We start from the raw sequence: 115,343 nt of genomic DNA, 5'->3' as shown, positions 1-115,343 counted from the left end.
AATATTGATAAAACAATAGAAAATAATCAGCTTTATGATTACTATAAAAATTTATTAACAGAAAAACAGAGAAGCTATTTTGAACTTTACTTCTTTGAAGATCTTACTTTACAAGAAATTAGTGAAGAATTTGATGTTTCAAGAAATGCGGTTCATGATAGTATTAACAAAACAATAAACATTCTAAATGATTTAGAAAGTAAATTGAAAATTAAACAAAAAAACGAGTTTATAAAAGAAAATTTAGAAAAATTAAAAGACAATAAAATGTCTATTTCTGAATTTTATGACTTGATAGAGGGAGAACTTTAATGAATATTTTGATGATAGGAGATGTTTTCTCAAAATCAGGAAGAGATGTCTTGCAAAAAGAATTGAACAACATTGTAACTGAAAACAATATTGATTTTATTGTGGTAAATGGAGAAAACATCTCGCATGGAAAAGGTATCAATAAAAATCATTATGATTTTCTAAAATCTTTGGGAGTTGACGTAATTACAACTGGAAATCACGTTTTTAAAGTCAAAGAAACACTAGAATTTATTGAACAAACACCAGATTTATTAAGACCATTAAATTTAAATAAATATTTACCAGGAAGTGGAACAATAGTTGTTAAAAAAAATGGATTAAAAATTAGAGTTACTAATTTATTAGGAACTGTATATATGGATCATGCAAATAATAACTATGAAATTATGGATGAATTAATTGCAAATGATGATAGTGATATTCACTTAGTAGATTTTCACGCAGAAGCTTCAGCTGAAAAGAAAGCGCTAGCTTGAAATTATGATGGTAAAATTACAGCACTTGTAGGAACTCATACACATGTTCCAACAGCAGATGCTCAAATTTTACCAAAAGGAACAGCTTATGTGACCGATCTTGGGATGACAGGGCCTATAAATTCAATAATTGGTGCAAATCCTGAAGAAGTTATTAGAAAAGAAAAAACAGGTTTACCTACCAAATTCAAACCAAGTGAAAATGTGGGGGAAATTAATGGTATAATATTACAAGTAAAAAATAAAAGAGCAGAAAAAATCTGAAGAGTGCAAACTCAATAACCACAATCTACAACACAATAGAGTAACAAAATTTGAAAAAATGTGTTATAATAAATATATGTTATTGAGATTAAAGCTCATAATAAGATACTAACGGGAGATGACCATATGAAAAGACATGACAAACTTAGAAACTTACACGAAGCATTATTTGCATTAGATAAAGAAGTTAAGAATGTTTGCAGAGGTTTAGAACAAAGACTTAAAACAGCTGCTAAATACAGAGACACTTACGAAAGAATTTTAACTGAAGTTGAATTTGAACGTAAAAACGAAATGTACGGTAGATCTACAATATATGACTTCGAAAGAATGAGAATTAACTTGGAACAAGATGCTGGGAACGTTATTTATGAAGCCATCAATGTAATGGGAAATGACGAATTCATAGTTAGAAAACAAAATGTCATCTTCGCATTCTGATTTATGGGTCAATTTGACGTTTATGCATTGGATTTATCACACGGTGACTAGTTAATACAATACAACATATGTTGTATTTTTTTATGTTAAAATGACATTATTAAAGGAATGAAATTTTTATGACAATTATTATTTGAGAATTATTATCTACTATGCTTATAATAGTGGGTGCAATGTTTGGTTTTCTGTTAATTCTTGTGTTAATAGCAAGATTTACAAAACTAAGATCTCTAAAATTTAATCCAACAGCTTTACAAAGAGGAGAGTTTGTTGGAAACAAAACATTTATAACTAAGGATAAATATGAATTAAATGTTTTAGGTGAAATTAAAAAAGAAAGTGAATATATCTTTTTATGCGTTCATGATTTCAAGAACTATAAAGAAGAATTTGAAGGTTTTATTGATTACTGTAAAGAAAATAAAACATTTTCAGCAATTTCTTATGACCAAAGAGGTTGTGGAGAAAATGGTGTGGATGAAAATGCTGTAATTGGTGCTTTATATTCAGATATGAACGAAATTATTGATGCGCTAAAAGAAAAATATGAACAAAAAATTGTGTTATTAGCATCTGGTAAATCATTTGCACTTGCTTTAAAATTTGCAAATGACAATAGAGTTGAAAAAGTTATGACAACAAGTATTTTTATAAATAAAGCTTATAAAAACGGTTCTGCTTTAAACTGAAGTTTATTTATGGGGACAATCTTTAACTTAAAGAAAAAAATTATCACTAAAATCAACGGTATCGACTTTAGTGATAATGAACAAGAAGCTAAAAAAATAGAGGTAAATAACCTTGAAAAAGGAAAATATACAGTTTGTGAATATTTTCAATACAAAAGTGCTATCAAAAATACCAAAAAACTTATAAATAAGTCTAATAATAAAGTAGTTATTTTTACACCAACTTCTGACCTACAATTAGATGCTAAAAAAGCTGCAAGATTCTTTACTAAATTAAACAAAGAAAAATATGAACTTGTTGTTTTAGAAAATGAGAAGCATTTTTGAATAAATTTAGATAAAAAACAATATTTTGATTTAATTCTTCAAAAAATATAATTTTTTGTTAAGATATAAATACAAGATTAAATAAATCTTATTAAGAACTATGGAGAGAAACAACTCTGCGAAATAGTAGCAACCTATTAGATTAGGTGCTTAAATTAAGGGGAAACCAACAATAAGACAAAAAACATTGACTTATTTTGTATGACCGCCCTTAAGGTCATTTTTTTATAAACAAAAGAGGAGAACAACGATTATGAAAAGATATTTTACTAGTGAATCTGTGTCAGAAGGGCACCCAGACAAACTTTGTGACCAAATTTCAGATGCTATTTTAGATGCTTGTCTAGAACAAGATGAAAACTCAAGAGTAGCTTGCGAAACTATGGTAACAAAAGATTTTGTAGTAGTTACAGGAGAAATCACAACAAAAGCAAAAGTTAATTTTGAAGAACAAGTAAGAAGAATACTTAAAAAAGTGCGTTATAACGATGCTGCAACTGGTATTGACCCAGATACTTGTGAAGTTCTTATAAAATTAAAAGAACAATCACCAGATATTGCAATGGGAGTTAATGGTAAAGAATTAGGGGCAGGGGACCAAGGAATTATGTTTGGTTATGCTGTAAAAGAAGCAGAAACTTTAATGCCTTATTCAATCCAAATTGCTCACGATCTAGTTCATTTAGCAAGTAAATTGAAAAAAGCTGGAGTATTTAAGTATGCACAACCAGATATGAAATCTCAAGTAACAATGAACTATACAAACCCAATGAATCCATCAATTGACACAATATTAATGTCAGTTCAACATGATGCAGACTTTAATGAAGAAGAGTTTAAAAAATTTATTAAAGAAAACATTATGGATGTAGTTGCAAAAAAACACGGTTTAAATACTGATTTTAAAGTATTAATAAACCCTACAGGAAAATTTGTTATTGGAGGACCTCTTGGAGATGCAGGTCTTACTGGAAGAAAAATTATTGTAGATACTTATGGAGGATATGCTCGCCATGGAGGAGGAGCTTTCTCTGGAAAAGATGCTACAAAAGTTGACAGAAGTGCAGCTTACATGTGTAGATATGCAGCAAAAAATATAGTAGCTGCAGGTCTAGCAGATAAATTAGAAATTCAAGTAAGTTATGCTATTGGAAAAGCAAAACCAATTTCAATATTTGTTGAAGCTTTTGAAACAAATAAAGTTCCTATGGATATTATTTACAAAGCTTTAAATGAAAACTTTGACTTTAGTGTTCAAAATATTATTGATACTTTAGACTTAAAAAAACCTATTTTCTTTAGAACATCTAAATATGGACATTTTGGAAAACAAGAATTTTCTTGAGAAAAATTAGATAAAGTAAAAGATCTATCTAAATATAAATAAGAATGTTTTTAGAAGTTATTGCTAAAAATTTAGAGGATGTAATAGAGATAAATAAAAGTAATGCAAGCAGAATTGAGTTATGTGATAAATTAGAATTTGGAGGATACACACCAGATTATAATTTAATAAAAGAGGCTTGTGAATTATCAAAAATACCGGTCAATGTGATTGTTAGACACAGTCATATTGACTTTTATTCAAGTGAGGAAGAAAAACTAGAAATTCTAAAAGATATTGAATTTATTAAAACAACAAAAGCTAACGGAATAGTTGTTGGAGTATTAAATAAAGACAATACAATTGATTTAGAATTTCTAAAAAAAGTGATAGCAATGAAAGGTGACTTAAAAATCACCTTTCACAAAGCATTTGATTTTGTAAATGACTTTGAAAAAGAATACGAAAAACTTGCAAATCTTAAAATTGATAATGTTTTAACTTCCGGAGGAGAAAATATATCAAAAGGATTTGAAATATTAAAGGTTTTGACAAGTAAAAACCTTTATACAAAAGTGTTGATTGGTGGGGGTGTAACTCTCGACAATATTGACATTGTAAAGTCTATATCAGATCAAGTTCATATAGGAACCGCTGCAAGAATTGACAACACTTTTGAAACTGCAATAGATTTGGAAAAAATAGAGAAAATCTTTAGAGGCTAATATGGAAGTAAAAGTAATTGGTGCTGGTCTTGCGGGTTGTGAACTTGCTTGAAAACTTGCTAACAATGGTATTAAAGTTAAACTTTATGAAAAAAAGAATGTAAAGAAAAATGAAATTCAACAATTAAACACTTTTGCTGAATTGGTGTGTTCAAATACTTTTAGAAGTAAATCCACTCAAAATGCAGTGGGCATCTTAAAAAAAGAACTAGAATTATTAGATTCTTTAATCCTAGATTGTGCTTATAAAACACAAATACCAGCTGATGATGCATTAGCTGTGGATAGAGAGAGTTTTTCAAAGTTAGTAGATGAAAAAATTAGATCTCATAAAAATATTGAAATTTTTGAAGAGGAAATATTGGAAATTAATGAAAATGAGTATACTGTGATTACTTGTGGACCTTTAATTTCGGGTGAATTTAAAGAAGAAATCAATAGGGTAGTGGGAAATCAAAAATTGTTTTATTTAGATGCCTCAGCTCCTATAATTACAAAAGAATCAATAGATTTTTCAAAAGTCTTTTATAGCTCTCGTCATGGTGATGACAAGAGCTATATTTGTGTCCCATTAACAGAAGAAGAGTTTAATAAGTTTCACAAAGATTTGTTGGAAGCCAAAAAAGTGAATTTAAAGGATTTTGAGAACGAAATTTTCTTTCAAGGGTGTCAACCAATTGAAAGATTAGCAAAAATTTCAAAAAGTTCACTTTTGAATGGACCAATGTCGCCAAATGGGTTAAAATATAAAAGTATGAACCCTTTTGCCGTTGTACAGTTAAGAAGAGATGATGCTATAGATTCTTTATACAACATTGTGGGATTTCAAACAAATCTAACATGACCTGAGCAAAAAAGGATATTTTCATCTTTGCCAGGTCTTGGAGGTGCTGAGTTTATAAGATATGGAGTAATGCATAAGAATTTTTATCTAAACTCGCCAAAAATTTTAAATAACAAACTTCAAGTTATGAGAAGCAAAAAGCTGTTTTTTGCAGGACAAATAACTGGAGTTGAAGGTTATATAGAGTCATTTGCATCTGCACATATTGTAGCAGCGGCATTAATGGACCAATATCATGGTAGAAAATTCATACCTTTCCCCAGGGAAACAATTTTAGGATCACTTATAAATTATGTAACAAACCCTAAAATTAAGAAATTAAAACCTATGAAAGCAAACATGGGTATTTTAGACTATAAAATTCCGACTTTTGAAACAAAAACCCAAAAAAACGAGTTTATATTTCAAAATAGTATTACCAATTTATTAAAATATTTAAAAATAGAAAAATAGAAATTAAAATCTTAAACTAAAAAATTTAGAAGAGGTGCTTATTTTGTTATATTTAATGGAAAAATATTGATTAGACTTTTATGTTGAATATATTTTGGCAACAGCATATTTCAGGGGCATTAATTTATCAAAAGATGAATTAGATGAGTTTGTTTTTGATAAGGAATATTTAAATGATGATGCAGACCAAGTTTATGAAGATGTATTGATAAATACAGCTAAGGCTTTAGATTATATTAGATATATAGTTGCAAAAGGTTTAGATAATTTTCATGCTGGAGGAGAATATCCTGTAATTTCAACAGAAAACTTTAAAGAATTATATTGTATTTATGAACCAACTTTAAAATACATCAATTCATTTGATGAAGGTTCAGAAACCCGAAAAAAACTAGATGAAACTATAGGATATGTTTTATCTCACCTATATTCTGTAAAAGAACTTAGAGCTTTATGTGAGAATATATCTTATTCACTTGTAGATTACTTATCATTAATGCCTTTTGGAGAGTATTCTCTAGAACTTGCATGAATTTTAGTACAAGGAATAATGGCCTTTAAAGGTTATGGCTTTATTGTTTTTCCGGATGTGGATGATTTAAATGAAAATATAAAATTAAGTTTAGAATTGGTCCAAGAATTAAAAGACGTTTCTAAAACTGAATATGGAAAAAACAATAAGTTTAATGCATTTGTCAACCAATTAGTGGATGCTTCAGAGACTTATCATAATAAAAACCTTACTCATTTAAGTGGTAAAAAAGATTAAAAGAAATTTTAAATTCTCAAAGTGTTTTTGATAATTTAAAATTTTCTTTTTTTTATTATTAAAATATTATAATATATCAAAAGAAAGGGTTTTATAAGAGTGTTATATTTACAGGAAAAATATTGATTAGAATTTTATGTGGATTTCATATCAGTATTTGCCGGTTCAAAAGGTATAGCTTTAACAGTTGATGAACTCTATGATTATATTTTTGATTTAGAGTTTCTTCAAGAAGATGCTGAAGACATATTTGGCGAAAAGCTATCCAATATAATTAAAGCGTTCGAATATATGAGAGAACTTGTGGCAAGAGGTTATGAAAATGCCTCATACGGTCAAAAATACTCTACGTTTGAACTTAAAGATTTAGAAAAACTGTACAAAATATATGATCCAAGTTTAAAATACATTGATGTTTTTGAAAAAAACTCATTAACAGGTTTTAAACTAATAAGCTCTTTAGAATCTGCAACATCAGATTTATATAAAGATACTGAACTAAGATCGTTAAGCGAAAATATGTTGTACTCATATGTTGAGTTTTTAATGCTAAATGCATTTGGTGAATTTACACTAGATATTGCATGAATATTAGCTCAAAGTATGTTAGTTTTTAAGGGATTTGGTTTCTTTGTCTTTACAGATAGAAATACTATTTTTGAATATATTAAAATTAGCAATGAATTATGTATTGAATTAAAAAACGTTAAAAAATCAGAGTGAATCTTAAATAAAAAGTTTAATTATCTTATTTCAGAACTTGTAAATGCTTCTGAGTCGTATTCAAATAAAAATTTAGGATTTAAAAAAAGCAAATAAATTTCTAATTATTTGCTTTTTTTTATAAAAGTGATGTAAAATAGAAATGTAGTGTTTTTTGGGCGAAAAACACATTTTTATAGTAAAGGGCTAAATTATGGAAAAGATAAAATTTAAAAATTCACGTAAATATAAGGGTATTGTTGAAAAAGTTTTTGTAAAAGATGGAGAACCTGTAACAGCAGGACAAGTATTGGCGCAAATTTCAACTCAAATGGAGAAATTTCAAATTCAATCTCCAATTGATGGAGTAGTAAAAAATATCTATATCATAGAATCTTTAATCGTTTCTCATGGGGACATAATTTTTGACATAATTAATAAAAAAGAATTAAATAATATACTAAAAAAACCAGAAAACATTGGAGATACTTTAAAAGAAGCTTTAACAATAAATGGTTTTATTGATAAATTAAACTTAACAGATACTCAAGAGTTAACAGAAACTGTTGATGAAGCTAAATTTGATATTCAAAAAGATGTTGAACATACAGAAGAAGAATTTTCAATGTATAATCAATCATCACCTCTTGCTAAAGCAAATGAAAAAGAAAAAAGAGAATTTGTTGAAAGTAATGAGAGTATAACTAAACAAAATGTTATAGATGCTGAAAGTGTAACAAGAGAACTTGAAGGTTTAGAACACTTAAAATTCGATAACGGAATAATTGTTGATAAAGAAGAATCTTTAAAAGAAGTTGAAAAAGACTTTAAAATGTCAGATAAACATTTAGAAGATACTTTCAAATTAAACAAAGAAGAACAAGTTCAACAAGTTCAAGAAGAAGAAGATGATTTAGAAAATGTTGATTTAAAAGTATTTGCAAAACCAGAATTAAAACCAGTTGACAACGAAGCTGATTTCCCATTACCAAGCAGTTTACCAAAAAACCTAGAGGTTACAAAAACTGTAGATATTAAATTTGAAGATGAAAAAGATATAGCGATTTTTGAAGATCACAACCCTATCGTTGAAGAAGCGCAAATAATAGATTCTGTAAATCAATCTAACTTCTTATCAAAATTTAGAGATTTACCTAACGAAGATAATGATGACTTAATTTCTATGGATAATTCATTTGAAAAAGATGGTGAAGATTTATTTGAAAAAGAACAAAAAAACGAAGAAATCGAAGTAAAATCAGAAGAACCTCAAATTATTGAACCTTCACCAGTAGAAGAAACATTTACACAACAAGAAAACAAAGTAAATGAAAAACCAATTGTTGAAAAAGTAGTTGAAACGGTTGTTGAAAAAGTAGTGGTTGAAGAAAAATTTGATGATTCTGAATTAAAAGCTGAAATTTCAAAATTACTAGAAGAACAAAGTAAATTAAATGAAAAAATTGCAGAACTTGAAAAGAGAAAAGTAGTATCTGAAAATGTGGTTTCAAGTGATGTTAAAGTATCAAGTTCTATAGATTTTGAAGTAGATATTACAGCATTACTTCATTTACAAACATTGATGTATGAACCATATTTAGAAAAAGGGATTGAAATAGAATTAAACTCATTCTATTTAAAAGCTATGAGATTAGTATTGGCCAAATTTACTGAATTTGACTTTAATGAAAATAGCACAATTTCATTAGGTAAAAAAATTGAAGATGAGTTTAAATTCAAAGATATTAAAATTGAACAAGAAGAAGCAATTGCAAATATTGCAAAACAAATAAGTGAAAATGCAACATCATTATCACCGAACAATATTTCAATTTGAGATCTTTCTGAATACAATATTTTATCTTCAAAAATTCAATTAAATAGTGATGAAATTATAAACATTGCAATTGGAGATATACATTCAAAGGTAAAAGGGGATATGGAATTGTCAAATTACTTAAATGTAACAGTAAATTTTGATAAGAACATTATTAATGTTAATGATGCAGTTGAATTTGCAAAAGAATTCAACAAAATCATTACAAATCCTGGTCTATTAATTTAAAACATCAAGTTAACTTGGTGTTTTCTTTTTTAATTTAAAAATCATAAGGGAAATAGTTATTTTTTGATAAAATAACTTTATTGACAGAGGAATATATTATGAAAATATGCGAAATAAACAGTGAAATGAAAGCTATCGAAGTGGTAGCAAGAGTTGAGAGAGTCATTTTATCAACAGGAAATAATGGTTCTAATTATTTAATTATAAATCTAGTAGACAATTCAGGAAGAATTGAAGCAAGATTGTGAAATTCAGACGAAAGAGATGTTGACCGCATAAAAGTTGACAGTATCTTAAAAATTGATGGAATGGTAAATGTTTATAGACAACAAATTCAATTAAAAGTTAATTCTTATCACAAAATTTCAAAAGAAGAATTTGAAAAATATGGAATTCAAGAAGACATGTTTGCAATTGCAGCACCAATAAATATCGAAAATAGTTATAAAAAATTATTAGATATACTTGATGAAATTGAGAATGAAGTTTACAAAAAAGTAACTTTATCAATTATTGAAGAACATGAAGAACAATTTAAAACTTATCCAGCTGCAATGTCAATTCACCACAATGTAGTAGGGGGGCTTTTCTGGCATAGTTTCTCATTATTAATGGGAGCAAAATCTTTACAACCAATTTATAAATTTGCAACAATTGATTGAGACTTAGTATTTTGTGGAGCAATTCTACACGATATTGGTAAAGTAATTGAAATGAAAGGTAAAACTGCTGCAGATTATACAGATGCTGGTAAAATGCTAGGGCATATATCAATTGGTAATGCTTTTATAAGTGAAAAAGCCAAAGAATTAAACCTAAATGAACAAGAATATAGTGAAGTTATCAAGTTACAACACGTAGTGCTTTCAAGTCATGGAAAAAATGAATTTGGATCACCTGTAGAACCAGTTTTAATTGAAGGAATTATAGTTTCTTCTCTTGACGCAATGGATGCAAGAATTTACAAAGTAAATGACGAGATTAATAAGGTTGATAATGGAGTTTGAACTAGTAGAATTCAAACTGAAGACGGTAGAAGTTTTTTAAATCATTATAAAAAGTAAAAAAATAGAGCGAAAGCTCTATTTTTTTGTCAATATTTTATGTATTTCATCTTGGTCAGTCATATCGTTTGCGTGATTGATAACAAAGCCATAACCAAACTCTTTTATGTATTTGGGGATTATATGCTCGTGGTAGTGAAAAACTGTTTGAAAGGCCTCAGAACCTTGGTTAGACACATAATTGAACCCCACAGGTTCCACTGGCAGGTTTGCTCTCAAGAGCTTTACAACTTCTTGTTTTGTCTTTGCAACTTCAGTTATATATAAACTATCAGTTGTTTCAAAATTTTCAAAGTGTTTTTTTGGTATTACAAGACAATGTCCATCACTATTTGGAAATACGTCTAAAAAACAAAGAGTATATTCGTTTTCATAGATCTTTTTACTTGGGATTTGTCCGTCAATTATTTTACAAAATAAGCATTCGTTCATAATAATTTTCCTCTCTCTTATTTTTATAAAAAAAACTAAAAGTTTTTTACTTTTAGTTTAATTATCTTCATCTTCATCTGTTTTGATGTATTTACCTAATTCATTGTATAGGTTTAAGTAAAGAATATCATCAACATCTAAGTAACGTGAGTAAAGTGTTGTTTTTGCTAACTCTGAAGTAGAAGAGTCATTTGAAACTAAGTATTTCAACTGATTAATCATAGCAATTCTTTCAGATTTATCTAATCCTTGAATATCTTTTGAGTGCATTGCAACGTTGTTTTTTTGGTTTCAAATTGTTTTGTATCTGTCTTTATTTGCATCAGAAGGTCCAAATTGAATTTCTACACCTTTACCGTCAGCTCCATCAATTGTATAAACGTTATCACTTGTAGTATCACTACCACCAAGTAATTCCATTAAGTAAACTGGTAAAACAAATACTATTTCTCCAATATTTTGGTTGTCTACATCATCAAACACTGCAGTTCCACTGTTCATTAAGATTCCTGCTTTATTTGCTTCTTTAACTTTTGTTTCATAGTTTTTACCAGAAATTGGACTTGTACCTAAACTAGTACCATTTTCATATAATGTAAATCCTTTGAAACCTTGCATTGTAAAGAATGAATCGTAAGCATTTGAACCATCAGCTGTATAAGTGTTGTATTGTTCAAAATCTTTAAGTAAATCGATTAAGCTTTTTCCACTTGCCAACTCACCAGTATCTGGGTTTAAGTCTGAGTTTGCAGCAACAGCTTTGTTAACGGCGCTTACAGTTAACCCATCAGTTTTATCAAATTTGAAAGATCAAACCATTTTTACGTTAGTTTTTCATTCTCTGTTTACACCAGTTGTGTTTGTTGTAAATCAATCTTGTGTTTTTGAGAATAAAGTTGAACCTGTGTTGATAAATGGTAAGTTTTTACCATCACTTGCAGGTGATACTAAGAATGAAGTTGAATCGTTGTATGCCATTGTTAGCAAGTTTGAAGCAATATCATTCATTAATTTATTATTAAAGTAATCTTGGAAACGTAATCTTAAAGCAGTTTTTGCAGAAATTGCTTTTCCATTTACTTTAAATGGACTGTTAATGTCAGTTAAATTTGTTAAATCCGGTAAAACACCAGCTTTATCTTCTGAGAAAATTGCTCATGTTTTATCGTTAATTGTGATTTTATCTTCTTTCTTAACTTCGATATCATTTCCATCTAAACCTTTTACAGTTGTATCTGCAATAGGGTTAAGTGAATATAAACTGGTTAATTGAGTTAAATCCAATCTTGTTCCTGAAGAAATTGAAGAAGTGTATTGAGTAAACAATAAGTCTTCTGCAATTGTAGCTGATTTTTCAAAGTAATTATCTGAAAATTCAGCTGGTAATCCTTCACTTGTTGAAGCTGCAAATTGTTTTAAAGCAAGTTTTTCTAAAGTATTATTTGTACTTTCATAATCAAATTGTTTTGCAATTGCATCATTAATGATGTTTGTAAGAACTGATGAAATATCTCCACTTGAGAAAATATTACCAAAGTCGATACTTGCAATATCTTGACCTGTAATTTTTGAAATAACTTGTTTTGCTAAATCTTGGTTAAGTTTTAATGAACTTACTCTTTCTGGTGTTGAACAAGCAACTACCACTGAAGAAGAGGTTGTGAATAGTGAAAGTGATGCTAATAGTCCTAACATTTTTTTCATTATAAAACACCTCCTTTGTAAGCATTGTTGTAATTATAATAGAAAGCAGTTTCAGGATTTATTGATCTTGTACCATCTTTAGTGGTTTTTCAAATTTCTGGCAATGCTTCTTGTAAAGCATCTCCTGTAAATTTATCATTTGTAATTAATTTTTTTGGATATCCTGTTGCAGTGTTTGCTGTAATAGTTTTTCCTCAATTTACAAACATATCAGTAAATTTAACAATTGGTGCAATTCTGTAACTTGTTTGAACTGTTTCAATTTTTCTAATTACTCAATCTTCCATTGCTAATGAAATATTGTTTGCATCAGTATTTGAAGGATTTTCTACTCCAAATTTAATGAATTGTGAAACTAATGATTTATTGTCTTCTTTTGTAGTAATTTGTCTGAAGTAGTCAAATACTGCAGAAATTCAATATGTTTCAGAATCAGTAGAACTGCTAATTTTAGCTCAATCTTTAACTTCTGACATAATGTCAAAGTCATATGGACTGTCACTAATTCCTTTTAATAATGAGTTATTTACCAAGAATCTTAAGTAGTCATTACTTACGTCGCTATTTAAATCATTCATCATAGTTCCTCTTGAAAGAACACCAATTTTTTCAGCATCAGTTAAATTATGGAAGTCGTGGAAAGCTTTTAATTCAGCTAAATTACCATTTCCATTATCTTCTGGTTTACTTGCTACTGTAAAGTGATCTTTTAATAGGTCATATCCATCAATTGATACTAAATGAATTCCATCAGTGTCAACGTAAACTAATTTACCATTACCATCACCAAATGTTCCATAGAAATTATCTGTCCCTGTTGCTTTACGGTCTAAATTTTCAACAATACTTTTAATATCTGTAACTTTTGCTCCAGCTTTACCACCAAGAATGTAATCGTAAACTACAGTTCTTAATGTATCTGAAAAGTCAGAACTATTTAAAGTTAATAATTTGTCATATTTTTTAACGCTTGCTTTTGAACTTTTGCTTGTAATTAGAGTATTATTTCTCATACCAAGTGTTCAATTTGCATTTGTTTCTGTTCCTAATCATGTTAAAAGCTCATTATTATCATCTAAATCAACATTGTTATCACCACTAAAGTCATCAATACTTATTCCATCATCAAATTTACCATTTGTTGAATAACCAATTGTAACTTCACTAATTGCAAGTGGCGCTTTAGTTTCATAGAATTTTTCTAAGAAAAATCTTTGAGAATCACTTAACATACCACTTCTTGTTTCAGAACCTAATGATGCTCACGCATTAATATCTTCTGGTGTGTCGAATTCAATCTTATCTACATCAGCTTCTTTTACTATTTTTTTAGCCTCATCGATTTTGTATTCAGTTGTATTTACTCAATCTGAAGTATTTTCTTTTTGAGCATTTTCAATTTGTTGAATTGCAAGTTCATCTGCTTCATAAGCTGCTTGGAAAGCATCATTATCATCAACTAATGATTTTAATCTGTTTAGTTTTTGTAGAGTAGTTTGAGCTGTTGTTCAAGTTACTCCATAACTGTCAGTATTTAAAAGAACGTCTAAAAGTCCTTTAGTTGTGTTGTTTGATGCATCTGATAATAAAATATCTGCTTTATATTTTGTTTCTAATAAAGCTAAATCCATATCATCTGTATCATTTTGATAAACACTGAATTTATCAACTAATTGTTGTTTTCATTTTTTTTCTCATTTGCTCCCATTTGCTCTTTTTAAAGCATCTTTTTCTCTTTGGATTTGCAAATCAACTGCTCTATTTAAAGTAGATCATTTAGTTTTTAAAGCTTCTGCTAAACCTTTGTTTTGGTAAACATCAGAATCTTTTAAAATACTATCTTCTCCAGAGAAATTCTTTTCATTATTTGCCAAAATTGATGTGTTTATCAATTTTAAAATATCTGTTAAGAAAGTTTCTCTATTACTTGGTCCTGTTTCATTTATTAATTTTCATAAAATATCTGCAGAACTAAGTTGTACATGTCCGTCAATCGAACTGATAAATTTGACAATAACTGAGTTACCGTCGTCTTTGATATCGTAAGTTGTACCACAAGCAACTACCATTGATGAAGCACTTGCTGTTAGTGATAAACTACCTAATAGTGTTATTAACTTTTTCACACTTTCACTCCTTGAATTTTGTATATCAAATTTATTATAATGAAAAACTTGCAAGAAATATATGTTATTTTAAATATTTTGAAACCTTGAAAAGTTATTTTTAAATTCAAACAATTTTCAAAATCAACTTTATTTAATTATAATTGTAATGTGGGGAGATTTATATGCATAAAATAGAAATAAAAAACTTACATGTAAGTATTGAAGATAAAGAAATTTTAAAAGGTGTTAATTTAACTGTAAAATCGGGAGAAATTCACGCCTTAATGGGACCAAACGGGAATGGTAAATCAACTTTGCTAGCAGCAATAATGGGTCACCCAAAATATGAAATAACAAGCGGGGAAATCTTGTTAGATGGGGAAAGCATTTTGGATATGACAGTGGATCAAAGAAGTAAAGCTGGAATATTTCTAGCTATGCAAAATCCGCAAACTATTCCAGGAGTTTCAAACCTAGAATTCTTAAAATATGTTGTTAACGCCCATAACGATAACAGCAAAAAATTGAAAGAAATTTTTCAAGAAATTAAAGAGAAAGCTAATGGTTTAGATTTCGATCTAAATATGTTAAAAAGATTTGTGAATGATGGATTTTCTGGTGGGGAAAAAAAGAAAAACGAAATATTACAATTAAAACTTTTAAATCCACTATTTAGCCTGATTGATGAAATAGATTCAGGATTAGATGTTGATGCACTTGAAGTTGTATCAAAAAACTTAAATGATGAAGAACTTAAAAAACAAGGGATGATAATTGTTTCACACTACGATCGTTTCTTTAAAAAAGTAAATCCAACTCATGCTCACGTTATTATCGATGGAAAAATCGTAAAAAGCGGGGGTTCTGAAATTGTTGATAAAATAAATTCAGAAGGTTATTCTTGAGTTAAGGGGAATGAATAAATTATGTTTGATTTAAGCAATGAAGCAAATTTTATTGATTTAACTTCAAATTTTAAAAACGAAATCAATTTTTCGCAAAGTGATAGAAAAATTCTGGTTTTTAAAGATGTTGACGGTGGCATAAAACTTGATATTGAAAAAAACGTAGAATTAAATTTAACAATTATATTTCTTCCTTCAGAAAAAAAAGAAACAAAAAAATTTATGTTGGATTTTAATTTAGCAGAAAGAGCTAATTTAAATTTATTTTTGGCTAATTTAACATATACAAATAGTGATGAAAAAGTGGAAATTAATTTAAATGAGCCAGGTTCTAAGGTTGAATATTATGGGGCAACTATTGCGCATAAAGAGAGTAAAAAAAGTTCAATTATTAAAGTTAGTCATTTAGCAAGAGAAACTGCTTCAAATATTAAGACTTATGAAGTTTTGAAAGATACTTCAAATGGTTTTATTAGATGTATCAGTGATATTAGAAAAGGGTCAAGTTCTAGTGAAGCTCACCAAGAATTAAGATTATTAGTATTGGATAAAAATGCTAAAGCAGATTCAGACCCTGTATTGTTAATTGATGAAAATGATATTGTGGCAAGTCACGCCAATGCAATTGGTATGCTTGACCCTGAACAAATTTTTTACCTTCAATCAAGAGGGTTAAAAAAAGAACAAGCACAAGAGTTAATCGTAAATGGTTACTTTGAGCCTGTATTCTTAAATTTAAATGATGCTAAGTTAGAAGAAGAATTAAAAAAGATTTTAAAAGGAATGATTTAAATGGCGTACAAACATTATTTTAACTATTTTAAGTTTAATGATGATGAAGTATATTTTGATGCAGCGGCAACCGCTATTAAACCAAAAGAGGTAATAGAAGCGCAATTAGAATACGACCAAAAAATAGCTGCAAATTCACACAATACATTATTTAATAATGCATATCGTGCAAATGTAATTTTGTCAGATACAAGAAAAATGTGTGCAAATTTTATTGGTGCTAAAAACGAAAATGAAATTATTTTCACAAGTGGTACCACACACTCTCTAAATCAAATTGCATTTGGAATGAGAGAAATGTTAACAAAAGATGATGAAGTAGTTCTAACTGATTTAGAACACTCATCAAACCTACTTCCATGAATGGTTTTATCTGAAAAAATTGGATTTAAAATTAAATATCTACCACTTAAACTAAGTGGAGAAATTGATTTAGAAAAAATTAAAGAAGTAGTTAATAAAAAAACTAAAGTAGTTTCTTTTGCAAGTGTTTCAAATACAATGGGAGCACAAAATGATGTAAAGAAAATTACACAAGTAATAAAAAATATACATAGTGAAATAATTGTTGTTGTAGATGCAGCACAATCTGTTGCACATGAACCAACAAATGTAGATGACTGGAATATTGATTTTTTAGCATTTTCAGGTCATAAAATGTTTGCTCCATTTGGTATTGGTATTTTATGAGGGAGAAAAGAATTATTAGAAAAAATGGAACCTATCTTTTACGGTGGGGGAAATAATTCTTCAATAGAACACGATTCATATACTCTTGCAAAAATACCATATAAATTTGAAGCAGGAACTTTAAATATGAGTGCAATTTATGGATTAAAAAAAGCTTTTATTTTTATTGGAAAAATTGGGATTGGAAAAATTAAAATCTATGAAGCAATGTTAAAAAAACACTTTATCAAGAAAATTGCTAAGTTAGATCAAGAAAAATTCACGTTCTATAACCTAGAAAATGAAAGTCCAATTATCTTATTTAATGTAAATGGGGTAAATGCACAAGATTTTGGAGTGTTTTTAAATAAAAAATACAACATTTCAGTTAGAGTAGGAAAACATTGTGCAAGACTTTCAAACAATGTAATTGATACTCAAACAACAATTAGAGCAAGTTTTTCTATCTTTAACTCAAAATCAGATATAGATAGATTGGTTGAAGCTTTAAAACACAGTGATAACTGAATGGAAACTTTAATATAAAAAGAGGTAAATAATTATGATTGATAAACAAGATAAAATACAGTTAAGACAAATTATCATGGAACACTATACAAAACCAGATAATAAAGGTATTGATGAAGGTAAAGAAAATAGTTTTATAAAATATCAAGATTCTCCAACTTGTGCTGATGAAATTAATGTTCAATTAATTTTAAAAGATGGACAAGTATTAGAAGCAAATTTTGATGGACTTACTTGCGCAATTTCTGGAGCTGCAATAGATATCTTGTGTGATCAAATGAAAGATAAATCAAAACAAGAGGCTTTAGATATTTTAAACAATTATCATAAAATGATAATTGGAGAAAAGTATGATGAAAAAATGCTAGATGAGTTAATTGCTTTTTGAGAAATAGGCAAACAAGGAAATAGAATCAATTGTGCTTTATTAGGTGCTGATGGTTTAAGACATATTTTAGAAAATGAGGCTAAATAATGAAAAAACTTAAACAAGAAAAAGAAATAAAAGAAATTAGTGATTATAAATATGGTTTCAATGAAGGAGAACTTTCAACTTTAAAAGTTGAAAGAGGTCTAAATGAAGAAATTATTAGACAAATTTCTAAAATAAAAGAAGAACCAGAATGAATGTTAGAATACAGATTGAAGTCATTTAAAGAATTTGAAAGTAAACCTCAACCTAATTTCGGTCCTGATTTGAACTTTTTAAATTTTCAAGATTACTATTATTACACCAGAGGTACTGATGGAATCGTTGATTCTTGAGATGATTTACCAGATAATATCAAAAAAACTTATGATAGACTCGGTATTCCAGAAGCTGAAAAAAACTTTTTTGCAGGGATTAATGCACAGTGAGATGCAACTCCAGTTTATGAAAATATGAAAACAAGTATTTCAGAACAAGGTGTTATCTTTACAAACTGTGATACAGCTTTAAAAGAATACCCTGAATTATTTAAAAAGTATTTTGGAAAACTTGTGCCTCCTGGAGATAATAAATATGCAGCTTTAAATAGTGCGGTTTGATCAGGGGGAACATTTATTTATGTTCCAAAAGGAGTTAAAGTTGAAATGCCTTTACAAGCATATTTCAGAATTAACTATCAAGAGTCTGGTCAATTTGAAAGAACTCTAATCATAGTTGAAGATGATGCAGAATTGCATTATGTTGAAGGATGTACTGCACCAGTTTATTCAAAACACAATCTTCATGCAGCAATAGTTGAAATTTTTGTTGGAAAAAGAAGTCATGTTAGATACACTACAGTTCAAAACTGAAGTGATAACGTTTTAAATCTTGTAACAAAAAGAAGTATTGTTGAAGAAGATGGAAGAATGGAATGAATTGATGGAAATATTGGTTCAAAAATAAATATGAAATACCCTTCATGTATCTTGAAGGGTGATAGAGCTCAAGGTGACACTATTTCGATAGCTGTTGCTAAAAAAGGTGTTTATCAAGATGCTGGAAGTAAAATGATTCACCTTGGAAAAGAGACAAAATCAAAAATTATTTCAAAATCAATTACTTTCCAAGGCGGTACTGCAAACTATAGAGGTCTTGCATATATTGGACCTGATGCAAAATATTCTAAAGCAAGAGTTGAATGCGATACTTTGATTTTAGATAATCAATCACATTCAGACACTATACCTCAAAATAAGGTTCACAATAATGAATCACAAATAGAACATGAAGCTACCGTTTCAAAAGTTAGTGAAGAACAATTATTCTATTTAATGAGTAGGGGAATTGATGAACAGCAAGCATTGGAATTAATTGTAATGGGGTTCTTAGAACCATTTACAAAAGAATTACCATTGGAATATGCTGTTGAGTTAAACCAACTTATTAAAATGGATATGGAAGGTTCTGTAGGATAAAAAAAATCTCGTAAAGAGGTTTTTTTTAATTATTAACTTTATTTACTAAATCCAATGCTACTTTAAATAAGTCAAAATCCATTTTAATTTTTTTGTAAATAGATTCAACTATATAGTTCAAAGAAGATGTTTTTTCTTTGTCAATTTGACCAATAGTATTTATAAATTGGTAATTATAGAAGTGTTCAGAAAACAATCTATTATTAAAACCAATTGAATAGAAATTTTCAGTTATATTTTCCAAGATAATTTCAACATTTTTTGGAGTTAAAAATTTTGCAGCTCTAAAATCTGTAATAGATGTATTTATATTAAAGAAGTCATTAAACATAATTGACTCATTTTGATATTCATCTTTTTCAGGTTTTCCAAGTCTTACAACCAATCCGTTTAATGAACTATCAAATTTTGTAGAATCTAAAAAGATCTTGGTATTAGAAATAAATGCTTTGCCATCCACACCTCTAGAAGTTCTAGGTTCTGCAAAAATTTTTGGATAATCTATTTGAAATTCTCCTTTATGTCCATTTATAACAAATGAAAAGTAACTGTTGTTTTCATTTAATTCAGGACATCTTATTAGGTTGTTAAAATTTCTAACCGATCCAACTAGAAGTGAAGGTTCAGTAAAAGTACTATTGAATTTGAATTCAAAATTAGTTAAACCTTTGAATTCAAATTCTTCTTCATAATATTTTAAATATAGTTTTTGTATTTCATTAGATTTTAAAAAATCTTCAAATACTTGTTCGTTAACTTTAGTTTTGCTCTTTTTTCAAATAAATCAAACAGCTATCGCTGAATAAACTGACACTTGTAAAATTGCTGAGCAAACAAAACCAGGTATCTCTAACGCTTTTATACCAACAATAAATGCTAATACAAGAATGATAATTGCTGTTGTTACAACAACAGCAAAAACACAACAAAATATTATAGAAAATAAAGTTTTATTCTTGTAACTCTTTTTCAATTTTTCATCAACTTTTGCAAAGGAATCTATTTTAATAGCATCATTTATTTGCCTAAAAAGCTCTGTTTTTACTTCTTTCATTTATATCACCCCGACGATTATTAATTAAATGCTCTAATTATATTCATAGAATCTTTGAACTTATCAAAGTCTTCTAAAACTTTTCAATGTATATGTAAAAATAATTTTTCTATTCCACCAAAACTAGAAATACTTACCTCACCAATAGGTAAAATTGATGCTGGTGCAAAATAGAAGTCTGTATAAAAATCACCACTTAAACCAGTTGAATAAAAACTTAGATCTGTTTTATCTACTAAGTCGTTAATTACTTTTGGAGACAAGAATTTTGCAGCTCTAATATCTGTTGAATCTGCATTTAAGTTGTATTTATCATTTAAGGCTATTGATTCACATTGATAGGCATCTTTTTTTGGTTTTCCGCGTCTTAATCTAAAACCTTCAAATTCTTTGTCTAAATCTGAATTGTAAAGCGCTTTGTATGATGAAACTCTTGTTATATCTTCGTATTCTTCTGTTTTTCCATTTACTGTTCTAGTTTTAATAACAGCAAAATCAATGGGTTCATTAATTTGGAAAATACCATCTTTTTGTTTGTATTTAAATTTTATATAACTTATCCCATTGCTTAATTTAGGAATTGGTGCATTTGCAATGAAAACAGTATGTGAATCATATGTTTTCCTAATGCTTGTGGTTTTTTCTGTAAATATAAACTCAAAATCTGTTAGATTTTGAGTCTTCATTGTGTTTTCGAAATGAAGAGAATAAATTTGTTCAATGATATTTCCTCCACAAAATAAAGTTCACACTTGTTTTTTAAAACCAAATAGTTTTTTAATAGCAGTTCCCATAACTGGCAGTGCTATCGCAGCCATTGCTCCAATTCCATAAGCGATTTTTTGAATAAAAGGTTTTTCACCAATTGCTATTCCAGGAACAGTTGCAAGTACTCCTATTATAGAAAGTGTACTAATTACAGTTGCTACTATAAAAATTGTTCTTCAAAATTTGATTTTTTTCATAATTTCGGTAAGTTCACTACTTTGTGAATAAAAATTTTTAATATCATTTAAAAGTCTTTCATCTTTTTCGTATTTCTTCTTTTTCATTTTAAAAAATTACCTTTCTTATTTAATTACATTCTTAATATCTTTAATAGTCTTATTAGATTTACATTTGTAACAAGAAAGGACACTCATTTCAATTTTAAAAGTTCATTTTCTTGATTTAAAAGAAAAGTTATTTACTTCCGGAATTGCTCTAATTGTTTTTTTGAAATAATCCATGTATTTGGTTGTTGTACATTTCTTTTTACAATTAATGCAATGAACAGTGGTTAGAGAGAATCTTTTTTGAATGGCCAATATCTCTGCGCAATATCAAGCAAAGTCATTTTTAACAAAATCTTCTGAAAAATATTTGTCAAAAGCATTTGTTAATGCTTCTTGAGCAGCAATTAATTTATTGTTTTTGTCGCTATTCTTTTTTAATAAAAGAGGTAAAATAAGCGATGCTAAAACTACAGTTACAGTGCTTACACCTGTAAATAAAGTATTTAATATTTCTGTTGTTGTTGCTAAGATCATATTTTTTTCTCCTACATTACCAATTCTACGCCATCAATATCATAAGGAAATTCTTCAAGAAGTATACTTTCGATTCCATCTTTATAAGTGTAATCTGTAAGTCCACATCCGACACAATTTCCTTTTAGTCTTATAAAAACTAAACGATTTTTAATAGCAATAAACTCCATATCTCCTCCATCTTGGGTTACATAAAGTCTTAATTGTTCAATAATTCCTTTAACTTTTTCTTCTAATGTTTTTTGTTCCATGTTTTTCACCTCTATATATTCATAATAAGTTTATAACTTTTAACCAATAAGAGCAATGTAAAAAGGACAAACAAAAAATAAAAAAAACAACTTTGCTAGTTGTTAATAAAAGTTATATACAAGTCTTATACCTTGTTTGAATAGTGAAAAGTCAATTAAAATACTTGCATGAATTTTTTTAAATAAATCTTCTATTGTAGTTATTTTAGAAATTGGCAATTGACCAAGTGGGGTATAGGTTTTATTTTGGTAGTAAAAGTCTGCATAAAAAGTTTCGTCAATTCCCGCACTGTAAAAGAAAGGGCGAGTGTCTAAGAAGTTAGTTATTACTTTTGGTGTTATAAATTGTGCTGCTCTAATATCTGTTGATGAAGCGTTAACAGAATAAACTTTATTAAATTCAATAGATTCAGATTGATAACTATCTTTAGCACCCTTACCAAGCTTCATTCTTATTCCTCTTAAAGATCTATCCATATTTTTATCTAAATAAAATATTCTTGTGGTTGAAACCATTGTGGTAATTGTTGTAGTGTAAGCTCTTCCGTTTCTCATTCTTGTGACTTTTATTTCAAAAGCTAATGGTCTTGCAACTTGGAAGTAACATCAAAAATCTTTATACTTAAATTTGAAATATCCATATGCTGGATTAAAACGAGGAACTGGTGCATTTTTTAAATAAGTGGTTGATTCCATTCTGTGGACTTCATTTCCAAACTGTTGTTCAGGGAAAAAGAATTTAAAATCTTTTAAATTATTATTTTTCATATTCGCGTTAAAAAAATTCTCATAAATATTTTCAATTTCTGTACCCGCACATAATTGTGTTCAAATAATTTTTGTTTTCTCTTTCCTTGTTCTTACACCCTTGACAATCGTTAAAATTGTAAGGACATAACCGGCGATATTTAAAGCTCCAGCTAGCATTAAAAAAATTGATGATGATGTAAAAGTTACTTTTAGCATAAACATTATAGGAACTAAAATTATCAATTGGGGAACGCCAAAAACGTTTAATCCCAATAAAACCCAAGCTCAAACTATACATTTATTCCAATAACGGATTGTTTTTACAGATTCGCGTAAGAGTGAATCTTTACCAAAAGAATTTTCTATGTCTTTCATTAATTGTTCTTCTATTCCGATATTTGTCATTGTTATGTTCTCCAGTCATTTAATATTATTTTATTACTTTTTTCTATATTATTTTATTTTTTAAAAAAAATCTCTAAAATTTCCTATGAATTATTTATTTTATGTTTATAATTTTAGTAGAGGAGAGTAAAGAAAAAATGATCGAAAAAGGACAAAAAGTTATAGCAAAAGTTACGAGTGTAGTAGCTTATGGAGCTTTTTGTGAAGTTGTTGATGGAGATAAGGTTATTAAAGGATTAATCCATATTTCCGAGTTTTCAGATTATTTTGTAAACGACATTTCAAAATATGTTTCATCAGGTGATGAAGTTGAAGTTGAAGTAATTGATTTTGATAACGACAAGAATCAAATCAAGTTGAGTTACAAAAAACTAAGACCAGAATTATTAAAAGAAAATGATTCTTCAATCAAACCGACAGGTGATGGTTTTGGTAAATTAAAAGATATAGTTGACAATGAGTAATTTCACAAAAGGAGTATTAAAAATGATAAATATAAATCTCTTAAATTCAAAAATTGAAAAAAGCGTAGAGAGCTTTGATAAAAAAAGAGTGCAAGAAGTGCACGATATGATTGAAAATAAGACAGGATTAGGAAATGATTTTTTAGGTTGAGTAAATTGACCGAAAGATTATGATAAAAACGAATTTCAAGAAATGAAATCAGTTGCTAAAAAATTAAGAAGTAATATTGAAGTGCTTCTAGTTATTGGAATCGGTGGAAGTTATTTAGGTGCGAGAGCAGCTGATGAAATGATCCGAGGTCTTTATCACAATGATAAAGTAGAGTTAATCTATATTGGTAATACAATAAGTTCAACTTATACTAAACAAGTTCTAGATTATATTGATGGAAAAGAATTTGGTATTGTTAATGTTTCAAAATCTGGAACAACAACAGAACCAGGTATTGCTTTCCGAGTATTTGAACAAAAACTAGTTGATCAAAAAGGTAAAGAAATAGCTAGAGAAAGAATTGTTGCAGTGACAGATAAAGCAAAAGGTGCTTTAAAGAAACTTGCAACAGATGAAGGTTATGCTACATTTACTATTCCAGATGATATTGGTGGTAGATTTAGTGTATTCACACCCGTTGGTATATTTCCTCTATTAGTAGCTGGTGTTGATGTTGATGCAATTTTTGCAGGAGCTTTTAAAGCTATGGAAGAATTGAAAGATGTTAATAATCAAGCCTATAAATATGCTATTGCAAGATACATATTTAATGTTGAAAGTAATTATAAAGCAGAAACTTTGGTTTCTTATGAATTACAAATGCAATTGTTTTTAGAATGATGAAAACAATTATTTGGTGAATCAGAAGGAAAAGACGGAAAAGGTCTTTTCCCAACAAGTTGTGTTTTTTCAACCGACTTGCATTCACTAGGGCAATTTATTCAAGAAGGTACAAAAAATGTTCTTTTTGAAACAATTATTGATGTTAAAAAACCAACTCAAGATTTAGGAGTTCCAGAAAACGAAGGAAATTTGGATGGACTTAATTATTTGAGTTCTAAAACTTTCCACGAAATAAACTCAACAGCATTAGTTGGGGTAGTTGATGCGCATGCAAACAAAGGAGATGTTCCAAATATCATTTTAGAGTTTGAAAAAATGGACGCTGAAATGTTTGGTTATGCTGCATATTGATTTATGAAAGCTTGTGCTATGAGTGGATATTTACTAGAAGTTAATCCGTTCAATCAACCGGGAGTTGAAGTTTACAAAGAAAATATGTTTAAACTTCTTAAAAAACCTGGTTACTAGAGATTTAGTTTCAATAAAAATGACAGTTATACTGTCATTTTTATTTATTTTGTTTTTTTACCTCACACACTAGAAACCTTGCACTTTTTTATTTATGATTGACTTATAGGAGAACTATTTATGCTAAGTACAAATAATTTAAAATATCTATCTGAAAAACAAGAACAATTAGATAAATACATAATTGAAAACAAGAATTTCAAGGAACTTGAAGTTTTTGATAAGAAAATTGTAGCTCTTTATGTTGAAGTTTGTGAATTTATTAATGAAGAGAGATCGTTTAAGTTTTGATCAAATAAAAAAGCTAGTGAAAGAAATGTATTATTAGAAGAATACATCGATGGTATTCACTTTCTGATTTCTCTTGGAAATAACATTAAATTTGATTATGAAAGCTATAAATTTGAAGATGATAATTGCGAAATAACCCAAAATTATTTAAATTGTTTAAGTGCTATAGCAATATTTGAAAAAACAAGAGATAGTAAGTCTTTTACAAATCTTGCCAATTCATTTTTTTCAATAGCATCAACTCTTTCTTTTGGAGAAGAAGAAATTATAGATGCTTATAATATAAAAAATAAGACAAACTTTGAAAGACAAGATAACAATTATTAGAAAATTTATTAAAAGAAAGGAGGTCTAGATATGTCAAAAGGTAAAAAGACAGAATTATTTGACTATCAACCTTCAAATCCTCGTGACCCAAAAATGCCAACTTTAACAGTTGACTTTGATGAACAACAGGTTGAAAAAGAAACAGAATCTTGAAATCCAGAATCCAATTTTGAAAGTAGTACAAAAAAAGAGGTGGAGTCTAAAAAACCAGAAGTTATAGGTTCTAATAATAAAGCTAAACAAGGAGCTAAAAGCATTATTGATAGATTAAAAGCTATCAAAGATGAAGCTGAAGGAAAACCTAAAGAAAAAGAAGGTCCTTCAGAATTGGTTATGCCAGATCCAAACAGCGAAAATAGACTTTATGCAGGTTATAGACCTTCAGCTTCAAGTGCCTCTCCTGTAAAAAGAGATGCACAAACTTTAATTAAAAATTCTCACAAACAAGCTAGAGAAAAACTAAAACCTCAAGAAATTGAAAAAATTGTTAAATTCTTTAAACATAAAGTTGTAAAAATCAATAGAACTGAAGTGGTTCTAAAAAACAATAAATATGGTTTTGAAATATATAACAATAACGTGGATGGAAGATGATGAGTTGCTGCAACTTGTCATGAAGAACTTTGAAATCCAAGAAAACAAAATTACATATCATTTTGAAGTGGAAATACTTTTATAGGTTACGGTCAAGCAACTTTAAAAGAAACTTTAGAAAAAGCAGAAGAACTTATGAATTATGGAAGAACAGGAAATATAATTTGAAAAGATTTTGCTGTTGATTGGAATGAAAAGGGCAATAGATTTATTGCTAGCAATACTGCTAGAAAATTTACTTGAAAAGAATACCAAAAAATAGTTAAGTGATATGATGAAAATAAAATCTGAATTCTTGTAAAACAACAAGGAGTTGTAGATTACGAAGATCTTATGAACGAAACTAAAGCTAAAAAAGCTAGGGGAGAAAAAATAAACCCTATGACTTCAGTTCAAGCAAAACTTTTAGACCCACCAAGAAAAGCGCAATTTTTGTTTGGTTATCCTGTTAAGGACCCAAAATATAAAGGAGAGGACTATGCAAACCCAGAGAATAAACTTTATGAAATAGGTTTTGCATATGCAGAATAATATGGACAAAATTACATCAGTAAAGAATCAATTAATTTTAGATGCTTGTGAGTTGAAACAAAAAAAACAACAATTTGAAAAACAACAATATTTAGTCGAAGGACTAAATATTGTTTTAGATGCTATAAAAAATGATGCAGTAGAATTAGTTTTAACTACTCAAAAATATTTAAATAATTTTGAAAGTGTTAAAGTTGTTGAAATTTCTGAGAATGTAGCAGACAAGTTAAGTGATTTAAAAAATTCACAACATGTTTTTGCAATTTGTAAAATATTAAAGACTGAATTTTTTGAAGATAATGTTTTGGTATTAGACAATATTCAAGATCCTGGAAACTTAGGAACTTTAATAAGAAGTGCTAAAGCTTTTGGTTTTAAAAATATTTACTGTTCAAAAGAAACTGTATCTTTATATAATCCAAAGGTTTTGAGAGCAATTCAAGGAAACCATTTTGAAATGAACATAATTTATGGAGACTTAATTGAATTGATAAGTGACTTAAAAGAGAAAGGTTACTTTGTTGTAGGAACTTTTTTAAGAGATGAAAGTCAAATTAAAGATATTGGTGAATTGAAAAATAAAAAAGTGGCATTAGTTTTAGGGAATGAAGGACAAGGTATTGGTCAAGAAGTTATAAAACAATGTGATAAAAATTATATTTTAAATACAACAAAAGATGTTGAAAGTTTGAACGTTGCAATTGCAGGTTCAATCATTATGCATAACATTTTTAATTAAATTTTTTTTCATATACAAAAATGTATAATGAATTTGAGGTGAAAACAAATGAGAGAATTTAAAGCACTTATTAATAATGAACTTATTGATAACGGTCAATGATTAGAAATCATAGACCCAACAACTTTACAACCTGCTGGAAGAGTTACTGCTCTATCTGCACAAGATATAGATAACGCTTACAAAGCTGCTAGAGCTTCTCAAAAAGCTTGAGAAGAAGTTGAGTTGTTAAAAAGAATGGAATATGTTAAAAGTTTTAGAAATGAAATTGAGAAAAATAAAAATGAAATAGCTCAAATCATGTCTGAAGAAATTGCAAAAGGTTTAAAAGAATCTTTAGGTGAAGTTGAAAGAACTATTGAAATAATCGACTATACACTAGAAGAAGCTAAAAGAATCGACCCATTAGCAATGACAGGTGAAGGAATGGGAGCCAAAAATAAAATTGGTATTTTTTCAAGAGTTGCTAAGGGAGTGATTCTTGCAATCTCACCTTTTAATTACCCAATCAATTTAGCTGTTGCAAAAATTGCACCAGCACTTGTAATGGGAAATACTGTAGTATTTAAACCTGCAACAGCAGGTAGTTTAACTGGAGCATTTTTAGGTCAATTGGCATTAAATGCAAAATTACCAAAAGGAATTTTTAATGTTGTAACTGGAAGAGGAAGAGAAATCGGAGATATCATCACTTCTAACAAAGAAATTGATATGATTTCATTTACTGGAAGTGTAGGAATTGGTAATCAAATTAGAAAACAAGGAAGTTCAACTGATCTTGTTCTTGAATTAGGTGGAAAAGACCCCGCTTTAGTATTAGACGATAAAAATCTTGAAAAATATGCTGACGAAATTATTGGTGGAGCATTTGGTTATTCAGGACAAAGATGTACTGCTATTAAAAGAGTTTTGGTTTCTGATGAAATAGCAGATAAATTATCACCACTTCTAAAAGCTAGAGTTGAAAAATTAACTGTAGGTAAACCAAGTGAAAATGCAAACATTACACCAGTTATTGATTTAAAATCAGCTGATTTTATTCAAGGATTAATAGATGATGCTAAAGAAAAAGGAGCAACTATTTTAACTGGTGATAAAAGAGAACAAAACTTAATGTGACCAACATTAATTGATAATGTAACTGTTGATATGAAAGTTGCTTGAGAAGAACCTTTTGGACCTGTATTGCCAATTATAAGAATCAACAGTGTTGAAGAAATGATCAAAATTGCCAATGAATCAAACTTTGGTTTACAAGCAAGTGTGTTCTGTCAAGATATTTCAACTGCAATATCTGTTGCAAAACAAATTGAAACAGGAACTGTAAATATCAATTCTAAATCACAACGTGGACCAGATTGTTTCCCATTCTTAGGGATTAAAGATTCTGGTGAAGGTGTGCAAGGTATTCGCGAAGCATTACTAAGCATGACAAGATACAAAGGTTTAGTGATAAATTACTAGTAAAAATGCAATTTTTAAAAAATTGCATTTTTTTGTAAAAAATGAAAAAAAATTGTGTAATTTTTTAGTTTTGTGCTACAATAGTTTTGTATTTTAGGGCTATTTAAGATAGGGGTAATCTTGATGAAAAAAACAAAGAATTTAGGGATAGTTTTTTCTGTACTTACTTTTGCAGTAGGTATTTTTGCGTCTTTAGGTATGTTTTTAACTATAGATGATGGAATCACGGTGACATCCACTTTAAATTTCACATATATTTCTGTTTTTAATTTTGATCAAGACCAAGTAGTTAGTTATTCTTGAATACAAAATGTTGTTCTTGCAATGACAGCAGTTTCTTTCTTGGCTTCAATGTTGAGATACTTCTTATTTGAATCTAAGCCACTTACTATAATTGCGTTATTAACAAATATTGCAAATACAGTATTTGCAATAGTATTTCTAACAATAGTTTTCCTTCCAAATGGAGGAAAAGATGTTTGAATAAATGATGGTTATTATTTCACTTCACCATTACACTTAATCTTTCCAATAGTATTAATAGTTTTAGCAACTTTCTCAACAATAATAGCAATTGCTTCAGTTTCTAAAACTTTTAAAGGTATAAATGATGAAAAAGTATCAAAGAAAGCTAAACAAAAAACAAACAATTCTGAAAACTATGAAGAGCAAAATCAAGAACCAATTAATTATCAAAATAATAAAATGCCACAACCAGATCCAAACTTTACTTCATCTCCAAGTGATGAAACATTCAATATTGCAGATAAATTACAGAAGTTAAGAAATGATTTAGCAAATGGTATATTTGACGAAAGTCAATTAACAGAAGAACAAACAAAAGAATTAGAAAGATTCGACCAACAATTTGTTGAAGAAACAGTGATTGAAAAACCTGTAGAAAGTACTAAAGTACAGGTAAAACAACAACAACCAGATCCGATTGAATATACAGGTTCTCCAAAAGATCCTTACAAACAAACCATAGTTCCAAGAAGAGCTGCTCAAAAAGCAAGAGAATATAATAAGCCAATTGGAAATGTTGTAAGTGCTCAAGCTGTTCAAACAAAAGAAGAGAGAAAAGCTGCAAAGTATGATGAAAGTTTCCAAGGGAAAGTATTCTTAGGGGATAGTGATAGAATTTGACAAGCAATGCAAAAACAAAATCGTGAAATTAAACCTAAAACTCCAACAGCAGATCATGTTGTAAGTAAATCAAATATTGTAAATAGTTTACAAAAAGAAAAAACTCAAACTATGGAGTTAGATTCAAACAAATTTATGGACCCAATTCATGGTGAAAGCGATTACGAACAAACAAGTTCACCAACAATTGATTGAGATGATTAAAAAAGTTCCTATTAGGAACTTTTTTAATGTCTATGTAGGGTGTTTTTTATGTATAATTTTGTTAATGAATAAGAGGGTTAAAATGAGTAATAATAAAGAAGACATGATAAAAGAAATATCGGATGTTCTTAAAGAAAATAAAAAAATAAAAACGATCACTTTTAAAATGACTATGTGTAGATTAATACCTAGATTATCAAGTTTATTAACAATACCCTTTTTGTTCTTGGGTGTATTTTTGTTTAAAATGAAAGATGATTTTGCTTTTTTAAGAAAGCTTCCAGATTTTTTATTACCAATTTGCGTAATAGTGGTTGTTTGTTTAGTTTTAACAACTTTATTTTCTAGAAAAGCTTTAAATAAGAAATTTGAAATTCTAGAAAACGAGTTTTACAAAATACTTTATAAAAATGATAAAGTGGAAATGATTTATGAAAAATACTTTATAGAAAATTGTGGAAATTCTAATGTAAGTGGTATCGATATAATTTTTGAAAAATCATCAGCTTTTTTAGAACGTGGTAAAGGAAATCATAAAAATTATATGAAGGATTTAAAAGTTGTAAGTGATTTTAATGTAAATAGATTAGAATTCAACATTAATGGTAAAAAAGCTATATTTATAATTAATTCACCTTTAAAATTTGTTGAAAGACGTGGTAAATCTACAGTGACATATTATGTTTCAAGTAACGCAATTTTTATAGATAACAAATTTTACGATTATACTTTTAGTGGTGTTAAGGTGAAACCGGGTAAAGCAAAAGAAGAAAACTATAAAACAGAGTCTGTTGCTTTTAATAAGTTGTATAGAATAAACAAATCACAAAATGATTTAATTGCGCCTAAGTTTTTATCACCAAAAATAATTGATGGATTAACACAAATAGATATTAAAGACTTTCATTCAGTTGGCGTAGAAGACTATGTACATTTTGATAGATGTAGTAGTGGTAAAGCGGTCTATCCAATTGGCGTAATGGATATTAAAAAAGTTTTAAATTGAAATAAATTAGCAAAACTTGTTGTTGATAAAATGGAGTTAGACGTAAAATTATTTAAAGATTCTCTTAAAGTAATTGATTTATTTGCATAAAAAAACCACATTAATAATTAATGCGGTTTTTTGTTTAAGTTACTCATTAAAAAGTATTTTATTGAATAGTGTTTTTGGTATAATTACATTAATGTAGAAAGGGTGAAATGATGATAACACCAGAACAAAAATATAACAATATTAATAACCTTGCAAATACAAAACCAAAAAAATCTTTTTTAGGAGCTTTAATTTGATATATATCATTTATTATTATAATTCCTCTTATTGCTCACGTATCAAACGTCAATAGATTAAGAAGACTAAATACAAAAGTTAGTGAAGCTGAATCTGGAATTGATGTTCAATTGAAAAAAAGAAGAGATACTTTGATTAAGTTAATTGATTCTGTAAAAAGTGGAATTAAATTTGAAAAAGAAACTTTAACAACACTTACAGCAATGAGAACTGGAGTAGGTCTTGATGAAATGCAAAAAAATGCAAGCATGTTAAACAAGGTTGCAAAAGATGTTTCTATTCAATTAGAAAACTACCCAGATTTAAAATCAACAGCATTAGTTGCAGATTTAATGGCTCAAACAGGAAAAATTGAAGATGATATTTCTGCTTCAAGAAGAATTTACAACTCAAATGTAAGTATTTTTAACCAGGAAATTAATATTTATCCAAAAAATATTGCTGCAGGGCAACTTGGATATGTGTTTAAATCATTCTTTGAAATAACTGAAGAAGAAAGAGCAGACGTAGAAATCTCATTCTAGGTATTAAAAGATGAATAACAACGAAAAACTAATAGAAGATATTAAATTAGCATATACGGGTAACTCGAAAGTAAAAAAAGCTATGAAAAAAGTAGCTTTTTATAAAGTTACTTTAGCTATTCTGTCTGTTTTTGGGATAATACTTTTTTTATTAATTTCAAGTGGAGTCTTTGTGATGGACTCTTTTATTGCAAGTACTCTAAATCCAATCATAATGATTGCTATTTTTATAGGAGTAGGTTTGCTGACACTAAGTTTATTGATTTTTGGAGTATTATTTTATTTCAAAAGAGATTCAATAGTTCTAAAAAAAGAGAAGAAATTCTTTGAGGCTTTAAATGAAAATGAAACTTTGGGTAATATTTACTTAAAGTATTTTCAAGAAAACTTAACAAATAAAAAAGTGGAAGAATTAAAATTTAATCCATTAAATCCAACTTCAGTACCGCTAAGATCTAGAGGTGGATATAGAGCTTTCATTTCAAATTTACCAGTTACAAAAAATGTAAATGAAAATAGATTAGAATTTACAATTAATGGTAAAAAAGCTATGTTTTTGATGAATAGACCACATAAATTTACTGAAGGTAATTATTGAAATAGTAGAAATAGAAGTGAAAGAGTTTATACAGTTTCTTCAAATGTGATGTTTTTACAAAGTAATGATTTCGATCAAAGTTTTAACGGAATCAGAGTTAGAAAAGGTAAAGCGGGAAAAGACTCATACCAATCAGAATCTGTAGAATTTAATAATAAATTTAAAATTAATTTAAGTTCAACTGATTTTAGAGCAGCTAAATTCCTATCTCCAAAAGTAATTGAGGGGATGACAAAAGAAGAATCTAAAGATTTCTTTTCAATTGGAGTTGACAGTGAAGTTTACAACGACAGAATGTTGGTTGGAAAACCAATTTATCCTGTTGGAGTTATCAATATTAGAAGAAATTTATCTTGAGAAGGTTTGGCTAAATTAATAGCTAAAAAGATTGAACAAGATTTAAAGGTATTTGAAAGATCGTTAAAAATTATTGAATTATTTGCATAAAAAACCACATATGTGGTTTTTTTGTTTATTCAAAAATTAACTTGTTTTAATTTGTTATAATCAAATTAATTAGATGTTTAATGAGTTTTAAAGGTTGGGGAAAAAGTGAATAATTTTAACGATATTTTTAACGATATCTTTAATAAATTTGAAGGTAATAAAAAGTTAAAAAAGGCAATTAGAAAATTATCTTTTCATAAAATAGTTTCAAAAATTGTCTTCATTTCAAGCATAACAATAGCTGTAATTTTTGGTCTTATCAGTTTCTTTTCTAGAGAATTTTTGAGGAATGATAAAGACAGTCTTATATTTCTTTTGGTATTTTCAATTTCTTCTGTATTGGTTGTACTTTGAACCTTATTTTATATATTTGTATATAGAAAAAAAGAGTTTGGTTTAAGAAATAGTGAAAGAAATCTTTATAAAATTCTTTATAAAGATAATTATATTCAAAATTTATATAAATATTATTTTACGGAAAAGTTGGGTAAATCAAACATTACTGATTTAAAGTTAAATGCTTTAAAACCAACCACTATGCATGAAAAGAGATATGGCGTGTATGGTGATTATTATAGTTTGCTAAATTTCCCTCAAAATATAGAACAAAACAGATTGGAATTTAAGATAAATGACCAAAAAGCTTTGTTTATCATAAATAGTCCTATCATAGTTTTTCAAGGTAGATCAATGTGATTAAGTTATTTTGCAATCTCAAGTATTATTGAAGCTGTAGATATAGAATATGTTTCTTCTAACACAATGCTATTGCAAAGTAAAAATTTTGACGCTAGTTTTAAAGGTGTAAATGCAAGAAAAGGAAAAGCAGGAAAAGACAATTATCAATCAGAATCTGTTGAATTTAACAAGAATTATAGAGTTAATACAAGTGCAACAGATATTAGAGCAGCTAAATTTTTCTCACCCAAAGTAATTGACGCTATATTAAATGAAAAACAAAGTGATCTTTTGGCATTGGGTTTTGAAAAAGAATTATATATCGATAGAGTTCAAACAGGTAAATCTTTTTATCCAATTGGTACATTTGAATTTACAAAAAACATTACTATTGAAGAATTGTCAAAAAGAATAGCTAAAAAAATAGAATCTGATTATAAAATGTTTGAAAAATCCCTTAAAATACTAGATTTATTCGCTTAAAATCACTTTTGTGATTTTTTTTTTAATTTTTTTTAAAAAAAAGTGATTTTTTAGTTGCATTAGTAAATTAAATGAGATATATTTATAGAGTTGTCATTGAGGCAACAAACAACGATCTTTGAAAACTAGATAGAACAACAACAACCAATTAAATTTGTACAATAAATACAAGTTCAATTTTTTGAGTAAAATATAACAATAAAACAGATATAGTCAAGAATCAAAACATTCGCATTATAAACTTTTAATGAGAGTTTGATCCTGGCTCAGGATGAACGCTGGCGGCATGCCTAATACATGCAAGTCGAACGGGGTGCTTGCACCCAGTGGCGAACGGGTGAGTAACACGTATCTAATCTACCTTTTAGTGGGGGATAACAGTTGGAAACGACTGCTAATACCGCATACGACTTCATTATGGCATCAGAAGAAGTTAAAAGGCCCGTTTGGGTCGCTAGAAGATGAGGATGCGGCGTATTAGCTAGTAGGTGAGGTAACTGCTCACCTAGGCGATGATACGTAGCCGAACTGAGAGGTTGATCGGCCACATTGGGACTGAGATACGGCCCAGACTCCTACGGGAGGCAGCAGTAGGGAATTTTTCACAATGGGCGAAAGCCTGATGAAGCAATGCCGCGTGAGTGATGACGGTCTTCGGATTGTAAAGCTCTGTTATAAGGGAAGAAATGCTAGAAGAGGAAATGCTTTTAGTTTGACGGTACCTTATCAGAAAGCCACGGCTAACTATGTGCCAGCAGCCGCGGTAATACATAGGTGGCAAGCGTTATCCGGATTTATTGGGCGTATAGGGTGCGTAGGCGGTTTGTTAAGTTTGAGGTTAAAGCCCGGAGCTCAACTCCGGTTCGCCTTGAAAACTGGCAGACTAGAATGCAGGAGAGGTAGATGGAATTCCATGTGTAGCGGTGAAATGCGTAGATATATGGAGGAACACCAGTGGCGTAGGCGGTCTACTGGCCTGTTATTGACGCTGAGGCACGAAAGCGTGGGGAGCAAATAGGATTAGATACCCTAGTAGTCCACGCCGTAAACGTTGAGTACTAAGTGTCGGCATTAGTCGGTGCTGCAGCTAACGCATTAAGTACTCCGCCTGAGTAGTATGCTCGCAAGAGTGAAACTCAAAGGAATTGACGGGGACCCGCACAAGTGGTGGAGCATGTGGTTTAATTCGAAGCAACGCGAAGAACCTTACCAGGGCTTGACATCCAGTGCAAAGCTACAGAGATGTAGTGGAGGCTAACATTGAGACAGGTGGTGCATGGTTGTCGTCAGCTCGTGCCGTGAGGTGTTGGGTTAAGTCCCGCAACGAGCGCAACCCCTATCATTAGTTACTAACATTCAGTTGAGGACTCTAATGAGACTGCTAGTGTAAGCTAGAGGAAGGTGGGGATGACGTCAAATCATCATGCCCCTTATGTCCTGGGCTACACACGTGCTACAATGGCCGATACAAAGAGTCGCAATCCCGCGAGGGGGAGCTAATCTCAAAAAGTCGGTCTCAGTTCGGATTGAAGTCTGCAACTCGACTTCATGAAGCCGGAATCACTAGTAATCGCGAATCAGCAATGTCGCGGTGAATACGTTCTCGGGTCTTGTACACACCGCCCGTCACACCATGAGAGTTGGTAATACCAGAAGCACGTATCTTAACCGTAAGGAGAGAGCGTACCAAGGTAGGATTAGCGATTAGGGTGAAGTCGTAACAAGGTATCCGTACGGGAACGTGCGGATGGATCACCTCCTTTCTATGGAGTAAACTGTAGATTAGAGAAAGCTGAGCGAATCGATAAAACAGCTTTTGATTATATTCTGGTTCTATCTAGTTTTCAAAGATTGTTTTAGCGCCATTTAGGCGCAGCAATTTTTGAAAAATCGATCTTTGAAAACTGAATATTTGATGAGAAAAAATTAATTTTATTTTTCTTACGTTTCATAAATTTATATTTAAACGTAGTAGTAACTTAAAAATTACTAAGAAAAACTAAAATTTCATTAATTTTTTATAGATTATCTATAACAATAGGATTTCTTTTTAAGAAAGTATAGTAAGGGCATATGGTGAATGCCTTGGAAAATGGAGCCGACGAAGGACGTGACTACCTGCGAAAAGTTTCGGGGAGCTGGAAGTAAGCTATGATCCGGAAATGTCCGAATGGGGAAACCTGCTATGATTAATCTCATAGCGTCCATAACTGAATACATAGGTTATGTGATGGGAACCTGGGGAACTGAAACATCTTAGTACCCAGAGGAAAAGAAAACGAATGTGATTCTGTGAGTAGCGGCGAGCGAAAGCGGAACAGGCCAAACCGGTCTACGGGCCGGGGTTGTAGGACTCATGTTAGAGTTACAAATCTAGTGTATAGCAGAAGCTGTTGGGAAGCAGCGGCGTAGAGGGTGATACCCCCGTATGCGAAATGCACTAGACTCGAGTGAGTATCCTGAGTACGGCGGGGCACGTGAAACCCTGTCGGAATCTACCCAGACCACTGGGTAAGCCTAAATACTACCATTTTACCGATAGTGAACCAGTACCGTGAGGGAAAGGTGAAAAGTACCCCGAGAGGGGAGTGAAATAGTTCCTGAAACCATATGCTTACAAGAAGTCAGAGCCCGTTAATGGGTGATGGCGTGCTTTTTGTAGAAAGAGCCGGCGAGTTACGATATCATGCAAGGTTAAGCGGAATACGCGGAGCCGTAGTGAAAGCGAGCCTTAATAGGGCGTTTAGTATGATGTCGTAGACACGAAACCAGGTGATCTAGCCATGAGCAGGTTGAAGTTAGGGTAAAACCTAATGGAGGACCGAACCGACGTTCGTTGAAAAGACCGCGGATGACTTGTGGCTAGGGGTGAAATTCCAATCGAACCTGGAGATAGCTAGTTCTCCCCGATATAGCTTTAAGGCTAGCGTCGAGGTTTAGGATTATGGAGGTAGAGCTCTGAATGTATGATGGCCCCACCTAGGGGTACTGATTACAATTAAACTACGAATGCCATAATTTCATACTCGGCAGTCAGAACATGGGTGATAAGGTCCATGCTCGTGAGGGAAACAGCCCAGATCTACAACTAAGGTCCCTAAATATATGTTAAGTGTGTAAGGATGTGAAGGTGCACAGACAGCTAGGATGTTGGCTCAGAAGCAGCCATCATTTAAAGAGTGCGTAACAGCTCACTAGTCGAGTGCCTTTGCGCCGAAAATGTACCGGGGCTTAAACATATTACCGAAGTTTAGGATTCACAGCAATGTGAGTGGTAGGGGAGCGTTCTAAGTGCGATGAAGTCAGACTGTGAGGACTGGTGGAGCGCTTAGAAGAGATTATGCCGGCATGAGTAACGTTTGGAGGTGAGAATCCTCCATGCCGTTTGACCAAGGTTTCCTGGGCAAGGTTCGTCCACCCAGGGTTAGTCAGGACCTAAGGCGAGGCCGAAAGGCGTAGTCGATGGACAACAGGTTGATATTCCTGTACCACCTAATAAAGTGATGGAGTGACGGAGAAGGATAGTGTAAGCCGGCTGCTGGATATGCCGGTCTAAGCGCAAAGGAGTGTATGTTGGCAAATCCGCATACTTTAACTCTGAAGCGTTATGGGGAGTGAACGCTTAGGCTAGTAACGAAGTACATGACTCCACGCTTCCAAGAAAAGCTTCTAGCGTTAATTTATTAGGTGCCTGTACCTAGAACGAACACACGTGGTCAAGGAGAGAATCCTAAGGCAAGCGAGATAACTATAGCTAAGGAACTCTGCAAAATAACCCCGTACGTTCGCAAGAAGGGGTGCTCACTTATGGTGAGCCGCAGTGAAGAGGGAGGGGCAACTGTTTAGCAAAAACACAGCTCTGTGCAAAGTCGCAAGACGAAGTATACAGGGTGACGCCTGCCCAGTGCCGGAAGGTTAAGAGGAGATGTTAGCTTCGGTGAAGCATTGAATTGAAGCCCCGGTGAACGGCGGCCGTAACTATAACGGTCCTAAGGTAGCGAAATTCCTTGTCAGGTAAGTTCTGACCCGCACGAAAGGCGTAATGATCCCTTCGCTGTCTCGGCTGTAGACTCGGTGAAATTTTAGTACCAGTGAAGATGCTGGTTACCCGCAACTAGACGGAAAGACCCCGTGGAGCTTTACTATAACTTAATATTGAATTTTGGTGTAACATGTAGAGGATAGGTGGGAGACTTTGAAGCAATCACGCCAGTGGTTGTGGAGTCATCCTTGGAATACCACCCTTGTTACATTGAAGTTCTAACCTAGACCCGTTATCCGGGCCAGGGACAGTGTTTGGTGGGTAGTTTGACTGGGGCGGTCGCCTCCTAAAATGTAACGGAGGCGCTCAAAGGTACCCTCAGTACGGTTGGAAATCGTACGAAGAGCGCAAAGGTATAAGGGTGCTTAACTGCGAGACTTACAAGTCGAACAGATGCGAAAGCAGGACTTAGTGATCCGGCGGTCCCGTGTGGAAGGGCCGTCGCTCAACGGATAAAAGTTACCCCGGGGATAACAGGCTGATCTCCCCCAAGAGTTCACATCGACGGGGAGGTTTGGCACCTCGATGTCGGCTCATCGCATCCTGGAGCTGTAGTCGGTTCCAAGGGTTGGGCTGTTCGCCCATTAAAGCGGTACGCGAGCTGGGTTCAGAACGTCGTGAGACAGTTTGGTCCCTATCTGTTGTGGGCGTAGGAAAATTGAGAAGAGCTGTTCCTAGTACGAGAGGACCGGAATGGACGCACCCCTGGTGCTCCTGTTGTCACGCCAGTGGCACAGCAGGGTAGCTATGTGCGGAAAGGATAATCGCTGAAGGCATCTAAGCGAGAAGCCTCCTTCAAGATGAGTTTTCCCATTCTTCGGAAGTAAGATCCCATGTAGACCACATGGTTGATAGGTTGGGTGTGTAAGCACGGTGACGTGTTCAGCTTACCAATACTAATAGATCGAGCGTCTTTCTAAAGAGAGATCCTAAGAATATTGTTGTAGACACATTTTAAAATCAAATATTCAGTTTTGAGGGGTTGATTCGGTTACTTGTAACCAACTCTCAAAAAAAACTTAAGATCTGGTGGCCATAGCGCTGGAGTAATACCTGTTCCCATGCCGAACACAGAAGTCAAGGTCAGCTGCGCCGACGATAGTATAATGCAAAAATAGGACACCGCCAGTTCAAAGTCAAACTACAACTCGAAAGAGTTGTTTTTTTGTGTTTTGTGTGTTATGTTTAAAACAATGACGAATAACAAAGAAAGAAAGATATAAATGTTAAATATTTTAAATTTTAATTTTAAAAGAGCATTAAATAAATGATATATACTTCTAATCATTTTTATTGCCAGTAATTTTTTTAATATCTTATATAACTTAGTGAATTCAATGCAAATCCAAGATGAAGAAGGGGGAGTATTTTTAGGAGCTGGGTTAAATATTTTTATAGGTGTTAATTTAATTTATATTTTATTATTTAGCTATTACTTATATGATGATTTTAAAAGTGGTTTATGAAACCAAATTAAAGGTTCTAAAATAACTCCAATTAAAATAATATGAACGTATTTATTAAATGGTTTAATTCTAGCGTTTTTAAATTTAACTTTTTACTTGGTATGAACATGATCTTTTAATGTCAAAATGGTAGCTCAATATGGAATTTTAAATTTTTTACTTGATTACTATGTAAGGATAATTTTATATTGCATAACTTTAGCTATAATTTTATTTACTTTATTCAAATTTTTACCCGAAGATAGAATGGCAGTATCAATAACTTTAATATTATTAATTTTAGTCATAATCTGTACCGCTTTTTTAAATATGATTTTTAATCCAATCTTTGAAATAAAGTCAGTTGAAGTTATTTTTAATATATTACCTTTTTTCAATATTTGACTCTTAGAAACTAAAAATGCTCTATTTTGAATACCTTATATTTCTAATTTATTGGTATTGATTGGTTTAATGTGACTTACACTTGGAGTTAAAAGGGGGTTGAAGTTATGACACAAATAATAAATATCAACAAACAAATCAGTGATATCTTTACTCTTGAAATAAAAAACTTAAAAATAGAGGAAGGACAAATAATAGCTTTGGTTGGAAGTAATGGTTCAGGTAAAACAACTTTTATTAAAACTATTTCACAAAACTTTATTTACCAAAAAAACACAGATATAGACTTAACCTCTACTTATGATGTTTTACAACAAGTTAGTAACTATGGTAGTGTTAAATTGTTTGATATAGCATTGTTGCTTAAAAATTTATATAAGAAAAAAACTGATTTAAACAAGTTATTTGGATTTTATGAACTAAATAATCACAAACTGAAATATTTTTCAAATCTTTCTCCAGGACAACAACAAAGATATAAATTTATGTTACTTGAGTTATTAAGTGGTGATATTTTGATTTTGGATGAAACGTTTAATTTTTTAGATACTTTTTGAAGAAGGAAAATAACAAAAAGAATCCAATCTAAAATAGATCAATATAAAAATGTCTTTATAATTGACCATAATCTTGAAACATTAAAAGAATTATGTAATAGAATGATATTTTTAAAGGGTGGAAAGATTTTAGAAGATACCAAAAACATTAAAGATATTGAGCAAGAAAAGTTTGATGAACTAGTAGGGTCAATAGAATTAGAACCAGATTTTGAAGAATAGCATTTTAACCATTTTGGCTAAAATGCTATTTTTTTATACACAAAATAACCAAAGAAAATTTTTCCGCAAAAATATATATTATTTTATAAAATTTACCAAAAATCATTTAAAAGTTTAATTTTTTATTTTATAATATTTACGCTGTGTCAAGGGGGTAATTATGAAAATTACAAGAAAAAAACTAATATCTTTAATGATGATATTTGCTATGATTTTAACTATACTAGTAAATTCACTTTTAAATTTATTGAATACAAGCGTCAATACTAAAACGTTAGACAACAAACTTATGTCAATAGTGAATCCATCAAGAGAATGGCCACCAATTGAAAAAGATTTTTTGAATACATGAACTACTCTAGAATATTATGCAAATCTAGATACTGATAAGTATACAAATGAAATTCAACAAATTTTTATTGACAACTATACAAGTTTATTTGAATTCTATTCAAAAAACCCAGTAGAACCTGGAATTGCTGTTGATGAACAAGGTGTACCAAGCGAAAAAGTTAGTGAAGTTTCAAAAAAGGTTCAACAATCTGATGAAATTCAATATCTTATTGCAAGTACTATTAAAGTTCAATACATTCAAGCAAACATAAACTATATTTTAGGTAGAAATAACTTATTAAGTACTGGGAGTGAAGTTCTTTATTATTTAAAATATTTTAATGCTTTTACTTTCTTTTATTACTTTAAGGTATTTATAAGTCAAATAAATACATCAGTGAGTTATGAATTAAATCTTAACTTTTATACATATGGAGGTTTTGTTCCTATAAATCCAGACACAGGGGATGCAAATTTTTCAGTTGAACCTGAAAATTACGAACAAAATTTAAATGAAGGTAAATATCCTACTCCAAAAGTAGCTCCAAATAAAATTTTAAAAGACAAAGTTGATGAACTTTACAATTATGTTTTTATAGACAAGGGACCAAAAAATGATTAATTTAAGTAATGTACAAAAGAACTACGGTAAAAAAGTTGTTTTGAAGGGAATAAACTTAACTTTTAATGAAAACGAAGCTGTTGCTGTAGTTGGTTCAAACGGGTGTGGAAAAACCACTTTAGTTGAACTTGTAGCAAATTTAATTCAACCAACAGAAGGTGAAATAGTAAGACAAGAAAACCTAAATATTGGTATGCAATTTCAAGATGGTTCATGACCAATTGGAACAAAATTATCGGATCTTATAACTTTTTACAAAGATAAAAGTTATAAGAAAACAGAAGAATTTAAAAAATTAGTAGAAGCTTTTGATTTAGAAGGCATTATTTCAAGAGACATAAGTTCTTTGTCTGGTGGACAAAGACAAAGAATTAACTGTTTCTTATCAATTATTAACGAACCAAACGTTTTGATTTTAGATGAACTTATTACAGGTTTAGATTTAGAAATGCAAATTAAACTAATAAGTTTCTTTCAAAACTATAAAAAAGAAAAGAAAATTATTTTATTAATTGTTTCACATATACCAGAAGAAGTAGAAGCGCTTTGTGATAGAGTGATCATTCTTAAAGATGGAACAGTTTATGAAGATAAAAATATCGAAGAAATAACTAAGGAATATGGAACATTAAGAAAGAGATTAATTAAATATTATGAAAATGAAAAATAAATTTTCATTTGATATTAAAACAACAGCATTTTTCACAAAAATTATTTTTAAAAACATTAAAACGTATATCTTTGTTCATTTCTTATCATTAGTAAGCTTTTTTGCTTTATTTTATATTTGAAATGCAAATACATATGAAATGTTATTGCCACCAATCTTTATAAATTTTATGCTAACTTCAATTTTGTTTGCACCAGTTTATTTAGCTTTGACAATAAATGAATGAAAAAAGAAAAATTTATTAATTAAATTTAAAGTTGGTTCTTTAAATAAGGTTAATTTATTTGTGGCTGTATTTACAATTACTTTCTTGTTTATTATTTCTTCTTTTTTGGTCAATCTTATAGGGTACAATATCGTACTTTGATCAAAATTATTAAGTATTAACTTTCCACTTTTAACAAATATACATTGAACACTTTGAATAGTATTACTATTTAATATTGCTCTTTTATCAGTTTTTATTTCTGCAATGATTTTAGTTTTAACATGTGTTTCTAAAAAAACTGTATTAAATTTACTAGTAATTCAATTGGTATTTTTATTCTTAGTTATTTTTAGTGATGCATTTGCAAATCCTGCATTTACAAATGAAAAACTTATATTTGTAATATTTGGTTATATCAATCCTTATAAATATTTTATATGAACAAACATGTTGATAAGTTCTTATCAATTTGCTGACAAGTTCGGAATGACTCAAATAATACCAAAATATTTTAATGGTAATTTTGCTCCATTCAGTTCAATAGGTATAACAATTTCATTAACAATAGTTTTTACTATTTTAGTTGTTGTGCTTTATAAATATACTTTCAGATTCGGGGTGAAAAAATAATGAAAAAACTATTATTTACACTTACTGCATTAGGACTAATAGCTGGTACTACAACAAATGTTGTTTCTTGTTATTTAATTAACAATGATAATAACTTTCTTGAAAATTTACCAGACTTTGACTGAACAAATAGTAATTTTGGAGATGGAATAGACTTTAATAATTACAATGAGGCCAATGCATTAACAAGTGAAACTAAAGAAAATTATTTAGGAAAAACTAACAAACAAAAAGTTAATAGATTTGTAGATTACAATACATTTAGCACTGGTTTTCAGTGATCTCAAAATATATTAAAACAAGCTGTTACTGGTGTGCCTTTAAATAAAGGTTTTATGCCTAATGGTAATTTTGTATCTGACTTTGGAGTAAACACTCCTTCTCAAAGATATAGACAAATTAACTCAATTTTGGATTGAGATCCAAATAAAGATATGGATGCAAAGTACAATAAATCAGGACAACCATTAATTAAAAGCACTAGTGTTGCTACAAAATTAAGTCCTGAGCAAAATGAAGATATTACTTTTATGCCGCTTGGATTTACAAGTAGAAAACATAGAACTTATGACAATACAATTGTTGGTACAAAAAATCCATATGAAAATACACCAATAAATTATCAATATATTACTGGAGTTGTTAACTGATCTGGTTCTTGACTTGAAGGACCAATAGTTCCACCTCCAGCCGATATTATTGAAGCTGGTCATCAAAATGGAACAAAAGTTTATGGAAATATATTTTTAGATGGATGACATGGTCTTTCAAAAAACATGTTAAAAGATTTTCTAAAAAAAGATGAGTATGGAAACTTTTTAATAGTTGATAAGTTAATTGAAATTGCAGATTATATGGGTTTTGACGGATGATTCTTTAACAATGAAGCCAATGGTAGTATGCCTGACGGATGAATTTTAAAAAATAGTGATGTTGCACAAATTATCAAAGATTTTAATAATAAAACTCTTAGATCTGAAGATAGTAGAATCCAAGATTTAGATATGATTTTTTATACAAATGAGGGTAGTTTAAAAGCAACAAACGGAGAGTTTGCAGATAAACAAACGGGAGAAATTACTACAACTACCGGAGAATATAATGGTAGAAAAAAAGTTACAAAAATAGTAACAACTTTTTCTGAATCTCCAGAACGTTCAATGGAATTTTTAGATAATAGTGATGAGTATACTGGCGGTGATGTTATGACCATTATTGATGAAGGGGTAAATTCACAATTATCAGGATTTTTTGATTTTAAAAATCAAACATATTTAAAAGACAAAAATGGAAACTTTGATAAAAATAAATTTACAGGATTTACAACTTATTTAGATAATGGTACAGGAGTTTTTGCAGGTGCTGTTTCTGGTTTAACACCAAAAGGCACATCTCCTGAAAGAGCAGCTTTACTACAAATTCAGGCAAATCAATTGATGAATGATATTCAATATAGTGGAAGTAACTTGTTTATATCAAAAAAAGATATTGGTAAAACAAGTAAAGAAATTTCAACATCAATTCCTGATAGTATGGAAAATAAAAACGTTCAATTTCTTTTAGCAGACCCAAGAGTAAAATTTAAAGATAAAGAAAAAGCCAATGATGATATATTAAATACTTTATATGATTACTCTACAAATGGAGGTAAGGGTTATAATTCTACAAGTTTTGGAATTGGTAGCTTAATGACTGAAAAAACTATTATAAATGATGATAATAATGAAGCATTATTTAAAACTAACTTCTCAACAGGGAGTGGTATTAAATTTGTTTCTGATGAAACTTCAACACAATATCCATGATCTAATAGACGTCTTGTAGATACTTTACCAAGTTACAGATGACAAGTTTATGACAAAGCAAACCAAGATGAACCATTACCAATTAGTGATATAACTGGAGCTTGAGATTATGATGTAGTTTATAAAAAAGGTAACTCTATTGCAATTGGTGGAGGTTTTGATGAAACTGGTGCCATTGTAGATGCAAAATGAGATACTAACAAAACTTATTATTGAGATATAATGGGAACTAATTTGTCTAAAAAGAACCGAAAAATCAATTTCGTTTATAAAGATGGTGATAATGCTGATGTTAAATTATTGTTAACAACAACAAATCAATCTACACAAATTGACACACAAAAAGAAATTGAGTTAACTTCAACTTCTCTTGGTGATGGTTGAAAATCAATTTCCTATGATTTAAATCAAATAAGTTCAATTAATCAAGATAATAAATTATCTAAAATTGGTTTATCAATTAAGCCTAATGAAACTTACTTTAAATTGAATGTTGGTGAATTGTCTATTGAAAATTTAGATGTTACTAAAAATATTGAAAAAGCTGAAATTTCAAAACCAAGTTTAGAGTATATCATTTCTAGAAACAACCAAGATTACAACATACGTTTTGGTTACACAAGTAAGGGAAATAACATAAGTTATTATGAAATATACACTTTCTTTAACGATCGTTGATATAGAGTGGGAGAAACTACTCAAAGCGACTATTTCTTAAAAGATTTAAAACCAAACAGTGGGAATATAAAAATAGGGGTAAAACCTATTGATAAAGACGGAAAGCAAAACGATATGTATAGTTTTGATATTGAGGTCTAGAAAATGAATAAAATAAATAAATGTATTAAATACATATTCTTATCTAACTTTAAAAACTGATCTATGTTTGCTTACGTCTTAATATTGCCTTTATTGATACAAATCATATTATTCTACTTTTATATAAATAGATCTATTAAACCTGATGAAATCATAGCTGTAGGGCCTTTTTTGAGTCTTTCAATTATTGTTGCAGGAACCTTTATTCCTTACTTTTTAATAAGTTGAAGAGAAACTGTTTTTCTAAGACAATTACAGAATTTTGGTATAAAAAAATGAGAATTTTTATTCTCAATGGCTGTGGTTTTTTCAGTATATGCTTTAAGTTCGTATATTTTTAGTTCTTCTGTTTTGTGTATTCTAGATTCATTTACTATAAATAAAGTGGTTTTAAAATATTTTGATGGATTCTTTAGAAATAAAGCATTTATTTTAATGATTATAAATCTTTGAATTCTTAGTTTAATGATCTTAATGGTTAATATATTGATTTCTGGAAGATTGACAAATATATACTTAGCACAAGTCTTTGTGGTCTTGTTTATTGTTTGAATTCTTATTTTTGGAGACTTCTTTATACATAACAGTCTAACTCAAATGAGGGGAGTGTTAATCTTAAGTTACTTGAATCCTGTAAAGTATGTAAACTGAGTTTATTACCTTACATATAGTGGTACTCTTTGAAACTTGAGCAACACTTATTACATTATTGCAAATCCTAATTATTTTGTATCTTTCAAGTATATTTATGGACCACTATTTAGTTCACTTATTTTTGTAACATGCTTTAGTTATTTTAGTCATGTTACATTAAACAACGGACTTAAAAAATAATGATTGTTATTTAATAAAATAAAACTTTTAAATAACCAAAAAAACCAGTTTTTACTGGTTTTTTTGGTTATTTGACCCAACAAGTAACAATAAATGCAAAATTTACCATTTTTTTTAAATTTTTTCAAAAAAAATGAACTATTTTGATTTTAGTGTGCTATTATTAAAAAGCCGTTAAGTGGAGGTTAAAAGCCTTTATTTAAGGGCTAAAAAATAAATTAAATTATTTTCAAAATATTTCTAAAATATGTTGAAATTATGTTGGAAATAAGATATATTTATTCTTGTCGCTAATGCGGCAAACAACGATCTTTGAAAACTAGATAGAACAACAACAACCAATTAAATTTGTACAATAAATACAAGTTCAATTTTTTGAGTAAAATATAACAATAAAACAGATATAGTCAAGAATCAAAATATTCGCATTATAAATTTTTAATGAGAGTTTGATCCTGGCTCAGGATGAACGCTGGCGGCATGCCTAATACATGCAAGTCGAACGGGGTGCTTGCACCCAGTGGCGAACGGGTGAGTAACACGTATCTAATCTACCTTTTAGTGGGGGATAACAGTTGGAAACGACTGCTAATACCGCATACGACTTCATTATGGCATCAGAAGAAGTTAAAAGGCCCGTTTGGGTCGCTAGAAGATGAGGATGCGGCGTATTAGCTAGTAGGTGAGGTAACTGCTCACCTAGGCGATGATACGTAGCCGAACTGAGAGGTTGATCGGCCACATTGGGACTGAGATACGGCCCAGACTCCTACGGGAGGCAGCAGTAGGGAATTTTTCACAATGGGCGAAAGCCTGATGAAGCAATGCCGCGTGAGTGATGACGGTCTTCGGATTGTAAAGCTCTGTTATAAGGGAAGAAATGCTAGAAGAGGAAATGCTTTTAGTTTGACGGTACCTTATCAGAAAGCCACGGCTAACTATGTGCCAGCAGCCGCGGTAATACATAGGTGGCAAGCGTTATCCGGATTTATTGGGCGTATAGGGTGCGTAGGCGGTTTGTTAAGTTTGAGGTTAAAGCCCGGAGCTCAACTCCGGTTCGCCTTGAAAACTGGCAGACTAGAATGCAGGAGAGGTAGATGGAATTCCATGTGTAGCGGTGAAATGCGTAGATATATGGAGGAACACCAGTGGCGTAGGCGGTCTACTGGCCTGTTATTGACGCTGAGGCACGAAAGCGTGGGGAGCAAATAGGATTAGATACCCTAGTAGTCCACGCCGTAAACGTTGAGTACTAAGTGTCGGCATTAGTCGGTGCTGCAGCTAACGCATTAAGTACTCCGCCTGAGTAGTATGCTCGCAAGAGTGAAACTCAAAGGAATTGACGGGGACCCGCACAAGTGGTGGAGCATGTGGTTTAATTCGAAGCAACGCGAAGAACCTTACCAGGGCTTGACATCCAGTGCAAAGCTACAGAGATGTAGTGGAGGCTAACATTGAGACAGGTGGTGCATGGTTGTCGTCAGCTCGTGCCGTGAGGTGTTGGGTTAAGTCCCGCAACGAGCGCAACCCCTATCATTAGTTACTAACATTCAGTTGAGGACTCTAATGAGACTGCTAGTGTAAGCTAGAGGAAGGTGGGGATGACGTCAAATCATCATGCCCCTTATGTCCTGGGCTACACACGTGCTACAATGGCCGATACAAAGAGTCGCAATCCCGCGAGGGGGAGCTAATCTCAAAAAGTCGGTCTCAGTTCGGATTGAAGTCTGCAACTCGACTTCATGAAGCCGGAATCACTAGTAATCGCGAATCAGCAATGTCGCGGTGAATACGTTCTCGGGTCTTGTACACACCGCCCGTCACACCATGAGAGTTGGTAATACCAGAAGCACGTATCTTAACCGTAAGGAGAGAGCGTACCAAGGTAGGATTAGCGATTAGGGTGAAGTCGTAACAAGGTATCCGTACGGGAACGTGCGGATGGATCACCTCCTTTCTATGGAGTAAACTGTAGATTAGAGAAAGCTGAGCGAATCGATAAAACAGCTTTTGATTATATTCTGGTTCTATCTAGTTTTCAAAGATTGTTTTAGCGCCATTTAGGCGCAGCAATTTTTGAAAAATCGATCTTTGAAAACTGAATATTTGATGAGAAAAAATTAATTTTATTTTTCTTACGTTTCATAAATTTATATTTAAACGTAGTAGTAACTTAAAAATTACTAAGAAAAACTAAAATTTCATTAATTTTTTATAGATTATCTATAACAATAGGATTTCTTTTTAAGAAAGTATAGTAAGGGCATATGGTGAATGCCTTGGAAAATGGAGCCGACGAAGGACGTGACTACCTGCGAAAAGTTTCGGGGAGCTGGAAGTAAGCTATGATCCGGAAATGTCCGAATGGGGAAACCTGCTATGATTAATCTCATAGCGTCCATAACTGAATACATAGGTTATGCGATGGGAACCTGGGGAACTGAAACATCTTAGTACCCAGAGGAAAAGAAAACGAATGTGATTCTGTGAGTAGCGGCGAGCGAAAGCGGAACAGGCCAAACCGGTCTACGGGCCGGGGTTGTAGGACTCATGTTAGAGTTACAAATCTAGTGTATAGCAGAAGCTGTTGGGAAGCAGCGGCGTAGAGGGTGATACCCCCGTATGCGAAATGCACTAGACTCGAGTGAGTATCCTGAGTACGGCGGGGCACGTGAAACCCTGTCGGAATCTACCCAGACCACTGGGTAAGCCTAAATACTACCATTTTACCGATAGTGAACCAGTACCGTGAGGGAAAGGTGAAAAGTACCCCGAGAGGGGAGTGAAATAGTTCCTGAAACCATATGCTTACAAGAAGTCAGAGCCCGTTAATGGGTGATGGCGTGCTTTTTGTAGAAAGAGCCGGCGAGTTACGATATCATGCAAGGTTAAGCGGAATACGCGGAGCCGTAGTGAAAGCGAGCCTTAATAGGGCGTTTAGTATGATGTCGTAGACACGAAACCAGGTGATCTAGCCATGAGCAGGTTGAAGTTAGGGTAAAACCTAATGGAGGACCGAACCGACGTTCGTTGAAAAGACCGCGGATGACTTGTGGCTAGGGGTGAAATTCCAATCGAACCTGGAGATAGCTAGTTCTCCCCGATATAGCTTTAAGGCTAGCGTCGAGGTTTAGGATTATGGAGGTAGAGCTCTGAATGTATGATGGCCCCACCTAGGGGTACTGATTACAATTAAACTACGAATGCCATAATTTCATACTCGGCAGTCAGAACATGGGTGATAAGGTCCATGCTCGTGAGGGAAACAGCCCAGATCTACAACTAAGGTCCCTAAATATATGTTAAGTGTGTAAGGATGTGAAGGTGCACAGACAGCTAGGATGTTGGCTCAGAAGCAGCCATCATTTAAAGAGTGCGTAACAGCTCACTAGTCGAGTGCCTTTGCGCCGAAAATGTACCGGGGCTTAAACATATTACCGAAGTTTAGGATTCACAGCAATGTGAGTGGTAGGGGAGCGTTCTAAGTGCGATGAAGTCAGACTGTGAGGACTGGTGGAGCGCTTAGAAGAGATTATGCCGGCATGAGTAACGTTTGGAGGTGAGAATCCTCCATGCCGTTTGACCAAGGTTTCCTGGGCAAGGTTCGTCCACCCAGGGTTAGTCAGGACCTAAGGCGAGGCCGAAAGGCGTAGTCGATGGACAACAGGTTGATATTCCTGTACCACCTAATAAAGTGATGGAGTGACGGAGAAGGATAGTGTAAGCCGGCTGCTGGATATGCCGGTCTAAGCGCAAAGGAGTGTATGTTGGCAAATCCGCATACTTTAACTCTGAAGCGTTATGGGGAGTGAACGCTTAGGCTAGTAACGAAGTACATGACTCCACGCTTCCAAGAAAAGCTTCTAGCGTTAATTTATTAGGTGCCTGTACCTAGAACGAACACACGTGGTCAAGGAGAGAATCCTAAGGCAAGCGAGATAACTATAGCTAAGGAACTCTGCAAAATAACCCCGTACGTTCGCAAGAAGGGGTGCTCACTTATGGTGAGCCGCAGTGAAGAGGGAGGGGCAACTGTTTAGCAAAAACACAGCTCTGTGCAAAGTCGCAAGACGAAGTATACAGGGTGACGCCTGCCCAGTGCCGGAAGGTTAAGAGGAGATGTTAGCTTCGGTGAAGCATTGAATTGAAGCCCCGGTGAACGGCGGCCGTAACTATAACGGTCCTAAGGTAGCGAAATTCCTTGTCAGGTAAGTTCTGACCCGCACGAAAGGCGTAATGATCCCTTCGCTGTCTCGGCTGTAGACTCGGTGAAATTTTAGTACCAGTGAAGATGCTGGTTACCCGCAACTAGACGGAAAGACCCCGTGGAGCTTTACTATAACTTAATATTGAATTTTGGTGTAACATGTAGAGGATAGGTGGGAGACTTTGAAGCAATCACGCCAGTGGTTGTGGAGTCATCCTTGGAATACCACCCTTGTTACATTGAAGTTCTAACCTAGACCCGTTATCCGGGCCAGGGACAGTGTTTGGTGGGTAGTTTGACTGGGGCGGTCGCCTCCTAAAATGTAACGGAGGCGCTCAAAGGTACCCTCAGTACGGTTGGAAATCGTACGAAGAGCGCAAAGGTATAAGGGTGCTTAACTGCGAGACTTACAAGTCGAACAGATGCGAAAGCAGGACTTAGTGATCCGGCGGTCCCGTGTGGAAGGGCCGTCGCTCAACGGATAAAAGTTACCCCGGGGATAACAGGCTGATCTCCCCCAAGAGTTCACATCGACGGGGAGGTTTGGCACCTCGATGTCGGCTCATCGCATCCTGGAGCTGTAGTCGGTTCCAAGGGTTGGGCTGTTCGCCCATTAAAGCGGTACGCGAGCTGGGTTCAGAACGTCGTGAGACAGTTTGGTCCCTATCTGTTGTGGGCGTAGGAAAATTGAGAAGAGCTGTTCCTAGTACGAGAGGACCGGAATGGACGCACCCCTGGTGCTCCTGTTGTCACGCCAGTGGCACAGCAGGGTAGCTATGTGCGGAAAGGATAATCGCTGAAGGCATCTAAGCGAGAAGCCTCCTTCAAGATGAGTTTTCCCATTCTTCGGAAGTAAGATCCCATGTAGACCACATGGTTGATAGGTTGGGTGTGTAAGCACGGTGACGTGTTCAGCTTACCAATACTAATAGATCGAGCGTCTTTCTAAAGAGAGATCCTAAGAATATTGTTGTAGACACATTTTAAAATCAAATATTCAGTTTTGAGAGGTTGATTCGGTTACTTGTAACCAACTCTCAAAAAAAACTTAAGATCTGGTGGCCATAGCGCTGGAGTAATACCTGTTCCCATGCCGAACACAGAAGTCAAGGTCAGCTGCGCCGACGATAGTATAATGCAAAAATAGGACACCGCCAGTTCAAAGTCAAACTACAACTCGAAAGAGTTGTTTTTTTGTGCTTTTTTAGCTATTTGAAATGATAAGATTTTCTTATAAATAACCGATGGAGGTTCGAGTATGCTTAAAAAATTTAATGAAAAATATACAAAAACTTTAAATATCAGCAAAGTTGAGCAATTAACTTTCAAATGACAATTTACAGGATTTCCAGAAATAGTGAATGTAAATGATGTTTTTACATATTTGGAATTTAATTTAAAAACTCAATTTAATAAAACCCAAGAAAATGATATTCAAGATAAAATAGAGGTTTTAAGACAATTTTTTAATAAATATTTTAATTTGATAGATCTAAAAACGATTGAAAATCCCAATATTGTTAATGATTTTCTTTTAAAGTTCTACACAAACATACGAGATTTTATAAATACTGTATTTGTTGAATATGTTTTATACAGTCATTTACATAGTGAAATTAAATACAAAGAACAGTTTATTGATATTGATGATTATTATGAACTTAAGTTAAATAAATTGAATAAAACTTTAATAAAACAAACTTTAATAACCTTAAACTCCCTAAATAAAAATGATGAAAAATATTCTCAGATAATAAACGAATTAAAGCAAGAAAAGTAACTATGATAGAACCAAGAGTTTTTTGAGAAATTTGGTTGAAAAGAAGTTCATTTTTGATTTTAGGTAGAGAAAAACATTGTATTTAACTTTATACTTATATTTTAGTAATAATTTAGTATAATAAAAATGCTTTAAATATTTATAGAAGAGGAAAATAAACATGTTAAAACAATTGGAAAATATCTTAAAAAATTTTAACGAGAAAATTAAATCTGTTAAAAACCCAACTGAACTTGAAGAAGTTAAAAAAGTTTATGCAGGTAAAGAATCTCCGTTAAATGAAGTGCTAAAATCAATGAAAAGTGCTGCAGTTGAAGAAAAAAAAGCTGTGGGAGTTAAAGCGAATGAGGTAAAAACTCATATTTTTGGACATATTAATTCATTAAATGAAAAATTTAAACATGAAGAGTTAAAAAAACAACTTGAAAATGAAAAAGTTGATTTAAGTATGCCAGGTTTAAATCTTAAAATGGGTTCTAAACACCCTCTAAACCTTGTGATTGAAGAAATTTCAGATATCTTTACAGAACTTGGTTTTGATATGGTAGCAGGTACTGAGTATGAAACTGATGATTTTTGTTTCCAAAAACTTAACCTACCAATAGGTCACCCGGCAAGAGATATGCAAGATACTTTCTATATTGACAATAACACTGTTTTAAGAACTCACTGTACTAATATGACAGCTAGAATGCTTACTGATCTATCAAAATTGGGTGCTAAAGAAAAAAACTTAGCAGCAATCAGTTTTGGTAATGTTTATAGACGTGATGATGATGATGCAACTCACTCTCATCAATTTATGCAAATAGATGGATTTGCTGTTGGTAAAAAAATAAGCTTTGCAAATCTAAAATGAATCTTAGAATACATGTGTAAGAGATTGTTTTCAGAAAACACAGAAATCAGAATGAGACCAAGTTACTTTCCTTTTACCGAACCTTCAGTAGAGGTGGATATCACTTGTATAACTTGCCAAGGAAAAGGATGTAAAATTTGTAAATTTACAGGTTGAATTGAAATTTTAGGTTCAGGATTAATTGCACCAGAAGTTATCGAACTTAATGGCTTAGATCCAAAAGAGGTTGGAGGACTTGCTTTTGGAATTGGTGTAGAACGTGTAGCTATGCTAAAATATGGAATTAAAAATATTAGAGACTTTTATGAAAATGATATCAAGTTCTTAAATCAGTTTAAGTTCTTTGGAAACTAAGGGGAGGTTAAAAGATGATTATTACAAGAAAATGGTTAGAAAACTTTATTGATCTAACTGGAATTAAAGATGAAAAAATAACAGAAGCTTTTAACTCTCTTGGGTTTGAAGTAGATGCCTATAAAACTTATAAAGGTTTAAATGACAAATTAAAATTAGCCCATGTAGGAAATGTAGCACCAATGGAAGGAACTCACCTAAACTTTTGTTTTGTAGATTTAGGAGAAGATTTAGTTACTCCAATTGTTTGTGGTGCAAACAATGTAAAAGAAGGTCAATATGTAATTGTTGCAGAACCTGGAAAAACTATTGCTAATGGACTGACACTTGATAAAAGAGAAATTAAGGGAAAAATGTCTGAAGGAATGATTTGTGCTTTAACAGAAATTGGATTAAGTGAAAGTGCTTTGAGTGATAGTGAAAAAGATGGTATTTATTCAATTCACTTAAAAGATGAAGAATATTCACATATCGGACAAACTGATGTATTGGATTTAATTGGATTTAACGACTCTACTTGAGAGGTTGATTTAACAATCAATAGAAGTGATGCGTTGGGTGCGATGCAATTGCTAAAAGAAGTTGCAAATTACTTTGAAAAAGAGATTAATGATATTTCTAAACAATTAGAACCTAAAAAAAGTTCTAATAATGTACCTGTTTCTTTTAAAAACAGTGCAGAAATTGATAAAAAAATTAATTCAATAGCTATGCAAATGTTTGACATTAAAGAAATACATTCAATTGATGAATGAGATTTAAATATTTTTGCAAACCAAGATATTTGATTGAAATTTAATGATGTTAAAACAACTGATAACTTTTGATTAGATCTTGCAAATATTATTGCGCTTGAAACAGGTCAACCAGTTATTTTCTTAGATCCAAGTAAATTAAAATCTCAGTTAGAAATAAAAAATAACTCAAATGACAAATTTGAAACAAATTTACAAATTATGTGTGAAAATGAAGTAATTTCAACTCTTGGAGTTGATTATAATCATGAATTTTTACCAACAAAAGATAGTAAAAATGTTTTGGCAATTTACTTATCATTAGACCCAATATTGATGAGAAAACAACAAAAAGCTCACAATACTAGTGGTGTGTTCTTACAAAGATGAATGAAACCAATTAGTGATAAACTTTACAATCTTGCAAGTCAAAGAACTATTTATTGATTTGATCAATATAGCTTATATGGGGCAAGTAGTGAGTTAGAAATTCAAAAAGAATCAAGTGCTAAAGAAAACAAAGTAATTGTTAGTCTTGAAAGAATAAATGAAATCATTGGAATTAACTTAACTGTTAAAGACATAACTTCATTATTCAGAACTTTAGATTTTGTTGTTGAAGAAAAAGATGGTCAATTTACATTTACAATTGACCAAAATAGAACAGATATTTCTCACGAAGCTCATATTGTAGAAGAAATTGCAAGATTATATGGTTATGACAACATAAAATCTCAACCAGTTGTTTTAACTGCAAATGCAAAAGAAAAACAATTAAACAATAAAATTAAAGGTCAAGTTGAAAATTACTTGATTGGACAAGGATTTAATAACATTAAAACTTATTCTCTACAAAACGGTGAAAATGTTGAAAAATGAAACTTATTTGATATTAAAGAACCAATTAAATTAATGTCACCACTAAGTAAATTGAGAGAAGTTTATAGACTTTCAACAGTTTTGAGTGCTATTGAAATAGCTGGTTTTAATTACTCTAAAGGTAATAAAAACGTTAAATTATATGAGTTTGCAGATGTTTATAATGCAAAAAACTTAAGAGAAAATCACTTATCAGTTGTAATTAGTGGTGAAATGTTACAAGATAAAGCATTTGATGTTAATGTTAAAGCAAGTTATGAGTACGTTAAAGGTATTTTAGATAGTATTTTAGGTCACTATCAATTAGATTTTGATGAACTTAAATTTGAACAAATGCAAAATACAATTGATGAAATTCACCCACATATAAATGCAAAAATCTTATATAAAGGTGAATTGCTTGGATTTATTTTCAAATTAAATCCTCGTTTCGAACAATCTAATAAATTAGATTCAACTTTTGCATTTGAACTAAACATTACAAAAATAAATGAAGTATTTAATCACTCAGTTGCTGTAAAAGAACTTTCTAAATATCAAAAAACTTCAAGAGATGTAACGATTCTTTTGGGTGAAGAAAAACAATATAATGAAGTTCTAAAACAAATTAAAGAGGGTATTAATTACATTGTTGATATAAAATTGGTAGATATTTACCAAGATAAAGCTTTACAAAGCAAAAACTTAAAAGCTGTAAGTATTGGATTTGAATTTAATTCAGCAGAAAAACAATTAAAAGATGAAGATGTTTCTAAAGAGTGAGATGCTTTACTTGGAAATATCAAAAAACTAAATATCGAGATTAAATAGATGTTTAAAAAAGATATAGAAATAAAAAAACACATTGTTTTTTCTGAAAAATATGATGTTGAACAAGATTATCAATATAATCATGATTTAATACAAAAAGTAGACAATTTATTTGTCGAAGGTTCAATTACTTATCAAGAAAATATAAAAAGTATCTCAGTAAATGCAAATATTTCTTGTTCAATTAAAGCAATTGATGCAAGAGATGGAAACATTGTGGAATTAGATGACTTTAATGTTGAATGAGACGACGAATACTTCTTTGAAGCATTCGAAGATGATCAACATAACGTTGTTTTAGGAGAAGAATTCAACATAAAAGAATACGCAATTGAACAAATTGTTTTAAATATTCCTATAAATTTCACAATTAATTATGGTAAAATTTCATTTGTCGGTAAAGATTTTAAACTATTGTCTGAAGATGAATACCAACAAGAAGAACAAAATAAAGTTGACCCGAGATGGGACAAATTAAAGGAATTTAATTTCGAAAAAGAATAACCGGAGGTGTAAATATGGCTGTACCATTTAGAAAAACCAGTAAAGCTGCTAAGAACAAGAGAAGAAGTCACTTGGCTTTAGTAAGCTCAGCTATTATCTCATGTCCAAACTGTGGTAGTATGATAAAACCACACAGAGTTTGCCGTGAGTGTGGTTACTACAAAAACAAAGAAGTTAAAAAAGTTGATTAATTTCAAAAAGCAACAACATGTTGCTTTTTTTTGTACTTTTTTTAAATTTCTTTAAAAAAAGTGTACATTTTTTTCAAAACCATGACGATAGTAATAGTGTAGAGGAATGGAGAGAAAAAAATGAAATCAACAAACTTTTTTAAAGAAATATCAGATGAGGCAGTAAAATCATCAATTTGCCTTGCTTTGGTGGATAACAAAATTAATGTCGACATAATCGATGAAGGTATAGAAAATCTAGAACAATTAATTGATAAATTAGACCCGATTACTGGATTGAATGTAACAAATTCAATCTATTATCACTATACTAATTTCATGAATAAGATCAAAAAAACATATAAAAATGATATTTTTGATTACTTAAGAAAAGTTGAACAAAAAAGTTATCTTGAAATAGTTGCAAAACTATCAAAAAAAGTCATTCATTAGAATGACTTTTTTCTTTGGTGGGAGAAATTGGTGAAAAAGTATTGAAAATGTTTAAAAGTGGTATATAATTGTATTTGTGTGGGAGAAAGTGGGGGACATTGTATGTTACTTGGGACATTTGAACATAATTTAGATGATAAACAAAGACTTACAGTCCCTTCTAAATTAAGAAATAAATTGGGAGACAATATTTTTGTTTCAAAAGGTATTGAAAACTGCTTGGAACTTAGAACTCCAGCTGCTTTTGAAGAATTACTTTCTGAATTAGGGCAAAAAAGTAGTTTTAACGAATCAACACGTACTATTCAACGTTTAATCTTGTCTAATTCTGATGAAATAAACATTGATAGTGCAGGAAGAATTAAAATACCCACAAACTTATTAGATAAAATCGGAGTTTCAAAACAAGTTTATATCCTAGGGCTAGGAGATAGAATTGAAATTTGAGACAAGGCTACATATGAAGAAAAACTTGCCAATACTAATGAGGCAGAAGTATATGCAGCTGCAGAAAAATTGGGCGGAGCAAATTAATGACACAAAAACATATTTCAGTTTTACTTAATGAATCGATAGGGCTATTGAACATTAAAAGCGAAGGGATTTATGTGGATTGCACATTAGGGCGTGCAGGACATAGTGTTGAAATTTTAAAAAAACTTGATAAAGGGCATTTATATGCAATTGATCAAGACTTGGAAGCAATCAAAGAAAGTGAAAAGAAACTAAATGAAGTTTCAAGTAATTTTACTATCTTAGAGGGCAATTTTGCAGACATTAAAGCAATGTTAGCTATTCAAGGTGTAAAAAAGGTTGACGGAATATTATATGATCTAGGGGTTTCATCACCACAGTTTGATGAAGGTTCTAGAGGTTTTAGTTATCGTTTTGATGCAACCTTGGACATGAGAATGGATGTTAACAACAATACTTTAACTGCTAAAAAAATTGTTAACAATTATGATGAAAAGCAATTGGCAAATATTTTCTTTAAATATGGAGATGAAAAATTCTCATTTGCAATTGCAAAAAATATTATTAAAGCAAGAGAAGTCAAAGAAATTGACTCAACTTTTGAATTAGTAGATATTATAAAAAAATCATTACCTCAAAAAGTCTTAAAACAAAAGAAACACCCTGCAAAGAAAGTGTTTCAAGCTTTAAGAGTATATGTAAATAACGAACTTGAAGTTTTAAAAAAATCTTTAATTCAGTCTTTGGAATTATTACAAAAAGACGGGCATCTTGTTGTAATTACATTTCAATCACATGAAGAAAAAATAATTAAAGATCTTTTTAAGGCTAAAACAACAAATGAACAAGATAAATTTTTATCTAAACTTCCAATTGCAGGTTTAGAAACAAAAAAAGAGTTTGAACTTGTTATAAAAAAACCAGTACTTCCAAGTGAAGAAGAATTGGAGTACAACAGACGTTCTCATAGTGCAAAATTATGAGCGATCAAAAAGGTGGGTTAGAAAATGAATTTTCCAGAAATTTATGCAACTGTAGAAATCACTAAAACTGAAATCCGTTTTCTTGTCGGAAAATTTAGAACTGGAACTCTAGGGCTTAGAGTTATTTTTAAAGACCGTAAAAAAGGTCACTGACTTACTGATAATGATGAGGTTTTAGATACAAGTGCTGTTGCACGTCATCTAAAAAAAATGATAACAGCATTTGAAACTTCATTTGATGAAAAAATTGTAAGAGTATCTGTAGTTTTCCCTACAAATACCCTTACAATCAAAAGAGTCTATTCAACAGTGTTCACAGATAGAAACAATTATATTGTGACAAATGATGATAGAAACGCACTGTATAGAGATGCTAAAGAAAAATGTAAAAACATCAAACAAGAAGTTGTTGTATTAAGACCATCTTGCTTTAAGCTAGATGGAGTTCAAGAGAAAAGTAATTTACTAATTGGAATAAAAGCAAGATTTATTGAAATGGAATCTTATGTTTACTTAATAGATAAAAAAGTGTTTAGCAGTCATAAAGAAGTAGTTAAAAAAGCAGAAAAAGAATTACATCTTTACAATATTCAAAACTACAGTCTTGCAAGACAATGTTTAACAGAAAAAGAATTTAAAAGAATTTTTGCATTAACTAACTGAGATAATGAAAAAATCGATATTGGTTTCTTTTCAAGAGAGACTTTAATGAAAAAAATCACTTTACCTTATGGGGTAAAAGATTTAGTTAATTCATTAGCTGTTAGATTGGATGCAAAATATGATACTGCAGAAAAGTATCTATTAAAATTAATAAACTTTTCAACAGACGCTATTGATCAAGTTCCAATATATAGAAAATACATCGCAAGAGAGAGAAAAACATTTGAATTAAACTTCTTACAAATTAAAAAAATGATAGAAGAAGAAATAGTTAAATTGATAGCAAAAGTTGACAATGAAATTGGTAAAGAATTACAAAATAACATTGCGTTATGTAATATATATCATTCAGGAAAAATCACTGAAATTGCTGGTTTTAAAGAATTGATCAAAAAAAGTAGGTATAGTAGACAATCACTTATCTATTATTCAATGGTAAAAGGTGCAAATGAAATTTGAACCACAGCAATTTGTGGTTCTATGGTAACTGCTCACCAACAAAACAAAGCAAGTAGTGTTTTGAAAACAAGTACAATAACAATTCAAAAAGACGAAAAGCAAAAAAATAATGTGGTAAATGGCAGACCAATAAACTATAATAAAACTAATAATGTTCAAAACAGAGGGATGGTACCAAACAACTTACCTCCTCAACAAATGGGGCAAAGACAATTTGTACCAAATCATATACCAAATAACGTGCAAATGGTTCCTGTAAATATGAACATGCCGCAAGGAAATGTTCAAAAATTTCAAAACGATAACCAAATGTTAAATCAAAATGGTATTATAAGAACGCAACGAAATAGATAAGTAAAAAGGAGAATCATTATGTCTTTAAATTTAGATTTTAATCAAGCTGCCAATATTAAAGTTATTGGTGTTGGTGGTGGTGGATGTAACGCTGTTAACCGAATGGTTGAAGAAAATGTGCAAGGTGTTGAATTTATTGTAGCAAACACTGATGCTCAAGTTTTAGCCGCAAGTGCTGCATCATCAAAAATTATTTTAGGAAAAGAAATTTCAAAAGGTCTTGGAGCAGGAGCAAACCCTGAAATAGGAAAAAAAGCTGCAAACGAATCAGAAGCAGATATTAAAGAGGCATTAAAAGGTGCAGATTTAATCTTTGTAGCTGCTGGAATGGGTGGAGGTACTGGAACTGGTGCTGCACCTGAAATTGCAAGAATGGCTATGGAAACAGGAGCATTAGTTATTGCTATTGTTACAAAACCATTTAGATTTGAAGGAAGAATGAGAAATTCATATGCTGTTCAAGGGATTAGTGAATTGAGAAAATATGTTGACTCAATTATTATTATTTCAAATGATAGATTACTTGAAATCATTGGAGGAATTCCTGTTCAAGATTCATTTAGAGAAGCTGATAACATCTTAAAACAAGGTGTTCAAACAATTACAGATCTAATTGCTGTTCCTGCAGTTATTAACCTTGACTTTGCAGACGTTCGTACTGTAATGAAAGGTAAAGGAAACGCACTATTTGGAATTGGAATTGGTTCAGGACCTGATAAAGCTATTGAAGCTGCTAACAAAGCAATTACTTCATCACTTTTAGAAACTTCAATTCGTGGAGCTAAAGATGCAATTATCAACGTTACTGGAGGTTCAAAAGTATCATTAAATGATGCTTATGATGCAGTTGATATTGTTCAACAAGCAAGTGGAGAAGATGTAAACATTATCTTTGGTATTGCCATCAATGAACACTTAGATGACGAATTAATTGTAACTGTAATTGCAACTGGATTTGATGATGAATATGTAGCACCTGAAATTTCAAGTTCTTCTCAATCTCAACCAAGAGAAAATGTTCAAGAAAACTATTCACAAAGTGAAGGTGAAGAAATCGAAACAGCATACGAAAAAAGAACAAGTTTTATGGGAGATAGTCCAAGAGACAAAAGACCAAGCTACGTTCAAGATGAAAATGAAATGAACAATGTAGCTCAAAGAATGGAAAATTTCAAAGAACAAAAAGTAGCACCACAAGTAGCACAAAAAATCGAAGACACTGATGATGATGAAGATGCAGATTTTCCTTCATTCTTAAGAAAGCAATGATAATAAAATATGGGTCTTTTTAATAAAAAAGAAGATAAAGATCAAAAAGAAATTGCATCTTACCAAGAAAATACAAAAGATTATAATAATTTAGCATTTGACATTGAATTCAACGAGGAGCATGTAACACATTTTAAACCTCTTAGTTATGATGAAATCAAACCAATAGTAGATTGCTTATTAAAATTTAAAAACGTTACTGTTAATTTAAATGAAATAAGTAAAGAAGATAAGTTAAGACTAATAGATTTTCTAACTGGAGCTATGTATGCTTTAGAAGGAAACTATAAAAAAATAGATAAAGGTATATATTACTTTTGAATAGGTTAATAAGACCTATTTTTTTATTACTTTAAAAAAAATAAAATTCTTTTAATTTAATAAAAAAGCCCTTTAATAAAGGGTTTTTTTAGGTTTTATAATGCTTCTAAATAATTGAACTTTTTGAGTTATGAATTAAGTCAGTGTTTATAAGGGTTTTTTAATGTGTGTATAATTTTGAGTGTTCTTGCATTTAAATTTCTCCTTTGGTATTATCTAATTAGGCGATGGAGGACAAAAAAAATGACACATTTATTATCTGCTATAAAATTTAATAAAACAGTTGCTTTTTTTGCTATTCCTACATTGTCATTTAAAAATATGTTTTTTAAAGACAATATGTTAACTAATGGCACTACTGCGAAGTACAATATGTGAAACCGCATGGCTATTTCTAGTTATTCGTAAAATTTAAATAAACATTTTAAGAATGATATTGTATTAATGATGTGATTTTTAAAAATAATATGAGAGTGTTTGAATTTAGAGTAACTGGAAATAGTGTAGGCTATTCCAATTCTTTTTAATCAAACACTCTTTTTTTTGAGAGTTTAAAAAAAACTTGTGTTTTATTACAAATAAAACACAAGTCAAGTTGTTAATGTAGTAACAAGCAATATCGAACAGATACCAAAGATTATCTTTAAGATCCTTCTCAAGTGACCTTCTCAGGTTGTAAGAGTTGTTTGGTATCTTCTGCGAGAATCATTGAAGAACTCAGCTACCTTTTTATTCTTGAATCAACCGAGAATTAATCAAGTTAATAATGTTGTAAGTGTGGCTAACGCCAATACTCACTCAGTCTTGGCAATTGCATTCAATGCAAATATACCAATTAGAAAGCTGAAACCAATGATTGCTGCAGAAATTGCAACGATGCTTATGTAATCATATCATCGTAGTTTCTTTGAATCAGCAAATTGACGGCCAGTCTCAAGAGGGTCTCTAGTGATAGAATCAATTTTATCGCTAACCTGTTGTTCGTGAGCTTCCTTTTGTTGTTTTCTCAAGTCTTTTATTAATTGAGAATTAGTTTTATCTTTATTTTTCATATATAACACCCACAAATATTATATAGGTGTTATAGCATAAAGGAAAATAAAATAGAAAGGATCAGTAAATTATGAATACTGAACAAAAAAGTTCAAGTGGTGACCTCGAATTATTAGAGTTGCTTGAACAAACAAGTCTTTCCGATGAAGTTTCATCTGTAAAAAAAGGAAGATTTGAAAAACTTAAATTTAATTTAAGTAAAAGTAGTCATGCTTATGGTGAATTTATGAGAAAAGCACCAATGCTAGGTTACTCTTTACGAAGAATAATTTATGCGTTCATTACACTTTACATTGCTATGGCGGTTGTTTATGTAATGCTACGTATAGTAACAACAGATGCAGCGTTTATTTCTGATATCAACTTAGAGAAAGCGCATATTATTTATGGTGACGAAAGATATTTAAAACTTATTAGTGATAGAACAAGAATGTTTGGAGTGTCAGGTTCAATGACATCTCAAGTATTAAGATATTTAAGCAATATCACACCATTATGACCAAAAAAAGTTGTTATTAATCCGGGAATTGACCCAGATACAGCACAACTTACAGGAGAAACTGTAACTAAATGATTCTATTTAGGGGTATTTATGAATGGATCAAGTGGGGGAACACAATTAAGTTTAGTGCAAGATGCATTTAAACGTTCAATCCCTGTTTCATTTAAAGTAGGGGGAATTTCAGTTTTACTTTCATACTTAATTGGAGTACCATTGGGAATCTTATCTGCTAAAAATAAAGAAAAATCAGTTGACTCTGCAATTAACGGAACAAGCTTAATTATAAGTGCAATTCCTGCTTTGGTATTAATATCACTATTATATAAATTATCAATCTATGTTTTTGGATCAGGAGGAACTTACTCAGATCTAACAGTGGTTCAAAAAGTATGACCTATCCTTGGAGTTATGCTATTGGTAATGCCAATGGTTATTGTTAACACAAGAAGATATGTTGTTGATGAAATGACATCAGATTATACAAAATTTGCACTTTCAAAAGGTTTAAGTACTCAATATGTTTTCTATGTACATATCTTTAGAAATGCAGGAATTAGATTGGTAAAAACTTTACCTGAAATATTTGTATTAACATTGTTTGGATCAAGTATCTTGGTTGAACAACATTGATCAATTGATGGTATGAGTAAATTTATTCTTAAAGGTGTAGCAAATAAAGATACTTTCGTAGTATTAGGTTACATCTTCGTATCAGCTTCAGCTGGAGTATTTTCAAGTTTAGTAGGGGATTTACTTCTTGCAACATTAGACCCAAGAATTAAATTAACAAAATAGAGGAGTATTTATGGAACAAAAACAATATACAAATGAAGAAATGAATTCAATTGACAGTTCTTTATTTACTGTAATCGGAACAAAACTTGAAGAAGCTGAAAAAATATCAAATAAACCATATAGTTATTGAAAATCTGTTTTCACTCGTGTTGGTAAATCAAAAACATTTATCATCTCATTATCACTATTAATTGCAATTATTGTTATGGCGTTTTCAATCGGAATTGGAAAAGATCCAGTACCTGTTGTAACTCCTGGAGTGGATATTGCATCACCAAGTTGAGACCATGTATTTGGTTTAGGAAAATTTGGAGAAGATTTATGAATTAAAATGTGAATTGGAACAAGAACAACTTTAATCTTTACATTATTAGTTGCAGGTATCCAAATCCTATTAGGGATTTTAATTGGAGCAATTTGAGGATTCTATTCAAAACTTGATATTGTATTTATCGAGGTTACAAGATTCCTAAGTTTAATTCCTTCATTAATCCTTTGATTAATTGTTATCTTCTTATTTGGTGGAGTAGCATCACTTCCGGTATTAATATTTGCAATTTCAATTACTAGTTGAATTGCTTTAGCTGGTATTATTAGGGTTCAAATTATGATTGTAAGAAATGCTGAATACAACATTGCTTCAAGAATCTTAGGAACAAGTGGAGCTAAAATTATTAGAAAAAACATTATGCCAAAAATCTTACCGATTGTTATTCAAACATCAACATTTGCAATTCCAACAGCAATTGCAATTGACTCATTATTGGCATATTACAACTTCGGATTTGTAACAAACACACTAGATCAAGCATCATTAGGGTCAATTCTAAATGAATTGCTATTGGGATCAGATTGAGAAGTGTATCCACACTTATTAATTATTCCTGTATTATTTGTTGGGGGGATTTCATTATTATTCTTCCTTGCAGGTAAAGTATTTGCAGACTCATTAGACCCAAAAACTCATAGATAGGAAAAACATTATGAACAAAGAAAGTAGAATTCTGTCAGTACGTAACATGGAAGTAAAATTCCAAGTTAGAGGAAAATTTCTAACAGCGATTAGAAATGTAGATCTAGACGTATATGATGGAGAAATATTGGCAATTGTAGGAGAGTCTGGTTCAGGTAAATCTGTAATTACAAAAACATTTACAGGAATGCTAGAGTCAAATGGTTGAGTAAGTAATGGTTCAATCGTTTATAGACCAACTCAAGAAACAATAGCTGATGAAAAAAGTTATTTTAAAGAACCTATCGATCTAGTTAACTTACAAAGTCCATTAATTGCAAAAGATGTAATTAAAACAGTTTTAAAATCTAATAAATTACAAATTAAAACATGTTTAAAAAGTGTTGAACACATTTATAAATTAAACCCAAAATTTAGTGATAAAAAATCAATCAAATTAGAACTAGATATTTTCAGATTATCTGAAAGATTAGAACACGAAACAGAAGAACAAAAAATAGATCTTCTAAAAGAACAAATTAGCGAATTAAACGATAAACTAAACTCAAAAACAAATGACAGAGATGCATTAGAATCTCAAAGAAAACAAAGTAAGGAAAAATTAGAAGCTAGAAAACTTGTTTTACAAGAAAAAATTAAAACAATAGATTCAAGTGCTGATTTCTCTGGAAAAAACTCAATAAACAAAAAAGTTTTAAAATTAGAATCTAAAATTAAAAGCATTGATACTTCTTTAAAAATTGTAGAAGATGCTAGCTTTAGAGATGAAAGAGTAAACGAAATTTATTCTGAGATATTAAAACATGAAATAGATGTAACAAAAATTAATCCATTAAATATGGGACAAAGAAAAAATATCTCAAAAATTATTCTTTTAGTTGAAAAATTTATTGAAACTAAAGAAGAATGAAGCAAGGAAGAAAAAGAAGTAATTTTAGAATACTTTGCTTCAAGAAAACATTTAAAACGTTTTGAATTAGAGCTTGACAATATTTGTCAATCAATTATGACAAAACAAACAGTTGACCAAGATCACTTCTACAATATCTTGATCGACTGAAAAAGAATTAAGCATTCTGATGTAGTAAATAAAATTAAAGCATTAAAAGAAATTCGTCAACTAAGAGGTAAAACTATTTCAACAGTTTTCCAAGATCCTATGACTTCATTGAACCCACTATTACCAGTTGGGTTCCAAATTATGGAAGTTTTAAGAAAACAATTAGGGATGAGTAAAAAAGATGCTAAAGCAGAAGCTATTGAATTATTAAGAAAAGTTGGAATTACAAACCCTGAGAAAAGAATTAAAGATATCCCAGGAAGATACTCAGGGGGGATGAGACAAAGAGTTGTTATTGCAATTGCTTTAGCTTGTCGTCCAAAAGTATTAATTTGTGACGAACCAACAACAGCGCTTGACGTTACAATTCAAGCACAAATATTAAATCTGATTAAAGAATTAAAAGAAGAATACAAATTTACAGTTATCTTTATTACTCACGACCTTGGGGTTGTTGCAAAAATTGCAGATAGAGTTGCTGTTATGTATGCAGGACAAATTGTAGAAGTAGCTACAGTTGATGAAATTTTTGAAAATTCAAAACACCCATATACATGAGCATTATTATCTTCATTACCACAACTTGGTAAAAAAGGAGAAGAATTATACTCAATCGAAGGAACTCCGCCATCATTATTTAATGAAATACAAGGAGATGCATTTGCGCCAAGAAACCGTTACGCAATGGAACTTGACTATGTTAAAGAACCACCAATGTTTAAAGTTTCTGAAACACACTTTGCAAAAACTTGATTATTAGATCCAAGAGCACCTAAAGTAGAAAGACCTGCAATTCTAAACAAATTAAAAGAAACAATTAGAGAAGCAGAGAAAGTAGGATAGTTATGTCAACAGAAACAAAAGAAACTCTTTTAAATATTAGAGACCTTGTTATTGAGTTCAGAACTAAAGGAAAAAAAGTTCAAGCTGTAAAAAACACAAGCTTTGATGTTTACAAAGGTGAAATATTTGGTTTAGTTGGAGAATCTGGATCAGGAAAAACAACAATCGGTAGAGCTGTTGTTGGAGTGCAACCATTAAAAGATGGTGCGATTTATATGAATGACGATATTGTTGCAGGTAAACCTACAAGTTTACACGTAATTAATAAATCAATTACAAGAAAAATCAACGATATGTCAGTTAAAATGGGAGTTACAACAAAAGAATTAGATAAAAAAATTAATTCATTAAAAGGAATTTATAACATGTATGCTGATAAAGAAAATGATTTCGATTATTCAGCTGCACAATCAAAATTAAAAGATAGCAAACTATCATACATAAGAAAAGTGTTATTAGGAAACTTAAGACACATTAATTCAATCGTTAGAGATGAAGATAGAATGATTAAATTCGTTACAAATCTTCACGTCTACATTCCTGAAGTTTCAGTTAAACTTGAAAAATCAATTTCAAGAAAATTAAAAGAAACTAAAGAAGCTGTATTGGAATTAAAAGAATATGCAGATACTTGTTATAAATCAATCGTTTCTATTTCAAAAATTCACAAAGATTTTGTGAATAGTGAAAAGAAAAGTGTTGAAAAATACTTTAAAGATACATTTAGTAAATGAAAAGTATTAACAGATAACCACAAAATGTTTTTAAAACAATTAGAGTGAGTTAGAGAAATGCAAATGCAACTTGATGCATTGGCAGCACCAAAAAATAGTAGAAAAAGTTACATTAACTACTACAACAAATTAATTTACATTGACCGTGAAGATTTTTACAGAGTTTGTGTAAATGAACATGCTCGTTTAGAAAGTGAAGGGGTTGAAAAATCTGATCCACTTTACAAACAAGCAGCATTCTTTGTTAAAGACTTTTGATCTAAAAAGAACTTTAACTTAAAAGATACTGAAAAAATTCTTAAAACTTTACTTGAAGACCAAACAATAACTTCAGCTATTAAAGAGGAAGCAAAATTATTGCGTGGTACTGAATTTGAAGAAAATTTAAAAGAGTTACTTGAAAAAAATTCAACTTTAGATAAAGCTGAAGTTGAAAAACAATATGAAGAGTTTTTATATATTAAAAAAATTATTGAAAAAGGGATTGTTAAAGATAGACCTTCAATCGAATTTTACAATAAAGCAAAAGGGATTGAAGTTACTTACACTGAAGAAGAAATCGAATCATTTATTGAATTGACTGAATTCTTAGACTTGCCATCAATTGATGAAATAGTAAAACAATCTTACTTATTTAAAAATCAAACAAAAGCTAAAAAAAGAGAAAACAGAAGAAACATTCAAATGATCTTCCAAGACCCTGCTTCATCATTAAATGATAGAATGGCTATTGAAGAAATCATTTCTGAAGGTTTAGAAAACTTTAAAGAATTGTACAAAGGTGAAGAAGCAAAACAACTTTACCTAGATGAATACAACGCTGAAAATCCTGACTCTAAAATCACTTTTGAAGAAATTAAAGATACTGATGTTAAAAAAAGTATAGTTTTAAAATTAATTAAAGCTGTAGGATTACTTCCTGAACACTTGTCACGTTATCCTCATGAATTTTCTGGAGGACAAAGACAAAGGGTTGGGATTGCAAGAAGTTTAGCTATGAAACCAAAATTAATCGTAGCTGACGAACCAATTTCTGCTCTTGATGTTTCAATTAGAGCTCAGGTTTTAAACTTATTTAAAGTGTTTAAAGAAAAATTGGACTTAACATTTATTTTCGTAGCTCACGACTTATCAGTTGTAAGACACGTTGCTGATAGAATTGCAGTTATTTATCACGGACAAATCGTAGAACTTGCTCCAGCAGAAGAGTTGTTTACAAATCCTTTGCATCCATATACAAGAGCTTTATTATCAGCGATTCCAGTTCCTGAACCAGAACTTGCAAGAAATACAAAATTAATTGTTTATGAACCGGAAAAAGAACACGAAGATTACATTTTCGAACTACCATATTTTGCAGAAGTATTACCAGGTCATTTTGTTTGAGCAAATAAAAGAGAGATTAGAGAAATCAAATCTAAATTAAAAAAAGGTTAGAGAGAGGCTAAAAAATGAATACTTTATTTAGAAAGTTATTGTCAACTTTAAGTGCAACTGCAGCTGTTACTCTAACAGCGTCAAGTGTTGTAGCTTGTGGAGTTGGAGTAAATAGTTTATTAAATATGGTTAATGACCCTAAAGTCATGAGACTCCCATATACATATAACGTTTCTTCATATAACACTGCAAGAACAATGCAAGCAGAAGACCAAAAAGTACTTGCAAATACTAATGATACATTATTATCAACTGATGAATTTGGTAGAATTTATCCATTACTTGTAGAAAATACATCTGGAGTTGATGGACAAGATCCTACTTACATCGGAAAATTTAATAGCGATAAATCAGAATGAACTTACAAAATAAGAAAAGGAATCAATTGAGTTAACTCAAAAAATGAAGTTGTTGGTACAGTAAAACCTAGTGATATCTTAACAGCTGCTAAATTTGCGTTGATGCCCGAAAATGCAAGTGATGTGTCATCATTATGAACATCATTTATTATTGGGGCAGCAGATCTTTACGACTCATTATTAAGTAATAAAGATGAAAACGGAAACGCAATTGTTCCTGACAATCCCGAACAAGGAGTAAACTATACAAAACCTTATGTAGAAAAATTTATAAACAGTGATAAATTTGGTATTGTTGCCAATGACGAAACTGGTGAAGTTACTTTTAAATTAACAAAACCAGCTCCATACTTTGAAAGTTTATTAACTTACTCAGTATTTTCACCAATTTATACAGAAAACGCAGATGGTTTTGCAGATGATACTGCAGACTTTTCAAAAGCTTATTTCAATGGAGCTTATGTTGTAACTCAATCAAATCCAAATAACAAAGTGATTCTTGAAAGAAACAAAAATTATTATTTGGAACAAAAAAGAGGAACTGTTGAGAGAATTGAATTCTCATACGTTGATAACTCATCAGCCTCAAGATTAAGAACTTTATTTGAGTCTGGATCAATTAGTGAATTTTCACTTTCATCTGATGACTTAAAAGGGTGAAAAAAATTCGTAGGTAGTGATTTTGAAAATCCTAACTTTGAAGGAATTTATGCAACAAAACACCCTGATACTGCTGGTTCATTTGTTTTAAACTTTAACTTAGCAAACTGAAACGCAGTTTATGGTCAAGGTGAAAAACAAAAACAAGCACAAGCAGCTTCAAGATTATTACAATCTGATGATGTTAGATCATTTATTTCTACAACTTTAAACAGAAGTAAATTTGTTAGATACTTTTCAAAAACTATTGATACAAACGAAACTTCTCAAATGTTGAGAAACTCATGAACTGGAGTTGGGGTTGCTTCAACAACAGTTGAAGGGGTAAAGAAAGATTATACAGAATTTGTTTCTGATAGATATGATGAAATTGCAGGTACAACAGCACCAACAGGTTCACATACAATTTCTGATGGAACAGATGTTTACTTAAACAAAGAAGAAAGTTTGGTTGGTAAAACTAAAGCGCAACTTATTTCTGATATTAAAGAATACATCAAAGCTAACAACATCACTACAACTTCTACAAAAGTAACTTTAAACAATGGTAAAAAAGTTACCGAAAATAGAGTTGTATTAAGATTGATTGCATCACCAACAGGAAATGCAAGTGTAAATCCATATACAAACTTAATGTTAAAAGAGTTTAATGGATTAGAAGGTAACCCAATCTTTATTCAAACTGACGTACCATCATCAACAGATGATTATAGACAACAAGGAGCTCAAGGAGCTATGGATCTATATATTGGAGGATGAAGTCCTGATTACAGTGACCCTGCAACATTCTTAGAAACATTTACTCTTGGAGGATCTTATTCTTCTTATAATGGTACAGCTAGATTGATTAGAACTTCTCTAAAAAGTGGAGAAAAAGTTGGAACAGCAATTAATGACTTTACAGAATACAAATCTGAAGGTGAAACAATTTATTTCCAAAATGCATATTATGTAAAGGGCGAAACTGAAAAAGCTTATGAAATGTATAAAAAATTCTCAGATGAATATCAAAAAATTGATAGAACTGAAACTGAATCTGTTTCAAGATTTACAGCATTCTCAAAAATTGAATCTGATTTATTATACAAAAACTTTATGATGTTACCTCTTTACACAAGAGCAATGCCAAAACAATATGTAGTAAGTTTTGTTCAACCTTGAACAAGAACTTATGAAGCTTTTGGTACAGGAAATTACAGATACTATGATGTTGTCTTAAACCAAAGATTATTAAATAGAGAATCTGTTCAAGCAGTTATGAAAGCTTATGAAGAAAACTTAGCAGAAGTAAGTGCAGACCCAACATCTCATAGAGATCAAGACCACTGAAAATAATATAAATTTCAAAACTACTCAAAAGAGTAGTTTTTTTATATTAAAATAAATTGTAAAGGGAGAACTGTTATGAAACAATTGATTTTTAATGTTATAGTAAAACTGTTAAATAAAACTAAAGAAAATTCAGACTACTTATACAGTAACTTTTCTAATGCAAGTATTTTAGATCTGTATGTAGACTCTTTAAAAGAAGAGGGTGTTGACCCAAGAATCACCTCTCTACTTGGTGAAGAGTGAACTTATCAAAAATTTGAAGATATTGGAATAATAACTTACTTAAATCCCAAAAAAACAGACAAATGAATGGTTGCTTTACATGGTTACAGTTCTTCAAAAGAATCTAGTGCCATTTCTGCATGATTTATGGCTGAAAAAGGTTACAACATTTTAGCCTTTGACTTTATAAACCACGGACAATCTGATGAAGGAATGGTAAGTTTTGGTCCAAATGAATACCAAAACTTATTAACTGCTTTAAGATTTTTACATATAAATTACACTCCTTCAGAAATTGGTTTGATAGGATTTAGTATGGGAGCATTTACTTTAAATTTATCTGCTCTAATAAATGATTTGACTTTCCAAAGCTACAATGTAAAATTTGGAATTTCAGATTCTCCTTATTTTGAGATTAAAGAGGTATTGAAAACAGTTCTAAAATTTTCAACCCCATTAGTTTATAATCAAATTAAAAACTTATTCGCTGATTTAATTCATGAGTATAAAGAAAATTTTGGAATTGACATTTTAAAATATGACGTAAAAAATTTAATAAAAGAAAATAAAAAGTCATTCCCGATTTTATTCTTTCATTCAAAAAAGGATTTAGTAACAAATTATCAAGATTCAATGTTATTTTTTGAAGAAAGAAAAGTTTTAAAACAAAAAGATATGATTCATATCTTTGAAACAGGTGCTCACATTAGATCACAAACAACTCATACTGATAAATACTTTGAATTAGTTGATGAGTTTTTAAAAAATTTAGAAGAATAATTGGTATATAGAAAAAGAGGTGTAATTATGGAAAACAAAGAACTTATGGTTGTGCTTGAAAACGTCTCTAAAATATTTGATAAAAAGATTTGAGCAATTAAAAAAGTGAATATAAAAATTTTCAAAGGAGATGGTGTTGCAATTATTGGACCCAATCAATCAGGAAAAACTATTTTTGGTCGTTTAATTGCAAACCAAATTGTTCAAACAGGTGGGATTATTGAGTATAACTTTGAAAAGGGAGATACAATGTCTTCAATTGGTTTCCAGTTTAGAAATACATCTTGACCTGATGGATTTAAAGTTAAAGATATCGTAAGTTTATACATAGATATTTACAATATTCGAGATGAAGAATGACTTGATGAGTTAGCAAATGTTTTCCATATTACAGAAAGATGAGATAAAGTTTTAAATTCTTGTAATGCTTCATGATTACAATTATTTTCACTTTATTTAGCTTTCATTCATAAACCTGAACTTATTGTTTTGGATGAAGTTTCAAATGCAATTGGTTTAGATATGAAAGCAAAAGTAATTGCATTTTTAAAAAAATATAAAGAAGAACATAACGCAACATTTGTGATTATGTCACCAAACAATTCATTGTTTGAATCTTTATGTAACAGAATTGTTGTTATGCATTCTGGAATGATTTTATCTGATGATTATACAGATTCTCTTGAAGAAGGTTTTAATTTTGAAGAATACACTGTAAATTTAATGGAGTCTATTGAGCAAGAAAAGTCTCAACCTCAACCAGACCCTGTTTTTAAACCAATCTTAAGAAAATTTAATTTAAGATTAGAAAAGTTCTATGAAATTTATGAACACTTTATTAAAAATGAAAATATATCTGAAAACTTAGATATAGACAAAACATTAGTAAAAGTAAAAAACATAAATTTCCACGTTCAAGAGTTACACAATAAATTAATCTTTTTAGCTTCAAATGCTTTAAATAAAACTAATGTTGACAATGTTAAGTTAGAAATTAAAATTTTAATTAAACATATCAAAAAAGCAATTCGTGAAAACAAAAAAAATGATGATGAATATTTATTTAAAAAACCAGTTGACTCATTTTTGAAAAAGATTAAACCATTTTTAGTCTATCTAAAAGATGATTTACTACCAATGTTTAAAACAGATAGTGTTATAGTTTATGGAAATGAAATTACAGCAGAACTATCAAAAAAAGAAATTCAAAATTTACGATTCTTGAAGAAAAAATATATTCAAGAAGAAATTAGAATTATGAAACTTGAAGCAAAAATTGCAAAACAAAGAGAAAGACACAAAAAAATAGAAGGGTAAGTTAAATTATGATTAATAAAAGATCTATTTTTAAAGAATTATGACGTTTACAACTTGATAACTACAAAAAAGATCTTTTTAATCTTTTTTCAGGGTGAATAATTACCTTAATTACTCTAGTCGTTTGACTTTCATTTAAAGATACAAGTGAATCTGCAGGATTAAAACAAGATAACTTCGTTTTAGCTTCAGCAATTGGGGTTAGTTGTATCCGAAACTGTTTATTTAATTTTATTAGAACTATTCACGATTTTAAAAATAAGGATTTTTTTAATAGATTGTTTTCTACAAAAATTTCAAAACGTTTTGTATTTACTTTAATGATTTTATTTAATCAAGTTGCAAACCTAATTGTAACAATATTATTCTTCTGTGTTGGTATGCTTTACAAAGATCAAAGAATAAAAGTAGCAGACGTCAATTGGCTTATGTTTTCAATAGGTTATATTCTTTTGATTATTATGTGTAATTTAATGGCTTTTATTATTGCTTTTACTCAAAAAAAACTTGAATGAGCATTGGTTTTAGGAAATATAACATATTTTGGAGCAATCTTTTTATTAGGGCTTGGAATTCCTTATACAACTTTATCAACAGTACCTTGATTGATGAAGTTGACCTTTATAATTCCTCAAAGATATATATTAAACATCATGCAAGCAGGTTGAATTGATAGTCCTGATTTTACAATTCCAAACCACGATACTGGATTTGGTTATAATGAAAATGCTTGAATACCTTATGTTACAAGTGTTGTTTGAATCTTGTTTTTAGCGCTTCTACTTGCTTTTATTTCTGTTAGAGCTTTTGAATATGAAAATAGAAAATATAAGAAATATGCAAATAGAAATAAACACTTAGGTATTATTTACTCAATTAAAAGAACTCAAAATTTAGAAGAATTAAATAATATTATAAGTGTAAACAAATCAATGAATAAATCTGTAAAAGAATTAACTTTAGAACTAAGAGAGTTAAGAAAAGAGGGGTGACTGTGAAATGTCTGGGATAAGTTTAAAACTAAAGGAAAGAAAAAATCTTAGAATTTTTTATCATTTTTATAAACTTTACATTAAGTCATTTTTTTCATCTCCAATTAGTGTTTTCTTAGGAATGATTATTGTTACATTTACTTTATTTATGTGACTTTTATTCAGAGAAGGAGATCCTTTTATATTGGCATCAGCTATTGGTGCAATGGTAGCTAGAGTTGCTATGCAATTATTTCATAGAAACTTGGTTCTACAAAAAGCAAATGGTTTTACAACAATTATGAATTTTACACCAGTAAATCCATTATTGAGAATGAGTGCATCAATTGTTGCCAATCTTACTATTTGTTTGGGTATGGGGTTTGTAATGATTATGGCAACAATTGCCATTTTCCCAGAACAAAGAGAAATTGTAGCTGGTGTAAATTGAACAATGTTTTTATCAGCTGTATTTTTACTTTGATTTTTAGTTATTTTAATGGCTATTACTATTGATATGTTCTTTAAAAATGCCATGAAAGGTATGATTTTAATTATAACTATGTACATCTTTGTATATAACTTACTAGGTTGTGCCTATCCTTACCAAATTATTGCAAATTATTCTTGGTTAAATATCATGCTCTATACTTTTCCACCTCGTTATATGATGAATGTAATGCAAGCGGGATGAGTAAATGCAAAAAACTTGGTTTATAATGACCCAGAATTCAGTGTTGATTGAAAATTAAAGGGTAATTTAGCTTTACCCTATATTGTTACCTTTGCTTGCATTATTTTGTTACTAACTATACTAATTATGGTTATAATAATAAAAGCAAAGTATCACAAAAAAGATGGATATGGTTCTAGTGTTATTTTGAAATTATCTACTAAATATATTAGGGATATTAAAAGAAGTACAAGTTTTGAAGAAATTCAAAACTTGAGAAAAGAACATTTAGAAAAACTTGGTTATAGATTTGATGATGAAATTGAAGTCAAAGCATCTATTAAGAAGAAAAAAATAAAAAAAGGGAGAAAATAAAAGTGAAAATCTTAAATTTAGAAGAATCAAATTTAAACAGTACAGAATATGCTATCGTTAAGGAAATAAACGAAAATCCTGACTATTTTTGTAGTCATTCAATTCAAGAAGTTTCAAAAGCGAGTAATGTAAGTCCAAGTACAATGACAAGGGTTTGTAAAAAACTTGGATTTAAAAGTTTTAAAGCAGCACAAATGTTTGTTTATGAAAAATCAAGAATGCAAAGTGATTACTACAAACTTGGAGAAGAAAAAACAGTTGAACAAATCATTCACAATGTTAGAGGTAGTGCTTTATTTACAATTAATGAAACTTTAAATGCTTTAGATCCAAAATTAGCAGAAGAAATAGCTAAAAAGATTTATGGTTCAAATCGAATAGTTGTTTTTGGTTTAGAACAACAACAAACTTCTGCAAGTTCATTTGTATTAAACTTATCAAGAATTAATGTTGATGCAACAAGAGTAAGTAACATTCATACTTTTGCTCAAAAAGCTGTGTTTTTTGATGAAAATGATTTTTGTGTGTTTATCACAAGAACTGGATGAACTAGAGAAATTATTGAATCAATCAAATGAACTTATGCTAAAAAAATACCTATGTTAGTTTTAACAACAGATATTGATACAACTAAGGATTTAATTGGTGATAAAATTTCAAAAGATGCATACATTATTGAAACTCAAACTTTAAACATGGATAAAATTAAATATCCATCAATTTCTTCAGTTCCTGGAGAAATGATAATATTGGACGTTTTATTCAATATAATTGTTGGACTAAATGAAGAATTTAGAGAAAAATTTGAAAAAACAAGTGCTATTTCACTTAACTGAAACTTTGAAGGTCATTTATAATGGATGAAAAAGAACTTTTAAAGAGAATTGAAGATCTTGAATATAAAGTAGATTTATATAAACAAAAAGAACAATACATAAATAATGGCGTTGTAAAAACAAAAGAAGTTTATGAAGTAGCAAGACATAATGCTGAAAAAATTATAACTAAATCTGTTGATATGGCTTTTATGATAAAAAAAGACATTGAAGAGTTTTTAAAACGTGTGGATGAAAACCCTCAAGATTTAGAAATATTGTCAAAACAATTTTTAGATAAAAATAAAGAGATTTTTGTTTTTGATAAAGAAGAGATAAAAAATATAGCAAAAAAAATAGTGGAAAATGTCAAAAAATAGACATTTTTTTATTATAATAATATTTAGGGAGATTTAATATGAAAAAATTACTTAATTTAGCAGCAACTTTATCGTTAACTGTATCTACAGCAGCATCTGTTGTTGCTTGTGGAGATATTAAAACAATTGATGTAAAAAGATTAAATCTTAATTTAAACGATATAGTTGTGTCAAAAATAACACAAAAAGACTTAATGTTAGCTATTATTAAAAATAATGAAGAGGATTTAAAAAACATCTCTGAACAAGAAATTGAAAGATATGCTGCTTTAAGTTTTGAACAAATACTTAAAATTGCAGATGATGAATATGAAGCTTATTTAATGGCGGCACCATATTCAAATATTTTGAAAGGTAGAGTTAAATTCACTTTTAAAGTAAATAATAGTGATGACACCACTTTATTTGAAGAAGAAGCAAACACTGATGGAGAAACACCAAACATTGATGGAGAACAAGAGACAGGTGATTCAGAAATTGCTGATGAAAACAGCGGAACTATAAAAATTGGTGATAAAGTTGACTTTCACTATGATTATAGTAAGAAATTAGCTGGTTACTGATATGCTTGAGGTAATGGAAGTACAGACTTTACACTGGATAAGGCAGCCGAGAAAGATTATGACATTATAAACCTCGGCTTTGGTGAAGGTGGAAATGATGGAATAGAATTATGAATGGGAGTCTTTGATGAAGGATTAGAAAAAATCACTAGTGAAGCTCATGACCAAGCATTAACAAGAAATAGTTGTTTTGTAAATCCAAACTTCACTATTTGAGGAATAGACAAAACTTGTTACAATCCTGATGCAAGTAAATCGTTTTTAACAGAAGACACAAACAAAAAATTAACTGAATCTAGAGCTGACGCAAAAGAAAGAGGACAAAAATATGTTGTTTCAATTGGTGGTTCTACAAATGATAGAATGACTTTAAAATGATCAAAAAAAGATTTCTTAAAAAAACAAATTAAAGAATCTGTTGTTGACAAATTAAATTTAGATGGAATTGAATTGTCTTTAACTGGAAGATCAATGGCAGATATCGTTACCAAAAAAGTTTTATCTCAAATATCAAGAGAAATTAAATTAGAAAAATGATTAAATAACGAAGATTTCTTAATAACAACTTCACCAAGATTTGAATATCTTGATTCAACTCACTTAGAGTTACATGGAACAGCAATTAGTGACTTAAATGATGCACTTGATGGTTATTTAGATATTACAAGTCCTTCTGTTTATAATATTTTTAATGAGTATAATTTAAAATTCTATGAAGATGCTGTAATTGACGGTATAAAAATACCAAAAGATACTATAGCACCAAGAAGAGTTCATAATCAAACAGAAATATTCTATTATGCATTTTTAAAAATCTTAACTGATGAAAATTGAGCTAGATACAATAATTTTGAAACAATTAAATATGGTCCAATTCAAATAGCTATAAATTCATTGGGTAGATTCGATGATGAAGAAACAAAAGAAACAGAAAATGGAATTTTATATACAACATTTAATGCATCAAACTTTACAAATGCTTACAATGCATTAGATGAAGAAGCAAAAGAAAGAATTATTGGATTTAATAATTATGCAATAAATGACAATCTTGGAGAAAACTATGCAAGAGTTGTGGATTTATTTAATTCAATATTTAACAATGATTCACCAAACGTTGATGGAAACGGTGACGGTGAATAAAAACAAATAAGACAAAGATTTATATAATTACTTTTCAGAGAGTTAGTGGGTGGTGTGAACTAACATTTAATATATAAATTTATCACTTATTTTAATGGGAGAAGAAAGAAAAGTTTTCAAGTAAAACTCCACGGTATTCGCGTTATAGAATGTAAGAGATATGCATTTTTTAGTATGCATAACTAAGGATGGTACCGCGATCAAACGCTCCTTTTAAAGGAGCGTTTTTTTATTTTATAGGAGAAGAAAAAAATGGAAAAAAACTACAAAGATACTTTATTAATTCAGCAAACAAACTTTGATATGAAAGCTGATTTAAAAACAAAAGAACCAAACATTGAAGCTAAATGATTGCAAGAAGATATTTATAATGAAAAACTAAAATTAAATAGTGATAAACCTAAGTTTGTATTGCATGATGGTCCTCCATATGCAAATGGAAATATCCATGTAGGTCACTCATTAAATAAAATTTTAAAAGATTTTATTGTTAGATGAAAAAATTCAACTGGATACAACTCACCTTACATTATGGGATGAGATACACACGGTCTTCCAATTGAAACAGCTGTTACTAAAACTGGTGTTGATAGAAAATCTTTATCACCATCAGCTTTTAGAGATTTATGTAAAGAATATGCTTTAGGACAGGTTGAAATTCAGTCAAATGGTTTTAAAAGATTAGGTATTTTTACAGATTATGACAAAAAATACATTACTTTAACTCCAGAATATGAAGTAACTCAATTAAAAGTGTTTGCTAAGATGGTTGAAAAAGGTTTAGTCTATAGAGATTTAAAACCAATTTACTGATCACCTTCAAGTGAATCTGCACTTGCAGAAGCTGAAATTGAATATGCAGAAATTAAATCACCAACAATCTTTGTTGCATGTCCTGTGGTTGAAGGAATTCAAGGAGAAAATGTAAGTTTAGTTATTTGAACAACAACTCCTTGAACAATTCCTGCAAACCAATTAATTTGTGCTGGTAGTGAAATTGAATATGTTTTGGTTAAACCAAATGGAATGGATAAAAGATTTGTTATTGCAAAAGAACTTGTAAGTGGAGTTGCAGAAACTATTGGTTGAGAAGGATATGAAGTTGAAAAAGAATTCTTTGGAACTGATTTGGAAGGGGTAGTTTACAAACACCCATGATACGATAACAAAACAGGAAAAGTTGTATTGGGAGATCACGTTACAAGTGAAGCTGGTACTGGTCTTGTGCATACAGCTGGAGGTTTTGGAGAAGATGACTTTAGAGTTGTTGTTGAAAATGGAATGAAAGCTTTTGCTCCACTTGATGATCAAGGTAAATTTGATGTTACAGTTGAAGATGAAAGACTTGAAGGATTATTCTATGAAGATGCAAATAAAGTTATTGGTATGGCTTTAGAAGAAAAAGGTTATTTATTAAAACTTAAATTTGTAAAACACTCATACCCACATGATTGAAGAACTAAAAAACCTGTAATTTACAGAGCAACACACCAATGATTTGTAAGTTTAGATTCTGTAAAACCTGAAATTGACAAAGTAATTGAAACTTCTGTTACAACAAATCCAAGTTGATCAAAAGAGAGATTAAGAAATATTATTAAAGATAGAAATGATTGAACTATTAGTCGTCAAAGATTATGAGGAGTACCAATTATTGCTTTTTATGATAATAAAAAACAAGCAATTTTAGAAAAAGAAATTGTTGAATATGCAATTCAAGTAATTGAGAAAAAAGGAACAAATGCTTGATTTGAACTTGAAGCAGATGAATTCTTACCAGAACAATACAGAGGACAAGGTTGAACAAAAGAAACAGATATTTTAGATGTTTGATTTGATTCAGGAACTTCAAATATTGTAATGCAAGAGAACTTTGGATTACAAAGACCATTTGATGTATATTTAGAAGGTAACGACCAATATAGAGGTTGATTTAACTCATCAATGATTAACTCAGTAATTTTTGATGGTAAACCAGCTTACAAACAATTATTAACACACGGTATGACAAACGATGAAAAGGGTAAAAAAATGTCTAAATCAATTGGAAATACAGTGGACCCACTAAGTATTGCAAATGATTTAGGAAGTGACATTTTAAGACTTTGAGTTTGTTCAACTGACTTTACAGATGACCAAAGAATTGGAAAAGAAATTTTAAAACAAGTTTCTGAGTCTTATAGAAAAATAAGAAACACAATTAGATTTATTTTATCTAACCTTGTTGATTTTGACCCAGTTGCAAATTATCAAAAAGTTTTAGAAGAAGTTGATGAGTTTGCTTTACATAACTTAACAAAAACTAAAAATAGTTTTAAAGTCATGTTTGACAACTATAACTTTAATGGAGCATTCAAACTAATCAATAACTATGTAATTAACGATCTTTCTTCATTCTATTTAGACTTTATAAAAGATATTATTTATGTTGAAAAACAAGACTCAACAAGAAGAAGACAAGTTCAAACTGTTATGTATGAACAATTATGAATGTTAATTGATATCTTAAGACCAATTATTCCTCACACAATTGAAGAGGTTTACCAAAGTATTACAAATATTAAACATGAAAAATCTGTACACTTGTTAGACTTAAAAACACAAAACTTCTTACAAGGAGATGACTTGGTAGATAGATGAAATACAGTTTTAGATTTAAGAGATGATGTTAATGAAGCTCTTGAAAAAGCAAGAAATGAAAAAATTATTAAAAAAGGTTTTGAAGCAAAAATTTCAATTAGTTTAAAACCAGAATTTAAATTTATTGAACAAATAAAAGACTTACATCAAGTATTGATTGTAAACTCAATTGAGTTTGTTGATAACCAAGTATCAAATGATGTAAAAGTAGGTTTTGTTTCAGTTGAACAAAAACTTGGTGAAAAATGCCAAAGATGTTGAGGTATTTTTGATAATTTAATAGAAGACATCTGTCAAAGATGTTATGATGTTATTAATTAAAAGGTGGAATGAAATATGGATGGGATAAAAGATTTATCCAAAAATATTAAAATATTTTTGAAAAATTATAATTACAATTGAAGGTTTAAAGTTCTTTGATGTGTTCCTATGATGGTTATTTTAGTAGCAATTGATTGAATATCAAAAGCTGTAGTTTCGGGGTCAATGCATTTAGGAGAAACAAAAACTTTTATACCAAACTTGTTAAGTGTTAATTATACAATTAACACAGGAGCTGCTCTTGGAATGAATGCTGGAAATCCAACTCTTGCAATTACTCTTGCAGCAATTGTTACAGTTATGTTAATGGTAGCTTTTGTATTTTTAAATACAAAATTGTGAACTGTTGCTATTTGTGTAATGTTAGCTGGAAGTTTTGGAAATATAATTGCTAGAGCTTGAGCTCCAGTTGATAACAATGGAGTAAGGGGTGGGGTTGTTGACTTTTTACAATGAGATATAGACCTTCCTTTGTTTAGGGGTTATATCTTTAATCTTGCAGATTTATTTGTAAATATAGCAGTAGGATTATTATTCTTAACTGTTGTTTTAATGGGTGTAGAAGAAGTAAAACAACAAGTTTTCAAAAAGAATCCAGAAAAACTTGAAACTTACTTAGACTTTAAAGACAAATTACATATAAATGAAAATAAATATCTTGCAAATGTTAAAGGTAAAAAAGTTAAAGAACAATGAAGTTTTTATAAAGAATATTTAGCAAATTCTAAAAATATAAAAAAAGATTGAAAAGAATATAAAAAAAATAGTAAAAATAAACAGGAGAAATAATGTATGGACAATATTGAGATAATATTACAAGAAGACAGTGGAAGACTTGATAAGTATGCAACAAATTACTTACAAGAAGAATTTGATTTCTCAAGAAGTTATATTCAAAAACTTATAGAACAAGGATTTATTCTTGTAAATGACAATATTGTCAGTGCAAAGTATAATTTACTTAAAAACGATAAAATAACAATTATTGCAAAAGAACCTGAAGAAATTGAAGCAATAGCTCAAGATTTAGACTTTGAAATAGTTTATGAAGATTCTGATCTATTGCTTGTAAACAAACCAAATGGTATGGTAGTTCACCCAGCTGCTGGAAATCCTGATGGAACTTTAGTAAATGGACTATTGTTTAAAATCAAAGATCTTTCTGCAATTGGAGGTTATTTAAGGCCTGGAATTGTACATAGACTTGATAAAATGACAACAGGTCTTATGATTGTTGCCAAAAACGATAAAACTCATAAAAAGTTGACTGAAATGTTGGCTAACAATCAAATTCATAAAGAATATATAGCTTTAGTTCATGGTGTAATTGAACCTGAAAAAGGTACAATTGATGCTCCAATTGGGAGACATCGTGGAAATAGAAAAAAAATGACAGTTACTGAAATTAATGCAAAACATGCAAAAACTCATTTTGAAGTTTTAAAACGTTTTGAAAATCACACATTAATCAAATGTGTGATTGAAACTGGTAGAACTCACCAAATTAGAGTTCATATGTCATTTATCAAGCACGCAGTTGTAGGTGACCCTTTATATGCATTTAGAGAAGACCAAAAAGTAGAATTTGGTCAATACTTGCATGCATATAAACTTTCTTTCACTCATCCAATAACTGGTGAAAAAATTGATTATACTTGTGAAATTCCAAAAGAATTTAATGATAAAATAATAGAGTTAGAAAACTAGGTGTAAGAATGCAAATGAATAATAGTGATTTAAAATTACTTTTAGTACATTATTTTATAAAAGTTGAGAAATATAAGGCAGATCTTGTTGAGAGTGATGATTATATTTCAGTTTTAGTGAACCCAAAAAACAAAACGCAACTAATAGCTATTGGTATTGGGGAATTAAGTGGTGTTGAAGGTAAAATATTCAAAGTTAAAGAAAAACATACTTCTGGAAAAAGAGAAGCTTTTAATGTTTTAAAAATTTCTATTACAGAAGAGAGTTTTAAAGATGTTGTTTGTGTCTCAAATTTAAAAGAGGCAAAAGCACAATTAATTAAAGACTTTCCAAAAATAACAAGTTTAGAAGAAACTAAACAAGAAGAGTCAGAACCTGATTTAAGTGAAGAAGAAATTTTAGAGTCACTTAAAAATCCAAACAGTAGTGAAAATAAAAAACTTAAAAAATTAGTATCAAGTATGAACACCCAAACTGCTGTATCGATGTCGCTTATGGTGCTGTTCTGTATTATTCCTATTATAACTTTTGGGCTTTGAATATTTTTAAGTACAAAAGTTGATGGATTAGCACATACTGGAATAGCTTCGCTATTCTTTGGTGGTTCAAATAGAGCATTAACAATTGTAGGTCACCAATTCTGAAGAATATTTACTTACGGATTCTCACTGCATTCTGCAGGAATCTTTGGAGCGTTGATTGAAGTTGCTATAGTATTGGTTTTATACATTAGACTTGCAAGATATACAGAAGGAATCATAGGTTCTTGAAAATATGCATTTATTATGTTTGTAACATATCCTTTAACTGGTTTCTTTTTATCGGTTATGGTTCCAGGAATGGTATTTACTGGAATCTTAGGTTTTGCATCATCAACAATCACTGTTCTTGGTGTTACAACTTGAAATAAAAAAAGCGATACAGTTACTTTATTTTCAAAAAACAGATTAATTCTTCCATTACTTGTAATGATTATGTATACTATTTTATTTAAAGATTCAAGTGATTATTTAATCATTGTAACAGCTGCTGGGATTAGTGGTTCAATTACATTGTTATTTACATATGATTACTCAAGACCAGACTTTTACTTAGCATTCCCAATAATTATGCTAATTGGTTTAATTTTATTACCATTTATTTTCTTGTTTGTACCATCATATGGTATTGCACCAGACTTTGTATCAATGTATACATTGGCGTTTTACGCACAAACTGGTGTTATGAAAACAAATTATTTAAATAATATAATCTATAACTTAAATGGATGACAATTTAGTCTTCAAGATATTAATGGTGTAATTTCATTGGTACCTTTTAAATAGGAGAATAAAAACATGAATTGTAGAGACAATTATATAGATTGAAATACATATTTTATGGCTATGGTTGAATTAAATGCTATGAAAAGTAAAGATCCAAACACACAAGTAGGGGCAGTTATTGTAAATGACTTAAAACAAATAGTTTCAACAGGTTACAACGGTATGCCAAGAGGTTTTAATGATAATGACTATCCTTGAGACCGAGAAGGTGAATGACAAGATACAAAATATCCTTATATAGTTCACGCAGAATTGAATGCAATTTTGTCTTCTGGACATAATGTTAGAGGATGTTATATGTATACTTCTCTTTTTCCTTGTAATGAATGTTCAAAAAGCTTAATTCAGTCAGGAATTAAAAAAGTTTACTTTGCATCTGACAAATATAATGGTACTATTGAAAATAAAGTGTCTAAAAAAATGTTAGATGATGCTGGAATTTCTTATGAAAAACTTGCCAAAGTTGAATTATCACTAAAAATTGAAAAATAATTTAAAATTTTAATAAAAAAACTATACAGTTTTTTTTTTTTTTTGTAAAATATAAGTGTGGTTTATAAGGCCACGCTAAGATGTATAAAATGTTCGCTAGTAATTTAATACATTATAAATTTACTGTTGCGTCCATCAACGGTAGATTAGCAGCCTGAGGCTGCTTTTTTTATTTAAAAACCTAACTTTATAACAAGTTAGGTTTTTATTTTTTCAATTTATCGTTAAAATGCATTTTAATGTAATGTTCAACATTTTGACTATCATTTCTCTTGTATTCTTGAACCAAAAGTTTAACGTGATCATTTGCACCAAGTGGCATTCTTTTATTATATTTAGTTTCTAATGCTTTTATTGCTTGTAAGTAATAAAAGCGAGCAATAATACTTGCAAGAGCAACAGATAAGAATTTGTCTTCTGCTTTCTTAAAAAATAACATTTTTTCTCTAACTACTTTTTCTTGGTCAGACAAGTAATTAAAATAATTTTTTTCACTTGCAAATTCATCCATAATTATTTGACTATATTCTAAGTCACTGTTTTGAGTCAATTTTAATAAAGCATTATTATGGCATATTGCTTTTAAAATATGAATGTTTTGATATTTATTTTGTAACAAGTTATATTCTTTGTTATCCATAATGTATGCATGATATTTCACTTTAAAACTTACTCTATCAAATATTGAATATATTTGTTCTTCAGTTAATTTTTTAGAATCTTTTATCTCTTTGACTAAACTTTTATTTTTTTCTTCAAAATCTTTATCAATATAAACACAACAAGCTACTAATGGTCCAAAAAAGTCTCCAACTCCAACTTCATCACATCCAATGGTATTTATGCTAGAAAAAGAAGTGATTTTTGGCTCGTTTATTTTGGTTTTACCAGTCACTTGTTTTAAGTTATATTTTTCTAGAAAATATTTAGGATTATCTGATTGAATTAAAACAGTTTGATTATTATAAATACTTATTGTGTCGTTATTTTTTGTTTTAATTAATGCTTTAATAGTAGGATTTTTAATTATTTGTAAATTATACTTATTATCTTCAATAATTTTTTCAATTATTTTATTTTCAACTTTTTTTAAACTAATAGATGCCATATTTTCTGTTCCTTTTCTAATAAATTATAATACTTTGGTTAATCTTATTTTATATATATTAACAAATATTGGTATAATCAAAAATAGTTAGGAGGTTGCAAAATTGAGTAATATTGGAATTATAAATATTGGTCCATGATGACTGTGAGATATTATGTGCTTAGGAACAATAATTGGTAGTTTAATCTTTGGTATTAGACGTGGTTTTTTTGCAACCCTTTATTTCTTATTGATCGAAGTAATTGCTGTTATTTTAATGATGTTTGTACCAACGTTATTGACAAATGCAACAGCACAACCAATAATAAAATTACTTGGAAAAACAGGTATAGTTGGAGTTTTTGAAAGTATGGGTTCATCTGTAGGGGCAACTTTCTCTGAACTGTTAAAAGCTATTACCAAGGTTGAAGATTTTCCAACACTTTCTTGAAGTGGTTTAGGAACTGAAACACTTAAAATCTTTGTAGCTTTAATCTTATACTTGATTTACTGTGTTTTAGTTTTTGCTATTGTCAATATTATTGGTTTTTCAACTTATAGAGGAGTTAGAAAAAAACTAAGAAGACTTAAAATAGTTGGTTCTGCTGATGCATTATTGGGAGCAATTAATGGTTTATCAATTGGTATGATTTTTACTATGATTTTAACTACTTTCTTTTCTTTGCCAATATTTGCAACAGAACACCAAAGATTAGAAACTTTAGACTTTGAAAAATTAACAGAAGAGCAAAAAGTGGATTGAGTAAAATATGGAAACTCATTTAATAGATATTCAATAGCTAAAAAAATAACAACAAATGTACCAACAATTCCAATTGCTAAATTTATGTATACAAATGCTTGTGTAAACAAATATTTAGTTTCACCACTTTTAACACTTTCAAATCAAGCTACAAGTAGTGGAAATGGAATTGATGGAATTAAACAATTACCATCAGATATTTTTGACACTTACGCACAACTTATGTTAGAAGGTTATTCAAGTAATAACCCTCTAAAAGCACCAATTGCAACTTGTATAGATTTAATGCCAGAAGACACAAGAAACTTGTTTAGAATTACAAGTGAAACTTTATTGAGTTCAATTGACTTATTTGACCAATATATGACAACTGATGAAGGTGCAAGAAATGGAACAATTATATCAAGTAGTCAAATTATGAATGCGTTAGAAGATTATAGAAATGCTAAAAACATTGAACTTACATCTGAAAATACTTCATTAATGACACCAAGTTCATTTAGAGACTTTTATAAATGAACAAAAGATAATGGAATTGAAAATCCATTTATGACTCTTGCAGATCATTATGACAGTTTAGATAAATATCAAGCAAATCACTTGTTGGCAAAAATATTGAGAAGTCCAAACAGAACTTACAGTTTAATGAGAAACATTTTCTATGTTAACCAAAATGCAATGACTAACTTAGATGTTCCTTTATTTATTCCTTCATACTGATCAACAAGTTGATTGGCAAATGGAATGGAAATGTCTTATAATGGTGGTATACTTTCAAATTACTTTAAAAAAGGTGTAACAGATGATTGAGAGACAAATTTAAATGATAATTCAAAATGATTAATAACAAAAAATAATTCGATGTTAAAAGCAGACTATGATGGTTTTTGACTAAGATATTACTTTGATTATGCAACTATTGGAGGATACTAATGAACAAAATAGGTATTGATATAGTTGAAGTTAACAGAATTCAGTTAACTGAATCTATGATTAAATCAATTCTTCATAATGATGAAATGAAATATTTAGAAAAATTAGAATCTGATGATGCTAAAAAACAATTTTTAGCTGGAAGATGAGCTGTTAAAGAAGCTATTATAAAAGTGGTTGATAATCCATTATTACCTAAAAATATGAATATTGGTTATAATGGAAAAAAACCAATAGTTTTAAATGAAGATTTAAAACATATAGAAATTTCTATAGCTCATGAAAAAAACTATGCTGTAGCTACAGCTTTAAATTTGTAAAAAAGGAGGCACAATGAAACAATATTTAGACTTAATAGAAAATGTACTTGAAAATGGTGAAAAAAGAAGTGATAGAACTGGAACTGGTACTATTTCACTTTTTGGTACTCAATCAAGATATGATTTAAGAGAAGGTTTTCCTCTTGTTACAACTAAAAAAGTATTTTTAAAAGCTATAATACACGAAATGCTTTGATTTATTAATGGAGATACAAACATAAAGTATCTTGTAGACAATGATGTAAAAATCTGAAATGAATGACCTTTTGAAATTTTTAAACTTTCAAAAGATTACAATAATGAAACTTTAGAAGAATTTGTAGCAAAAATTAAAAATGATAATGAATTTGCCAAAGTTTATGGTGAACTTGGACCAGTTTATGGAAAACAATGAAGAGACTTTAATGGTAAAGACCAATTAAAGTCTTTGATTCACGATATTAAAACTAAACCAGATTCAAGAAGACACATTATAAGTGCTTGAAATCCAGCAGAGGTTGACAAAATGGCATTGCCTCCTTGTCACGCTTTCTTCCAGTTCTATGTTTCAACAGAAGGTTTTTTAGACTTACAACTTTATCAAAGAAGTGGAGATATTTTTTTAGGTGTTCCATTTAATATTGCTTCATACTCAATTTTACTTACTCTAGTGGCTTTAGAATGCAATTTAAAGCCAAGATACTTTGTTCATACAATTGGAGATGCACATATTTATTCAAACCACTTAGAACAAGTTAAATTACAACTTACAAGAGAACCTAAAAAATTACCAAAACTTGAAATCGATTTTGAAGGAAAAACTATCTTTGATATTAAATACAAAGATATAAAAGTTGTAGATTATGAATCACATCCTGCAATTAAAGGAGAGGTGGCTGTTTAATGGTAACTTTAATTTGAGCACAAACTTTAAATGGAGTAATTGGTTTTGAAGGCAAATTACCTTGAAACATTAAAGAAGAAATGCAACACTTTGTAAAGTCTACAAAACACAAAACTGTTTTGATGGGAAGAAACACTTGAGATTCTTTAAAATTAAAACCACTTCCAAAAAGAACAAATATTGTAATTACTTCTAGACCAATGGATTTAACTGACGAGAACTTAAAAGTTGATAATAACTTAGAAAAGTGATTAAAAGACTTTAAAAATAGTCAAGAAGAAATTATAATAATTGGAGGGAAGAAAATTTTTGATGCATCTTTAAATGATGCAGATAAATTGATTATTAGTTATATTTATGAAGAATATAAAGGTGATGTATTTGCGCCAGAATTTGATTTAAATAATTTTGATCTAACAGATACACAAAAATTTACAGAATTTGAAGTTAGAACTTATGAGAGGAAAAAATAATGGAAAATAACAAAAATAACATTCAGGTAACTGAAAATGAACAAGAAGAATTAGTGGATACAAAGGCAAAGATTTATATTAGTAAATCTACTTTGTTTTTTCAAGCATGATCGATTTGACGTACTGTTGTAAAAGCTAAAAAAATAACAAAAAGAATTAAAAGTGATCCAAATTCTTATTCTGAAGAATATCGTTATAACTGGGTTAAAAAGAAAATTAGAAAAATTCTAAAGATTGCAAATACAGAAATTCATGTATTTGGAATAGAAAATTGAATTGACAAAGGTGTAATTTTAGCACCAAATCATCAATCAAACTTAGACCCGATTTTAATGTTGGCTATTAATGATTTTTCATTACAGCAACCAGTTGCATTTATTGCAAAACAAGAATTATGAAAAACTAAAGTTTTTAAACATTTTATGAATTTAACAGACAACATTCCTTTAGATAGAAATAGTCCAAGAAGTGCTTTAAATGCTATGAAAGAGGGTAAAGAATTAATAAATGTATATAAAAGAAGTTTAGTAATTTTCCCGGAAGGAACAAGAAGTCAAAAACAAGAAATGGGAGAATTTTTAGGAGCAAGTATGAAAGTGGCACAAATGGCTTACGCGCCAGTTGTGCCAGTAACAATAATGGATTCATATAAACTTTATGAAAAAAGACCCAAAGGAAAATTAAGAGTTAAAGTAATCTTTGGAAAACCTTTAATACCAGAAAAGTTTATATCAATCAAAACAGATTTATTAACTCAAAATATTAAAAAAGAAGTTCAAAAAAATATGGACAAATATGCTAATGTTGATGTAACAGACAAAAAAGTTGTTCCAAAAAGAGTGGACAAAAAAAACAGAACTTACTTTTATTAATATTTTCTAGAAATGCTATTAGCTTAGAAAGTGTGAATATATGAATTTTTCAACAATTATAACTAAGAAAAAAAACAAAATTGAATTAAGTGAACAAGAAATAAAATGATTAGTAGAATCATTTGTAAAAGATACTTTAAAAGATTATCAAATGGCTGCATTTAATATGGCTGTTTGATTTAATGGAATGACAGAAACTGAATTGAGTGTTTTTACAAGCACCATGATTGAATCTGGAATTACTTATAACTTAGATGGAGTAGAAGGCCCTTTTGCAGACAAACACTCAACTGGAGGAGTTGGAGATAAAACAAGTCTTATCTTTGCACCACTTGTTGCAAGTTTTGGAGTAAAAGTTTCAAAATTATCTGGAAGAGGATTAGGACAAACTGGTGGAACAATTGACAAACTTGAAAGTTGTACTGGTTGAACTGGTGAAATCAGTGAAGAAAGATTTAAAGAAATCTTAAACACTGTTGGTTTATCAATTATGAGTCAATCTTCAAATGTAGTACCAGCTGACAAGAAATTATATGCTTTAAGAGATGTTACAGGGACTGTAGACTCAATTCCTTTGATTGCATCAAGTATTATGTCAAAAAAACTTGTAGTACCAGCTGACAGCATTGTACTGGACGTAAAAGTTGGTAGTGGTGCATTTATGAAAGATATGGATAGCGCAAGTTTATTGTCAAAAACAATGATTTCAATTGGAAAAGCACACAACAGAAATGTAAGTGTTATGTTAACTAACATGGACAAACCACTTGGAAAAGCAATTGGTAATGCAATTGAAGTTAAAGAAGCTTGAGATACCTTACACGGAAAAGGGCCAGAAGATTTGGTAGAACTGTGTACTGTAGCTGCAGCTTTAACATTAACTCAGACAGGTAAATTTAGTGACTTAGAGGTTGCTAAACAAGAAGTTTTACAAGTATTGCAATCTGGTAAGGCAGCTCATTATTTGAAAGATTTTGTACAAGCACAAGGTGGAGATTTTTCAAAAATAGAGGACTATGATAAACATTTCTCAACAAAACATGTTATTGAAATTAAAGCAGAAAAAGATGGTTATGTTTCTTTTGCATCCGCTGATGGTTTGGGATATCTTTCAATGCATTTAGGAGCTGGAAGAGAAACCAAAGAAGATATTATTGATTTTGCAGCAGGAATTTACTTAAATAAAACTACAAATGATCCAGTAAAAGCTGGAGAAGTTGTAATGACACTTTATACAAATATTGATAAAGAAGAGTCATTTATTAAAGATGCTCAAGAACAAATAGTAATATTAGACAGTAAAACTGATGAACAAGTAATTTTAAAACTGATAACAGATTAATAGAAAAAAAGCTTTTTAAAAAGCTTTTTTTATTTTCTAGTTTTTGGAAATTGTAGTGTTAATTATATTTAAAATGGAAATTATATTATAATAAATATGAGGTGTTTTTATGAAAAAAACAAAAAAACTGTTTAGCTTAAAGTTGTGTGCTTATTTCTATGTAATTACACAATTAATAATTTTAGGATTTTTATTATTGATAATTTGTAGTTTGATTGTGTACTCACAAAACTACATTACAAAAAATGATCTTTTATTAAATATTTCATTTTCTTTATTTATAATGGTTTTATTACATATATTATCGCTATTTTTAACATCAGATTTGTTGGTTTTGTTTAAATGAGGAGAAAGCAAAGAGGAAGAAAAAATTTACAGAACAATGAAAGTTTATTTTCTAATTCCTATTATTGGACTTTTTGCTTATTTACACTGTAAAACAAGAAAAAAACAAGTGGTTGAAAAACTGGGTAAGAAAATACCAAAGTTTATTACTAAAGAAGAAGGCAATAATTTTAAAGTAGTTGAAATTAACTAATTTTTAAATAAAAGTAAGTTAAAGTAATCTTTGTAAAAATTTGAATAAAGATTCACATGATATAATAATTAAGAGAATAAAAGTTTTTCTCAATACCAATTATAAAAATTTATAAATTAACAATTAATTACTTATATTGATTAAAATCATTTTTATGTAATTGAACAAGTTAGATAAAATAAATATTTTATAAATATATTGAGAATTGTGTGAGAAATAATTAGTTCAAATCTTAATAATAGTCATAATATATTTAAAATAACAAAGATTATAAATTATCTTTGTTTTTGAGTTTGATTTTCTAATCATTAATGGTAAATGTTTTATAAATAAATGAAGGGAAGTAAAACATGACATTTTGATCTTTACTGGGTTTATTAAATCTATCATTAAATTCAATTTTGAGTTCTAATGATAATAAATTAAATAATAATATTAACAAAGATAATGAAATTGGGTTTTATGAAAGAATAACATTTATGGGATGGAGTTCTTTATAATGAAACCTAGAAAAATTAACGTATGGGCAGCTTTTTTCCTAGCATTTTTATTGGCCTCAGGATTGACTGGAGTTATTGCCTATATATTTGCAATAACAGTTGATTCTAAAAGAATTTATACAAATATTTTCAATCCCATTATCTTTGTAGTATCGATTTTTTTCCTAATAAATTATCTATTTTTTCTTAAAGGAAAAAATAAAATTAAAATCTTTAAAGAAATAGAGGCAGAAAAAAAGATTTTTCTTGAATATTGTTATTGGGGTTAATTTTAAATAGTTTTCAAATAATGTCTAGTATTTATTGGATGTTTGTAAAGAAAACTTTAAATTTCAAGAATTTAGATACTTTAAACTTTGTATTATGAATGACAATTATTTATTCAGCAATTGGTGTATTGTGTTGAACGGTATTTATGATATGTGGTACAAAAGGAAATAAAATCAAAATTATGAACACTATGTTAATTTTGACTGTACTTTTTGGTTGATGATATTTATTTTGTAATGGTTTTTTAACAAAAGACAATTACAAAAAACAAAACAAAAAAGTAATTAAGCCAATTGAAACTTAAAAGTTGTATTTATTGTAATTAATGTTGCTTTTTCAAGTTGAGGGTTTTTATAAAAAATTATACTCTTTTTTTGAAAAAAACGGAAAATTTAACTTTTTTTATACGATAGATATAGTGGGGGTAAAAAAAGAAAAAAAAATTTAAAAAATTTGATTTTTTCTTTTTTTTTGAGATTATCATTTTGGAATAAAAATTGAAACAAAGGGACATAATGATTTGGCAAACAAAAATATCAGATCCTTTTAACATGTGTTAAAAGTTGTTTTTTTAAGCACTTTTTACAAATTAAGAGATATGCATATTTTTATTTCAATACAAATAATGAAAGGAAAAATAACAATGGGCGTAGAATCAAAAAATTATACAAATTTATTAAATGAATTTAACCAAGTAATAGCAACAACAGATAATGATATTAAAAATGAAAATGCAAATATGAGTGGAGATACAGCAAGTGGTAAAATGATGAAATTTGCTTCAATTGGAGCAAAAGAATTTGCACTTGAAAGTCTTGTAAATAGACACTACTCAGATTTACATAAAAAATCACTAATTCATATTCATGATTTAGACTATTATCCAACAAAGTCAGCTACTTGTGTACAATATAATATTGAAGAAATCTTTAAAAACGGATTTAAAACCAGAAATGGTTTAATTAGAGAACCTCAATCAATTGGGGTTTATACAGAACTTGCTGCAATTATTTTCCAAACATGTCAAAATGAAATGCACGGAGGCCAAGCTATTCCAGCCTTCGATTACTTTATGGCACCTGGAGTTAACAAAAGTTTTAGAAAAGAATTAATTAAAAATGTTTCACAATTCTTTACTTTTTCAGATATAGAATTTGATGAAAAATTATTAAAAAGTCTTTTCCAAGACCAAAACATTACTTTTAAAAATATTGGTTATGATGTTTTAAAACCTTATTTAGGAAATAACGTATTAGAACAAAAAGATTTTGAAAAAATCGTAAATATGACTAATAAAAAAGTAGAATCTGAAACTGACCAAGCATTAGAGGGGTTTATCTATAATTTAAACACTCAACACTCAAGAGGGGGAAACCAAGTAGTTTTCTCATCAATTAATATTGGTACAGATACTTCAGAAGAAGGAAGACAAGTTACAAAGTCACTTTTTAAAGCTTTAGAAAACGGTTTAGGAAATGGAGAAACTTCAATTTTCCCAATCGTAATCTTTAAAGTAAAAAGTGGAGTTAACTTTGATGAAAGCAGTTATAACAGAGCTATGGAAATGGATCAAGAAGAATGATTCTCAGTAAATGATTGAGAAACTAAAAACTTTGATCTATTCTTAATGGCTATTAAAACTACAAGTATCAGACTTTTCCCTAACTTTATGTTTTTAGACCAACCTTATAATCAACACGAATTATGAAGAGCAGATGACAAAAACTCATGATATTATGAACCTGCAACAATGGGATGTAGAACAAGAGTTTTTGAAAATGTTAATGGTGACAAAACTTCTGTAGGAAGAGGTAACTTAAGTTTTACTTCATTAAACTTGCCTTACATCGCTTTAGAAGTTCTTCAAAAACACAACTTAATCAATAATGGCGTTATTGATTATGGAGATGTAAACTTTGACAAATTAAAACAAGAGTTTATTGAGGATATTGAAGAATACACAAACGATGTTTGTCAACAATTACTAGACAGATATGATTATCAAATTACAGCACTTGCAAAAGAGTTTCCATTCTTAATGAAAAACAACATTTTAGCAGGTGGTCAACAATTAGATGCAAACGATAAAGTTGAAGAAGTATTCAAAAATGGAAGTCTTACAGTAGGTTTTGTAGGGCTTGCAGAAGCTTTAAAAGCTTTAATTGGAAAACATCACGGAGAAGATAAAAAAGCCCAAGAATTTGGTCTTAAAGTTATTGAGACAATCAATAACATCGCTCTTGAATGAAAAGCAAAAACTCACTTAAACTTTGGAGTTATTGCAACACCTGCAGAATCAGTGGCTGGAAGAATGGCTAAAGTAACTAGAAAAGCTTTTGGAGAAATTGCAGAAGTTACAAATAGAGATTACTTTACAAACTCAAACCACATTCCTGTTTACTACAATCTTTCTGCAATTGAAAAAATTCAAAAAGAAGCTGCTTACCACCCATTAACACTTGGTGGAAGCATAAGTTATGTTGAATTAGATGGAGAAGCTAAGAAAAATCTTCACGCAGTTCTATCAATCATCAATGCAATGAGAGTAAGTGGAACAAACTATGGAAGTTTAAACCACCCAGTAGATAGATGTAAAGCATGTAATTATACTTCACTAATTCCTTTTGCTTGTCCAATGTGTGACAACCAAGACATTTCAAGAACTAGAAGAATCACAGGATACTTAGTTGGTGATTTAGATGGTTGAAATAAAGGAAAACAAGCTGAAGAGGCTGAAAGAGTAAAACACTCTGTTAAGTAATGAAAATTTTAAAAATATACAAAGAAACAATTAGTGACGGTCCTGGAATAAGATATTCAATTTACGTTGCAGGTTGTCTACACGCTTGTAAAGGGTGTCACAACATGCTTAGTTGAAACTTTAATATTGGAAGAGAATTTGACCAAGATTACAGCGACCAAATAATTGAAGAAATTAAAGCAAACCCTTTACTTAATGGGGTTACATTCAGTGGAGGAGATCCAATGTTTAGTGCAACTGAATTAATTCCTCTTGTAAAAAGAATTAAAGAAGAAACTGGTAAAAACATTTGAATGTACACTGGCTTTACAATTGAACAATTAATAGAAAACAAAGATAAAGATGAATTATCTAAATCAATGTATGAAATGTTGTTCCTAATAGATACTTTAGTTGACGGTAGGTTCGAAAAAGATCTTTATGATCCAACAATTCAATATCGAGGAAGTAGCAATCAAAGACTTATTAAAACTAAAGAATTTTTAAAAAGCATTTAGTAAAATAAATGCTTTTTTTCTTGGTTTTTTAAGAGAGGGTAAATGTCTTTGATTTAAAGGGTTATTTGTAAAAATTTTCAAAAATTCCTTAATAACCAATTGAAATTAAGACACATTTAATCTATAATAAAAAAGTCTAGGACAGGCCAAAAATCATTAGCCCATAATGTTTATTTAGCCCTATCAAATGAACATGTTATATATATTTTAATTAATAATAATATAATGCTTGTTCCTGGATCTTTACACTAAGCGCTCCGCCCAGAGTGCTTTTTTTTATTTTTTTGTAAAGTCCAGGTTTAATAAGGTTTTAAACCCTAGTTTTGAGTTTTGAAAAATGACTTTAGGGTAAAAAAAATATAAAATATATATAAGATATTTAAAAATATCTAATCACTTAACAAGAAAATCATTGTTAATATATTGTTTTAAATAGATTAGGGGTGTTTTTTATGAAAAAGATGTTAGCTTTTTTATCATCTATTACATTTGTAACTTTAAGTACAAGTTCAATTGTTTCTTGTGATTCTGGAAATGTTGAAGTATTTGCTCCAGCAAATTCAGATCTTTCAATTTTATTTCAAGGTAAAACTCTTGAAATAGAAAATAAAACAATTGAAGATATAGAAAAAGAAATAAAAAAATTGAAAATTATATCAACATCACAATATGAAATAAAAGGTGAAGTTGATTTTTCATCAGACAAAGGTATTGTTAAAATAGTGCCAAAAGAAGATTTCTTTTTACCTGTCGTTGGAGAAGCAATTTTAGATTGAGTTCACATTAACGCTAAAAACGAAGGTGAAACTCCAGATGAAAATGTAACTGGAAAACTACAACTTTCTAAATTATTTAGTGAATCAAATATAAATATGACAAGTCTAGGACTTGATGAAAACATTATGTTTATGACAGCTGAAAATATGAATGATCTTGCAGATTTTAATATGATCACGCTGGGAAACTATTTATTTAAAGCATTAATAACTGCAAATAATAGTGGAGTAAATGAATTAGAACAAAGAACTGGAATTGGCAAAATTGATTTACAATCTTTATTAGTAAATTATTTTGAAATGTTATTTGAAAATAAAGAAAAAGAAACTTTAAATTTATACAATTTTATATTAGATACTTTTGAACAAAAAGATACAACTTCAGAATTAAATGATCTTAAATATGAATTTAAATTTAATTACGAATCTTTAAATCTATTAGCAAGTAAAAAACCTAATTATTCAACAGATGTAAATAAATTAATAGAAAATGTTACAGAAGGTTCAATAAGTTTAGTGTTTAAAAAAGTAATTATTAATTGGGTTTAATTAAAGGGGTTAAAACCTCTTTTTTTGATGAATTTTATAGCAAAAAAATATATAAAAAAATTTAAAATTTTTGCATTTTTTGATTGACTTTTCGAACCTATATTTTGTATAATCTTTAAGGTTCTTAAATCAGAGGACGAAAACGCTGACTTAGCTCAGTTGGTAGAGCAATTGACTAGTAATCAATAGGTCGAAGGTTCGAGTCCTTTAGTCAGCACCACTTTTGGGGAGTTAGCGAAGTGGCTAAACGCGGGTGACTGTAACTCATCTCCTAACGGTTCGGCGGTTCGAATCCGTCACTCCCCACCATTTATTGGGCTATAGCCAAGCGGTAAGGCAACGGACTTTGACTCCGTCATGCGCCGGTTCGAATCCTGCTAGCCCAGCCATTTATTTTATATTATTAACGTCTCGTTAGCTCAGTCGGTAGAGCAACTGGCTTTTAACCAGTGGGTCATAAGTTCAAGTCTTATACGGGACACCATTATTTTATATTTTCCCCAGGTGGCGGAACAGGTAGACGCACTGGACTTAAAATCCAGCGGCTTTAAGCGGCCGTGCCGGTTCAAGTCCGGCCCTGGGGACCATTTTAAGGACTTGAGCACATGTAGAAATACATGTGTTTTTTTATGTCTTTTTTAATTTTTAGACAAAAAAAATAATGACTTAGTCATTATTTGTTTCAATTTGTATAGTTATTAAAATCAATTTGATCATAGTTGAAATTAGTTTTACTTTCTGATGTTGAAGCATCAGGACTGTAATCTTCTAATTTACTCATAATTGATGATTTAATGTCTGGATTTTTGAAATCTTCTCTAATTGCATTGAATCAGTTGTCAAACTCAACAAGTTTATCATTAGTTTCAGTTGATTCTGAATAACCATCAGTTGTTCAAGTTACTAATTTTCCATTTCTTACAACTAAGAAGAATGGTGTACCTACGTTTGGTGAAGTTTTATCCCCATTTTTGTAAAAAGCGTTTTTAGCAACTTTTTTTGCAATATTTTCTTTTACAGTAGTATCGATTAAGTCACCACCTGGTGTTGAACCTCATCTATAGTCAATGTAAATATTTGTCACTTGGTCAACAGCTCAATCTAAAATGTTTTTACTTCATTTTTCTCTAAAGTTATTTGCTTTTTCATCGATCATAAATGTTTCGAAACGTAAATCACTTTTTAAAGCTTGTCCAAATCCTGTTAAATCATCAGTTTGAGTATTTCCAACAATTGTTAGATTATTATATTCATTTTGTAAAGATGTAATACGATCTTCTAATGAATTTCCAGGTTCACTTGAAACTATATCTTTTGCAGTTTCAAATTGTTGACAATATTCACAATCTCTAGCTCCAATATATAATATAAAGCTATCTTGTTTGTCAATTCAACCTTTAAATGTTTTTCAATTTGCAGTACTTGAACAAGATACTACAGTTGAAGCAGAAGTAGTTACTAGTGCTGTTGCAGCCAGTAAATTTAAAAACTTCTTCATGTCATCACTCCTAAAATTCTATTATTATTTTACACAACTTTAACTAGTTTTAGTAAAAGAATAAAAATAACATCAATAAGATTTTAACAACAAATTAGTGCTTTTTTTATAAAATATGTAAAAAAATAAGTTTTAATAAGCTGACAAGATCATTTTTTAATATCTGTAAACATCTAATTATTTCTATCGTAAAAGTTAATCTAAAATGTAGTCACTTTTTTTATAAAATATGCAAAAAAAGTGAAAAACTTATACTTTTTTTGATATTATTAACTTGCTTATATCTTATAAAAAAAATAATTTATAAATCAAGGAGGTTACAAATATGCGTGAAGGAGTTATCTTGCGTTGTACAGAATGTAAAGAAGAAAATTACATTGCAAAAAATGATAAAAGAAAAGAAAAAATTGAAGTAAAAAAACACTGCTTCAAATGTAATGCTCATCAAGTACATAAACAAAAAAAATAAGGGTGATAAGTTTAGTACTTTGAATCCTTATTTTTTTTATTAATATGATTAAAGGGAGAGAAAATAATGAAAAAAGATTTATTAAATAAAATATTGGCTGAAACTGGTGCTGATGCAATCTTGTTATATTCACCACAAAACAGATATTGATTTTCAAGATTTCATTCTAGTTTAGGTTATGTTTTATATACTAAAAACAAAAGTTATTTATTTGTTGATGGAAGATATTTAACTGCTGCAAAAGAAAGTAAAATGCTTACAAATATTGATGAAATAATTGGTTTTGGACCGGTATTTTCTTTAATTAATGAAAAAATTAAAGAAAATAATGTTCAAAAAGTTTTATTTGAATCTGATTGAGTATTTGTAAAAGAGGCAAAAACTTTTGAAGATAAATTAGAAACTAAAGTTGAAGCATATAACTTTGATTCGATAAGAATGATAAAAGACAATTGAGAAGTTGAACAAATCAAAAAAGCTTGTGATATAACTCACCAAGTATTTCTAGAAGTTTTAGAGTTTGTAAAACCCGGAATGAGTGAACTTGAATTGGCAAGATTTGTTTCTGACAATTTCTTAAAAAATGGAGCTGAAAAACTTAGTTTTGATACAATTGTAGCTTCTGGTCCAAACGGAAGTAAACCTCATGCAGTTCCAACTGATAGAATTATGCAAAAAGGTGACTTTGTAACTCTTGATATGGGATGCTACTATAATGGATATTGTTCAGACCAAACAAGAACTTTTGTTTTAGATAATGATAACAATGAAAAAATGAAAGAAATATATGAAACTGTTTATCAAGCACAACAAAGAGGAATTGATGCTATAAAACCTGGAATTACAGGAAAAGAAATTCACCAAATTTGTTTTGATTACATTGAATCAAAAGGATATGGTCAATACTTCACTCACGGAACTGGACATGGTTTAGGAATTGAAATTCACGAAGAACCATACAATTCAGTAGCTGGAGATAAAACTCTTGTTGAAGGAATGTGTGTAACAGTTGAACCTGGAATTTACATTCCTTCAATTGGGGGAGTTAGAATTGAAGATGATATTCTTGTTACTAAAGAAGGATTTGAATATTTAACAACACCATTTAGAGAATTACAAATTGTAAAATAAGAAAAGAAGGGGGTTTTGTTTTGAAACCTTTAGATCATGTTGCTATCATTTTAGATGGTAATGGTAGATGAGCTCAAGAACGTAACAAACCAAGAACTTATGGTCACAGACATGGTTTGGACAAAATTTTTGACACTATCTTATTTGCAAAAAAACAAAATATAAAGTATATAACTTTATTTTGTTTTTCAACAGAAAATTGAAATAGACCCGAAAAAGAAGTAAAATGACTTATGGATTTTCCTGTTGAAGCTTTTAATAAAAAGCAAGAAAAAAAATATATTGAAAACGGTATATGTGTAAATTGGGTTGGGAGACGCACTAAAGTACCTAATGAGACAAAAAAAACTTTAGAGGAAATTGAAAAAAACACAAAAGATTTAAATGAAATCTTTGTAAACTTTGCCTTTGATTATGGAAGTTATGAAGAACTAGAAAATACTTTCAAAATAGTGTTTAATAAGTATGAAGATAAGAATTTAAATATAGATAACTTTTCTTTTCAAGAAATACTTGATAATTTATATACAAAAAATAGTCCAAACATTGATTTATTAATCAGAACTGGAGGAGAGCAGAGATTAAGTAACTTTATGTTACTTCAATCTGCTTATGCTGAGTTTTACTTTACAAAAACTTATTGACCAGATTTTAACGAACAAGAGTTTGAAAAGGCTATTAATTCATACAAATTACGCGATAGACGATTTGGGAAAATAGAGGAATAATCATGAAAAAGAATAAAATTGACGATTTTGATATTACAGACACCATTGAAGTAAATACCCCAGAAGAACCAATAAATAGATTTAAAACAAAAGAAGGAAGACAAAGTTTTAAAACAAGACTTATTTCTGCTATTGTTTTATTAATTCTTTTAACAGGGTATGTGTCAGCTGGTGCTATCTATACATATAAAAATGGTCTTTCAAATATTGAAATAGCTGCATATTTCACAATAATTGCTAGTGCAATTTTAACTGGACTTTGTGTTTATGAAATGAACAAAGCTATGGGATTTGTAAAATGATATCAACAATTAATTACAATCTCAACTTCAGTTTTAGCATATGGATATCCATTACTAGGATTCTATGATTATGGATTTTACGAAAAAATGGATATGGACAAATGATTACAAAACTGACAGTTTGTTGTAGTTGTGGTAATTAACTTATTAATATATTTATTAATTGGTTTATTAGACAAAAACATTGGAATCACTAAACTTTCAATTAATTTTGGTATTTCATTAATGATAATTTTAGCATTTAAAACATTTACAATGGTTTCATTAGAAACTGTTCCAGGTATTGGTAATGAAGTAATTGTTAAATTCTCATTTAATACAATTATTTGAGTTTGATTAATGATCATTTTTGGTGATACTTTTGCATATATTGGTGGAATGGCATTTGGTAAAACAAAACTTGCACCAAAAATTAGTCCTAAAAAAACTTGAGAAGGTGCAGCTGTTGGTTTAAGTTGTGCATTTATTGGTGGAACAGTTTATGCGTTAATGTTCTACTTCTTTGCACCAAACTTTAAACCATTAAATAATTCAATTGACCAATTGAATAAACCAGTTGTTAGTGTATTTATTTATATTTTATTAAGTATTGCCTTTCCAGTTATTGGATTATTTGGGGATTTACTTTTCTCTGCAGTAAAAAGATATTCTGGAGTTAAAGATTTTTCTAGACTAATTCCTGGTCACGGTGGACTTTTAGATAGATTAGATTCTGTAATCTTTTCTTGATTCGTACTATTCTTTATTATTATTTTAATTTAGGATTTAAATAATGAAAAATGTTATTTTATTTGGTGCATCAGGAAACATAGGAAAACAAACAATAGAAATTTTAAAGAATAATAAAAATGAATTTAATTTAAAAGCGGTAAGTATTGGTCAAAATACTCAAGCGTTAGAAAAGATTCTTAAAGAATTTAAATCTATTGAAATGGTTTTTTCATCAAATAAAATAGATGTGATTAAAAATAATTATCCAGACATCACGTTTATAAACAATGAAATTTGCGATCTATTTCAAGTAGAATCTGACATTGTTATAAACGCCTTGTCTGGATTTTTTGGTCTTAAAGTAACTTTACAAGCAATTGAAAATGATAAATTACTTTTAAATGCAAATAAAGAATCTTTTGTAACAGCTGGAAATTTAATTGAAGAAAAACTAAAAGAGCACAAACAAGCTAAAATATTTCCTTTAGATTCTGAACATTGTGCTATTTTTCAATGTCTAGAAAAAGAAAATGAAATAGAAAAAATATACTTAACAGCGTCTGGTGGTCCTTTTAGAAATATGACTCTAGCTGAAACTAAACAAGTAACTTTACAAGATGCTTTAAAACATCCAAATTGAAGTATGGGTAAAAAAATAACAATTGATAGTGCAACCATGTTTAATAAAGCGTTTGAAATTTTAGAAGCTTATCATTTATTTAAAACTGATAAAATTGAAACTTTAGTTCATCCTGAATCAATAATTCATTCAATGGTTTTGTTTAAAGATGGTTCAATTAAAGCTCAACTTTCAAAACCAGATATGAAACAAGTTATTAATTACTTTTTATTTTACCCAACAAGAAAAGAGTTTGAAAATCTAGAGTTTTTAGATTTTTCAAATTTAATATCTTTAAATTTGAAAAAAATTGACCAAGAGAGATTTGAACCAATTAAATTAGCACAACAGTGTTTTGGAAAAACTAATGCAAAAGCAATAGCTTTAAATGCAGCAAATGAAGTGTGTGTTCAATATTTTTTAGATGGTAAGTTAGAGTTTTATAAAATAACTGAAATAGTTTCAAAAATTTTTAATAGTGTTAAAGAAATAAATTACAATAATTATAGTGAGATTGTTGAGTTTGACAATCAAATTAGAAAAGATACAGAAAGAGTAATAAAAGGGGAATAGTTATGTCAAGTGGAATGGTGATTTTAGGTTTTTTAGTGGGGGTTTTAATTTTACTTTCATTAATTACAGTTCATGAACTTGGGCACTTTATTGTTGCTAAAATGGCAAATGCATTTGTTTATGAATTTTCAATTGGTTTTGGACCAAGAATTTGAGTTTGAAAGAGAAAAGAAACTTGAATTTCAATTAGAATGATACCTTTAGGAGGTTTTTGTTCAATTGCTTCAAGTAAAGTTGATCCACCAACTGAAAGGGAAAATGAAATAGTTCCAGAAGAAAGAATGATTGATTACATTGCAAGATGAAAAAGATTATTTTTCATTGCATTTGGACCATTAATGAATTTATTTGTTGCTTTATTTTTATTTACAACAATTTTTGCAGCAACTCAATCAAAACCAAATGATCTTTATGCTTATGGAGCAAAATTTGCTCAAAATTCAGTTGCTCAACAAATGATTTGAGAAAGAGAAAAACAAGATAATCCTGAAATGCCTCTGGTTAATATTGACCAAACTTATGCGATTTGAGGTTGAAAGTTAATTTCAACAGACCAAAACCAAGAAACAACAGTTTTATTTAATAATTTATGTACTGAAAGTGGAACTGACTGTGGAACAAATGAAGTTATAAATAGCTTTGAATCAAAACAAGCAGTTACTTACTACAAAACTGTTTATAACTTCATTAATAACTTACAATTAGGTAAAGATAAAGAAAATGTATCTATTCAATTTGCATATAAACAAATTGATAGAGTTAATGGAAGTGCTATTGGGCAATACAAAGTAACTCAAGCAACAACAAGTGAACAATACACTGGTGGAGGTTCAGTTGGAATTGCAGCTCCAAACAGATATTATAAAAATGCCGGAGTAGCATATGGAGCTGGTTGAAAAGAAACTTTTACTCAATCATTTTCAATATTAAAATCATTTGGTAGAATCTTTACTGGAGGAATTAAAGATCTTGCTGGACCTGTGGGTATTGCAAATCAAACTGCTGCAATGTTTACAAGTGCACAACAATTCTTCTTATATGTAGCTTTATTAAGTGCTAACTTATTTGTGCTTAACTTTATTTTAATACCACCATTAGATGGTTATAAAATACTTGAAACTATAATTGAAATGATAATTAGAAAAGAATTACCAGAAAAATACAAACTTGTAGTTTACTCAATTGGAGCAATATTGTTCCTTGGACTATTTGTGGTAATAACAGTTTTAGACCTGGTCTTGTAGCTTAGGGGGAAAAAAGATGCATGATAATTTAAAAGCCTTTTTTGAAAAAATGAACATATTCTTCAATGAAGAAGAAGAAAACTATTTTGAAGATGCAAAAATTTTAAATGCATCTTTTTCTAAATCGGGCAATATGTTAAGGGTCTTTATTGAAGTTAAAGATTTTTTACCAACTAACATTTTACATAAATTAGAAATGTCTCTTAGAACAAATACTCATATACCAACAAAAATTAATTTAGAAGTTTTAAATCAAAATTATGATAATGACTTAATCTGAAGACATATTGAATATGTTAAAGATTTAAAAGCAGAAGTTAAAACAGGAACTATAAAAATACTTTCACCTTCAACTGTGAAATATTTTCCTGAATACAGACTTGTTAAATTTTTAGTAGAAAATGAAACTCAAAAAAACTTATTAGAAGAACATAGACAATATTACAAAGAAAAACTATATAAATATGGTTTTAGAGACTTGGACCTAGATATTGAAGTTTCAAGCGAAAGAAATAGCGATTCTTTAAATCAAGTACAAGAAATGTATTCTAAAGCAAGTTTAATTAAACCTTCTGCTGAAAAACCAAATCAAGAAAAAAGTGCAAATAAAGAAGTTAAAACTTTTAAAACAAAATACAGATCAAATCAAGAAATACTTTTAACTCCAACTTATGAAAAACTTGAAGATTTAGAAGAAAATGCTCAAAATGTAACAATACATGGACAAGTAATTTCAAAACAATCTAGAGTTTCAAAAAGTGGAAGAAATATTTATAATATTGCAATAACTGATGCTACTTCTTCTGTTATGTGTGTGTATTTCCAAAGAAATACAGAACCAACATTCTTTGATGAAATAACAGAAGAAAATAAAGAAAAGTTATCTGGTTTTGAAGAACAAATAATAAGAAAAAATGATTGAGTTTCTTTTAATGGTAGATTTACATATTCTGACTATGATGGAGAATACATTTTTTACATAGACAAATATCAAAAAATAGCTTCAAAAACAGTTTATAGAAACGATGATGCACCAGAAAAAAGAGTGGAGTTACATACTCATACAAAAATGAGTGTAATGGACGGTGTAAGTCCTGTAAAAGACTATATTGACACTGCTAAGAGATGAGGTTGAAATGCAATTGCAATTACCGATCACTTAAATGTTCAAACTTTTCCTGATGCTCATTATGCAATAAGTGCCGCAAACAAAGGTGTGCCAGATGAAGAAAAACTAAAATTAATTTATGGAAGTGAACTTGTTGTAATTCCAGATTCTGTTTGATTTGTAAAAAATCCAACAGGGCAAAAACTAAGACAATCTAAATTTGTAGTTTTCGACTTAGAAACTACAGGACTTTCTCCTGAGTTTGATGAAATTATTGAATTTGGAGCAAATGTTTATGATTATGAAAAAGGTACTTCAAAAAAATATGATATTTTAATTAAACCTAAAAAACCAGTTTCTCAATTTACAACAGATTTAACTCATATTACAAATGAAATGTTAGAAAATAAAAATCCTATTGAAGTTGAATTTAAACAAATTATGGAAATTATACAAGATGGAATTCTTGTAGCTCACAACGCCAACTTTGACTTTAACTTTTTAAATGTTAATGCTAAAAGATTTGGTTATGGAGAGTTAAAAAATACTGTAATTGATACTTTAACACTTGCAAGAACTTTAAATCCAAAATTAAAAAACCACAGACTTGGAAGTGTAGCTAAAGTTTATGGAATTCTTTATGATGAGAAAATTGCTCACCGTGCTGACTATGATGCAGAAGTGCTTACAAATATGTACGAACACATGTGAAGTGAAGCTAAAAAAATCTATCCAATTGATACTGATTTAGATTGAAATAAATTTATGGTAGATAAATTTGAAGATGAAAACTTTAGAAGAACTAGAGGACACCATGTAAATGTTTTGGTTAAAAACCAAGAAGGATTAAAAGATTTATATAAATTAATTTCCTTCTCACATACTAAAAACTTTTTAGGTAGTCCAAAAATCTTTAAATCAAAATTACTTGAAATGAGAGAAAAAGGAAACATTTTAATTGGTAGTGGTTGTGTAAATGGTGAAATCTTTGATTATGTAAGAACTGGAACTATTGAAATGATAGTTGATGCAATATCAAAACTTGATTATGTTGAAGTTCAACCCCCAAGTGTTTATAAAAAATTGGTTCAAATCGGAGATGTTACTGAAGAAGAACTAAGAAAATACATTAAATTAATTATTGATCTTGCAAGAGAACAAAATAAATTAATTATTGCTACAAGTGATGCTCACTATGTTGAACCAGAATTAAAAATTATTCGAGATATTTACATCAATACAAAAGGATTGGGAGGAAGTTATCATCCACTTTATGACTTTAAACAAAGAGTTAAAGATAATCCCGACCAACATTTAAGAACAACAAAAGAAATGTTAAATGAATTTAAATGACTTGAAGATAGTGAATTAATTTATGACATAGTTATTAAAAATCCAAAATTAATAGCAGACCAAGTTACAGAACAAGCTGTTCCAATTAAGTCAGGTTCTTTCGCACCAAAAATTGATAATGTTGATGTTCTTTTAAAAGAAGAGTGTTATAAAAATGCAAGAGAAATGTATGGTCAAGAATTACCAGAAATTGTTTCTGCACGTTTAGAAAAAGAATTAAAATCTATCATTAAACATGGATTTGCTGTTGTTTATTGAATTAGTCACTTGTTGGTTAAAAAATCTCATGAAGATGGATATCTAGTAGGAAGTCGTGGTTCTGTTGGTTCAAGTTTTGTTGCAACAACTTCAAATATTACTGAAGTAAATCCACTTAAAGCTCATTATAGATGTGTTGAATGTAAATATTCAAACTTTGACACTCCACCAGAATTTAAATGTGGATATGATTTACCAAAAATTGATTGTCCAAATTGTGGTGTTCAATTAATTGGTGATGGTCACGATATTCCTTTTGAAACTTTCTTGGGATTTGATGGAGATAAAGTTCCAGATATAGATTTAAACTTCTCAGGGGAATATCAACCAGTAGCCCATAATTTCACAAAAGAAATTTTTGGTGAAAATAACGTATTTAGAGCGGGAACAATTTCAACTGTTGCTGACAAAACAGCTTATGGTTATACATTAGGATATTTTGAAAAAAATAATATATCAGCTAGAAGAGTTGAAATTGAAAGATTAGCAGAACTTTCAACTGGTGTAAAAAGAACAACTGGACAACACCCAGGGGGAATTATTATTTTACCCAAGGAATATGAAGTTGAAGATTTTACACCAGTTAACTTTCCAGCAGATGATCCAAGTAGTGATTGACTTACAACTCACTTTGATTTCCACTCAATTCATGATAACTTGTTAAAAATGGATATTTTGGGACACGTAGATCCAACAGCATTGAGAATGCTTCAAGATTTAACTGGTGTTGACCCAATTTCAATCCCAACAAATGATGAAAAAGTTTATTCATTATTTTCAAATCTTTCAGCACTTAATTTATCACCAGAGAATCTTGAAGGTGAAACAACTGGAGCTATTGGATTACCTGAATTTGGAACTCAATTTGTTAGAGCAATGTTACGCGAAACTCAACCAAAAACATTTGCAGACTTAGTTCAAATTTCAGGGTTGAGTCACGGAACTGACGTATATGTTGGAAATGCACAAACCCTAATTAAAGATGGTGTTGCAAACATTTCTTCTGTTATTGGTTGTCGTGATGATATTATGGTTTATTTAATGTCTAAAGATATAGACCCTTCAACTAGTTTTACAATTATGGAAAGTGTAAGAAAAGGAAAAGGTTTAACAAAAGAGTGAATAGAAATTATGAAGCAACATAATGTTCCAGAATGATATATAAACTCTTGTTTGAAAATCAAGTATATGTTCCCTAAAGCTCACGCCACTGCGTATGTTTTAATGGCCTATAGAGTTGCTTGATTTAAACTTTATTATCCTGCAGAATACTATGCCACTTGATTTTCAACAAGAGCAGATTTCTTTGATTTAGAAGCTGTAATTGGGGGAATTAATGGTGTTAAATCTAAACTAAATACTTACAAAAAAATGCAAAATGATAAGCAAAAACTAACAGCTAAAGAGGTTGGTTTAATGTCTATTTTTGAAGTATTGATTGAAATGTTTGAAAGAGGCATATCTATCAGAAATATTGACTTCAATATTTCTGATTCAGTAAAATTCAAGGTTGTTGAAGAAAATGGAGTTAAAGTTCTATACCCTCCATTTAACGTAATTGACTCACTTGGAGAAGCTGTGGCCAATTCTATAGTTAATGCTCGAAGCCAAAGACAAATTACAAGTGTTAAAGATTTAAGAGCAAGAACTCAAGTTACACAAACACAAATTCAAATATTTAATAAACTAAAAATTACAGATAATTTGAAAGATGATGAACAACTTTCATTTGATTTCTAAAAACCAAGATAAAATCTTGGTTTTTTTATACTAAGAAATTAAATTAATTTATAAAATAAGATATTTTTTTTCTTTATTACTCTTTTAATTGCAACTTTTATGTTTTTATGACAAACTTATATTGTAAAGAGGCAGTTGATTGGCAAATACCACAATTGCAAATTTATCGGCAATTTCACATATGTGAACAAAATTAATGGGGTAAAAAATGATCAAAGAACTTGTAGAAAACAAATATATGGCAAAAATTAAGGAAATTTTAGAGGAAAACGAACTTAGTTTATATGAGTTGAATTGAGTCTTTGAACATGAATCCAACGTTTTGCAAATTTTAGCAGAAAACAAAGATGCAACTAAAAAGTTTATTGAGTTTGATGCTTTAATAGCTGCAAATGAAGCTATTTCAAGCTTATTAGATGAAGATGAATCTATTGTAGAACCTTACATTTTAGAAGTTTCATCAGCAGGAGCTGAAAGAGCTGTAAAAGACCAAAAAACATTGGAAAACAACATTGGAAGTTATTTTTACATTAAGAGTAATATAGCCTTTGAAGGAGTTAATGAATTTAATGCTACATTAAATGACTATAATAAAGAAACTAATACTTTCTTATTTAACTTCTTCTTAAAAGGAAAACCTAAAAAAGCAAATCTTAAATTTGAAGATATTTCATTTATTAGATTTGCTGTAAAATTCTAGTAAAAAAATTTTTAAGTGTTGTTAATTATAAAGAAAAGAGTTGATTGGCAATGGAAAACTTGAAAACATTAAAAAATCTTATTGATAGAAACGAAAACAAAAGAAAAAAACTTTATGATAAAACAATTAAAATTCTTGATGATTTTGTTCAAGAAAACAAAATGTTTTTCTTAGAGTGACATGATAAAAAACCTTATTTGGTCAGAGGTTCTTTTGCGCATAATTTAGATAGTGATTACACTACAAACATCGATATTTGAATACTACTTAAAAAAGTTTCAAAGAAGGATGATGAAGAGCATAACCTATTTATCTTCAACTGATTTGAAGGTATGATGAAAGAAAAGTTTGCTCAATATTCAGTTTCAACATATCAAACAAAATCTTCTATAGATATTAATATTGAAGATCACTTCAATATATCTGTAGTACCTTTTGTTCTTGATAGAGAACAAAACATAAGAAGAATGTATAAAACAAAAAAAGGAAGTTTATCTTTAGATGAAGAAACAGATATCCTTCCAGAACCAGAATTCAATGTAAAGTTCAAAAAAATCGGAACAAAAGGTTCAAGGGATAATATTAGAACTTTAATAATTGCTTTAAAAATTATTATTCAAAATAAATTCCCAAATATTAGTGGAGACATTATAGAAAACTTTATTTTAGATACATACATGGATTTAGGAAAAATCAATCATATAACAGCCTTTAGAAAAGTTATTTCTAAAGTAGCTTATGGTGATTTAAATACTTATGTAATAGAAAAATATAGCAAATGAAAAACATATGAAAAATATGAACAAGATTTTGCTAGACTTCAAAAAATGGCAAGAGAAATGGATGAAAAAATTAGAGAGAAAAACTCAGAAAATTACATCGACATTTTGATCCACTATATTTCATAAACAAGATTTATTCTTGTTTTTTTTTTTTTTTTTGCTTTTTTTGTACATTTTTCTCTAAAATATGACGATAGTAATTAGGGGTAGTTATGGAATACAAATTTTTAAAACAAAAAAGAATTAATGATTGTGGAGTTGCAACTTCAGCTATGTTAATTAATTCTTTACATAATAAAAACTTAACAATAGAAGAAATTAAGTTTGAAAATGCTATTGCTGATAGTGAACTTAGTTTTTATAATATTGAAGTTTTGTTAGAAAAATATAATATCGAATTCAAAACATATCAAGCAACTCATCAAGAGTTTTTAGATTTTGAATTCAATACACCGCTTATTGCAAGTGTTATGAATGATGAAAATTTACAACATTATGTAGTAATTTATAAAAAAACAAAAAAAGCGTTTTTAGTTGCAGATCCAAGTAAAAATGACATGAAGTGAATTGATAAAAATGAATTTATAAAAAAATTTAATGGTTACTTTGGAATAGCTGTTAAATTTAAAAAATATCAATTTAAAACTAATTCGTTTATGAAGTGATGATATTTTCTTCAAGATCAAGTTGTTTTAATTTCTATATTTTTTGTAGTTTCTTTTTTGTGTAACATTATAATTTTAGTTTCAAATACTTTTATTAAGGTATATTCCAAAAACTTAATGATAGTTGATAAATCAAATTTACAATACATTTTTTTAGCTTTCATATTAATCTTTATAGTTCAAATATTTATAAGTTCAATAATAGAAAAACTTATATTTAATATTCGCTCTTCAATTGCTAAAAAAATGTTTGAAATGTTTAGTGAAAAATTAATATCTATTGAATACGAAAAATACAGTGCTCTAAAAAAAGAAGAGTGAAGTAAAAAAATAATGCATATTGGTTCACTTTCTCAATTTATTGTTAACAGTACTTTATTGGTACCATCTCAATTTTTATTATTTGTTATGTCTTTGGTTATGTTAACTTTTATATCAAATGTAATTTTGTTATTGGTAATACTTGAAAATATATTAACAATATTCTTTTCATATATTTCTTATACCTTTATAAAAGAGAAACAAGTTAAAAAGTTATCAGACAGTATTAAGTTCTCTGTAATATTTAGAGAGTTACTTGATGGTAACTTTGAAATACGTACAAAGAATTTAGAAAAAGTATTTAATGTAAAAGTTGCAAATGGATTTAATGATAACTTTGAAAATGAAAATCAAATAAATAATATTCAAAGTATTAATGAAGTGATTGTAAAAGTTTTAAGTAGATTATTTTATTTATTGATTTTTTATTTATCTGCAAACTTTATTTTGGCAAAAAAATTTGACTTTAATGAACTGTTATTTTATATTTCTATTTCCATGTATATAAGTTCTTTTTCTCAAACTATTTTTTCTCTAATCTTAAATAGACAAGAAATTAAATTGTCTATGAATGAATTAGAATTTATACTTGATGAGAAAAAACTTAATAAAGAAGAAATTGTGAAGGTAGAAAAAATTAAATCAATACAAATAAAAAATTTATATAAATATAAAAATGAAAATAGAGTAGTAAGTGATATTAATTTTGAATTTAAAAAGAACACTTTTATATATGGAAAAAGTGGAAGTGGAAAAACAAGTCTTTTACAATTGTTGACTGGATATGTAAATGAATATGAAGGATCTATAAAAATTAATGAAATAGATTTTAAAAAAGTTGATAAAAGAGATTATAGAGAAAAAGTTCTTTTTATTGGTCAATACGATTACTTATTTAATGGAACTGTTTGGTCAAATATTCAACAATTTAAAAATACTATAGATTTAGAACTCTTCAAAAAATTAAGATTTTTTGAAGTTTTAGCAAGCAACAATATAGAAGTTGAAAAAGAAATTATAGATAATGGAACAAATTTAAGCAAAGGACAAAGACAAATAATAAACTTCATGTCGGCATTCTTTACTCAAAAAGATATTTACTTAATTGATGAACCTTTAAGTAATGTTGACAGAGCAACTGCTTACTATTTAATTGACCAATTTATTCAATTAAAGAAAAACAGCATCATTTTAATGTCAGATCACAATAGTCATTATCAGCAATTCTTTGAAGACAAATTGGAGGTATTAAATGAAAAATGTTAATCATAAATTATTATTTATATCAGTTATTTTAATTTTTATAACCATAATATCACTTTTATTTTTTGAAAAAACTCAAATATATTATGGTAGTGTATTTGTTCAAGTTGAAATACAAGAAGAAAAAACCGTTAAAGTAGCTTATGTAATAATGCCAGATAAAATAAATATAAATGAAATAGAGTACTTAAAAATTGAATATGTTTCTGGATATGAAACTATATCTTCTTCAAATTTAGAATACAAAGAGGGTATGTTAATAATAAAAAATATAAAATACGACAGTATTTTACCAAACAATAATCAAATTCTATTGTTTGGCAAAAAAGTCACTATTTTCAAGTATTTGATTTCAAATCTTTATTAATTGTTATAATAAATAAAAATAGGTGAAAATTATGGATGAAATTACAATTATTTATGAAGATGATAATAAAGATTTAGAACAATACGAAAAAGTTTTTGAAGAACTTTTAACTCATACTAAAAATGAATTAAAGATTGATAAAAGTTTAATGTTATCAGTAACTTTTATTAAACCAGAAGAATCAATTAGGTTAAATACTGAATATAGAGGAAAAGAGTATGTTGGAGATGTTATTTCATTTCCAATTGACGATCCAATGGGAATTTACGAACAATTAGATTTTAAAGAAATTGGAGATATCTTTATTACGTATGACGAAGCTTTGAATAAAGCAAAACTTTACAATCACAAAATCTATGAAGAAATGTGTTGATTATTTGTTCACGGTCTTTTACATATCCTTGGATATGACCATGAATTGGGAGAAAATGAAGAAAAAGAGATGTTTGATTTAACAAATAATATCTTAAAAAGAGTTAATGTAGTGTATAAAGTAGTATAATTTTATAAGGAGGTTTGAGTATGGCAGGCAAGAATGGAAAAAAGTCTAGGGTTGGAACTAGAGTTAAAAATAAGTTTGGAAATGCAGCTAGGGGAATTATTACAGCATTTAAAGAAGAATCTACTTTATTGGTGTATCTAATTGCAATATTCTTGTGTGTTGGTTTAGGTATTTGGTTGAAACTTTCAACTGTTGAATGGTCAATTGTTTTACTTACAATTGGGGTTTTACTTGGATTTGAATTCGTAAATACTTCAGTAGAAAACTTTGTAGATTTACTAAGTTTCGAGTATAACATTCAGGCCAAAAAAATTAAAGATATTTGTGCGGCAGCAAGTATCTTGAATGCAGTTATTGCAGTAGGTATTGGTTTTTTAATTTATCTAGAAAAGTTTATAAACACAATTATTAGCTTAGTTCAATAAATTAAAAAACGGAGGTTTTTTTATGGACAAAAATAAAGTTTATGAGGAATTAAAAGTTTTAAGAACAAACGCATATGTTCCTTATTCAAAATTTAGAGTGGCATGTATTATTTATCTAAAAAAT

101 protein-coding genes, 5 tRNA genes, 6 rRNA genes and 1 riboswitch (3 of these 113 running past the window's edge) are annotated in these 115,343 nt (G+C 29.5%); of the genes, 101 read left to right on the top strand and 11 right to left on the bottom strand.

Features of this window, described 5'->3' with window-relative positions:
- A protein-coding gene (gene ftsY / locus SCHIN_RS04960; RefSeq protein ID WP_166508523.1) for a signal recognition particle-docking protein FtsY crosses the window boundary here: on the top strand, positions 1-2 show a 2-nt sliver of it. 979 nt of this gene lie to the left of the window's left edge; a 2-nt sliver of its 981-nt coding sequence is all that appears in the window; the start codon falls outside the window, past its left edge; only part of the stop codon is in view: it crosses the left edge, with 2 bases visible at positions 1-2.
- Positions 1-312 carry the 3' portion of a YlxM family DNA-binding protein gene (ylxM, locus tag SCHIN_RS04955; RefSeq protein ID WP_166508522.1) on the top strand. The gene continues 6 nt to the left of window position 1, outside the view, so the window shows 312 of its 318 coding nt (coding positions 7-318); its start codon lies beyond the left edge, outside the window; it ends in the stop codon at positions 310-312. The genes ftsY and ylxM overlap by 8 nt, the downstream gene beginning before the upstream one ends.
- A complete protein-coding gene (locus SCHIN_RS04950) occupies positions 312-1,073 on the top strand; it encodes a TIGR00282 family metallophosphoesterase (RefSeq protein WP_166508521.1) in 762 nt (253 codons plus the stop codon). Before ylxM ends, SCHIN_RS04950 begins: the two co-directional genes overlap by 1 nt.
- 108 nt (positions 1,074-1,181) lie before the next feature.
- Positions 1,182-1,547, top strand: coding sequence for a hypothetical protein (locus SCHIN_RS04945; RefSeq protein ID WP_020836603.1), 366 nt, complete (start codon positions 1,182-1,184; stop codon positions 1,545-1,547).
- Positions 1,548-1,615: 68 nt separating this feature from the next.
- Positions 1,616-2,563: a serine aminopeptidase domain-containing protein gene (locus tag SCHIN_RS04940; RefSeq protein WP_166508520.1), complete on the top strand. Its 948-nt coding sequence runs from the start codon at positions 1,616-1,618 to the stop codon at positions 2,561-2,563.
- Between the two features lie 34 nt (positions 2,564-2,597).
- Positions 2,598-2,691, top strand: a riboswitch (SAM riboswitch).
- A gap of 74 nt (positions 2,692-2,765) precedes the next feature.
- A complete protein-coding gene (gene metK, locus SCHIN_RS04935) occupies positions 2,766-3,899 on the top strand; it encodes a methionine adenosyltransferase (protein WP_166508519.1) in 1,134 nt (377 codons plus the stop codon).
- 2 nt (positions 3,900-3,901) lie between these two features.
- On the top strand, positions 3,902-4,561 hold the full coding sequence (locus SCHIN_RS04930) for a copper homeostasis protein CutC (protein WP_166508518.1): 660 nt from the start codon (positions 3,902-3,904) through the stop codon (positions 4,559-4,561).
- Position 4,562: 1 nt separating this feature from the next.
- On the top strand, positions 4,563-5,858 hold the full coding sequence (gene trmFO, locus SCHIN_RS04925; RefSeq protein WP_166508517.1) for a methylenetetrahydrofolate--tRNA-(uracil(54)-C(5))-methyltransferase (FADH(2)-oxidizing) TrmFO: 1,296 nt from the start codon (positions 4,563-4,565) through the stop codon (positions 5,856-5,858).
- Between the two features lie 43 nt (positions 5,859-5,901).
- Complete coding sequence (locus SCHIN_RS04920) at positions 5,902-6,627, top strand: hypothetical protein (protein ID WP_166508516.1); 726 nt, start codon at positions 5,902-5,904, stop codon at positions 6,625-6,627.
- Positions 6,628-6,726: 99 nt separating this feature from the next.
- On the top strand, positions 6,727-7,446 hold the full coding sequence (locus SCHIN_RS04915) for a hypothetical protein (RefSeq protein ID WP_166508515.1): 720 nt from the start codon (positions 6,727-6,729) through the stop codon (positions 7,444-7,446).
- Positions 7,447-7,543: 97 nt separating this feature from the next.
- Positions 7,544-9,394: a biotin/lipoyl-containing protein gene (locus tag SCHIN_RS04910; RefSeq protein ID WP_166508514.1), complete on the top strand. Its 1,851-nt coding sequence runs from the start codon at positions 7,544-7,546 to the stop codon at positions 9,392-9,394.
- Positions 9,395-9,492: 98 nt separating this feature from the next.
- On the top strand, positions 9,493-10,458 hold the full coding sequence (locus SCHIN_RS04905) for a 3'-5' exoribonuclease YhaM family protein (RefSeq protein ID WP_166508513.1): 966 nt from the start codon (positions 9,493-9,495) through the stop codon (positions 10,456-10,458).
- A gap of 18 nt (positions 10,459-10,476) precedes the next feature.
- Here SCHIN_RS04905 and SCHIN_RS04900 read toward each other — a convergent pair whose 3' ends face one another.
- The 3 genes from SCHIN_RS04900 to SCHIN_RS04890 are packed head-to-tail and all read right to left on the bottom strand — an operon-like array spanning position 10,477 to position 14,720.
- The gene (locus SCHIN_RS04900; protein WP_166508512.1) at positions 10,477-10,890 is read right to left on the bottom strand and encodes an HIT family protein; all 414 of its coding nucleotides are present in this window, start codon (positions 10,888-10,890) and stop codon (positions 10,477-10,479) included.
- Between the two features lie 57 nt (positions 10,891-10,947).
- A complete protein-coding gene (locus SCHIN_RS04895) occupies positions 10,948-12,594 on the bottom strand; it encodes a hypothetical protein (protein WP_166508511.1) in 1,647 nt (548 codons plus the stop codon).
- On the bottom strand, positions 12,594-14,720 hold the full coding sequence (locus tag SCHIN_RS04890; protein WP_166508510.1) for a lipoprotein: 2,127 nt from the start codon (positions 14,718-14,720) through the stop codon (positions 12,594-12,596). Before SCHIN_RS04890 ends, SCHIN_RS04895 begins: the two co-directional genes overlap by 1 nt.
- Before the next feature lie 164 nt (positions 14,721-14,884).
- Between SCHIN_RS04890 and sufC the strand changes: the two genes are divergently transcribed.
- Genes sufC through sufB form a run of 5 tightly spaced genes read left to right on the top strand, consistent with a single transcriptional unit; the run spans position 14,885 to position 19,483 of the window.
- Positions 14,885-15,625 (top strand): Fe-S cluster assembly ATPase SufC, encoded by a 741-nt coding sequence (sufC, locus tag SCHIN_RS04885; protein ID WP_166508509.1) that lies wholly within the window; start codon positions 14,885-14,887, stop codon positions 15,623-15,625.
- A 3-nt stretch (positions 15,626-15,628) separates the two neighbouring features.
- Entirely contained in the window at positions 15,629-16,399 is a 771-nt protein-coding gene (locus SCHIN_RS04880; RefSeq protein ID WP_166508508.1) for a SufB/SufD family protein, read from the top strand.
- The gene (locus SCHIN_RS04875; protein WP_166508507.1) at positions 16,400-17,614 is read left to right on the top strand and encodes an aminotransferase class V-fold PLP-dependent enzyme; all 1,215 of its coding nucleotides are present in this window, start codon (positions 16,400-16,402) and stop codon (positions 17,612-17,614) included.
- Between the two features lie 16 nt (positions 17,615-17,630).
- A complete protein-coding gene (locus tag SCHIN_RS04870) occupies positions 17,631-18,071 on the top strand; it encodes an iron-sulfur cluster assembly scaffold protein (RefSeq protein ID WP_166508506.1) in 441 nt (146 codons plus the stop codon).
- Positions 18,071-19,483, top strand: coding sequence for a Fe-S cluster assembly protein SufB (sufB, locus tag SCHIN_RS04865; RefSeq protein WP_166508505.1), 1,413 nt, complete (start codon positions 18,071-18,073; stop codon positions 19,481-19,483). Before SCHIN_RS04870 ends, sufB begins: the two co-directional genes overlap by 1 nt.
- A 25-nt stretch (positions 19,484-19,508) precedes the next feature.
- Here sufB and SCHIN_RS04860 read toward each other — a convergent pair whose 3' ends face one another.
- The 5 genes from SCHIN_RS04860 to SCHIN_RS04840 all read right to left on the bottom strand — a co-directional run bounded on the left by SCHIN_RS04860 (position 19,509) and on the right by SCHIN_RS04840 (position 23,472).
- Positions 19,509-20,537, bottom strand: a complete 1,029-nt coding sequence (locus SCHIN_RS04860) for a hypothetical protein (RefSeq protein WP_166508504.1) — start codon at positions 20,535-20,537, stop codon at positions 19,509-19,511.
- 20 nt (positions 20,538-20,557) lie between these two features.
- Positions 20,558-21,589 (bottom strand): hypothetical protein, encoded by a 1,032-nt coding sequence (locus SCHIN_RS04855; RefSeq protein WP_166508503.1) that lies wholly within the window; start codon positions 21,587-21,589, stop codon positions 20,558-20,560.
- A gap of 18 nt (positions 21,590-21,607) precedes the next feature.
- Entirely contained in the window at positions 21,608-22,066 is a 459-nt protein-coding gene (locus SCHIN_RS04850) for a hypothetical protein (RefSeq protein WP_166508502.1), read from the bottom strand.
- 11 nt (positions 22,067-22,077) lie between these two features.
- Positions 22,078-22,317, bottom strand: a complete 240-nt coding sequence (locus tag SCHIN_RS04845; protein WP_166508501.1) for a NifU family protein — start codon at positions 22,315-22,317, stop codon at positions 22,078-22,080.
- Positions 22,318-22,419: 102 nt separating this feature from the next.
- Positions 22,420-23,472 (bottom strand): hypothetical protein, encoded by a 1,053-nt coding sequence (locus SCHIN_RS04840; RefSeq protein WP_166508500.1) that lies wholly within the window; start codon positions 23,470-23,472, stop codon positions 22,420-22,422.
- 137 nt (positions 23,473-23,609) lie between these two features.
- On the opposite strand from SCHIN_RS04840, the gene SCHIN_RS04835 reads away from it, so the two are divergent.
- The 35 genes from SCHIN_RS04835 (at position 23,610) to sepF (ending at position 62,433) form a co-directional block, all read left to right on the top strand.
- On the top strand, positions 23,610-23,936 hold the full coding sequence (locus tag SCHIN_RS04835) for a S1 RNA-binding domain-containing protein (protein ID WP_166508499.1): 327 nt from the start codon (positions 23,610-23,612) through the stop codon (positions 23,934-23,936).
- Positions 23,937-23,958: 22 nt separating this feature from the next.
- Positions 23,959-25,239: a glucose-6-phosphate isomerase gene (locus SCHIN_RS04830; RefSeq protein WP_166508498.1), complete on the top strand. Its 1,281-nt coding sequence runs from the start codon at positions 23,959-23,961 to the stop codon at positions 25,237-25,239.
- 120 nt (positions 25,240-25,359) lie between these two features.
- Positions 25,360-25,857, top strand: a complete 498-nt coding sequence (locus tag SCHIN_RS04825) for a dUTP diphosphatase (protein WP_166508497.1) — start codon at positions 25,360-25,362, stop codon at positions 25,855-25,857.
- A gap of 30 nt (positions 25,858-25,887) precedes the next feature.
- Entirely contained in the window at positions 25,888-26,982 is a 1,095-nt protein-coding gene (locus SCHIN_RS04820) for a hypothetical protein (RefSeq protein WP_166508496.1), read from the top strand.
- The gene (locus SCHIN_RS04815) at positions 26,972-27,721 is read left to right on the top strand and encodes a TrmH family RNA methyltransferase (protein ID WP_166508495.1); all 750 of its coding nucleotides are present in this window, start codon (positions 26,972-26,974) and stop codon (positions 27,719-27,721) included. The genes SCHIN_RS04820 and SCHIN_RS04815 overlap by 11 nt, the downstream gene beginning before the upstream one ends.
- 48 nt (positions 27,722-27,769) lie before the next feature.
- Positions 27,770-29,185, top strand: a complete 1,416-nt coding sequence (locus SCHIN_RS04810) for an NADP-dependent glyceraldehyde-3-phosphate dehydrogenase (RefSeq protein WP_166508494.1) — start codon at positions 27,770-27,772, stop codon at positions 29,183-29,185.
- A gap of 123 nt (positions 29,186-29,308) precedes the next feature.
- Positions 29,309-30,535: a hypothetical protein gene (locus SCHIN_RS04805; protein ID WP_166508493.1), complete on the top strand. Its 1,227-nt coding sequence runs from the start codon at positions 29,309-29,311 to the stop codon at positions 30,533-30,535.
- Between the two features lie 82 nt (positions 30,536-30,617).
- The gene (locus SCHIN_RS04800) at positions 30,618-31,631 is read left to right on the top strand and encodes a hypothetical protein (protein WP_166508492.1); all 1,014 of its coding nucleotides are present in this window, start codon (positions 30,618-30,620) and stop codon (positions 31,629-31,631) included.
- A gap of 107 nt (positions 31,632-31,738) precedes the next feature.
- Positions 31,739-32,353 carry a LemA family protein gene (locus tag SCHIN_RS04795; RefSeq protein WP_166508491.1) on the top strand — a complete coding sequence of 205 codons (615 nt, stop codon included), beginning with the start codon at positions 31,739-31,741 and terminating at the stop codon, positions 32,351-32,353.
- 10 nt (positions 32,354-32,363) lie between these two features.
- Complete coding sequence (locus tag SCHIN_RS04790) at positions 32,364-33,398, top strand: Asp23/Gls24 family envelope stress response protein (RefSeq protein WP_166508490.1); 1,035 nt, start codon at positions 32,364-32,366, stop codon at positions 33,396-33,398.
- 105 nt (positions 33,399-33,503) lie between these two features.
- Positions 33,504-34,559, top strand: a complete 1,056-nt coding sequence (locus tag SCHIN_RS04785; protein ID WP_166508489.1) for a hypothetical protein — start codon at positions 33,504-33,506, stop codon at positions 34,557-34,559.
- Positions 34,560-34,802: 243 nt separating this feature from the next.
- Positions 34,803-36,322, top strand: a 16S ribosomal RNA gene (locus SCHIN_RS04780).
- 290 nt (positions 36,323-36,612) lie between these two features.
- A 23S ribosomal RNA gene (locus SCHIN_RS04775) occupies positions 36,613-39,521 on the top strand.
- A 105-nt stretch (positions 39,522-39,626) separates the two neighbouring features.
- A 5S ribosomal RNA gene (gene rrf, locus SCHIN_RS04770) occupies positions 39,627-39,732 on the top strand.
- Together the 16S, 23S and 5S rRNA genes form the textbook arrangement of a ribosomal RNA operon.
- A 206-nt stretch (positions 39,733-39,938) precedes the next feature.
- Positions 39,939-40,571 (top strand): hypothetical protein, encoded by a 633-nt coding sequence (locus SCHIN_RS04765; protein WP_166508488.1) that lies wholly within the window; start codon positions 39,939-39,941, stop codon positions 40,569-40,571.
- On the top strand, positions 40,559-41,230 hold the full coding sequence (locus SCHIN_RS04760; RefSeq protein ID WP_166508487.1) for an ATP-binding cassette domain-containing protein: 672 nt from the start codon (positions 40,559-40,561) through the stop codon (positions 41,228-41,230). The genes SCHIN_RS04765 and SCHIN_RS04760 overlap by 13 nt, the downstream gene beginning before the upstream one ends.
- 160 nt (positions 41,231-41,390) lie before the next feature.
- Positions 41,391-42,185 carry a hypothetical protein gene (locus SCHIN_RS04755; protein WP_166508486.1) on the top strand — a complete coding sequence of 265 codons (795 nt, stop codon included), beginning with the start codon at positions 41,391-41,393 and terminating at the stop codon, positions 42,183-42,185.
- Complete coding sequence (locus SCHIN_RS04750) at positions 42,178-42,855, top strand: ATP-binding cassette domain-containing protein (RefSeq protein ID WP_166508485.1); 678 nt, start codon at positions 42,178-42,180, stop codon at positions 42,853-42,855. The genes SCHIN_RS04755 and SCHIN_RS04750 overlap by 8 nt, the downstream gene beginning before the upstream one ends.
- Complete coding sequence (locus SCHIN_RS04745) at positions 42,839-43,693, top strand: hypothetical protein (RefSeq protein WP_166508484.1); 855 nt, start codon at positions 42,839-42,841, stop codon at positions 43,691-43,693. Before SCHIN_RS04750 ends, SCHIN_RS04745 begins: the two co-directional genes overlap by 17 nt.
- On the top strand, positions 43,693-46,317 hold the full coding sequence (locus SCHIN_RS04740) for an endo-beta-N-acetylglucosaminidase (RefSeq protein WP_166508483.1): 2,625 nt from the start codon (positions 43,693-43,695) through the stop codon (positions 46,315-46,317). The genes SCHIN_RS04745 and SCHIN_RS04740 overlap by 1 nt, the downstream gene beginning before the upstream one ends.
- A 3-nt stretch (positions 46,318-46,320) precedes the next feature.
- The gene (locus tag SCHIN_RS04735; protein WP_166508482.1) at positions 46,321-47,151 is read left to right on the top strand and encodes a hypothetical protein; all 831 of its coding nucleotides are present in this window, start codon (positions 46,321-46,323) and stop codon (positions 47,149-47,151) included.
- 437 nt (positions 47,152-47,588) lie between these two features.
- Positions 47,589-49,108, top strand: a 16S ribosomal RNA gene (locus SCHIN_RS04730).
- Positions 49,109-49,398: 290 nt separating this feature from the next.
- A 23S ribosomal RNA gene (locus SCHIN_RS04725) occupies positions 49,399-52,307 on the top strand.
- A gap of 105 nt (positions 52,308-52,412) precedes the next feature.
- Positions 52,413-52,518, top strand: a 5S ribosomal RNA gene (rrf, locus tag SCHIN_RS04720).
- A 98-nt stretch (positions 52,519-52,616) separates the two neighbouring features.
- Positions 52,617-53,138: a hypothetical protein gene (locus SCHIN_RS04715; protein WP_166508481.1), complete on the top strand. Its 522-nt coding sequence runs from the start codon at positions 52,617-52,619 to the stop codon at positions 53,136-53,138.
- Positions 53,139-53,298: 160 nt separating this feature from the next.
- Positions 53,299-54,351, top strand: coding sequence for a phenylalanine--tRNA ligase subunit alpha (pheS, locus tag SCHIN_RS04710; RefSeq protein WP_166508480.1), 1,053 nt, complete (start codon positions 53,299-53,301; stop codon positions 54,349-54,351).
- A 14-nt stretch (positions 54,352-54,365) separates the two neighbouring features.
- A complete protein-coding gene (gene pheT, locus SCHIN_RS04705; protein ID WP_166508479.1) occupies positions 54,366-56,774 on the top strand; it encodes a phenylalanine--tRNA ligase subunit beta in 2,409 nt (802 codons plus the stop codon).
- Complete coding sequence (locus SCHIN_RS04700; RefSeq protein ID WP_166508478.1) at positions 56,775-57,278, top strand: YceD family protein; 504 nt, start codon at positions 56,775-56,777, stop codon at positions 57,276-57,278.
- 14 nt (positions 57,279-57,292) lie between these two features.
- On the top strand, positions 57,293-57,469 hold the full coding sequence (rpmF, locus tag SCHIN_RS04695) for a 50S ribosomal protein L32 (RefSeq protein ID WP_020836573.1): 177 nt from the start codon (positions 57,293-57,295) through the stop codon (positions 57,467-57,469).
- Positions 57,470-57,589: 120 nt separating this feature from the next.
- Positions 57,590-57,901 carry a hypothetical protein gene (locus tag SCHIN_RS04690; protein WP_166508477.1) on the top strand — a complete coding sequence of 104 codons (312 nt, stop codon included), beginning with the start codon at positions 57,590-57,592 and terminating at the stop codon, positions 57,899-57,901.
- 102 nt (positions 57,902-58,003) lie between these two features.
- Entirely contained in the window at positions 58,004-58,435 is a 432-nt protein-coding gene (gene mraZ, locus SCHIN_RS04685; protein ID WP_166508476.1) for a division/cell wall cluster transcriptional repressor MraZ, read from the top strand.
- Entirely contained in the window at positions 58,435-59,379 is a 945-nt protein-coding gene (gene rsmH / locus SCHIN_RS04680; RefSeq protein ID WP_166508475.1) for a 16S rRNA (cytosine(1402)-N(4))-methyltransferase RsmH, read from the top strand. The genes mraZ and rsmH overlap by 1 nt, the downstream gene beginning before the upstream one ends.
- A 3-nt stretch (positions 59,380-59,382) precedes the next feature.
- A complete protein-coding gene (locus SCHIN_RS04675) occupies positions 59,383-60,834 on the top strand; it encodes a cell division protein FtsA (protein WP_166508474.1) in 1,452 nt (483 codons plus the stop codon).
- A gap of 18 nt (positions 60,835-60,852) precedes the next feature.
- Positions 60,853-62,106 carry a cell division protein FtsZ gene (gene ftsZ, locus SCHIN_RS04670; RefSeq protein WP_166508473.1) on the top strand — a complete coding sequence of 418 codons (1,254 nt, stop codon included), beginning with the start codon at positions 60,853-60,855 and terminating at the stop codon, positions 62,104-62,106.
- A 6-nt stretch (positions 62,107-62,112) separates the two neighbouring features.
- The gene (sepF, locus tag SCHIN_RS04665; RefSeq protein WP_166508472.1) at positions 62,113-62,433 is read left to right on the top strand and encodes a cell division protein SepF; all 321 of its coding nucleotides are present in this window, start codon (positions 62,113-62,115) and stop codon (positions 62,431-62,433) included.
- A 563-nt stretch (positions 62,434-62,996) separates the two neighbouring features.
- Here sepF and SCHIN_RS04660 read toward each other — a convergent pair.
- The gene (locus tag SCHIN_RS04660; protein ID WP_166508471.1) at positions 62,997-63,476 is read right to left on the bottom strand and encodes a hypothetical protein; all 480 of its coding nucleotides are present in this window, start codon (positions 63,474-63,476) and stop codon (positions 62,997-62,999) included.
- A 71-nt stretch (positions 63,477-63,547) separates the two neighbouring features.
- On the opposite strand from SCHIN_RS04660, the gene oppB reads away from it, so the two are divergent.
- The 17 genes from oppB (at position 63,548) to SCHIN_RS04570 (ending at position 85,896) form a co-directional block, all read left to right on the top strand.
- Positions 63,548-64,774 carry an oligopeptide ABC transporter permease OppB gene (gene oppB / locus SCHIN_RS04655; RefSeq protein WP_166508470.1) on the top strand — a complete coding sequence of 409 codons (1,227 nt, stop codon included), beginning with the start codon at positions 63,548-63,550 and terminating at the stop codon, positions 64,772-64,774.
- 10 nt (positions 64,775-64,784) lie between these two features.
- Complete coding sequence (gene oppC, locus SCHIN_RS04650) at positions 64,785-65,747, top strand: oligopeptide ABC transporter permease OppC (protein ID WP_166508469.1); 963 nt, start codon at positions 64,785-64,787, stop codon at positions 65,745-65,747.
- A gap of 10 nt (positions 65,748-65,757) precedes the next feature.
- A complete protein-coding gene (oppD, locus tag SCHIN_RS06400; protein WP_208057180.1) occupies positions 65,758-67,650 on the top strand; it encodes an oligopeptide ABC transporter ATP-binding protein OppD in 1,893 nt (630 codons plus the stop codon).
- Positions 67,651-67,652: 2 nt separating this feature from the next.
- Positions 67,653-69,821, top strand: coding sequence for an oligopeptide ABC transporter ATP-binding protein OppF (oppF, locus tag SCHIN_RS06395; protein WP_166508468.1), 2,169 nt, complete (start codon positions 67,653-67,655; stop codon positions 69,819-69,821).
- A 14-nt stretch (positions 69,822-69,835) separates the two neighbouring features.
- Positions 69,836-72,175 (top strand): ABC transporter substrate-binding protein, encoded by a 2,340-nt coding sequence (locus tag SCHIN_RS04630; protein WP_166508467.1) that lies wholly within the window; start codon positions 69,836-69,838, stop codon positions 72,173-72,175.
- A gap of 69 nt (positions 72,176-72,244) precedes the next feature.
- Positions 72,245-73,174, top strand: coding sequence for an alpha/beta hydrolase (locus tag SCHIN_RS04625; protein WP_166508466.1), 930 nt, complete (start codon positions 72,245-72,247; stop codon positions 73,172-73,174).
- A gap of 27 nt (positions 73,175-73,201) precedes the next feature.
- The gene (locus SCHIN_RS04620; RefSeq protein ID WP_166508465.1) at positions 73,202-74,491 is read left to right on the top strand and encodes an ATP-binding cassette domain-containing protein; all 1,290 of its coding nucleotides are present in this window, start codon (positions 73,202-73,204) and stop codon (positions 74,489-74,491) included.
- An 8-nt stretch (positions 74,492-74,499) separates the two neighbouring features.
- On the top strand, positions 74,500-75,534 hold the full coding sequence (locus SCHIN_RS04615; protein ID WP_166508464.1) for an ABC-2 transporter permease: 1,035 nt from the start codon (positions 74,500-74,502) through the stop codon (positions 75,532-75,534).
- Positions 75,491-76,510, top strand: coding sequence for a hypothetical protein (locus SCHIN_RS04610; protein ID WP_166508463.1), 1,020 nt, complete (start codon positions 75,491-75,493; stop codon positions 76,508-76,510). The genes SCHIN_RS04615 and SCHIN_RS04610 overlap by 44 nt, the downstream gene beginning before the upstream one ends.
- A gap of 2 nt (positions 76,511-76,512) precedes the next feature.
- Positions 76,513-77,367 carry a MurR/RpiR family transcriptional regulator gene (locus SCHIN_RS04605; RefSeq protein ID WP_166508462.1) on the top strand — a complete coding sequence of 285 codons (855 nt, stop codon included), beginning with the start codon at positions 76,513-76,515 and terminating at the stop codon, positions 77,365-77,367.
- Positions 77,367-77,705, top strand: coding sequence for a hypothetical protein (locus SCHIN_RS04600; RefSeq protein WP_166508461.1), 339 nt, complete (start codon positions 77,367-77,369; stop codon positions 77,703-77,705). The genes SCHIN_RS04605 and SCHIN_RS04600 overlap by 1 nt, the downstream gene beginning before the upstream one ends.
- A 38-nt stretch (positions 77,706-77,743) precedes the next feature.
- Positions 77,744-79,411, top strand: coding sequence for a hypothetical protein (locus tag SCHIN_RS04595; protein WP_166508460.1), 1,668 nt, complete (start codon positions 77,744-77,746; stop codon positions 79,409-79,411).
- Positions 79,412-79,663: 252 nt separating this feature from the next.
- Entirely contained in the window at positions 79,664-82,372 is a 2,709-nt protein-coding gene (gene ileS, locus SCHIN_RS04590; protein ID WP_166508459.1) for an isoleucine--tRNA ligase, read from the top strand.
- A gap of 15 nt (positions 82,373-82,387) precedes the next feature.
- Positions 82,388-83,161, top strand: coding sequence for a signal peptidase II (locus SCHIN_RS04585; RefSeq protein ID WP_166508458.1), 774 nt, complete (start codon positions 82,388-82,390; stop codon positions 83,159-83,161).
- A 3-nt stretch (positions 83,162-83,164) separates the two neighbouring features.
- Positions 83,165-84,079: an RluA family pseudouridine synthase gene (locus SCHIN_RS04580; protein WP_166508457.1), complete on the top strand. Its 915-nt coding sequence runs from the start codon at positions 83,165-83,167 to the stop codon at positions 84,077-84,079.
- 14 nt (positions 84,080-84,093) lie between these two features.
- Complete coding sequence (locus SCHIN_RS04575; protein ID WP_166508456.1) at positions 84,094-85,404, top strand: hypothetical protein; 1,311 nt, start codon at positions 84,094-84,096, stop codon at positions 85,402-85,404.
- Between the two features lie 12 nt (positions 85,405-85,416).
- Positions 85,417-85,896 carry a deoxycytidylate deaminase gene (locus tag SCHIN_RS04570; RefSeq protein ID WP_166508455.1) on the top strand — a complete coding sequence of 160 codons (480 nt, stop codon included), beginning with the start codon at positions 85,417-85,419 and terminating at the stop codon, positions 85,894-85,896.
- Between the two features lie 205 nt (positions 85,897-86,101).
- Here SCHIN_RS04570 and rnhC read toward each other — a convergent pair whose 3' ends face one another.
- Positions 86,102-87,004, bottom strand: coding sequence for a ribonuclease HIII (gene rnhC, locus SCHIN_RS04565; RefSeq protein WP_166508454.1), 903 nt, complete (start codon positions 87,002-87,004; stop codon positions 86,102-86,104).
- A 103-nt stretch (positions 87,005-87,107) separates the two neighbouring features.
- On the opposite strand from rnhC, the gene SCHIN_RS04560 reads away from it, so the two are divergent.
- The 18 genes from SCHIN_RS04560 to SCHIN_RS04475 all read left to right on the top strand — a co-directional run bounded on the left by SCHIN_RS04560 (position 87,108) and on the right by SCHIN_RS04475 (position 99,047).
- Complete coding sequence (locus tag SCHIN_RS04560) at positions 87,108-88,679, top strand: hypothetical protein (protein ID WP_166508453.1); 1,572 nt, start codon at positions 87,108-87,110, stop codon at positions 88,677-88,679.
- Positions 88,679-88,999, top strand: coding sequence for a holo-ACP synthase (locus tag SCHIN_RS04555; RefSeq protein WP_166508452.1), 321 nt, complete (start codon positions 88,679-88,681; stop codon positions 88,997-88,999). The genes SCHIN_RS04560 and SCHIN_RS04555 overlap by 1 nt, the downstream gene beginning before the upstream one ends.
- A 13-nt stretch (positions 89,000-89,012) precedes the next feature.
- On the top strand, positions 89,013-89,882 hold the full coding sequence (locus tag SCHIN_RS04550) for a thymidylate synthase (protein WP_166508451.1): 870 nt from the start codon (positions 89,013-89,015) through the stop codon (positions 89,880-89,882).
- Complete coding sequence (locus SCHIN_RS04545) at positions 89,882-90,355, top strand: dihydrofolate reductase (RefSeq protein ID WP_166508450.1); 474 nt, start codon at positions 89,882-89,884, stop codon at positions 90,353-90,355. Before SCHIN_RS04550 ends, SCHIN_RS04545 begins: the two co-directional genes overlap by 1 nt.
- A complete protein-coding gene (locus tag SCHIN_RS04540) occupies positions 90,355-91,227 on the top strand; it encodes a lysophospholipid acyltransferase family protein (protein ID WP_166508449.1) in 873 nt (290 codons plus the stop codon). Before SCHIN_RS04545 ends, SCHIN_RS04540 begins: the two co-directional genes overlap by 1 nt.
- A gap of 40 nt (positions 91,228-91,267) precedes the next feature.
- Positions 91,268-92,569 (top strand): thymidine phosphorylase, encoded by a 1,302-nt coding sequence (locus tag SCHIN_RS04535; protein ID WP_166508448.1) that lies wholly within the window; start codon positions 91,268-91,270, stop codon positions 92,567-92,569.
- A gap of 109 nt (positions 92,570-92,678) precedes the next feature.
- Positions 92,679-93,107, top strand: a complete 429-nt coding sequence (locus SCHIN_RS04530) for a hypothetical protein (RefSeq protein ID WP_166508447.1) — start codon at positions 92,679-92,681, stop codon at positions 93,105-93,107.
- A 350-nt stretch (positions 93,108-93,457) separates the two neighbouring features.
- Positions 93,458-93,607 carry a hypothetical protein gene (locus tag SCHIN_RS04525; protein WP_166508446.1) on the top strand — a complete coding sequence of 50 codons (150 nt, stop codon included), beginning with the start codon at positions 93,458-93,460 and terminating at the stop codon, positions 93,605-93,607.
- Positions 93,607-93,876 carry a hypothetical protein gene (locus SCHIN_RS04520; RefSeq protein ID WP_166508445.1) on the top strand — a complete coding sequence of 90 codons (270 nt, stop codon included), beginning with the start codon at positions 93,607-93,609 and terminating at the stop codon, positions 93,874-93,876. Before SCHIN_RS04525 ends, SCHIN_RS04520 begins: the two co-directional genes overlap by 1 nt.
- A gap of 38 nt (positions 93,877-93,914) precedes the next feature.
- Positions 93,915-94,181 (top strand): hypothetical protein, encoded by a 267-nt coding sequence (locus SCHIN_RS04515; protein ID WP_166508444.1) that lies wholly within the window; start codon positions 93,915-93,917, stop codon positions 94,179-94,181.
- A 339-nt stretch (positions 94,182-94,520) separates the two neighbouring features.
- On the top strand, positions 94,521-96,638 hold the full coding sequence (locus SCHIN_RS04510; protein ID WP_166508443.1) for an anaerobic ribonucleoside triphosphate reductase: 2,118 nt from the start codon (positions 94,521-94,523) through the stop codon (positions 96,636-96,638).
- Positions 96,638-97,135, top strand: a complete 498-nt coding sequence (gene nrdG, locus SCHIN_RS04505) for an anaerobic ribonucleoside-triphosphate reductase activating protein (RefSeq protein WP_166508442.1) — start codon at positions 96,638-96,640, stop codon at positions 97,133-97,135. Before SCHIN_RS04510 ends, nrdG begins: the two co-directional genes overlap by 1 nt.
- Before the next feature lie 452 nt (positions 97,136-97,587).
- On the top strand, positions 97,588-98,460 hold the full coding sequence (locus SCHIN_RS04500) for a hypothetical protein (RefSeq protein WP_166508441.1): 873 nt from the start codon (positions 97,588-97,590) through the stop codon (positions 98,458-98,460).
- A 144-nt stretch (positions 98,461-98,604) separates the two neighbouring features.
- Positions 98,605-98,680, top strand: a tRNA-Thr gene (locus SCHIN_RS04495).
- Between the two features lie 5 nt (positions 98,681-98,685).
- Positions 98,686-98,769, top strand: a tRNA-Tyr gene (locus SCHIN_RS04490).
- 5 nt (positions 98,770-98,774) lie between these two features.
- Positions 98,775-98,849, top strand: a tRNA-Gln gene (locus tag SCHIN_RS04485).
- A gap of 19 nt (positions 98,850-98,868) precedes the next feature.
- Positions 98,869-98,944 (top strand) — tRNA-Lys (locus SCHIN_RS04480).
- 14 nt (positions 98,945-98,958) lie between these two features.
- Positions 98,959-99,047: transfer RNA gene (locus tag SCHIN_RS04475), tRNA-Leu, on the top strand.
- 86 nt (positions 99,048-99,133) lie between these two features.
- Here SCHIN_RS04475 and SCHIN_RS04470 read toward each other — a convergent pair.
- Positions 99,134-99,958 (bottom strand): lipoprotein, encoded by an 825-nt coding sequence (locus SCHIN_RS04470; RefSeq protein WP_166508440.1) that lies wholly within the window; start codon positions 99,956-99,958, stop codon positions 99,134-99,136.
- Between the two features lie 325 nt (positions 99,959-100,283).
- On the opposite strand from SCHIN_RS04470, the gene rpmG reads away from it, so the two are divergent.
- The 14 genes from rpmG to cdd form a co-directional block, all read left to right on the top strand.
- On the top strand, positions 100,284-100,427 hold the full coding sequence (rpmG, locus tag SCHIN_RS04465; protein ID WP_166508439.1) for a 50S ribosomal protein L33: 144 nt from the start codon (positions 100,284-100,286) through the stop codon (positions 100,425-100,427).
- A 63-nt stretch (positions 100,428-100,490) separates the two neighbouring features.
- Complete coding sequence (locus SCHIN_RS04460; RefSeq protein ID WP_166508795.1) at positions 100,491-101,558, top strand: aminopeptidase P family protein; 1,068 nt, start codon at positions 100,491-100,493, stop codon at positions 101,556-101,558.
- A 20-nt stretch (positions 101,559-101,578) separates the two neighbouring features.
- Entirely contained in the window at positions 101,579-102,286 is a 708-nt protein-coding gene (gene uppS, locus SCHIN_RS04455; RefSeq protein WP_166508438.1) for a polyprenyl diphosphate synthase, read from the top strand.
- Positions 102,287-102,288: 2 nt separating this feature from the next.
- Positions 102,289-103,350, top strand: coding sequence for a phosphatidate cytidylyltransferase (locus tag SCHIN_RS04450; RefSeq protein WP_166508437.1), 1,062 nt, complete (start codon positions 102,289-102,291; stop codon positions 103,348-103,350).
- 10 nt (positions 103,351-103,360) lie between these two features.
- Positions 103,361-104,491: a 1-deoxy-D-xylulose-5-phosphate reductoisomerase gene (dxr, locus tag SCHIN_RS04445; RefSeq protein ID WP_166508436.1), complete on the top strand. Its 1,131-nt coding sequence runs from the start codon at positions 103,361-103,363 to the stop codon at positions 104,489-104,491.
- A gap of 2 nt (positions 104,492-104,493) precedes the next feature.
- Positions 104,494-105,735 (top strand): site-2 protease family protein, encoded by a 1,242-nt coding sequence (locus SCHIN_RS04440; RefSeq protein WP_166508435.1) that lies wholly within the window; start codon positions 104,494-104,496, stop codon positions 105,733-105,735.
- Between the two features lie 16 nt (positions 105,736-105,751).
- Complete coding sequence (locus tag SCHIN_RS04435) at positions 105,752-110,194, top strand: PolC-type DNA polymerase III (protein ID WP_166508434.1); 4,443 nt, start codon at positions 105,752-105,754, stop codon at positions 110,192-110,194.
- A gap of 208 nt (positions 110,195-110,402) precedes the next feature.
- Positions 110,403-110,894 carry an LSm family protein gene (locus SCHIN_RS04430; protein ID WP_166508433.1) on the top strand — a complete coding sequence of 164 codons (492 nt, stop codon included), beginning with the start codon at positions 110,403-110,405 and terminating at the stop codon, positions 110,892-110,894.
- A gap of 50 nt (positions 110,895-110,944) precedes the next feature.
- Entirely contained in the window at positions 110,945-111,802 is an 858-nt protein-coding gene (locus tag SCHIN_RS04425) for a hypothetical protein (protein ID WP_166508432.1), read from the top strand.
- A gap of 86 nt (positions 111,803-111,888) precedes the next feature.
- A complete protein-coding gene (locus tag SCHIN_RS04420) occupies positions 111,889-113,928 on the top strand; it encodes a cysteine peptidase family C39 domain-containing protein (RefSeq protein ID WP_166508431.1) in 2,040 nt (679 codons plus the stop codon).
- Complete coding sequence (locus SCHIN_RS04415) at positions 113,915-114,292, top strand: hypothetical protein (protein WP_166508430.1); 378 nt, start codon at positions 113,915-113,917, stop codon at positions 114,290-114,292. The genes SCHIN_RS04420 and SCHIN_RS04415 overlap by 14 nt, the downstream gene beginning before the upstream one ends.
- 31 nt (positions 114,293-114,323) lie before the next feature.
- Positions 114,324-114,794 carry an rRNA maturation RNase YbeY gene (gene ybeY / locus SCHIN_RS04410; protein ID WP_166508429.1) on the top strand — a complete coding sequence of 157 codons (471 nt, stop codon included), beginning with the start codon at positions 114,324-114,326 and terminating at the stop codon, positions 114,792-114,794.
- A gap of 20 nt (positions 114,795-114,814) precedes the next feature.
- Positions 114,815-115,219: a diacylglycerol kinase family protein gene (locus SCHIN_RS04405; protein ID WP_166508428.1), complete on the top strand. Its 405-nt coding sequence runs from the start codon at positions 114,815-114,817 to the stop codon at positions 115,217-115,219.
- 22 nt (positions 115,220-115,241) lie between these two features.
- Positions 115,242-115,343: the start of a cytidine deaminase gene (cdd, locus tag SCHIN_RS04400; protein ID WP_166508427.1), read on the top strand. 300 nt of this gene lie beyond the right edge of the window; the window shows 102 of its 402 coding nt (coding positions 1-102); it begins with the start codon at positions 115,242-115,244; its stop codon lies off the right edge, out of view.

It is taken from the genome of Spiroplasma chinense (assembly GCF_008086545.1).
Classification (GTDB): Bacteria; Bacillota_I; Bacilli_A; order Mycoplasmatales; family Mycoplasmataceae; genus Spiroplasma_A; species Spiroplasma_A chinense.
The sequence above is the reverse complement of the archived record's forward strand: the minus strand, read 5'-3'. Positions and strand labels throughout refer to the sequence as shown.